This is a genomic window from Kitasatospora sp. CB02891 (genome assembly GCF_002803145.1).
Lineage (GTDB): Bacteria > Actinomycetota > Actinomycetes > Streptomycetales > Streptomycetaceae > Kitasatospora > Kitasatospora griseola.
In genome coordinates this window covers 515,372-627,248 of record NZ_NNBO01000002.1, presented here as the reverse complement: position 1 = coordinate 627,248, position 111,877 = coordinate 515,372, and the positions used below count along the sequence as shown (strand labels likewise).

Here is a 111,877-nt window from a genome sequence, read left to right as displayed (position 1 = left end):
AGCGCCGGCGGCACCGGCGGAAACACTCCCGTCGCCGGGGGCGCTGACCGGCGCGCCGTAAGCGACGCCTAGGCTGGGTCCGAACGAAACCGACCAAACCGGACCCGCGGCACCGCGTGGGGACGGACGGCATGGACGAAAGCGGGGCCGCCCGATGGGCGACGGCATGACGGGGATGCACCACCACGGCGGGGGGCCCCTGCCGTCGTTCACCCTCTCGCGGGCCATGGAGTTGTCGCCGGACTGGCCGTACCTGGCCTTCTGCGCGCTCGCCTTCGGCCTGTACCTGTTCGGGGCGGTCCGGCTGTGGCGGCGCGGCGACAAGTGGCCGGTCGGCCGGCTGGTGGCCTGGACGGCCGGTGTCGGCACGGTGTTCCTGGTCACCAACACCAAGCTCAACGACTACGGCATGGTGCTGTTCAGCGCCCACATGATGCAGCACATGGTGCTGTCCATGCTGTCCCCGATCCTGCTGCTGCTCGGCGCGCCGATCACGCTGACGCTGCGCTCGCTGCGCCCGGCCCGCAAGGGCAGCGGGCGCGGGCCGCGCGAGCTGCTGGTCGCGCTGCTGCACAGCCGGCTGGTGCGGATCGTCTCGCACCCCGCGTACACCATCCCGATCTTCATCGCGAGCCTGTACGGGCTGTACTTCACCCCGCTGTTCGACTACCTGATGAAGTACCAGATCGGGCACCTGGCGATGATGCTGCACTTCCTCGCCGTCGGCATGCTGTTCTTCTGGCCGATCATGGGCGTCGACCCGGGCCCGCACCGCCCCGGCTTCGTGATGCGGATCCTGGAGCTGTTCATGGGCATGCCGTTCCACGCGTTCTTCGGCGTGGCCGTGATGATGGCCTCCGGGCAGCTGGTCAACACCTTCACCTCCGAGCTGGCCCCGATCGGCACCGACCTGCACGCCGACCAGCAGCTGGCCGGCGGCATCACCTGGGCGTTCGGCGAGATCCCCACCGCGATCGTGCTGATCGCCCTGACCCTCCAGTGGGCCAAGTCCGAGGAGCGGCAGGCCCGCCGCCGCGACCGGGCCGCGGACCGTGACGGCGACGCCGAGCTGGTGGCGTACAACAAGTACCTGGCCTCGCTGAACCGCGGCGCCGCGAGCTGACCGCAGTTCCTCCTCGAAGTCCGCCCGGAGCTCCTCCGGGCGGACTTCGCGTTCCCGGGGCGCTCAGCCGATGCCCTGGCGGTCCGGGGCGAGCGCGAACAGCCGGTTGTCGTGGTCGCGGACGGCCTCGGCGACGGCCCGTTCCAGCAGCTGCCGCTGGACGAGCAGCGGGGGGCGCCGCGGCTCGGGGGTGATCCGCAGCAGGTCGTCGAGGGCGGCCACCAGGCGGCGGGTGACCTGGGGCTGGCCGGCGCCGCAGATCCGGATCTCGGTGAACGCCAGGTCCACCGTCGCCTCCCATCCCGGCACCGGCTGCACCAGCCGCACCGCGCCGTCCCGGTCGCGGTGGCGCAGCTCGCCCAGGTGGTAGGGGGCGAGGACGGCGAGCAGCTGGTGGATCCGGTCGACGGCCTGCACGGCGGTGGTGGGGTCGTTGACGGCGGGCGACAGGGCACGGATGGCGATGTCGACGAGCTGGCGGAAGCCGAAGCTGAGGTCCTGGTGCATGGTGCGGTCGACGCCGACGTTCAGCGCGGTGGTGATCCACCCGGGCCGGGGCGGGGTGCCGCCGACGACCAGCACGGTCGGGGTGCCGGACGCGATGAAGTCGCCGATCCGGGGCACCAGGTGCAGCACCGTGCCGTGCCGCCGGGCGACCCGCACCAGCCGGCGGATGTTCACGTCCCGCAGCACGCCGGCCCGTCCCTCGTGCAGCAGCGTCGGCCCCTGCGGGCCGAGGCCGTCGGCGGGTTCCGGGTTCAGCCACCGGTAGGCGAGCAGCACCTGCAGCGACTCGCGGGTGACCCGGTCGATCACGTGCGGCACGCGCAGCAGCCGAAGCGTCGCCTGCACGTACAGCACGAACAGGCCCAGGCTGAGCATCACCAGGACGAGCGCGACGACCGTCGACACGATCGGGACGGAGACGGCGCGCGTCGGGTCGGTGGTGTCGTCGTAGCCGAGCTGCACCAGCAGGGTGAAGACGAACGTCGCCAGGCAGGTGGAGAACGTCGCCTTGGTCAGCCGGCTGCGCACGTACAGGCGCAGCACCCGGGGGCTCATCTGCCCGGCGGCCATCTGGAGCGACACCAGGGAGATCGAGAACACCACGCCGATGAAGGTGAGCATCGCGGAGCTGATGGTCGACACCACGCTCTTCGCCGCCGTGGCGAACGACAGCAGGGTGTCGGCGGTCTGCTCGGCCGTCGCCTCGGCGAAAATCTCCTGGTCGATCAGGTCGGTCAGCCCGGCCAGCAGCACCGCCGTGACGCACGCCACCAGCGGCCCGAACCAGAACGACTCCCGCAGGTGCTCCCGCAGCGGCGACAACGCCCGGTAGTGCGGCCGCCGGGCCCGGCCACTGTGCTGCTCGCTCATCCCGCCAGGCTAGATGCGGGCCCGCCCGGGCCCCGGGAACGACGCTTCCAGTTCCCGTGCGGGCACCGGCCGGCAGGCCCTGCGGTTGGTTGCACGAGGTGACAGGACGCCAGGAGAGCTGCTCGCCGGGGTGACCGGTGCCGGCGGACCGGGCCCGAACCGACCCGCCGTCAGCAGCACCCGCCCGGTTCGGCCCGGACGCCGGCGGCCTCGGCGTCGGCGATCCGGCCGCGCAGCATCAGGTCCAGCACGGCCGGGTGAGGCGCTGGCCGTCGAGGATGTCCAGGTCCCGGGCCGGGGCGTCGGCGGGTGCGGTGCGGGCGATCAGGTCCCAGCCTGCCGGGCGCATCAGGACGCGGGCGCCGTAGCGGTCGGCGAGCAGCTGCGCTCCGCCGAAGTGGTCGTAGTGGCCCTGGGTGACGACGATGTACTTGATCGCCGCCGGGTCGGCGCCCAGCGTGCGCAGCCCGGGGAGTATGACGTGCTCGGCGTCCGCCGGTGAGGTGAGCGCGTCGATCAGCGCGATGCCGTCGCCGGGCGGCACGGCCGTCGCGGAGACCCGGCCGGCGCTCAGCACGGCGAGGTCGTCGAAGAGTTTGAGGGGCGCCGGTGCGGGCGGGTGCGGGGCGGTCGCTCCGGGGGTGAGCGCTGTCACGAGTGCGCACAGCACCGGGTCGTCGCCTGCCGGTTCACGGGCGCGGTCGTAGTGGTCCTGCGCCTCGACGGCGGCTGCGGCGGCCTGCGCGGGGGCGGTGAGCGGGCCGGCGAGGGCGGGGGGCGGTGAGGAGGCCGAAGGTGCGTCGGGAGAGGGTCATGCGGTTTCTCCTTGCTTGGGCCGTGCGGCCTCTCCTTGCTGGTGCGTGGTCAGCCGAGGGCGTTCAGTGCGGCCTCGGTGGCCCGGGCGATCAGCTCGTCGTCCGAGGCGGCGTCCGGTCGGGCGCGGTCGGACAGGACGACGATCACCACGGGGCTGCGGCCGCCGCCGGGCCAGGCGACGGCGATGTCGTTGCGGGTGCCGTGGTCGGCGTTGCCGGTCCGGTCGGCGACCTTCCAACCGGCGGGGACGCCCGCCCGGATGTACGGGCCGCCGGTGGTGTTGGCGAGCATCAGGTCGGTGAGCAGCCGGCGCCGGTCGGCGGGCAGGACGTCGCCGAGGACGTACTGGCGCAGGTCGGCGGCCAGCGCGCGGGGTGTGCTGGTGTCGCGGGTGTCGCCCGGGGCGGTCTCGTTGAGCGTCGGCTCGGTGCGGTCGACGTGCGTGGTGATGTCGCCGAGGTCGCGCAGGGCCTGCTGGACGGCGGCGGGGCCGCCGACCTCGGCCGTGACGAGGTTGGCCGCGGTGTTGTCGCTGTGGTCCAGGGACGCGGCAAGCAGGTCGCGCAGCGTCATGCCGGTGTCCACGTGCTTCGAGGTGACCGGGGCCCACGTCAGCACGTCCGCCTGACGGTACGTCACCACCTTCTCCAGGTCGGCATCGGAGGCGCGGCGCAGCAGGGCGCCGGCGGCCAGGGCCTTGGAGGTGGAGGCGAACGCGAACCGCTCGTCCGCGTGGTGGGTGATCTCGCGGCCGCTGCCGGTGTCCAGCACGTACACGCCGAGGCGGGCGCCGAAACGCTGTTCGAGCTGGTGGAAGGGGTCGGCGACGGGCGCTGCGACGGGGGGACCGGGCCTGGGCGCCGGCTGCGGGTGTGCGGCGCATCCGGTCAGGACGGTGGCCGCGAGCAGCGGCGCGGCGAGCAGGGCGGTGCGGGGCTTCGTGGAGTGCATGGCCGACAGCCTGCGCCGGCCGATTCGGTTGCACAAAGACAGAACTGACACTTCTCATGCGTTCTCCGCATACGATGCGCCCGTGGACTTGGTGGGGGCGTGCCGGGTGTTCGTCCAGGTGGGCGAGCGCGGGAGCTTCACTCTGGGCGCTGCGGCGGCCGGGGTGCCGCAGCCGGTGGCGAGCCGGCGGATCGCCGCGCTGGAGCGGCACTTGGGCGGTCTGCTGTTCGACCGCTCGGGCCGCCGGGCCGCGCTGACCCCGTTCGGGCGGGATCTGCTGCCGTCGGCGAGGCGGCTGGTCGAGCTCGCGGACGCGCTGGAGCACGACGCCGAGCAGGCCCGGCTCCGGCCGCTGGCGTTCGCCGTCGATCCGGCACCGATTGGCGCCCGACTTCGACTCGGACGCCGCCCGGTGGTCGTCCAAGACCGGCACGCTGCTCAACCTGCGCCACGAGATCGGGGTGGTCGAGCACGACGACGGCTCCCGGTACGCCGTCGCGGCGCTGACGGAGTCCACCGTGCCCGCGGCGGTCCAGCCGACGGCCGAGGCGGTGCTGGCCCGGTTGGCCCGCACGCTGCACGACCTGCTGCACGACCTGCTGCGGGCCGGCTGAGCGACCGCCCTGCGACCGCCGCTGCGGCCGGCCGCGCCGACGGGTCGTCAGGACGGCGGGACGAACGGCGACGGGGTGACCAGGGTGGTCCTGCCCCCGGTGTCGACCATCGTGCGCACCTCGTCCGGGTCATCGGGGTTGATGCAGAAGACCAGTGCGGTGTCGCTGGCCGGGTCGTACCGCACCGTCGCCGCGCCGCGGGCCCGCACCAGCACCTCGTCGAGTTCCGGGGCGAGCACCCAGGCGGCGTCCGCCGGCAGGTACGGCGCGAGCGAGGCGGGGACGTCGCCGCCGTGCGGGAGGTCGTCGGCGGCGAAGACGGGCTTGCGCGCGGGTTCGGTGCGCCGGCCGTCCAGCAGTCGCTTCACCTGACCGGGCTTCAGGTGCAGCACCGCGAACATCGGATGCTCGTTGCTCGGGACCAACTCCCGCTCGCCCCCGGGCCAGTGCAGCACCCACTGCGCGTCCACCAGCTCACCGAACCGGTGGAAGCGCGTCACCATCGGCGCCGTGTCGGTACGCAGCCCGGTGGTTTTGACCGCGTCGGACTCGATGACCCGCTCACCGTGCGCCGGGCCGTTGGCGCGACAGGCCGCCAGCCCCCCGAAGACCGCCCCGAGCACCAGGAAGGCGCCCACCACCTTCGTCCTCCGCCGCACTGCCCGCCCCCTCCGCCTGGACCGCCCACCTGCCGCCCGGATCCCGTCCCTTGTCGGCCCCCATGCTGGCCGACCCCGTCGAGCCGATCATCAACTCGAAGGATGACCCGATCGCTCCGTGTACGCCTGGAGAACGAGCCCGCCACCCGTCCCGCGCCGTCGCTCCCCGTCCCTCACCTGCCTCTACGGCCGCGCCGCTCCCCCGTCCTGACGGGCAGTCAGTCGCTGCCGCACAGCGCGTGGTCGACCAGGGTGTTCTCGGCCGCGGCGATGCGCGCCACGTCCTCCGGGGAGGCGATGGTCACCCCCGAGAGTGAGACCGTGACGGCGCGGCGGCCGTCGGCGGTGGTGCCGGTGGCGGTGATCCAGCCGGAGTCGCCGCCCTCGTGGCCCCAGTAGACGCCGCCGCAGGACAGCGGGCGGGAGAACAGGCCGAGTCCGTCGCGGGCGCCCGGCATCAGCTGTTCGAAGTCCTGGCCGACGGGGACGGTCTGCTGCAGCTGGGCGAGTTGGGCGGGCGGCAGCAGCTTGCCGCCGAGCAGGGCGGCGAAGAAGCGGTCGAGGTCGGCGGTGGTGGAGACCAGGCCGGCCTCGCCGTTGGCTCCCATGCCGACCTGTTCGGTGACGTCCACCAGCGGGCCGCCGTCCTGGAAGCGCTGGTAGGTGGCGGCGTGCGGCTGCGGCAGGGTGGGGGTGGCGCCGGGACGGGAGGTGTGGTCGAGGGCGAGCGGCCGGACGATCCGGTCGTGCACCTCCTGGTGCCAGGGGTGTCCGGTGACCCGTTCGACGATCATGCCGAGCAGCACGTAGCCGGTGTTGCCGTAGCTCCACTGCGTGCCGGGGCGGAAGTCCGGCTGGTGGGCCATGGCCCGGGCGACGGTCTGCTCGGCGGTGACGGTGTCGTTGCGGTGCTGCCGGAAGTCCTCCGCCGAGGTGTAGTCGGGGTAGTCGTCGTGCAGGCCGCTGCGGTGCTGGAGCAGGTCGCGGACGGTGATCGCCCGCCCGTCGTTGCCGTTGCCGGACACCACGCCGGGCAGCCGGCTCTCCACCGTGTCGTCCAGCGTCAGCTTTCCCTCGGCGACGAGTTGCAGGACCACGGTGGCCACGAAGGCCTTGGTGACGCTGGCGATCCGGAAGTACCCGTCGGCGGGCACCGGCTGCCGGGTCGTCACGTCGGCGACGCCGCCGACGGCGGTGGCGTCCGGGCCGTCGGGGCGGGTCAGGCGGGCCTGCACGCCGGTCGCGCCGAGCGCGGTGAGCGCGTCCACGTCGCGCTGGAGCGCGGCGTTCGTGCGGTGTCCGCCGTCGCCCCGCCGCTCGGCGACGGTCGCGCCCAGCAGGCCGGCGGTGACCGCTCCGGCGGCGAGGGCGGACAGCAGCAGGGTGCGGCGGCGGGAGCGGCGAGGGGTCTCGTTCGGTGTGTTCGTCATGGTCGTCGACGCTAGGCGCCGCGGGGTGGTGCGGTCGGTGCCCCGTACTGGTGGGAAAAGGGTGCAGCTTGCTGTAGTGCCCGGCGCGGTGACGATGGCTCAGACTTGTCCGAATGAATGATCACAGGGGCGGCCGGCTGTCGGCGTGGTGGCGCGGCCTGGGGTATCTGCTGGGCGGTCTCGGCACGGGCGCGGCCACGCTGCTCGCACTGCCGGTGCTGCTGGCGCCGAGGGCGGCGCGCGGCTGGGCGTCCTGGCACCGCCGGCGCGCCGACCGGCTGCTGCTCGCCGCACCGTCGGGGCCGGTCCGGGTCGGCTGGTGGCGGCTGCTGGCGTGGACCGGCTCGCACGCCGTCACCGGCCTGGCGTTCGGCACGTTCACCGCCCTGTGCGCGGGCAACACGGTGACCACGGCCGTCACCCTCCCGCTGTGGTGGGCGCTGCCGGCCGGCACCCGCGCGGGCGGCTTCGCGGCGGGCGTTCCGCTGACCGGCTGGGGCGCCGCGCTGACGCTCGGGACGGCCCAGTTGGCCGCGTTCGCGGCGTTGACGTACGTCGCGGTTCCGCTGCTGGCGCGGCTGCACGCCCGGTTGTGCGTGCTGCTGCTGTCGCCTTCGGCGACCGAGCGGCTGGCCCGGCAGGTGGCGACGCTGACCGAGACCCGGGCCGGTGCGATGAGCGCGCACGGCGCGGAACTGCGGCGGATCGAACGGGACTTGCACGACGGCACGCAGGCCCGGCTGGTGGCGATCGCGATGCGGCTCGGGGTCGCCCGCGACCTGCTCGACGAGCAGCCCGAGTCGGTGTCGAGGCTGCTGGCGGAGGCGCAGCAGGGCACCGAGGACGCGATGGCGGAGCTGCGCGCCGTCATCCGGACGATCTACCCGCCGATCCTCGCCGACCGGGGCCTGGCGGGGGCGCTGGCCGCACTGGCGGCGGGCGCGGCGATCACCACGGACCTGGACACCGCCGACTGCGGGGACGTCCCGGCGGCGGTGGAGGCGGTCGCGTACTTCACGGTCGCCGAGGCGCTCACCAATGCCGCCAAGCACAGCGGGGCGGCCCGGGCGGGCGTCCGGGTGGGCCGGGACGGCGACCGGTTGACGGTGCTGGTCACCGACGACGGGGTGGGCGGCGCGGACGAGTCGCGCGGCACCGGCCTGGCCGGGATCCGCCACCGGGTCCTGGCACTGGACGGTACGGTGCGGGTGCACAGCCCGGTCGGCGGGCCGACCGTGATCGAGGTGGGGCTGCCGTGCGGGTCGTGATCGCCGAGGACCACGTGCTGCTCGCCGGCGGTCTCGAACTCCTGCTCACCGCCAAGGGTTTCGAGGTCGCGGCCATCGCCGGCGACGCCCCGGCCTTCCTCGCCGCCGTCGCCGAACACCGCCCGGACGTCACCATCGTCGACGTCCGCCTGCCGCCCGGCTTCCGCGACGAGGGCGTCCGCGCGGCCATCGAGGCCCGCCGCCTGCACCCCGGGCTGCCGGTGCTGGTGCTCTCGCAGTACGTCGAGCGGCAGTACGCGGGCGAGCTGGTCTCCGACGGGCGCGGCGGGGTCGGCTACCTGCTGAAGGACCGGGTCGGCCGGGTCAGCGAGTTCGTCGACGCGCTGCGCCGGGTGGCGGCCGGCGGCACGGTGATGGACCCGGAGGTCATCGCCCAGCTCCTCACCCGCCCCGCCCACGACCCGATCGCCGCCCTCACCCCGCGCGAACGCGAGGTCCTCGCCCTGATGGCCGAGGGCATGGACAACGCGACTCTCGCCACCCGCCTGGTCATCACCGACAACGCCGTCCACAAGCACATCGGCAACATCTTCACCAAGCTGGGCCTCTCCCCCGCCGACAGCGGCCACCGCCGGGTACTCGCGGTGCTCACCTACCTCAGCCGGCAGTGACAAACCGGGTCGGTCCGGCCTCGGCGGCACCCGGGACCCTCGAAGGCCTGCTCGCCGCCGCCCTCCTGGCGGCCCCTCAGGGGCCGACCGGGAGCAGCGTGCCGCCCGTCAGGCGGAGGAGTTCGGCGGCGGTGGTGGGGAAGACGGTGTGCGGGGTGCCGGCGGCAGCCCAGATCTCGGGGTAGTCGGTGAGGGCCTGGTCGACCACGGTGGGGAGCGGGCGGGGGTGGCCGGTGGGGGCGACGCCGCCGATGGCCTGGCCGGTGGCCTCGCGGACCTGCTCGGGGGTGGCGCGGCGCAGCGGTCCGCGGCCCCAGCGGGCGGCGAGGGCGGCGGTGTCGACGCGGTGGCGGCCGCTGGTGAGCACCAGGACGGGTTCGCCGTCGGAGTGGAAGACCAGGCTGTTGGCGATCGCGCCGACCTCGCAGCCCAGGGCGGCGGCGGCCTCGGCGGCGGTGCGGGCGGAGTCGTCGAGGACCCGGACGGCGCCGGGGAGGCCGGCGGCGGCGAGTGCGTCGGCGACCTGGGCGCTACGGGCCGGCAGGGCGGTCGGTTCCACCAGAACTCCTCGGGGGCGCAGGGCGTTTCGGGCGGCCGTTCCCGATCCGGAACGGTCCGCACGGGGAACGTTAGACCTCGTGGGAGCGACGGATCAACCGACCTTCGCCGGCGCCGTCCGCCCGGTCGACGAAGCGGCGGCGGGGCGCCCGGACGCTGCTGACGCCCCGTCACCCGGCGCTCCGACCGGGGAGTTCGCTACTCGCGGGTCTCATTGATCGACATCGCGCCACGTGGCATTGTCGCCTCACACCCCGTGGCCGACCGGCCCCGCAACGTTGGGAGATGAGCGGATGAGCACGCAGAGCCCGTGGACGGCCCGGACGGTGGCCGGGGCCGGAGTCGACCTGCACTGCCGGGACTGGGCGGGCGCGGCCGACGCGCGGCCGGTGCTGCTGCTGCACGGGCTGGCGGGGCATGCGGGCGAGTGGGACGCGCTGGCGGCGGCGCTCGCGCCGGCGCGCCGGGTGGTGGCCGTCGATCAGCGTGGTCACGGCCGCTCGACCCGTCGGCCGGAGGATCTCGGGCGGGACGCGTACGTGGCGGACGTGCTCGCGGTCGTGGACGCCCTCGGTCTGGAGCGTCCGCTGCTGGTGGGGCAGTCGCTGGGCGGGCACACGGCGCTGCTGGCGGCCGCCGCGCATCCGGGGCGGTTCGCGGGGGTGGTGCTGGTGGAGGCCGCGGCCGGGGCGTCGCCGGGCGCGCCGGCGGAGATCGGGGCGATGCTGGCGGACTGGCCGGTGCCGTTCCCGGAGCGCACCGCGGCGGTGCGGTTCTTCGGCGGCGGCCCGCTCGGCGAGGTGTGGGCGGACGGCCTGGAGCAGCGCGGCGACGGCTGGTGGCCGCGGTTCGACCCGGAGGTGATGGTGGCGGCGCTGGCCGAGAACGCCGTCCGGGAGCGCTGGGAGGACTGGGCGGGCGCGGCGCACTGCCCGGCGCTGCTGCTGTTCGGGCAGCACGGCATCATTGCGGCGGCGGACGCCGAGCGGATGCTGACGCTGCGTCCGGACGCGCGCGCGGTCAGCCTGCCCGGCGCGGGCCACGACGTCCATCTGGAGCACCCGGCCGAACTGCACCGCCTGGTCGCGGAGTTCCTGCACGGCCTGGCCGCCTGAGCGAGCGGGCCCCACCGGCGCAGTGCCGGCGGGGCCCGGGCTGGAGAAATGCGGTCAGCGCACGGCGTACGCGTCGGTGACGGTCTGGGTGACCGTGGCGCCGTCGGCCGAGGCCAGGGTGATCCGCAGGCTGACGGTCTTGCCGGTGGCGCCCGTGTGGTCCAGGACGGCGACGTGGTCGGCGCCGACCGGGGCGTCCGTCCAGGTGGCGCCGCCGTCGTAGGAGAAGGCGAGCCGGGCGTCGGTCAGCGCGCCGGGGGTGTAGCCGCTCTGACCGGTGGCGGAGAGCGCTGCCCGCAGCGGTCCGGCGGCGACGGTGTTGTTGCCGTCGAGGTCGATCCGGTAGGCGGGGAACAGCAGCGGCAGCGACTGCGAGTACGCGGCCGGGTCGGTCGCCGAGCGGAAGCCGAACTCGGTGCGGACGGCGGTGGAGCGCTGCCACAGGTCGCGGTGGTGGAACCGGGCCTGGTCGAGCACCAGGGTGTAGTCCCGGTCTTCGTCCGGGAGCTGCCAGACGAACGACGGGCCGAACCAGGAACGGCCCAACGAGGCCCCTCCGCTGAACAGTTCGACGCCGGCGGCGTCGCCGAAGTAGGACTGGCTGCCAGTGTGGTCGGCGTTGCCGTCGCCCCACAGGGTGCGGGTGAAGTCGACGCCGATCAGGTCGGCCTGGCGTTCGCCGACCAGCAGCGCGGAGCCGTCGGCGGCGCGTCCGGCGGTGGGCCGCAGGACGCCCTGGTACCACTCCTCGGTGCGGTGCTGCCCGGCCTGGTAGCGGCGCGGCAGGTCCTGCATGAACTCGGTGAACGGCCAGCTGCTCTGTCCGTCGTGCAGCCAGGTGGTGTCGTCGGCGGTGTAGTACGCGGTCCGGGTGGACGGGGTGGCGACCAGGCCCTGCCCGACGGCGCTGCCCGCGTACGGGTTCCACGGGCGCTCGATGCTCAGGTAGTCGCTCATCCGGACCGGCGTGCCGGTGGAGTGCCAGTTCTCGGTGACGGTGGCGAGGTCGCGGTCGCGGACGGTGCGGCGCTGCTTGGCGCCGATCGAACCGGCGTCGTGGAACGCCAGGTTGTAGACGTAGGGGCTGTCGGCGGCGGAGGTCCACGCCAGGGTGACGGCGCCCTTGCCGAGGGCGGCCTTCAGCTTCGCGGCCTCGTCGGCGTTGATCGGCAGCACGGGGGCGTCCAGGCTGACGTCGTTCTTGCCGTACACGCCCGGGCTCTGACGGTAGGTCAGCACGCCGACGGCGCCGGCGTTCTCGGCGTTGGTGGAGACGGTGCGCTGCGAGGTGCCGTCGTCGGGGACGAGCACCAGCTTGCCCCTGACGTCGGCCGCGGCCAGGTCGGCCGGGGTCGCGCTCGCGGCGTGGGTCAGCAACGCGCTTCCGGTGGCGGGCAGTTGGGATTCGGCGGCGAACTGGGCGTAGTGCGGCTGCAGCGTGAGGCCGGCGCCCTTGAGCACCACCTCGGGGGCGGCCATCCGCAGGTAGCTGCCGAACTCGAAGCCGCCGGTGCGGGCCTTCCCGGAGCCCCAGGCGGAGAGTTCGACGGGCAGCACGCCCGCCCGCACGCCGGTGGAGTCCACCCACTTGTCGCCCCACCAGCGGCCGAGTTCGAGCGAGGCGCCGCGCACCTGGAGGTCGCGGTCGGCCTGCACTTCGATCCGGCTCGCCTGGCGGGCGTCGAGGGTGAGGACGGTGTCCTTGGTCAGCTGGAGCTCGGGCATGGCGAGCGCGGTGACGGCCTTCGGCGCGGCCTCGCCGGTGGTGTCGCCCCGCTCGGGGGTGACCACGTAGCCGCTCAGCGAGTAGCTGCCGGGGCGCAGCCGGTAGACGATCTCGCCGTTGGCGTCGGGGGCCCGGCGGGTGCCGGTGGCCTGGCCGAGGTCGATCACGGTGATGCTGGTGCCCGCCTCGGACGCGGCGGGCCTGCCGTCGCGGTCGATCAGCTTGACCCGGACGGCGAGGGTCTCGGGTTCGACGTACGCGTTGAACGGGGTGGAGACGGTGGTCCCGTCGTCGGCGGTGGCGAGCACCCGGCCGGTGACGTCGCCGTACTGGCCGCCCGTCAGCTTCGCGTTGCCGTCGAAGGTGAGCGGCACCCGCACGGTGGCGCCGGCGGCGACGGTGACCTTGTCCGCGCCGAGCCTGACGACCTTCGACTTGACGGCGGACTCGTCGTCGCCGTCGGTGCGCTGCACGGCCAGCTTGAGTGTGACGGGCCGGTCGGAGGTGTTGGTGTACGGGAGTTGGACGGTGCGGGTGTCGGACTTCTGCTGCGGGTACGCGAAGTCGCCGAAGCCGACGGAGGGCGCGCCGAGCACGCTCTGGCCGGCGGCGACGTCGACGCGCAGCCGGCCGGCGCCGGTCTGCTGGACGTCGCCGGGGACGGTGGCCAGCGCGGAGGAGACCAGGGCGGCCTTGAGCTGGGCGGCGCTCCACTCGGGGTGGCGCTGCTTGACCAGGGCGGCGCTGCCGGCGACCAGCGGGGTGGCCATCGAGGTGCCGGACATCGAGGTGTAGGCGTAGACGCCGCGGCCGCCGGCGGCGGCGCCCTTGACGTCGACGCCGGGCGCGGCGATCTCCGGCTTCAGGGTGTGGCTGCCGGTGACGGAGCCGTGCGAGGAGAAGCTCGCGGTGTTGTCCTTGCCGTCGACGGCGCCGACGGTGAGCACGGCGGGCGCGCAGCCGGGCGAACTGACGGACTGGTACTGGCCGAGGTTGCCGGCGGCGACCACGAACAGCGCCTTCGACTGTTCGGCGATGCGCTGCGCGGCGACCGACATCGGGTCGGTGCAGTCGGTGGGTTCGGGGCTGCCGAGGGACATCGACACCACGTCGGCGCCGGAGTCGGCGGCCCACTGCATGCCCGCGATGATCTGCGCCTCGGTGCCGGAGCCGTTGTCGTCGAGGACCTTGCCGACCAGCAGCTTAGCCCGGTCGGCGACGCCGCGTTCCCTGCCGCCGGACGCCTTGCCGGTGCCGGCGATCTCGGAGGCGACGAAGGTGCCGTGGCCGACGGCGTCGTGGACGTCCTCGTCGACCGTGTCCGCGGTGAAGTTGCGGCGGGCGTCGACCTGTCCGGCCAGGTCGGGGTGCTGGTCGTCGATGCCGGTGTCGAGGACGGCGACCTTGACGCCCTGTCCGCCGAGTCCGGCGGCCCAGGCGGCGGGGGCGCCGATCTGCCGGGTCTCGGCGTCGTTGGTGGTGCGGACCTTGCGGTCCAGCCACAGCTTGGTCAGGCCGTCGCGGCCCTTGCCGTCCGGGCCGATCAGCTGGTTCCAGGTGCGGGCGGCGTCGTCCTTGGCGGGGGTGAACGCCACGCCGTCGACGGCCGCCAGCTGCCTGGTGCCGGCCGCCCGGGACCGGGCCTGCGGGCTGGCCTCGGCGGCCTGCGCGTCCCGGTAGGTGGCGATGAGGGGGAGCGTTTTCACGCTTGCGTCGTCGTAGCCCTGGCGCAGCAGTGAGCTGACGTTGAACAGGCCGCGGTCGACGGTGCCGGCGGCGAGCGCGGCGGAGGCGTGCTGCGGGACGACGTACTGGTCGCCGTTCTCCTGCTGGGTGAACGTCAGCGGGACGTCGCCGTGCTCGTCGGGCAGGACGGTGACGGCGGTGCGGCCGTCGGTGCCGGTGCCGACCTGCACCCGGTCGCCGGTGATCAGGGTGACGGTGCGCGGGGCGGCGCTCTGACGTCCTGTCAGGGTGGAGCCGGGGTCTCCGGGCTGGGCGGCCAGGGCCTGACCGGTCGAGGTGAGCGTGCCGACGGCGAGGATGCCCGCCGCCGTCAGGGCCATCGCGCCGCGTATGCGCGCCCTTTGTGTCATGAACGCCTCCAGGTGTCGGGTCATGGCCGGTGAGCCTGGCAGAAAACCGGGCCGGCCGGTCATGATGTGGCCTGGCGGGTCACCGCCCGGCGGCAAACCGCCACCGCCCGCACGGCGGTGCGCGGGGCACGGGCGGCGGCCCTGGGCACGGCGGAACGGAGCGCGGATGCTGGCGGCGATAGGTCTGGACGAGCACGCCGAGCGGGTCTACACCCACCTGGTGGCCCACGGCCCGGCGACCCTCGCCGAACTGGCCGCCCGCTGCGGCCCGGTGCCGACCGGCTCGCTCGAACTGCTCCAGGCCTGCGGGCTGGTCGCCCCCGGCGCCGGCCTGCGCTACACCGCCGCTCCCCCGGCGGTCGCCCTGGAGGCCCTGCTCACCGGCCAGCGACACGCCCTGCGGGAGGCCGAGTTGACGGCCTCCACGCTCACCGAGGCCTACCGTTCGGCGACCGCCCGGCAGGACCGGGCGCACCGCGACCTGATCGAGGTGGTGGCGGGGCGGGCCGCGATCAGCCACCGCGTCGCGCAGTTGCAGGCCGGCGCGGAGCACGAACTCCTCGCGCTGGTGACGGGCCGTCACCAGGTGGTGCCCGCCGACGAGACAGGGGCCGAGTCGGCGGCCGTGGAACGCGGCGTCGGCTACCGGGTGGTGCTGGAGCGCCGGGCGCTGGACGAACCGGGCGCCGCGGCGCCGCTGTTCGAGGCGATGGACCGTCAGCAGCAGATCCGGGTGGTCGACCAGGTCCCCACCAAGCTGATCGTCGCGGACCGCTCCCTCGCCCTCGTCCCGCTGACCGGCTCCACCGCCGACCCCGTCGCCCTGGTGGTCCGCGCCCCCGCCCTGGTCACCGTCTTCACCGTCCTGTTCGAACAGACCTGGGAGTGGGCCCACCCGCTCGGCCGCACCGGCTCCGCCACCGTCGCCGTCGGCCCCGTCCCCGCCGGCGACCCCGACGAGACCGACCGCCGCATCCTCGCCCTCCTCCTCTCCGGCGCCACCGACCCCGCCGTCGCCAAACAACTCAGCCTGGGCCTGCGCACCGTCCAACGCCGCATCAGCCGCCTGATGTCCCTGGCCCGCGCCGACACCCGCATCCAACTCGGCTGGCAGGCCCACCGCCGCGGCTGGGTCGACTGACGTCCCGGCCGGGTCGGCCGCTGTCCGGGCGTCCCGGCGTCACCCTTCCCGGTAGGTGAACTCGGCGGCCGGGCCGGTCGGGGACGAGTAGCCGTTCGACAGCACGGTGACATCGACGGTGTGCGGCTTGCCGACGCCGGTGGTCGGGACGGGTGCGGTGGCGACGATCTCGCCGGGCGTACCGGAGCGCTTGACCTCGACGGACGGCGAAGGGTTGTCCCCGAAGAAGACCTGGGCGTCGGAGCCGAAGCCGACCCCGGTGATGGTGACGCGGTGGCCCTTCCGCCCGCTGTCCGGGGCGATGTCGGTGAGCACCACGGGGGCGGGGCCGCCGTAGGCGAACTGGCCGAGGGGAACGGCCGGCGAGGTGCCGAGGTCGTTGGTGACCCGGACGGCGACCACGCCGACGCCGGGCGGCGCGAGGACGCTGATCGCGTCGCCGTCGCCGCTGACCACCAGGTCCGGGCACGGGACGGTGCCGAAGTCGACCGCCGTGCCGGCGCCGAAGCCGCTGCCCGCGATGACGACGCCGGTGCCTGCCGGGCCGGCGTTGCCGGTGATCGCCCGCACCACCGGGCCGGGCAGCACGTCGGGGGCGCCGAGCAGGCGAAGGTAGGTGGAGTTGGCGTGCTGGAAGGCGACCTGGCCCATGAAGTCCTGCACGGTCTTCTTCACCATGACCCGGTCGTAGTCGCTCTTGTAGTCCCGGTGCAGCCGGTCGGCCCGGCCCGGCTGGGCGTAGACGTGCGGGCCGGGCAGCGCGGCGATCGCCGTGATCACCGCCTTGACCTCCTCGTTCGCCGCCGGGCCGGGCGGATCCGGGTACCACGTCTTCGCGTCGTCCAGAGCGGTCCAGGCCTGCGGCACCAGGTCCCAGGCGTTGTAGTGGCGCTCGTTGGCGACCCAGGGCAGGGAGTCCACGTACCGCGCGAAGTCCCGGCCGCCGGCGGTGGGCGCGGCAAAGGTGCGGAGGGCGAAGCGCGGGGTGACGCCCCGCCAGGTCTGCGTCTGGAGGTAGGGCGCGACCATGGTGGCAAGGCAGCCGCCGAGGCTGTGGCCGATCACGTGGACGGTGGGGTTCGGCGCGGCGTCGGCGAGGGCGTCGGCGAGTGCCTGCACCAGGGTGGCGCCCGCCGCGCTCGCGGTGACGACCTGGGTGAACGCCTCCATCGCCCCTTTGGAGACGGCCACCGCGGCGGGCGGCTGGCCGACGATGGCGAACGGCACGACGGTGCCCACGTCGAGGTCCTCCAGCAGGTCGGTGACGTTGGCGACCGTGCCGCGCAGGACCACGGCGAACGCGTTGGAGGCGGGATTCGCGGCCAGGTACGCCATGTTCGCGTTGTCCGGGCTGAGCGCCAGCCAGGTCAGCGACCACTCGTTCCGGGTCGCGAGGGAGGGCTCGGCCAGTTGCGCGGCAACGCCCCGGGAGATGCGGCTGCACTGTTCGGCCGGTGTCTCGCCCGATGGACGCGGGGTGGCCGCGGTCGCCGCGATCGCGGCCAGCGTCATGGCCACCTGCGCCGTGGTCGGTGTGGCCTGCTCCGTCGACATGCGTGCTCCTTGGGAACGGGTCGCCCCACCGGGTGGCGAGGTCGTGTCCCCTGTGGGTTCCGCCCGGGACGTCCGACGATGTGTCCCGGCCCGGAACGTCACGCCACCGGCTGCATGCCGCGCCCCGCCGGACCGGCGGCCCTGCCCGCCCCCGGCCGAGGGCCCGTCAGGACGCGGCTTCGGCCAGCAGGGTCGCCTGCGGGTGGCGCTCGCCCGGGCCGGGCAGGCGGACGGTACGGGCCATCTCGGCGAACCCGGCGGCGGGCAGCAGGGCGGCGAGGGTGTCGACGGGCCAGCGGTGGGCGGTGGCGACCTTGTGGTCGAACGGGACGGGGCGGTCGGTGTCGCCGAGGGCGGGGTCGGCGGCGAAGAAGCCCAGCAGCAGGCGGCCGCCCGGGGCCAGGACGCGGCGCAACTCGGCCAGGACGTGCGGGAGTTCTGCGGGCGGCAGGTGGATCAGCGAGTACCGGGCGAGCACCGCGCCGAGGCTCGCGTCGGCGAACGGGAGGGCCAGCAGGGAGCCGCGCACGAAACTCTCGCCCGGGCGGTGACGGCGGGCCTGGGCCAGCATCCCGGCCGACAGGTCGAGCCCGACCGCGCGGATCCCGAGCCCGCCGAGCAGCGCCGTCGCCTCGCCGGGCCCGCAGCCCAGGTCGCCGACGGGCCGCCCGCCGACCGCCACCGGCGGCGCCGCCACCAGTTCTCCGATCAACGCCAACTCGTCGTCCCGGCTGGCGAGTTCACCTGTGAACAAGGTCGCATACAGCTCCGCCACCGCGTCGTACGCCTGCCCGACACCGACCTGAACGTCCGTCATCTTCCCGTATCTCCCGCCACTCGAAGACGCCGAGCCTATGCCCCGCCGGGCACCGGCCGCGCGCCCGCCCCCACCGGGGCCTCCGGGGCCCTGAGCAGCAGCACAAGTCCCAGCCCCAGGTAGGCGACCACGCCCGCCGCCTGAAGCCAGTCGGGCGTCTTCCCCGGCGAATAGATCTCCAGATAGTCGGACAGTCCGTGCACCAGCGCGAGCGGCCAGATGCTCCCGAGGTACAGGCGTGCACCGCACAGGAAGAAGCCGAACACGCCGGCCTCCAGCACCTGCCACAGCGTATTGCCCAACGGCGACCCGAAGAACAGCCAGTTGCCGAGGTGCCCGACCCCGAAAAGCACCGCCGTCAGCACCGCCGCAGGCACCCGCCCCAGCGGCCGCGCGACCTCCAACACCAGGGCCCGGCTGGCCAGTTCCTCATTGGCCCCGACACTGAGCATCAGCACCACGCCGCCCACCAGGGTCGCCGTGCTCCCCTCGATCCCGGGCAGCGCCGCCAGCCCTGCCAGCACCACCACCGGGAGCAGCACCGGCCACCGCACCACCACCCCGAGGCCCGCCGCTCCGCCGGCCGCCGACAGCCCCCACGCCCGGAGCAGCACCAGCGCCACCGCCGCGCCCGCCAGATTGGCCACGGTCGGCCCGAGCTGCGGAAACCACCCCGGGTCCAACGGCGGCAGCACCTTCGCCACCACCACGACCACCGCCTGCCAACCGGCCGCAACCGCGACCGCCCCCACCACCGGATTCCGGCGCACCCAGCTCCCGCATCGCGTCAGCACCGCTCGATGGTAGGGAAGATGGCGTCAACTCGACGTTAAAACAGCCTAGTTGGGACCGCACTGCAATGGCGACGGCCGCAATTGACGGGCGGGTGCGGACGCGGGTGCGGACGCGGGAGCCGGGGCGCGGAGAGAAACCGGTTGCGGGCGGCCCGGGCGGAGTGCCTAGACTCTGCCCGTGGCCGTCGTAGCGATCTCTCGCCGATTTAGTGGCCCCCCGGCTCCCGATGGGTGCCGCAGGGGTCGGTTTTCGCCACGCCGTTGACGCAGTCCGGCTGAGCGGGTCGGTCCCGGGCGGCGGGTCGTGCCCAGGGGCCGGGGGGTGTGCAGTTCCCACCCTTCCCGCCACGCCTCCGGAGGCTCCGCCATGTCCGCTCCCGTTCCCGCCGCCGTTCCCGTTCCGCTCTCCGCCGAGCAGCTCGCCCGTGATCTCGCCGTCCGCGACCTGACCGATCCCGCCGCCGGACCGCACGCCGTACAGCTGCTGGTGGATCGCGCCGCCGACGCGCTGTCCCGGCACTGGTCCTGCCCGGTGCGGGTGCATCGCGGCGAGCGGATCGTCACCGTCGCCGACAACTACGACCACCTCAACTACCGTGCCGACGACGTCACTCGGGACACCCGCTACACCCGCTACGTGGACGACCGGCGGATGCTGCGCAGCCACTCCAGCGCCCTGGTGCCCGGCGCGCTGCGCGCCCTCGCCGCCGGGCCGGCCGGCGACCCGGTCCTGCTGGTCTGCCCGGGCCTGGTGTACCGCCGCGACAGCATCGACCGCCTGCACACCGGCACCCCGCACCAGCTCGACCTGTGGTACCTGACCCGCCGCCAACTGCCCACCCGCCCCGCTGACTTGACGGAGATGATCGCCACCCTGGCCGACGCCCTGCTGCCCGGCGCGGAGTACCGCACCGAGGAGCGCGTCCACCCGTACACCCTGGCGGGCCGTCAGCTGGACGTCCGCGTCGGCGAGGAGTGGGTGGAGATCGCCGAGTGCGGACTCGCCCACCCGGAGGTGCTGACGGGGGCGGGGCTGGGCGCGGAGTGGAGCGGGCTGGCGCTCGGGATGGGCCTGGACCGGGTACTGATGCTGCTCAAGGGCATCCCGGACATCCGCGTCCTGCGCTCCACCGACCCCGTGGTGGCCGCGCAGCTCACCGACCTCGCCCCGTACCGACCGGTCTCCGCACTGCCGGCGGTCCGCCGCGACCTGTCCGTCGCCGTGGACCGCACCGAACTGGCGGAGGATCTCGGCGACCGCGTCCGCGACGCGCTCGGTCCGGACGCCGACTGCGTGGAGACCGTCGAAGTCCTCTCCACCACCCCCTGCCGCGACCTCCCCCCGCAGGCCCTGACCCGCCTCGGCGCCCGCCCCGACCAGTACAACCTGCTGGTCAAGGTCGTCCTGCGCCACCTCCACCGCACTCTCACCGACGCCGCCGCCAACACCCTGCGCGACCGCATCTACGCCACCCTCCACCAGGGCGCCACCCACCAGTGGGCGAGCACCGCCCCCTGACGGACCGCCACCGGTCCGCGGCCGTCGCCACGACGCCCGCGGACCGGCCGCGCCGCTCAGACGTCGTCGAAGCTCCCGCCCTGCCGGTACTCGTAGGTGCCGTGCGAGCAGAACGGGCCGAACTGCCACCGCTTCTTCTGGTACCGCATCCGCCGGTGGCAGCCGGGGCCGGTCTCCTCGACGTGCTCCTCGTCCGGCAGCCGGCACAACATCCGTGCCGCAGCGCGTTGTTCGGAGTCTCCGAGGCCGCTCCGAGACCTCTCGAACACGAACGGGTGACACCGGACGGCCGGAGCCGCCCCGCCCGCATGGCCGGCCGCCCGGTCGGGCACTCAGCAGAGGACGGCACCGTTCCCGCGGCCCGCCCGCGGCCCGTCCGAGAAGGAGCACCGTGGCCCCGCAGAAGTCCCCGTCCGGCAACCCGTCCGGCATGGGCGGCGCTCCCCCGCCGCCACCCGGACCGGCCAACCCGCCGCCCCCGCACGGCAAGTGATGGCCAATCAGGTGTAGCCGGCGACCCGCTCGCGGAGGGCGGCCCCGGTCTGCGGCCACTCGCTGTCGATGATCGAGAAGATCGCGGCGTCCCGCAACCCGCCGTCCTCGCCGGGCACCCAGGACTGGCCCGACCTCCGCAGCACGCCCTCGAACCGGGCGCCGACGGCGGCGATCGCGGCCCGCGAACGGGCGTTGCGCGCATCGGTCTTGAGGTCCACCCGGGCCACGCCCCACTGCTCGAACGCGTGCTGGAACAGCAGCAGCTTCGCCTCGGCGTTGACGCCGGTGCCCTGCGCCGAGGCCGCCAGCCAGGTGAAGCCGATCTCCACCGCGAACAGCACGTCGGTGTCCGGCAGCATCCGCGGCTCCCAGTACGCCGTCACCCCGACCGCCCGGCCGCTCGCCACCGCGATCTGCGCGTACGGCGCGAGCCGCCCGTCCGCGGCCCGCGCGTGCTGCGCCTCGATGTACCCGGCGACCTCCTCGGCCCGCGGCACCCAGGTGAACCCGTAGCTGTCCCGGGCCTCCTCCACCGCCCGCGCCAACTCCCCGGCGTGCCGCTGCTCCAACGGCTCCAGCCGCACCAACCGGCCTTCCAGCACCGGCCCTTCGAGTCGGTACGCCATCCCGCTCCCCCTCCGCCCGCCCGCCGATCGTGATCGCCAGCGAACCGCCCGCCGCGACCGACCGTCAACCGGGTTTCACCATCCGGGCGGCGGGCCCGCTCCCGTCCCGGGCGGGCCCGCCGGGTCTCGGTGGGGTCAGGCGTCGGGGGCGAGTTGGGCGAGGGCGTCGAGGAGGGCGGCCTCGGCGGCGGCCTTGTCGAGGCCGAGGCCGGTGAGGATGCCGGCGCCGGCCTCGTGCTCCAGCAGGGCGAGCAGGAGGTGCTCGGTGCCGACGTAGTTGTGGCCGAGGCGCAGCGCCTCGCGCATGGTCAGTTCGAGGGCCTTCTTGGCCCCGGCGTCGTAGGGGACGAGCTCGGGGGCGTCCTCGACGGCGGGCGGCAGGGCCGCTTCGGCGGCGGCGCGGACGGCATCGAGGGCGATGCCCCGGGTGGCGAGGTAGGCGGCGCCGAGGCCCTCGGGTTCGGCGAGCAGGCCGAGCACGAGGTGCTCGGTGCGGACCTCGTCGTTGTGGGCGTCCTTGGCGGCCTGGTGGGCGGCCATCACGACGTTGCGGGCGCGGGGGGTGAAGCGGTTGAAGCCCTGCGCGGTGTCGATCTCGGTGACCTCGCCGGGGTCCTTGGGGACGAAGCGCTTCTGGGCGGCCTGGCGGGTGACGCCCATGCTGCGGCCGATGTCGGTCCAGGACGCGCCGGAGCGGCGGGCCTGGTCGACGAAGTGCCCGATCAGGTGGTCGGCGATGTCGCCGAGGTGGTCGGCGACCAGGACGGCGTTCGACAGCTGGTCGAGCGCCTCGGGGTAGGACTTCTTGATGCCCTCGATCAGGTCGTCGAGCCGGATGGAGGATTTCGCTCCTGCGGTGTCAGCCATGAGGCAACCCTAGGTTGACAGTCCGGAGGTGTCAACCGTCGGTTGACAGTTGCCGTATCGGCCGTTTTCTACCGGCCAGTAGGGGCTGTTTCGGTCGAGTTCACCCGCCCGCCGTCCGCTGTCTTGTCCGCGTCACAGAGACCCCAGTTGACTGCACAACATCGATCGCCCGACACCCTCGGAGCCCCCATGCCCGCCACCCGCCCCACCCGCCTCGCCGCCGTACTCACCGCAGCAGCAGCCCTGTTGACGGTTCCTCAGGCCGTCGCGCACGCCGAGAGCGCCCCGCTCACCGTCGCCCCGCTGAACGTGCTCACCTACAACACCTTCCTGATGAGCACCTCGCTCTACCCGAACTGGGGCCAGGCCTACCGGGCGCAGGCCATCGCGGGCGCGGACTTCTTCCAGGGCCACGACGTGGTGGTGCTGCAGGAGGCGTTCGACAACGCGACCTCCGACGCGCTGGTCGCGAAGGCCTCGGCCGCGTACCCGTACCACACCCCGGTGGTCGGCCGCTCCACCAGCGGCTGGGACGCCACCTCCGGCAGCTACAGCAGCGCCACGCCGGAGGACGGCGGGGTGGTGCTGCTCAGCAAGTGGCCGATCCTGCGCAAGGAGCAGTACGTCTTCAAGGACGCCTGCGGCTCGGACTGGTGGTCCAACAAGGGCTTCGTCTACGCGCAGATCGATGTGAACGGCCAGCGCACCCACGTGGTCGGCACCCACCTGCAGTCCACCGACTCGGGCTGCGCCGGCGGCCAGGCCGCCGACATCCGCGGCAAGCAGCTGCGCGCCATGAAGGCCTTCCTGGACGCCAAGCAGATCCCGGCGAGCGAGCCGATCGTGCTGGCCGGCGACCTCAACATCGACTCGCACGGCAGCGAGTACCCGGCGCTGCTGTCCAACGGCAACCTGGCCCCGGCCACCACCCGCGACGGCTGGACGAACTCCTTCGACACCGCCGACAACTCGATCGCCTCCTACCGCTACCCCGGCGACCCCAAGGAGGACCTGGACTACGTCCTCTACCGGGCCGACCACGCGCGCCCGCAGCAGTACACCAACACCGTGCACCGCTTCCACAGTGCGCCGTGGACGGTCAGCAGCTGGGGCACCTCGTACACCTACACCGACCTGTCCGACCACTACCCGGTGATCGCCGGCTGATCGGTCGCCGGCAGCAGTGGCCGGCACACGGACGGGCGCCGCCCGGAGGAGTCCGGACGGCACCCGTTCGGCACGGTCCGCGGAAGGGGCCGGCGGCAGGCCTCAGCAGCGCGGCAGGTCTCAGCGGCGCGGCTGGGCGAACCGGACCATGTTGCCCGCCGGGTCGCGGAACGCGCAGTCGCGCACCCCGTACGGCTGGTCCATCGGCTCCTGGAGCACGTCCGCGCCGGAGGCCCGGATCTGCTCGAAGGTCGCGTCGCAGTCGGCGGTGCGGAAGTTGACGGCGCGCAGCAGGCCCTTGGCGAGCAGCTCGGCGGCAGCCTGCCGGTCGGCGTCGGTGGCGCCCGGGTCGGCGACCGGGGGCTCCAGCACGACCTCCACGTCGGGCTGGGTCGGCGAGCCGAGGGTCACCCAGCGCATCCCCTCGAAGCCGACGTCGTTGCGCACCTCCAGTCCGAGCGCGTCCCGGTAGAAGCCGAGCGCGGCGTCGTGGTCGTCGACGGCGATGAAGCACTGCGAAAGCTTGATGTCCATGACCCCGACGCTACTGACCGGCGTCCGCTTCCGCTTCTCCGTTCCTGATCTCCTTCGCCGCGGCGGCGCCCGGCCGACCGGTGCCGGTGCCGCGGATCGGGCGGGTGAGGTACATCGCCACGCACGCGGTGATGTGCTCGGCGGCGCTGTGGTCGCGGGCCCGGTAGGCGCTGGGGCTCTCGCCGACCAGTTCGGTGAACCGGGTGCTGAACGACCCGAGCGAGGTACAGCCGACGGCCATGCAGACCTCGGTGACGGACAGGTCGCCGCGCCGCAGCAGCGTCTTCGCGCGCTCGATCCGCCGGGTCATCAGGTAGCTGTACGGCGTCTCGCCGTACGCGGTGCGGAAGCTGCGCTGGAAGTGGCCGACGGACATCAGCGCCACCCTGGCCAGCGCCGCGACGTCCAGCGGCTCGGCGTAGTCGCGGTCCATGGTGTCGCGGGCCTTGCGGAGCCGCTTCAGGTCGTCGATCTGCACGCCGCCCAGGCTAGCGCCGAGGGCGGTGCGCCCGGCCGGTTGTCGATCACCCGGTGATCACACCGCGACGCCCTGATTGGGCGTCAAAAGCCCTGGTCAGGGCGACACTCCGGCGTGTTGCTTCGTTGATCGCGTCCCGACCCGCTGCTAGTTTCTGATTCATGCGAGGGAGCCCGGTGGAGTGGCCGAGCGGCGAGGCAGCGGCTTGCAGGGCCGCGTACATAGGTTCGATTCCTGTCTCCACCTCCTCGCTCCCTTCGAGGTCCGCCCCCGCCCGGAAGAGGCCGGGCGGCATCGAAGGAGGAGTGGTTTTCCGATGCCCATCGCCACCGTCAATCCGGCCGACGGCCGCACCGTCGAGGTCTTCGATCCGCTGGACGGGGCCGCCGTGGAGGCCCGGTTGGCACGCGCCCAGTCCGCGTACGAGTCCTGGCGGCTGACCACCTTCGCGCAACGCGCCGAACTGATGCACCGGGCCGCCGAGTTGCTGGAGAAGAGCAACGACCGGGTGGCCCGCACCATGACGCTGGAGATGGGTAAGCCGCTCGCCCAGGCACGGGCGGAGGCCGCCAAGTGTGCGAAGGCGATGCACTGGTACGCAGACCGCGCGGAGGCGCTGCTCGCCGACGAGCACCCGGCGGCGGAGGACGTCGTGGACTCCGGCGGCGGGTCGGCGTTCGTCCGCTACCGGCCGCTGGGCCCGGTGCTGGCGGTGATGCCGTGGAACTTCCCGTTCTGGCAGGTGGTCCGGTTCGCCGCACCCGCGCTGATGGCGGGAAACGTGGGCCTGCTGAAGCACGCCTCGAACGTGCCGCGGACGGCGCTCGCGCTGGAGGACCTGTTCGCCCGCGCCGGGTTCCCGCTGGGGTGCTTCCAGACGCTGCTGATCCCCTCCCGCGCGGTGGAGGCGGTGATCCGCGACGAGCGGGTCACGGCGGTGACGCTGACCGGCAGCGAGGGCGCGGGCCGCGCGGTGGCCCGGGTGGCCGGCGACGAGGTGAAGAAGACCGTCCTCGAACTGGGCGGCAGCGACCCGTTCCTGGTGCTGCCGTCGGCAGACCTGCCGGCCGCGATCGCCAAGGCGGTGACGGCCCGGGTGCAGAACAACGGCCAGTCCTGCATCGCGGCGAAGCGTTTCGTCGTGCACACCGACGTGTACGACGAGTTCCTGGCCGGCTTCACCGCCCGGATGCGGGCGTTGACGGTGGGCGACCCGATGGCGGAGTCCACCGAGGTCGGCCCGCTCGCCACCGAGCAGGGCCGCACCGACATCGAGGAGCTGGTCACCGACGCGGTCCGGCTCGGCGCGGGCCTGGCCTGCGGCGGCGCACGACCGGACGACCCGGCGCTGGCCGACGGCTGGTACTACCTGCCGACGGTGCTCACCGACGTGACGCCGCGGATGCGGATCCACCATGAGGAGGCGTTCGGCCCGGTCGCCACCGTGTACCGGGTCGCCGACCTGGACGAGGCGGTGGCGATCGCCAACGACTCGCCGTTCGGCCTGAGTTCCAACGTCTGGACACGCGACGGGAACGACCGGGAACGCTGTGTGCGCGACCTGCGCGCGGGCGGCGTGTTCTTCAACGGGATGACGGCCTCCCACCCGGCGTTCCCGTTCGGCGGGATCAAGCGCTCCGGCTACGGGCGGGAGTTGTCCGGTCACGGCATCCGCGAGTTCTGCAACATCACCACGGTGTGGTCCGGCAGCTGACCGCCGGCAGCGCGCAGGACACGGTTCGGGGCCCGTTCGGAAAGCGCTTTCCGAACGGGCCCCGAACCGTTGTGCACGTGAGTTGACGGGAGTGCGCGGCGGAGGCCGGGCGGGCGTGCCGTGGCGGAGGCCGGTCAGGCGTGTCGTGGCTGGTGCGGATGGGCGTGTTCGTGGCGGCCCCAGAACTGCGAGACGAAGGCCACCACGGTCACGCCCCACACCACCGCGAACACGATCAGCAGCCAGAGTTGGGTCACCTGCGGGGCGACCAGGGCCAGGCCCAGCGAGAGGGCCAGCAGGAAGACCAGCGAGGAGTTGTGCTTCTCGGTCAGCCAGGCGTACGTCCCCCGCACCGGACGGGGTCCGGTGGCTCCGGCAGCAGTCGCGGGCATGGCTCTCACCTCCGAAAAGTTGGCCATCTGTTCGAGTATCCCGCCGGTCGGCGGACCCGGCAGCCCGGGTAGCATCGCCGCGAGCACCGACGAGGGGGTCGTGAGTGTCGATACGCGGGGGGCTGCGCAGCCTGGAACGACAGGCGTCCGCGCTGCCGGACGGCGCCCAGCTGTTCCGGCTGCGCCCGGACGGCCGGGTGCTGCGCGCCGACCGCGCGGGGGCGCGCGAACTCGGACCGCAGGACCCGGACAGCGGGCTGCTGCGCTTCATCGACGAGCAGCAGTACGCGCACTACTTCATCGGCGACGCGGCGACCTCGCCGGAACGCCCGTCGAACGCCACCTACAAGCTGGGCCTGGTCGCGCCGCACACCGCGTTCACCCCGCACGCGCACGGCGGCGAGCACCTGGTGCTGGCGCTCGGCCCGGCGTCCTGCGGACTGTACGACGCGCACCGCCGCCGGGTGGTGGCCGTCGACCTGGCGCCGGGCACGCTGATCCGGATCCCCGAGCTGATGCCGCACTCGTTCGGCAACCGCAGCGACAATCGGCTGGCGATCCTGGCCGCGAACACCGGCTACGGCATCGACCACGAGGACTACGCGATCACCGCGGAGGTCGCCCAGCAGCGCGGCGAGCACGAACTCGCGGCAGCGCTGCGAGAGGTGACGTCGCGCCAGCGGGTGGGTACGGTGACCGTGCGGGAGCGCCTGGCGCACCGGCTGCACCGGATCGCGGCGGCCCTGGAGGACTCCCGGTGACGTCGGCGTCCGCCCGTCCTCCGTCGAAGTCGCCGGCCACACGCACCACTTCGCCCGCATCACCCGCCATGCCGACCAATCCGCCGATCGAGCACGCCCGATGACCCGGGAGAACGCCCGATGATCTGTCCGAACTGCCGGACCGACCGACGCCAGCGCGAGCGCACCGACCACACCTGCTCCAGCTGCAAGAAAACGTTCGCGCTGGACCCGAAGGTGGAGCCGGGGCGCCTGCACGACCTCAAGTTCCGTGAGCTGGTGGCCAAGTGGACCCCCGGCGGCCTGCGGATCACCGTGGAGCAGCTGTACTGGCTCAACGAGCGCCGGCTGCACCGCTTCCCGACCAGCGAGGAGCGCGCCGGCAGCAACGTGGGCGGCGCCGCGCTGGCGGTGGTCGCGGTGATCGCCGGCTCGCTGGCGGTCGGCATCGGCAGCTTCAGCTGGTTCCTGCTGGGCCCGGTGATGCTGGTCGCCGCGGGCCTGGCGGTGCAGCAGTTCCGGGGCGCCCGGCGGCTTCGGGCCGACGCTCCGATGCGGCCGCAGGTGACCTTGAGCGATTTCGAGCGCCGGGTGATCTTCCGCTGGCGGGTGGTCCACCGCGAGCTGCCGGCCGGGCTGGTGGAGTACCCGCCGGACGGCTCGACGCCGACGACGGTCAAGGCGCAGGCCGTGGTGCTGTGCGAACTCCCCGCCGTGGCGGCCTTCCTGCGCACCAACAACTTCGCGGAGCGCCACCGGGTGCTCCTGGTCGACGAGTTGGCGAAGATCCCGGCCGATCTTCCGGTGGTGGTGCTGCGCAACCTGTCGCTGGCCGCGCTGGCCCGGACCGTGGCGGTCCGGGCGGCGCTGCCCGGTCGGCGGGTGGTGGACTGCGGGCTCGCGCCGCGCGCGGTGTTCGCCCCGGCGAAGGCGGTGCGACTGCGTGACCACGCGGGGCCGCGGCAGGCGCCGTCGGCGCTGGGCGCGTCGACGGGCTGGCGGCGGCTGACCGAGCGGGAGCGCGACTGGCTGGCGAACGGCTGGTACTCGCCACTGATCACCGTGCCGCCGCCGAAGCTGCTCGCCCTGGTCGAGAAGGCCGTCGAACGCGCCACCACCGCCCCCGCGCCCGCGGCGGAGAACCCTGCCGAGACCCGGCGGCGCGCGGAGCGGATCGGCTTCCTCAGCTGGCCGCAGGCCCTGCCCGCGCCGCACTCGCCCGCCGACGCCACGTCGGTCCGGCATCCGGACGGCGCGTCGGCCCGGCCCGCGGACGGCGCGCGATGATCTGCCCGAACTGCCGGGAGGGCGTCGGGCGGCGCGAACGTCACGGACACCGCTGTTCGCGCTGCGGCCGGACCTTCGCGCTGGACCCGAAGTCGGAGTCCGGCCGCCTGCACGACCTCAAGTTCCGGGAGCTGGTGACCAAGGGCACCGGCGGCCGCCTGCGGATCACCGTGGAGCAGCTGTACTGGCTCAACGAGCGCCGCCTGCACGGGTTTCCGGGCCCGAAGGCGCTCCGCAGGCACCTCGTGATCGGCACCGTCGTGACCGCGGGCGCGCTGCTGGCCGGCTCGTTCGCACGCGGCGCCGACGGGCAGGTCTGGCTGTTCGCCGCTGGTCTGGGCGCGGTGGTCGCGGTGCGGGAGTTCCACACGGCGTGGCGCCTGCGGGTCGGGGCGCCGTTCCGTCCGCGCCTTTCGGAGATCGGGTTCCAGCAGCAGGTGATCGACCGCTGGCGGGAGGTCTACGGCGGGCTGCCGACCGGGCTGATCGAGCATCCGCCGGCCGGGCCGGCGGTCGGCCCGGCCGAGGCCCGGGCCGTGGTGCTGTGCGAAGTCCCCGCCGTGGCGGGCTTCCTGCGCGCCAACGACTTCGCCGAACGTCACCAGGTTTTGCTGGCGGACGAGTTGGCGCAGGTCCCGGCCGCGCTGCCGGTCGCGGTGCTGCGCGACCTGTCGCTGGCCGCGCTGGCCCGCACGATGGTGATCCGGTCGGCGCTGCCCGGCCGTCGGGTGGTGGACTGCGGGCTCGCGCCGCGCGCGGTGCTGGAGCCCGCGAAGGCGGTGCGGCTGCGCGACCTGAGCAGGCCGCGGCTTCCGGCGGCGCTGGCGGCCGCACCGGGCTGGCAGCGGTTGGCCGACCGGGAACGGGAGTGGCTGACGGCCGGCTTCCGCTCGCCGCTGATCACCCTGCCGCCGCCGAAGCTGCTCGCCCTGGCCGAGAAGGCCGTCGAACGCGCCGTCGCCGCGCCGACCCGAGCGGCGGAGACCGCTGCCGAGACCCGGCGGCGCGCCGAACGGATCGGCTTCCTCACCTGGCCGGAGGCTGCACCGACCCGGCCTGCGGACGGTGCCCGATGACGGAGGGACGCGGCGTGACCCCGATACCCGACCGACTGCTCGACCGGGCCGTCCGGCGAGCGGCCGAGCGCTGCGCCCATCCGGGCCGTCTCGCCTTCACCGCACGGCAGTTGTACTACGAGACGGACCGCACGCTGCTGCCGCTGCACCGCGGCCCGCACCGGCTGCGCTACACCACCCGGCCGCTGCTGTCGACGGAGCGCTTCGCGGCGGCGCTCGCCCGGAACCCCCAACTGCCCGTACTACCAGACCTGGTGGCGCCCCGTCCGCACCGGCCGGGGCCCGAGGGCGACCTGTACGACTACGCGTTCCCCCGGCTGCTGGTCTGCCAGGATCCGGCGATCGCCGCGATGCTGCTCGCCAACCGCCTGCACCTGGAGGGGGCTTGCCCGATCCTCGCCCCGGAGCGGCTGCCGCTGGACGCCCGGCTGCTGGCCGCGTTGCAGCGCGCCGAGGACGCGGTGGTGCACGTGCTGCACGACGCCTCGCCCGCCGGACTCGACCTGTTCCGGCAGGTGCGCGAGCACGCCGGCCCGAGACTGCGGGTGCGCACCATGGGCCTGCTGCCACGCCACGCCGCAGCCCTGCACCTGGCCGCGCTCGCCGGTCGGCCACGGTGCGACGCCGACGACCTGCCCGCGGAGCTGCCGGCCGCCGAGCGGGCCTGGCTGGCCCGCGGCCGGGTCGCCGAGCTGGCGGCCGTCCGCCCGGCCCGGCTGCTGCGGACCGTGCTGCGCACCGTCCGCGGCGGCGGCTTCGCTCCGCCCGCCCGACCGGCCGCGCCCACCCGGGCCCGCGACACCGGTTTCCTGACCTGGCCGACGCCCTGACCCCCGAGGACTCTGGACGATGACCCAGCCACCCGAAATCACCTACAGCGACGAGCTGTTGGCCGACGGCACGGTGCACCGCCGGTACTCCGACGGCCGCAACGAATGGCGCAGCCGCAGCTCCGACGGCCGGATCCACTGGCGCGACGACCGGGGCGACTCCGGTACCGACGAGCGGCTCGGCCGCGACCTGGTCAAGCGCTCCCACGCCGACGGCCGGGCCGGCTACGGGCGCGACATCGGCTACGGCCGCACCGTCTGGGGCCAGGGCCAGTACGTGCTGGTCAACCGCAGCTCGTTCCCGGGCCGGCTCGGCGTGGTGCTGGGCGCGCTCGGCCTGGGCGCGGGCATCGCGGCCGTCCAGTACGCGCCGGAGCTGCTGTCGTCCGACGAGGAGGAGGAGTTGCGCCGGGAGGCCGAGCGCGCCCGCAGCTCGGGCGGCGACGGCGGCGGCGGTGACGGAAGCGGCAGCAGCGACGGCGACGACGACGGCGGGTTCGACGACGGGTTCGACGATCACGGCGGCTTCGGCACGGCCGGGGACGGCGGGGACGATCACGGTGCCCACGGCGACGCCTGGGACGGGGACGACTTTGGCTGAGCCGCACCGCCCGGCCGCGCCCGGGTCCGGGTCCGCCAGGGTCCGCACCGCTTCCCGCCCGGCCCGCTACACCGTGCTGTCGCTGCCCGCCGGCGTCCGCCGCCCGTCCGAATCCGGCCTGGTGGCAGGCCCGTTCGAGGCCGGCGGCCGGGCCGTCTCGGTGGCGCTGCTGACCGGCGTGCCCGGCTTCGCGGACGGCCCGTTCACCGTGGACGGCCGCACCGCGGTCGGCGAGGTCACCCTGCACAACCGGGACGAGCTGCACGCCGCCCTGGCCGCCGCCGGGCGCCCCGCCGAACCAGGCACGCCGGACGGGGAGTTGCTGCTGCGCTGCTGGCTGGCACTCGGCCCGGCGGGGTTGCGCGCGGCCGACGGCATGTTCACCCTCGCGGTGCTGGACGGCCCGGACCTGGTGCTGGTCCGTGACCACACCGGCGCCCGGACGGCCTTCCACTGCCGCACCCGGGACGGCGGCTGGGCGGTCTCCAGCTCGCTCCGCGCGCTGCGCCGACGCCCGGACGTGGACACCGGGTTGGACCTCGCCGCCGTCCGCTCGTTCCTCACCTTCGCCTACCTGCCGGGCACCGAGACGCTGCTGCGCGGGGTCTCCGAACTGCTGCCCGGCAAGGTGACCCGGCTGGGCGCGGACGGCTCGGTGCGCATCGAGGAGTTCTGGGAGCCGCAGGCGCGGACGCTCGACCGAACGGACGACCAGTACGCCTCGGGCCTGCGGGAGTTGCTGGAGCGGGCGGTGGCGCGGCGGCTGCCGGACGGGCAGGACGTCGCGGTGCTGCTGTCCGGCGGGGTGGACAGTTCGCTGGTGACGGCGCTGGCCGCCCGGCTGCACGACCGGCCGGTGCACACCTACTCGATCAGCTTCGGCAACGAACTGCCCAACGAACTGGGCTACTCGGGCCTGGTCGCCGCCCACTGCGGCACCCGGCACCGGGTGCTGACCGTGCCGGGCGAGCAGGTCGCGGCGCGCCTCGCCGACACCGTCGCACTGCTGGACAGCCCCGTCGGCGACCCGCTGACGGTGCCGAACCTGATGCTCGCCGAGGCGGTGGCCGGCGACGGGCTCTCCGTGTCGCTGAACGGCGAGGGCGGCGACCCGGTGTTCGGCGGACCGAAGAACCTGGCGATGCTGGTCTTCGAGCTGCTCCGCGACGACCCGTCCGAACAGGCCCGCGCCGACGCCTACTTGCACACCTACCGCAAGTGCTGGGAGGACCTGCCGGTGCTGCTCACCGGCGAGGCCCTGGCCGAACTGGACGCGCTCGGCCCGGCCGCGCACCCGCGCCGGCACGTCGCGCCGTACCTGACGGACCGCCGAATGCCTTCGCTGCTCGACCAGTTGCTGCACTGCAACCTGCGCACCAAGGGCGCCCACCACATCCTCACCAAGGTGGAGCGGCTGACCGCCTCGCAGGGCGTCCAGGGCCGCTCGCCGCTGTTCGACCGGCAGGTGGTGGAGCACGCGTTCGCCACCCCGCCGGCGCTCAAGCTCCGTGCCACCGAGGAGAAGTGGATCCTCAAGGAGGCGGTCCGCGACCTGCTGCCCGACACCGTCACCTACCGGCCCAAGAGCGGCATGCGGGTGCCGGTGCAGCAGTGGCTGCGCGGCCCGCTCAGCGAACTCACCGGCGACCTGCTGCTCGGCACCGGGGCCCGCGCCCGCGGACTGTTCCGGGCGGAGACGGTGGAGACCTGGATGCGCGGCGGCGGACTGCTGCTGCCCCGCCAGGGCGGCAAGCTGTGGCTGCTGCTCACCCTCGAACTCTGGCTGCGCGCCTACGACTTGTGACCGATGGAGCACCACTGATGAACCTGATCGACCCGCGCACCGGCGCCGTCCGCCGCACCCTCGCGCCCGGGCGTACCGCCGAAGTGTCGGCCGCCGTGGCCGCCGCCCGCGCCGCCCGGCCCGGCTGGTCGGCGCTCACCCCGCGCGAGCGGCACCGCCGGCTCGCCGCGCTCGCCGACCTGATCGAGCAGCACGCCTCCGCGTACGCGGACGCCGAGTGCGCCGGGACCGGAAAGCCCGTCGCCGAGGCGGCAGGTGAGATCGCCGAGGTCGCCGACCTGTTCCGGTTCTACGGCGGCGCGGTGCGGGCCGGCACCTCCCCCGCCGCGGGCGACTACCTGGCCGGGCACCAGAGTTGGGTGCGCTGGGAGCCGGTCGGCGTGGTCGCGGCCGTCGTTCCGTGGAACTACCCGCTGCTGATGGCCGGTTGGCGCTGCGCCCCCGCCCTCGCGGCCGGCAACACGGTGGTCCTGAAGCCCGCCGAGACCACCCCCGACACCGCGCTGCTGCTCGCCGCGCACGCCGAACAGGCCCTCGGCCCCAGCGTGTTGACCGCCCTGCCGGGCGACCGCGACACCGGTCGGCTGCTGGTCGGCTCCGGCTGCGACCTGATCGCCTTCACCGGCAGCCCCGCCGCGGGCGCCGAGATCGCCGCCCGCGCCGGCCTCACCCCCGTCAGCCTCGAACTCGGCGGCAACAGCCCCGTGTTGGTGCTGCCCGACGCCCCCGCCGACACCTGGCAGCAGCTCGCCGCCGCCTGCACCTACAACGCCGGCCAGAGCTGCGCCGTCCCCGCCCGGGTCATCGTCCTCGCCGAGGCGTACGACGACGCCGTCGCCGCACTCGCCGCCGCGATGGCCGAACGCCACGCGGGCCGCGACTTCGGACCGCTCAACAACCCCGACCAGGCGGCCCGTTACGACCGGATCGTGGCCGCCAGCGCCGCGAAGACCGTCCGCACCGCGCCCGGCCGCACCGACGGCCTGTGGCGGCCCGCGACCGTCCTCGCCGACCTGCCCGCCGACGACCCGGCCGTGGTCGAGGAGGTGTTCGGCCCCCTGCTCACCGTCCAGCGCGCCGGGAGCCTCGACGAGGCCGTCGCCCTCGCCGAGTCCGTCCCCCAGGCCCTCGCCGCCTCCGTCTGGACCGCCGACCTCACCACCGGACTCGCCCTCACCGACCGTCTCTCCGCCGGCGAAGTCTGGCTCAACTGCCACCTCGCCCAATCCGCCGAACTCCCCCACAGCGGCCGCCGCTCCAGCGGCGCGGGCACCGACCTGTCCACCCTCGCCCTGCGCGAGTACCAGCGGCCCAAGACGGTGACGGCCCGACTGGTGTGACGCCGGACGATCCGGCCACGACATGACGCTCCCCCACGGCGCCCGGGAGAGAGGGGTACGGGGAATGGACGACGAGCTGCTGACCGGCGGGCTGGCCAACGCCGGCGCGGTCCTGCGACGCGGCACGGTGGTCGAGCGGCCCGCCGGGCCGAACGCGCGGACCCGGCACGGGTTCTTGCGGGCGCTGCGAGCCGGCGGGTTCGCGGGCGCGCCGCTTCCGGTCGGTGAACCGGCAGGCGGGCGTGAGCAGTTGGAGTTCCTGCCCGGGGACGTCGCGGTGCTGCCGTACCCGGCCTGGGCGCTCGGCGAGGAGGCGCTGGTGTCGGTGGGCCGCCTGCTGCGCCGCTGGCACGACGCCTCCGCCCGCACACCGTTCGACCAGGACGCCGACTGGTCACGGGAGTTGGCGGACCCGGAGGGCGGCTCGATGCTCTGCCACAACGACGTGTGCGTGGAGAACGTGGTGTTCCGGTCCGGCGCGGCGGCCGCGCTGATCGACTTCGACCTGGCCGCCCCCGGCCGGCCGGTGTGGGACGTGGCGATGACGGCCCGCTACTGGCTACCGGCCCTCGACCCGACCACGGCCGCCGAGACCGCCCGCGCCCACCTCCAAGTCCCGCACCGCCTCCACCTGTTCGCCGACGCATACGGTCTCTCCCCCGCCGACCGCACCGCCCTCCCGACCGTCCTGACCCAGGCGACGGCCGTCTGCCGAGCCTTCGTCGCCCGCCGGCTGGCCGCCGCGGAGCCGGCCTTCGTCGCCTACTTCGACGCCAGTGGCGGCTGGGCGCGCTGGGACCGCCTGGAGTCCTGGATCTCCGACCAACGCCCCCTGCTGGAGCGCGCGTTGAAGTCCTGACGGACCCGCCGGAATGACGCCGGTCCGACTCGCGTCCCGCCCCGCCGACGGCCGGGCCGTCGGCGGGGGCTCCGCCTACTCCACGTGGGTGGCGATCACGGTCCACGCGTTGGTCGACGTGTCGTCCAGCCGGAGATCGAACGCGAAGGTGATCGGCCTGCGCTCGCGGGCGTCACCGCGGAGCACCTGCTCGCTGCGCCGGTCGACCTCGTAGTAGACGCCCTCCGCGTCGACCGCGACCCGGAAGACGATCGGGTCGCGCGAGACCAGCGAACGCACCGTGACCGACTTGACGACGGCGTTGCGCATGACGGTCCGATTGACAGTGCGCACGGACGTGAAGTCCAGGCTGCCGTCGTTCATGACCCACTCCTCCAGGAACCGCTCGACGGCCACCTCGAGAACCGCCCGGTCGAACCGGCCGTCGAGCACGCTCAGGTCGCCGACGGCGGCGTCGGCGTCCGTGCTCCACGAGATGTTGGTGAGCGACAGGATGTCGGTCGCACCCTTGACCGCGGTCTTCCCGGCCACCTCCAGCACCGCCTCGCGAGCGATCTCCTTCTGGTCCCAGCCGTCCGTCTCGATGGCGTTGGTCAGGTGGTACGCACCCTCGGCCGCCTGCTCGATCGACGACACGATCCACTCTCCGGCCTGGTTCTTGCGCAGCGTCCAGTACTCGACCGGGCGCGTCGAGTCGTCCTTGCGCACCGCGTCCGGGCCGTAGTCGCGGCGCACGTAGTCGTTGAGCGTCGCGGTGATCCGGAAGGTGACGGTGTCGTTCACCTCGCCCGCGCGGTTCGCGACGTCGACCAGCTCGACCACCGGGCCGGAGACGATCTCCACGACGTTGACCTCGCCGCGCGACGCGTAGTCGTGCAGCTCGTCGGCCCACTTGCCGTAGAGCACCGGGGACAGGATCTGCTGCAGCGTGGCGTGGTCGTTCTGGGTCCAGGCCTGCTGGGCGATCGTGTACAGCCAGACGGCCCGGCGCTCGAGCGCGGCGCGATCGAACGTCGCATCCGTGTCGGCGATGGCATCGACCCGGGCCCCGACCTGGACGGCACGCTCGCGCGCCTGCTCGTCCGCACGGTGCGCCGTCCGGTCCGACACCGTGTTCAGATCGGCCGTCCGCTTCGCCTTCCGGCGCCGGTAGCTGAGCCACAGGACCAGGAGGATGACAGCCACGATCACCAGCAGGGGGACGAACCCGCCGCCCCCGCCACCGGCCACGAACCCGTAGCCGAAGCCGCCTCCGGTCGTCCCGTGGTAGCCGCCGCCCCCACCGCCACCGCCCCCACCACCGGTGAACCCGTGGCTACCGCCCCCGCCACGGGCGTACGCAACCGTCGGGCCACTCAGCGCGACGACTCCAGCGACCACAGTTATCCACCGACGGGCGCGCACCGGGCTCCCCCTTCAAGAATCAGAGCTGTCCCACCCGAGCCTACAAGTACGACCGAATCACGCCTTCGAGTCCCCGCCCGAAACCCGGCTGCCGGCCCGCGGCGAGCCCCGTTCCCGGCACGGCAGACACGGCAGATACGGCAGATTCGGCTAGGCGACGGTGCCGCCCGTGTTCCGGATCATCTGCTGGAGCACTTTCAGTGCGGTGACGTAGTCGGCGTCGTCGATGCCCTGGTGAATGCGGGCCCGGATCGCCGGGGCGTGCTGCTTGAGGCCGACACGGGCCTCCTCGCCCGACTCGGTGATCCACAGCCGTTCCCCCGCATCGCGGGTGACCCAACCGCGCTCCAGCAGGACTCCCGCCGCTGCCTCCAGGTCGTCCTCGGGCCGAATGTAGGAGCGCATGGCCTGCTGAAGTTCGGGGACGGTCATGCCGCGGCCGTCGGGTGAGATGTCGTTCTTCGACAGGTTGCGCAGCAGCCAGAACTGAGGCTGGGTGAAGCCCAGTTCGGCCTGCTGGGACCGGGTGAACGAGATGACGGCCTCATAGGCCACCCCGGTCCAGTACGCAGCTGGCTGAGCGGCGAGTTCGGCGTCGGACGTGTGCTGGCTCGTCATGCGAGGCGCCCCCTGGAAACGATCGCTGGTGCAAGCACCGTAGAACCTCAAGCGAAGTTGAAGTCAAGACCGATCTCCGCACCGGCCTCACGGACCGAACAGCCGTGCACCTCGGCCGGGGCCGCCCCTCTCACCGGACGCTCGGCCGGGAGGACGCAAGTCCACGTTCTCCGGGCGAACCCCCGGGCCTTGGGCGGGGACGCCTGCTCGGAACTGCTCGACCCACTCGGCGCGACCCCGGAGACCATCCACCGGCACCGTGGGCGTTCTCACCTTCCTCCGCCGCCTCACCGACCCCACCGAGCCCTCGCCCGCCCCGCTCCCCCGACCGCACCCACTCCGCCGCCGGCCGACGCCCGGAGGCGGAGTTCGACCGGATGCTCGACACCGTCCTCGCGGGCATCGCCTCGGCACACCGACCGCCCGCACGACGGCGACCCGCGGCGCACGAGAGCCGAACGGTCCCCCACCGCGGGGGTGGGGGACCGTCGGAAGTGCCACGGGATCAGAGGCGGAAGGAATTTCAGTCGTCGTCCTCCGGGAGGATTCCGGGCCGGGCGGCCAGGGCGGTCTCGGCTGCGGGGACGTTGCAGGTGCTCAGGACGGCGTCCGCGCCGCAGGCGGGGTTGGCTTCTGCGTCATCGAACCGTTGCAGGGGAGGAACATGAGGGGGACGCCGATGTTCGGGGCGTTGCGGGTATTGGTGAGGCAGCCGTCATGGCCCGGATTGGTCACCCGGAAGCGGCCGCCGCCGGCGTCGTGGAACGTCCAGAGGTCGTCGGGGAGGTTCGGGTTGCCGGCCGAGACGGTGCCGGTCCGGCGTCCCTGACGGGTGTACCTGGACGCGTGGTAGTCCGTCAGGTACCGACTTCCGGGCGCGTTCGCGGGTCCGGCCTACAGGGCGAGGGTCTGGAAGGGGTGGAGCGGCCCGCTGACCGGCGCGGTGCGGCTCGGATACATGCCGGGGAACCAGCCGATGTACGGCATCGTCGTCACGCCCCCGAAGGGAGGGGCGGTGGTGAGCAGCGCTCCGTCGGAACCGCTGACGGCGAACCGTGACACGGAGGCGGCGTTCGGCGGGGTGACGGGCGCCCAGCCCCAGCGACGACGGGGTTCAACCGGGTGTTTAGGGTGCCGTCATGGCTGTCCCTGAGATCATCCCTGTCGCATATGAGCCGGACTGTCGAACGAGCACCATCGGCCGGTTCCGTGACGGTCAGTTCCTGGCGTCGATCACCTATGCACTGCCCGACGGGTTCGCGATGGGAGGCGGCTGGGAGGAGCACAAGAGGCTCTTCGTCGTGGTCCACAAGTTCGACCGTGACGGGCATCATCAGGAGTCCGACATCTGGTGCGCCGGTACCTGGGCAGAACAGATGGCGCGTCCGCGCGACGAGCACTCCGTGGTTGCCCGCGCAGAAGCGCGGCTGGCCGCCGTCCTCGCAGGTCTCGCAGAGCGCGAATACTGTGACATCGCGATTCGCCCCTTCCAGGTCACCGTTGACGGCGTGGTCTTCGGTCTCATCACCGAGTGCCATGCCGATGACGCGGACGGCGAGGAGGACTGGGCTGAGCTGTATCCCGACGGGTTGGGCTTCTCGGCTCCGTGGAACGGCGAGTACGACACCTGACAGACAGTGCGCCGAACGACCCCGGCAGGGCCGGCCGGGCGGTCGACGCGCTGCGGATCGTCGCCTGATCCATCCACGCGCTGTGGGAGCGATCGGCGATGGTGCCGGGCCATCCAGGCGCGATCGGCTGATGGGCCATCGGCGGCCGTGGGCGAACGGAGCGGCCGGGAAGTCCACGGCGCGGCGTTCGTGGACAATGCCCGCCCGGGTCAGCCGTGGTGGACGTTCTGCGGGGCCGCCTGGCCGGTCCGGCGGGACGAGCGATGGGTGGGGTGACTGGTCATCAGGGTGATTGCGGTCCTGGTGATCAATGACGTTCCTGGATCTCTGAAAGCAAGTCATTTCCGAGTCAGCGGCGCCTGGATTCCAGATCGACGACTCGGCTCCCCGCCCGCACGGGGATGGCCCCAGACATCGAGACCGGCACCGACTCGTCCCGCCTCGCCACCACCAAGTGCAGAGCCGCCATGTCCTGACCCTCATCCCCGCCGCAGCGACGGTCCCGGCCCCGCTGACGGCGCGGCTTTCGACCGCAGAACCCACGCTTCGGGGGAAGCCGGCGGGAGCACACACCGGGAGAATGCCCTCCCATGACAACCGTTCTCGACCTCTACGCACGAATTTCCGACGACTTCACCGCCCTGCTGGTCGGATGCCCGCCGGACCGCTGGGAGGAGCCTTCACCGTGTCCCGGCTGGACTGCCTGGGACGTTGCCGCACACGTGATCGGGAACCATCGTCGAGCTCTCGCCGGACTGGACGGGTCCGACTACGAAAGCCCCTCACGAGGCGAGGACCTGCTGGCTGCCTGGCACTCGGCATCCGGCGAGGTCAAGGCCGCACTGCTCGACCCCTCCAGGGCCGCGACCATGCTCGGCGACGATTTCGGCAACATGCCGTTCGCAGCCTTCGTGAACCGCATGGCCTGCGCCGACACCCTGATCCACACCTGGGACTTCGCCCGGGCGACACGGCAGAACGAACGACTGGATGCCGAAGCCGTCCAGCTCGCCACCGAGATGCTCGCACCCGAGGACAGCGATATCCGCCTGCCGAACGCCTACGGGCCCAAGGTGGCGGCCGCGAACTCCGCGGACGACCAGACCAGGCTCCTGAACTTCCTCGGGCGCAACCCCTGACCCCCCGCGCGGGGAACTGACCCACCCAATCGGGCGGACACCGCAAACAGCGGTGCCCGCCCGAACGCGTCCTGTCAGGGATGCGGCTCGGGCGGGCTCACGAACTCACGCCACCGGTCGCACCCGGGCCATCACGCCGCATCAGCTTCGCGCTTGGTTCAGATGGTCTGATGAACCGTTCGATGAGACCTGAGCGACTCCGACTCCTGGGGAGCCGTGCGGGACGTTCACCAGCGCATGGCAGTCACTGCTCCGGTGTCAGCAAGCACCCGTGGTACGCCTGACCCAACCAGCCGTTGGCGACGATCTGGTCGGCGTCGTTGGTCGCATCGGCTCGACGCAGATCCCAGCCCGCACCGCCGGTGACGTAGTCGTGGATGTCGTACATCAACCCGCCGGTGGATATGAACGGGTGCAGGAGGGAGCCGCCACCCGGAAGCGGGTCCTGGTCTCCCGTCCAGGAGAATCCCACGACGTGTCCTGCTGAGTTGATGCCCAGTCCGGTGGCGTAGTTCCCGCCGAGCGTGCCGAGGTCGAGCAGCACACCGTCGCGGTAGAGAACGGCATGCTCCATGCCGGCGCCTGAGGACGATTCCCCCGTGAATTGGCCACGATCGTTCACCGCCGCTGCGGAGGCATAGACACCGTCCAAGGCGCCCACATCGTTGATGGCACCGCGGGCGTACGAGAAGGCGTGCCAGTGCTGCTCCCCCTGCGTCGTCGATCCGCCGACGACGATCTGCCCGCCGGGGGCGATCCCACGGGCGATCGCACTCTTTCCCCCCAGCGTGCCGAGCGGAATGAAGCCGCCGCCGCTGTACAGCCACGCAAGGTCGGTGCCGGAGGCCGACTGGGCCCAGCCGACTATCTGCCCGCCCTCGTCGATCGCGTTGGCACCTGCCCTCGGGTAGGCCGCTGCGGCGTCGGGAAGCCCGGTCGGCGCCAGGAGATCACGAGGTTGCTTCCCTGGTTCCCACAGCACGGCCCGGGAGTCGCCGAAGGGCGTACCCGACCAGCCGACGACCTGCCCGGCGTCGTTGATCCCCAGCGCCCGGCTCTCGGCGTCACCACCGAGAACACCGAGGTCGCTCGGCACGCCACCGGTCCAGAGTGTGGCGTGAACAGTCTTCAGGTCCTCCAGGGTGGACCAACCGACCACGTGACCCGACGAGTTGAGGCCTGCCGCCGTGCTGAAGCCCCCGCCGATGGGTGGCAGGTCCTGCGGCGCGTACTTGGTGTAGGGCGGCGGAAACAGGTACTGGCTCAGCACCGCCGACCAGAGGAGTCGGGTCAGTTGCTTCGCGCGGTGCAGTTCTATGACCAGGGCAGCAGGGTTGAGGATCATCTCAATCTCCAGAAAGGAGAGGCTTGGACGCGACTGGACCCCGCCTCGCCGCAGGGTCTCCACTGAATGGCGTCTGGCCATGTGATGTCGTCTCCACCGTCCCATCACACCCAGCCGTCCGCGAGTTCTGACTGACCTGCCCCGAGTTCGACGGAGTCCGCGAGGACCACTTGTCGGCGTCTTCGGGGTGAGGGTGAGCCGGAACACGGTCCTGCGGCTGGTCGACGCCCTCCTGGAACCTCAGCCACAAGTCCCACGGGTGGTCGGTGTCGACAAGTACGCGATGCGCAAGGACCGCGTCTACGGGACCTGGTCGACGTCGAGACCGGCTGGCCGGTGGACCTCCTGCCGGATCGTGGGGCAGGCGCTGTGGCGGCCTTGCCGGCCGAACGCCCGGGGATCGAGGCCGTCTTCCGAGATCGCGCCCGTTATTCGCTGAGGGTGCCGGCATCGGGGCGCCCACCGTAGTCCAGGTCGCGGACCGGTTCCGCCTCTGGCGCAACCTCGGCGAAGCGGCCGAGCGGTGCGTCCCCCTCCACCGCCCGTGCCTCCGTGCGACCTTCGCCGAGCCGGCACCGGAGAAGGCTCCGGCTGCGGCACCGGCCAAGAGCGGATCGCCATGGCCCACCGGGCACCCGGTTCACCGACCGCACCCGTGCCAAGCACGCCACCGTCCACGCGCTGCCGGCCACAGCCGATGCTCCATCCAGCGCCAGCTCGGCACGACCTACCGCACCGTCGAGCGGCTGACGGACGCCACGGCTCCGGAAGACCTGTTCCAGGGCAAGTTGGCAGAACCGCAGGACCAAGCTCCACGACTTCGAGCTGTACCTGCACCAGCGGTGGGCCGAGGGCTGCACGAGCGCCTGACACTCTGGGAAGAGATCAAGAGGGCTACGGAGCCGTCCGCGCCCACCTCCGACCGCTCCGTACAACTCCGACCGCACCGGCAGCCCGACCACCATCGCCGCGGACCGTCTCCGGGTAGATCATGCCCCACCCCGATGCCCTGCCGGAGAGCGAGCGCCCGAAACTCAAATCCGTCCTCGCCGGCTTCCCCGAACTGGACGCCCTCACCGAGCATGTCCGCACGTTCGAGAAAATGCTCGCCCAGCTCCAGGGCGACAAGCTACCGCAATGGATCAAGGCGGTCCGCGCCGACGACCTGCTCAGCCCCACACCGTCGTCAATGGCCTCGAACGCGATCTCGCAGCCGTCATCGTCCGCCTGACACTGCCGTGGACCTCCGGCGTCGTCGAAGGCCACGTCAACCGAATCAAAATGATCAAGCGTCAGCTGCACGGCCATGCAGGCTCCAACTTGCTGCGGATACGGGTTCTGTTCGCCCATGACCAGCCCGCGCCGTCTCGCCTGGTCGAAGAGAAAGACGTGGACCGCCTGGACGAGGACGTGGTCCACTTCGCGCATGAGCCTGTTGGTCGATGTGTTCACCGCTGACGAGAGTGGCGAGTCCCGCTTCCTCGACGTTCCCGAGGGATCGTCAGATCTTGCCGGTTTCGAAAGCTGGCGCACCACGGTCTGGGGATCGGACGCCGTCTGCTCGCTCGGCGCTCGGTTCTTTCCGCAACTGGCCTGCGGCCCGCTGTGTGTCGCCCCAGAAGATGTTCCGGACTTCATCCAGGAAGTCCTCCTACTCCAGAACAACATCGAGCCCATCGCCGCTCGCATGGAATCGCCCAAGCCCGTCGCCCAGCGTGCCAGCGAGATCACCGATCGGCTGAACAACATCCTCGATGCCGCGCAGCGGGCGTCGCAGATCCGTGGTGGAGTGCAGATCTGGTAATCGAGGGCTTGGAGCAACCAAGCCGATCACATACCGCGATCGACCACAGAAGTTGGACCAGAACCGCGACTTGCGTATAGAGCCAACCAACTCGGCGGCCAATGACCCGTGTTGGTCGCCAGCAGGCCCCCGCTCACGCGGGGAGGACGTCTCCGGCACAGCCGTCGGCGACACGCTCAGCGACTGACCCCCGCTCCCGCGGGGCCCGAACCGTTACGGCGGGACACCATCGGGACCAGCCGTCGACATGGTCCCGGGCCGGACAAGCGGATTCACGCAGCCACGGACGCGTCGATGTCCCGAGACGCACCGTCTCAGCCCTGCGACGGCGTCCAGAACGCAGTGATCCTCGCGGTACCGGGCCCGATGCCCTGCCAGGAACCGTCGAACTCGAGGACGGCTATGGAGGCGGTCGGGAACCCGGACTCCTCCACCAGCCGCGAGAGGTCGCCGCCAGCCGTTCCGACGAGGAGCCGGACCAGCCCGGGCAGACTCGGATTGTGTCCGACGACGACCAAGTCGCCCACGTCGTCCGAACTCCCCCGCACCATCGCGACCAACTCGCCGATCCCCGCTTCCCCCCGATGGATCTCCACGCTGAGGTCGTAGAGCCCCGGCTCGTGGACCGCCACGGGAAGCCGCGGCAACGCGGTGCCCACGCGCTCCCACGTCTCCGTGGTCCGGCGGGCACCGGACACCCGCACGAGATCGGGCGTGACGCCGGAGCCCGCGAGCCATCGTCCGGCCCGGGACGCCTCCTCTCGCCCCCGCGCGTCGAGACGCCGCTCCTTGTCGACCGCCGTCTCCCGTTCGGCCTGCGCATGACGGATCAGAACGAGCCTCCGGCCGGCACCCACGATCACACTGACCTCTCCACGTCCGCGGACCGCGGCGCAGCCCGGCGGAACCGCTTGATCCTTTGTGTCCGAACACTACCCGGCTCGGGATAAGCCGCTCCGGCCACCAAGTCGGCTCACACCCACCACCGACGGCCGATCAGGTCAGCTCCTGCCGGCAACTTCCCCGTCTGCGATACGCACCTTCATGGGCGCCGCCGGTCAGCCTCCGCCCGGTCCGGCTCGCCGCCGGCTGACCCCGCTCGCGCGGGGAAGACCCCGAGGACCTGCGCACGCTGGCCTGCCTGCGCGGCTGACCCCCGCTCGCACAGAGAGGACGAACCCTGAAAGCGTCATGATCTACCTCGCCGACCGCATCGATCCCGGATGCCTGCCCGACCAAGGCACACCTCGACAACTGGAGGACCTGTGAGCACCATGCCGCCCGACCAGGAACTGTGGGACTCGTTCGTCGAAGCCAATCGCCAATTGCACCGCCGACAGGCCGACTTCTACCAGCAGGCCAGCGACAGGCAGGCCGCGCTTCGAGCTGCCCTCGCTCCGGAAGCAGGGACCTGGCAGCAGAGCACCGCTTTCAACTACCTCCAGGCATTCCACCACGACGTCATCCCGCTGCTGCCCGACCTGTTCCGCTGGGCCGTCAAATCCGACCGCTGGGCCGGACCCGCCCGCGAGATCATCGCCCGCATCCCGAGCGACCAGCGCATACCACTGCTGGAACCGCTCTTTCTGGACCACCTCACAGCAGCCGAGGACGACGACTACCCGAACCTGGGCAGCCTGGCTGTCCGCTGCGAAACGTGGTCTCTTCTGGAACGAGTCGTCCAACAGGCCGAGACCCATGCCAGCCCCGACGTCCGCAAAGCCATCGAGCACTACAACCAGACCTACAGCCCCATGTGGCAGCACAAAGCCTGACAGGGTGTTCGACAGGGCCTCCCCCCAACTGTCAGGCCTTTGGCCGCGACGACACGGGCCCGGTTCCGCGATCTCGTGGCGGCCGGGCCCGTGTCCGCGAAAGCGATCAACTGCGACGGAGTGACGTCGGCACCCCTCGGACCTGAAGGACGATCAGTGACAGCCCGTCGAGCCGATGCCGGTGCGGTGGCGAGCTACCCGCGGGGAGGACGTGAGCTCAGCCGGCTCGGGCGGGGTGTCGTACGGCCGACCCCACGCTCGCGCAGGGAGGATCCGAGTGCCATGAGGGTGCGCACGCGGCGGGCCGTCCCGGAGCCCGCCGACCAGATCGCCAATCGCAAGCGGCGCGGCTCGCGAGGCGGACGTCCACTCGGTTTCGATCGGCAGGCGTATAGGCACCGCAACACCGTCGAGCGGTGCATCAACCGCCTCAAGCCGTGGTGCGGGATTGCGATGCGGACGAACAAGCTCGCCGGCCACTACCTTGCGGCACTTCACGTCGCAGCGACTTTCCTGGTGTGGGCGCGGGCCTGACGAGACGGCCGGTCACCGCTGCCGGGCAAGCGCGTCAACCGATGCGATGTCACCCGCCGCCAGCAGCCGGAAGAGTCGGAGAATCTCCTCGCGGGTCACCTCGCGCATTTCCACGGGAGCCACCGAGCCGTCCTCCGTGTTCTCCCAGATCAGCAGACCGCTGCGGAAAGCACTGAGGCACCACCCGCTCTCATGCGACAGCGACACGTCGGGATGCTCGTCGTCGGCGTTCGTCAGGTCATCCAGCACCCGCCTCATCGCCTCCGGATCAGGCTCATCGACCGTCCCGCCCATGACGTCGTACATGAAGTAGCTCATACGCCAATTACCTCACGCAGTGATCCACCGGACACTGCCCAGCTAGGCACTGTCCTGGCGATCACGCTGTGTTAGGTAGGTACGGACGAGATGTCGATCGCGAGGTAGCCCGAAGCGGTTCCTGCGGCGCGAAGTCCGCGGTGTTCCGTCAGAGCGTGAACCTGGTCTGCCAGGAGGAGTGTGTGCGGTCCTGGTGCGCAGGTCCCAGATCCGCACTGCCCCGTCGTGGCCGGCGGTGGCGAGGCGGGGGGTGCCGTCGGACGCGGTAACACCGCCACCGTCCGCACCCAGTCGGTATGGCCGGTGAGCGGCTCGCCCACCTGGGCGTCGGTGGCGGACTACTGGCAGCTGGTGGACGGGGTGCTACACAAGATCTGCACCGGTGTTCCGTGGCGGGATCTCCCCGCCGGCGCGGGCAGCAGACTCGCCAGAAGTCGTCGAGCGGCCCGCCGGGACCTCCGACGGGCCGCTCCTGTTCGCGCTACCTCGGGCCGGCGTTGAACGCCGCCTGAACCTTCTCGGGGTCCTCGCCCAAGTCCCGCAGCGCCTGGGCGAGGTATTGCGGCACGAACGTGTCCACGGACTCGGCGAGCCCCGCGTAGAACAACGGGATCCCTTCGCGAAGCACTTCGCGGCACTCTTCCCCGACGTCCTCCCGACCGTTCGCAATCGCTTCCTGATCCGCTTCACCATCGGTGAAGTTGATGATCAGCATGGTCAGGGTCCTCAGCGCCCGCACCGACAGCTCCTCGTCCCGAAAGGCGGCCAGCGCCATCCTCGCGACCGGAACCGCGGCCTCGGACAGCAGCCCGTGGATGGCGACATCGCCCAATAGACCCCTGCCCGTTGCCTCCTCGGCCGTCTGCGCAGCAAGCAGGCGGGCGAAGTCGGCCGGAACGTGCCGGGCGCCGACGGCACAGGAGCAACGGATCCCGGTCCAGTCGTACGAGTCTGCGATCTTCTCCCACTCCCGCACCGATCGTCCGGTCTCCGACGGCTGGGCTGTTGAGGAAAAGGAGTAGAGCTTGGCGTTCACGGGATGTCCCAGGCGGGCGTGTTCATGAAGATCGCGGAGTAGGGGATCTCCGCGGTTCTCAGTGGCTGGCTGAACCACGACCGTTCGATGGTCACGCCCATCACCCGTTCGGCGAGGAGGAACAGCTTCGGCCCCCAGAACTCGGTTGGGTCTTCGACGTCGATCAGGCCAGTGCACCAGGCGGGATTCCAACGGGCGTCGCCTTCTCGCAGCGGCGTGACAGGTCCGTGGGGTTCCTCGTGGACGACGAGGTCGCCGTCGACCGCGTAGTGCACGCGGTCGTCGCCGTTGATGCCGAGGAGGATCCCGAAGCATCTACCCCCGCGAGACAGGTCGCGCAGAACACCGGGCACCGCTCCGGTCGAGCCCACGACCTCCAGGGCGAAGACCACCCTGCCCACGGTTCCGACGCCCACGTGGCCGCGGTGGCCTGGACGGCTCGGCTGCAGATCGTAGATCTCGTCAGCCACCAGAAGGCGCGCGGTCCCGGGGTCGCCGCCGAACCGCCGGATCACCTCGTCTTCGGCAGTACCCTCGACGAGTGTGAGGACCGGGTAGAAGCCTTCCTCTTCATCGATCCAGTCGAACCGGTCGTCCTGAATGTCCATCGCGCATACATACCAGGCATTCCCGGCAGTCGAAGTACTGACCTGGGAAGCACGTGAGCGAATCTGGCCAATGTCCGAGCATGGGGTGGGGAGATCATGCAGCGTCGGGCGGCAAGCGTGTTCTGCGGCACCGGCTGCCCCCCGCTCGCGCGGGGAGGACACTTCGCGACCTGCAGCGCTATGGAGGCTTTGCAGTTTCATTGCCAGGCCTGGCTGGTGATAGGGGTTCAGATATCGAGGAGCGGCATGCCGGTGCATCGTGCCACGGTGGTGCGACGTTGCCGTGGACGGTCCTGGTCGTCGACCAGATCCGCACCAACGCCCCCAGTACGCCAGAATCCCGCTCGCACTGGGGCGGACTCCAGCGGGGAGCACACGGCTCCGATAGTCACCGGCTGCCCCCGCTCGCGTGGGGAGGAGGTGAACAGCATCGCCATCGCCTCCGACGAATCCTTCGGCGGCCGGACCAAGACCTTCACCGACCCCCGCCTCTGCGCGGCCATCGTCGACGGCTCACCTTCAACGGCACCATCATCGAGACCGGCACCGGCTCCTACCGCCTCGCCTCGACCCGGGTACGAACCGAAGCGCGCGCCGAGGCCGGCTGACCGCCACAGGCGCCTACTCGACGGCTCTCTGTCCTCCGGGCGGAGGGCCGTCGCCGCCTTCCGCTATGTTCTTCCGGACTCGCGCCGGCGAGCCGGACATGCATTTGAGGGGAAAGGTGCCAGCTGAGCGGCTTGACGCAGAGTGGGTCCGATCCTGGCGGGAGCGGGCCGATGCGGCGCTGACGAAGCTGATGCAGTCGTTTCTCCCGACGCACGGCTTCCCGCCCGGAGACAACGTCGTGGCACTCGCGACCGACGACAGCCACCGAGCGACGAGCGCGCTCGTGGACCTGACACCGTTCCTCTCCGACCTGACCACGCTCTACTGGGTGATCAGCGAAGCTTCCCTGCCCGATGTCGACAGCGGGTACTTCATCCACTCACCCGCGACGGTGGCGGAACACTTCCGCGATTACGGCCCCGCACCGATCGACGGCGAGTGGATCGCACTGGTCTTCGCCAGCGACGGCGGCGGCCGCCTGTTCGCGATCGGCGACAGCGGGCAGATCTGGAAGTCCGCCACGGCTTCCTGGTTCGACGACTTCGACGTCGCCGCAGCAAGCTTGCAGGAGTTCCTCGAACAGCTCGGCGGGCGGATCATCAACCAGTCCTGATCATCGCCGAAGCGCAGACCGTTGTGTCCGCCGTCGGGTGACGTCATTTCTGGTGAACATCTGCAGCACTCAAGATCGCCAACTACTGCCCAATCGCCGCTACTTCACGTGAACGAAGCCACCGGGGCAACGGTCCCGCGCCGCTGACTGCCCCCACTCGCGCGGGGAGAGCGAGCGCCGATGGTCCAGGTGCAATAGGGCGGCTGGCCCCTGCTCGCACAGCTACTCGAGATCGAAGTTGCCCTCCCAGGCCGGCAGCCACTCAGCAGCGACCTCCTCGGCCAGGGCGCCCCTCAGCCACTCGACGCAGGTCAGCTCGTAATCGATCCACTCGGCATGAGTGAGAACCCACACGGAGACCGTCCACCTGCCGTCCGGCCGAGGCACGAGGAACAACTGGTCGGAGTACGGAGTATGGCCCCAGTGCAGCATGCCTCCGGCGCTGGGAAGGATGAGACGGGGAATGTGCCGAGACTGCTCCAGGGACTCACGCATGCTCTCCGGGTGACCGTCACGGTAGAGCTCCGGGCCGAAGATCGTGAGGTAACCGGCGATCGACTGGTCCCCATAGGCGAGGGTCAGGTCCTTGAAGTCCTCAGGCAGCCGCAGTCCCCACTTCCCCTCCAACTCCTCGTAGGCATCGACGTCATCCACGGGAGCCGGCTCTCCCAGGAAAGCCGCGATCGATGACAAGTCGGTCATGAGTCGCCCCCTTGCTCCGCTACCTGATGCACGCGCGCAGCATAAGGCTGACCCTGCCCCACCCTTCGACGCCCCGTCTGCTGCCCTGCTCACCATTGCTCCTCAACACCCTGAAGAGGCCCGGCCGGCACCCGAACACCAAGTGGCGACCAGCGGCTGACCCCCGCAGGCGCGGGGAGGGCACGGCCTGGACCTTCTCCGCACTATGACTCGTCCCGCTGGTTGTGCCAACGATGAGCGTGACGGGCAGTCAGTGCCGGAAGCGAGCCGTCTCTCCTCGATCACCGCGAACCCGTGCACCGCGCGAGCTGGCAGAAGAAGGGCGCATCGCGGGGACAACGTGCCACGCTTCGGCGGCATTACGACACCGCTACCCTCCACAGACCGCCCGGCCCGTACGACAGCGCCGCTTCGCCTTCCTGTGGGTGATCTCAGGCAGGGGGCGTGATTAAAGGCCAATTTGTACGACTACGCCGTGCGTAGTTGCGGACAGGCTGCGTGAGCGAGTCCTACCTGTTGGCGGGAACCACCGGCCGCCGGGCGATCAGGACGTCGGCTTCGTGGTGCCAGCCCAGGGAGGAGTAGAGGCGCTGGCCCTCCGCGCTGGCGATGAGAAGGCCGGTACGGGCGCCGCGGGCCACGGCGGCCGCCGCCAGTGCGCTCATCATGGCGCGGCCCAGGCCGCGTCGGCGGTGCGCCGGGTCCGTCTCGATGCGATCGGCGATCGCATCGGGGCCGATCACGGCGATGGTGCCGCGCGCTGCGATCTCTCCGGAGGGGCCGTGGAGGGAGACGACCGTGACTGCTCCCTCCGTACGGACCTCGCTCTCGTAGGGCGCGGCGGGTGCGTGCTGCGGGTGCTCGGTCAGATCGGTCGTCATGAACCACTCGGACCGGTGGAGCAACTCCAGCCCGGCAGCGCCGACGACGGCTTCGACGGCGCCTGGGCGCAGCGTAGGCACCGTGAGCCAGGTGGTCTGCTGCGCGGCGGCGACGGATGCCGCCAGCCGTGCCAAGGACTCGGGGTCCTCATCCGCACGCAGCGCGAACACCTCGACCTCACGGCCGGGTTGGTCGCACGTGGACCGCAGACCGTCCCCAGCGGACTCGACCGGCTCGGCCTCAGGCAGCGAGCGGGCTACGGTCCAGCCGTTCAGCCAACGTCGTATCAGCTCTGGCTCGATCCTCGTCATCCGGCGATTAGAACATGACCGCACCCGGTGGACGGGCGAACGACCGTCCCCCGCCGCCGCACTCCGTGTTCCGGTCGGTCCGAAACCGGCACAGCTGGCAGCGGGTCAGAGAAACGTCCTCTTCTCGGTCACCACTCTGCGTATTCACTGGCCGCGAACGGCGACAGCTGACGGTGCGCCGGCAGAGCGGACAGGGCCGCCGGGCGGGTTCGGGTGGGGCGGTGGGTGGAACGGGTGGCGGGGTGAGTGGTGGTGGAGTGATGTTGGCGGTGTCGAGCAGCCGGCGGGTGTTCGACGAGGGGTGGGTGCTGGAGCGGAAGTGGGACGGGATTCGGGCGCTGGCGGTGCGGGACGGGGACCGGGTGACTCTGCGGTCGCGGACCGGGCAGCAACTGGAAAGCGCTTACCCGGAGCTGGTGGCGGCCCTCGCCGCGCAGCCGGTGCCCAGGTTCGCGGTGGACGGCGAGATCGTCGCCTTCGAGGGCGGCCGGACCAGTTTCGCCCGGCTCCAGCAGCGGATGGGGCTGCACGATCCGGTCCGGGCGCTCGCCAGCGGCGTCGCCGTCGACTACGTGCTGTTCGACCTGCTGGCCCTGCAGGGGCACGACACCACCGGCCTTCCGCTCCTCGACCGCAAGCAACTCCTCGCCGAGGCGGTGGAGTTCGACGCACCGCTGCGGCTGTCCGAGTTCACCGTCGCCGAGCCGGGCGTCCCCGTCCCGCTCGCCGAGGCGTGCGCGCACGGCTGGGAGGGACTGATCGCCAAGCGCGCCGCCGGGCGGTACCTGGCGGCCCGGTCCGGCGACTGGCTGAAGCTCAAGTGCGAGCGGGGGCAGGAGTTCGTGGTCGGCGGCTGGACCGATCCGGCGGGCAGTCGGGAGGCGTTCGGCGCTCTGCTGATCGGCTATCACGAGCACGGCCGGCTGCGCTACGCGGGCAAGGTCGGCACCGGATTCGGCACCCGCACGCTGCACGCCCTGCACCGCGCCATGCTCCAACTCGCCTCCCCCGTCAGCCCGTTCGACCCCGCCGAGGACGTTCCGCGGCGCACCTCGCACTGGGTGCGGCCGGAGCTGGTGGTGCAGGTCGGCTTCACCGAGTGGACCCGCGACGGCCGCCTCCGGGCGCCCCGCTATCAGGGCGTCCGCACCGACCGCCCGGCGGCCGAGGTGGTCCGCGAGCCCCCGGCCTGAGGCCCCCGACCTGAGGCCCCTACCGTCGTCCCGCCCCGAGCTGCATCCGATGGCCGATCCGACGCGCGACGCTCCCGGGCAGTCCGTACGGTGCGGTAGCGGGGGGCTTCCCGAGCGAGAGGTACGCACTGGCATGGCTGGCAAGTTCGAGTTGTACGTGGACGACATGGGCAACCACCGCTTCCGCCTGAAGGCGGCCAACGGCGCGATCGTGGTGACCGGAGACCCGGAGGAGTCCCGCGAGCAGTGCCTGAAGAGCATCGAGTCGATCCGGAAGCTCGCGCCGTACGCGCAGCTCCAGGAGACCGGCGCGAACGCCTGACCCGGACGGCGCTCCCCGTGCCCGCGCGGCGCGAGCGCCCGACCCGGACCGCTGCCGCCCGATACGCGCGGCAGCACACCGGGCCCCCGCGCGGGCCCGGAGTGACGAGCCTGTGACCGACCCGGAGGGTTGTCACGGGCTCGTCGCCATGACGGTTCGCGCGCCCGGTGCTGCGGCATGCTGGGAACGGCGAAGCGGACCGGGCGAGGGGGTTGGCGATGGCGGGGCGTGAACTGCTGGCGGCGGCGGGGGTGCTGTTCCCGGACGAGCAGGGGCGGGTGATGGTGGCCCGGGTGTCGTACCGGACGAAGCACCCGATCGAGGTGCCGGGCGGCGGCTGGGACGCGTCCGATCCGTCGCCCCGGTACACCGCCGTCCGGGAGATCCAGGAGGAGCTCGGCATCACCCCGGTGCTGCGCGAACTCGCCTGCCTGGACTGGTCCCGGGACCACCACCGGCCGCCCATCGCGGCGTTCCTGTACTGGGCCGACCCGCTCACCGAGGCGCAGCGGGCGGCGATCCGGCTGGAGGCCGAGGAGTTGGACGCGCTGGTGTACCTGACGCCCGACCAGCTGCTGTCGGCGCTGCCGCCGCTGCTCTCCCGGCGGGTCGGCTCGTGCGCGCTGGCGCCGCGTTCGGCCGCGCCGCTGGAGCTCGCGGACGGCCTGCCGGCCGGTCACACCGCCCGGCACCTGCGGCCCTGGCCCGCGCCCCCGTACACCGGCCCCGCCGGGATCGCGGCGCTGCTGCCGCCCGGCGGCGACCGGCCCGCGCCGCCGCCGCCGATGGACCGCGAGACGTACTACGCGAGCCGGCCGCGGATCCGGGGGAAGGCGCGGATGCTGTTCACCGACGAGCGCGGCCGGGTGCTGCTGGTGCGGTTGACGCCGTGGAACGGCGAGTCCGCGTGGGTGCTGCCCGGCGGCTCGATCGAGGCGGACCGCGAGCTGCCCCGGGAGGCCGCCCGGCGGGAGACCCTGGAGGAACTGGGCTGGCGGCGCGAGCCGGGCCGGTTGCTGGCGATCGACTGGGTGCCCGGCCTCGACGACCAACTCCCGCGCACCGTCCTGGTGTTCGACGGTGGGACGGTGACGTCCGAGCTGCTGTCGACGATCCGCCTCCAGGAGGACGAGCTCGCCGAGTGGGGACTGTTCACTCCCGAGGAGGCGCGGCGCCTGCTGCACGGGCCCGCCGGGCGGCGGATGGCCGCGTGCCTGGCCGTCCGCGACCTGCCGGCCGACGCCGGTCCGGCCGAACTGCTGGACGGCGTGCCCGAGTCCGGTTCGCCGTCGGTCGCCTCGGTCACCCGCCCGGGCGGGTCGCACGGGTAGCCGGGCCCCCGACCCGGGAAGGATCAGCGACAGGGAGGTACGGATGGAACGATCGACGGAGCCGGGCCTGGGTCTGGACGGGTGCGCGGTGCGGTCGCTGGGCGGCGGCGACCGGCTGGTGCTGCGCCTGGACGGCGGGCTGCTGCTGACGGTGCGCAACGACTTCCGGCTGCTGCGCGGCGCGAAGGTCGACCACTTCTACCCCGCGCTCGGCGTCACCCCGTCCGGCGCGCTCGGCACACTGGCGGACGCCACGGTCACCCGGGCAACCGTCACCCCCGCCGGGGGCCTGCACCTCGTCTTCGACACCGGGCACACGCTCGCCGTCGCCCCCGATCCGGCCCCCGACGGCCCCGTCCACCCGTGGCAGCTCGCCTCCCCCGCCGGCGTCCTCTTCACCGGCGGACCGGACGGCGGGCCCGGCAGGTGAACGGGCCCGGCGCATGAACAGGCCCGGCGTGTGAACAGGCACGGCGCATGAACAGGCCCGGCGCGTGAACAGGCCCGGCGCATGAACAGGCCCGGCGCATGAACGGGCCCGGCGCGTGAACGGGCCCGGCGCGTGAACAGGCCTGGCGCATGAACGGGCAAGCTGCATGAACGGGCCCGCTGCCTGAGCAGGCGCGCTGCTGCCCGGCTGCGCGGCAGGTCACGGGGGCGGAGGTCGGGTCGGACGTCGGACTCGTTACGCTCCAACGATGATCATTTCGCCCGCCCGTACCACGGTCTTCGACATCGACGGCACCCTCTGCTTCGACGGCAGGTCGATCGACCCCCGCATCCTCGCCGCCCTCGACGCCTGCGAGCGGGCCGGCCACGAGCTGGTCTTCGCCTCCGCCCGACCGATCCGCGACCTGCTCCCCGTGCTGGAGGGCGCGTTCCCGTCCGCGACGCTGATCGGCGGCAACGGGAGTCTGGTCTCGGTCGGCGGGCGGGTCCGGATGCGCGCCGCGTTCTCGACCAGGAGACTCGCCGAGCTGCTGGCCGAGCTCGAACGGTTCAAGGCCGGCTACCTCGCCGACGGCCCGTGGGACTACGCGTACACCGGCCCCGCCGAGCACCCGATCCTCGACCGGATCGACCAGAGCCGGGTGGCCCGCCGCGTCGAGGTCGCCGAACTCCCGGCCGTGGTGAAGCTCCTGGCGGTCTCCGCGACCGACCTGCACGCCCTCGCCGAGTCCTGCCGCGCCCTCGGCATGTCCGTCAACCACCACGTCGACGAGGCGATCGTCGACTTCGCGCCCGGCACCACCGACAAGCGGGAGGCCCTCGTCTCCCTGGGCATCGACCACTACAACGCCTTCGGCAACGACATCAACGACCGCACGCTGCTCCAGCACGCCCGCCACGCCGTCCGGGTCGGCGCCCACCCCGCCCTCGACGGCCTCGCCGCGGCGACCGTCGCCGCGCACCCGGAGGACGTCGCCGCGGAGATCCTGCGGCTGGCCGCGACGCCGGCTGCCTGACGCTCGCCGTCACCGACCCGCGCCGTCATCGCCCCGCACCGTGACCGGCCCGCACCGTGCCCGGCCCGCACTGTGCCCGGCTCGGGGCCGGAACCTCAGCAGGTGGGAACGCGTCACTAGGATGGCGGCCGGTCGGGATGGCCGACCGTAGAGGGGGGCGGGGGCATTGTTCGGGATCATCAGGCCGTGTCGGCACCGACTGTCGGAGCGGCTGCACGCTTCGTGGCTGGCGCACCTGTGCGGGTTGTGCCTGGCGCTGCGGGACGATCACGGGCAGTTGGCGCGGACGGCGACCAACTACGACGGCCTGGTGATCTCGGTTCTGGTGGAGGCGCAGTCGCCGCGCGCCGCCGACCGCCGCACCGCGGGCCCGTGCCCGCTGCGCGGGATGCGGACGGCGCCGGTGGCGCGCGGCGAGGGGGCGCGGCTGGCGGCGGCGGTCTCGCTGGCGCTGGCCTCGGTGAAGGTCCGCGACCACGTGCTGGACGGGGACGGGGTGTTCGCGCGCCGGCCGGTCGCGGCGGGGGCGCGGCGAATAACCCGGCGGTGGGAGCGGCAGAGCACGGGCAGCGCGGCAGCGGTCGGGTTCGACACCGGGGTGCTGCTGGCGGCGGCCGGACGCCAGGAGGAAGCCGAGCGGCTGGTGACGGCGGGCGGTCCGCTGCTGCTGGCGACCGCGCCGACCGAGGAGGCGACGGCAGCGGCGTTCGCCCACACGGCGGTGCTGGCGGGCCGTCCGGGCAACGCCGCGGCGCTCGCCGAGGCCGGCCGCCTGTTCGGGCGGTTGGCGCACCTGCTGGACGCGGCCGAGGACCGACAGCAGGACGAGGCGCAGGGCCTGTGGAATCCGCTGTCCGTGTCGGGCACCTCGCAGGAGGAGGCGCGGCGGCTCTGCCGGGACGCCGTGCACGGCATCAAACTCGCCCTGGCGGAGGTCGAGTTCACCGACCGGGCGCTGGTGCACCGTCTGCTGGCGCACGAGACCGGCGAGGCGGTGGACCGGGTCTTCGGCCGCGCCGGGCACGTCTGCGCGAGCACCGCGCCGCCCGGGACGGACCCCGACGCGCCCGCCGATCCGGACCTGCCGCCGTCCGGCCCGCAGAAGCCGCGCCGGGACCCGATCGTGGGCTGCGCGGTCTGGTTGACGATGGCCTGCACGTGCCAGCTGCTGTGCTGCGAGCACGACAATCCGTTCTCCCGGGAGCGCCAGAAGGGGTTCTGTCAGCGCAACTGCGACTCCTGCTGCGACTGTTGTGACTGCTGCAACGGCTGCGACCCGGAGTGCTGCCAGTGCTGCTCCTGCGACGACGGCTGTTGCAGTGGGTGCGACTGCGGCGGATGCGACTGCTCGTAGCCCGCGACCGGAAACGAATGGAGCACATCATGGATGACACACCGGAGTTCACGACGGCCGAACTCACCGACTGGGGCTGGCCGGAGGTCCAGGCGCTGGGCGGCGGTGCGGCCGACCCGTTCGAGACCGGGTCGCTGAACGTGACGTGGCGTCCCAAGGACCGGCACTTCGGGGTGTGGCACGAGGGTCGGGTGGTCGCGCACGCCGGGTTCGTGGTGGCACCGGTGGAGGTCGGCGGGCAGCGCTTCGACGTCGCGGGCATCGGCGGCGTCATCGTCGATGCGGCCATGCGCGGCCACGGCCTGGCCCGGCTCGCCGTCACCGGCGCGCTGGACGCCGCCCGCGCCGGCGGCCTCGACCGGGCCCTGCTGTTCTGCCTGCCGGACCGCGCGCCGCTCTACGCCCACCTCGGCTGGCTGCCCCTGCCCACCCCCGTGACGGCCGATCAGCCCGACGGCCCGGCCGCCGTCCCGATCGGCGCGATGTGGAAGTCGCTGACACCCGAGGCCGGTTGGCCCGAGGGCCCGGTCCGGCTGCACTCGCTGCCGATGTGACCTGCCTCGATGCCCGCTGTGGCGCCCCGCCGCCGAACGACTGCAATCCGGCGGCGGGGAACCGGAGTTGAGCCCTGGGCTACGGTGGGGGCATGACCACGGACGACTGGCTGACGGATATCCGGGACTCCTACGACACCGTCGCGGCCGACTACGCCGACCGCATGCGCGGGGTGCTGGCCGGGGCGCCGTACCTCCGGGCGGCGCTGGCCCTGTTCGCCGAACTGGTGCACGCCGGCGGGGGCGGGCCGGTGGCGGACGTGGGCTGCGGTCCCGGACACGTCACCGCTCACCTGCACGGGCTGGGCCTCGACGCGTTCGGCATCGATCTGTCGCCCGCGATGATCGACGTGGCTCGCCGCGACCGTCCCGACCTGCGGTTCGAGGTGGGATCGATGACGGACCTCGACCTTGCCGACGGGTCGGTCGCCGGGCTGCTCGCGTTCTGGTCGCTGATCCACCTGCCCGACGACGCAGTGCCCGCGGTCTTCGACCGGTTCCGGCGGGTGCTGCGTCCCGGCGGGCCGCTGCTGGTGGGCTTCCACGTCGGCACCGGGTCCCGGCTGAAGACGCAGGGCTACGGCGGCCACCCGATGAGGGTCCACGTCCACCGCCGCCGGCCCGACCGGGTGGCGGCATGGCTGCGCGACGCCGGGTTCACGGTGGAGGCCCACCTGCTGACCGACCCCGACGCGGAGGTGCCGGGGGCGCTGCTCTTCGCCCGTCGGCCGTGAGCCGCCGACCGTGAGCCGCTTTCACGAGCCGACGATCGTGAGCCGCCGACCGTGAACCGACAGCCTTGAACCGACGACCGCGAACCGCTTGCGAGAGCCGGCGGTCGTGAACCGACGACCGTTGCAGGGCTGTTGCCCGCACTGTGAGCCGGGTCACGGACCGGCCGGCCCGCGACGTGATCGACTCGTCGGATGTCTGCTTCCGCCGTGCGCCCCGCCGTCACCGTCACCGCTCTCACCGTCGCCGCCGCGCTGCTCGCGGGGTGCGGGTCGGTGACGACCGCCGGCGGCGGGGCGGCCGGGCCGTCGGCGAGTGCGGGGCCGTGCGGGGTACCGTTGGAGCGGCCGTTGGAGGGGTGGGTCCGGGACGAGGTGCGGATCGTCTCGGTGAACGACGCCTGCGCCGAGTTCGAGGTGACCAACGCGGGGAGCGAGGCCGCGGACTTCTCGGTGCTGTTCGGGTGGACGGGTGTCGACCAGCGGCTGGACACCAGCCCGACCGGCACCGTGACGGCGGTGCCGCCCGGCGCGACCGTCCGCGGCCGGATCGAGGTGGGCGCCCCGAAGCGCGCGGACGGGTCCCGGCCGCCGATCGTCCCGAGCGTGAAGATCTCCCGGGTGCGCAGCGTGCCGACGGCCGAGGCGCCGTCGAAGGGCGGGCCCTGCCCGGCGTCCGGGGTGCGGCTGTACGCGGACCAGGGCGACGCGGCGATGGGGCTGCGGGTGGTGGGCCTGCACCTGGTGAACTGCGGGACGTCGCCGGTGACGGTGGACGGCTACCCGCAGGTGCAGGCGCTGGACGAGAAGCACCGGGCGGTGGACCCGCTGCAGGTGTTGAAGGGCGGCGCGGCGATCGCCACGGGCACCGGGGCGGACACGCCGCCGCAGCGGATCGTGCTGAAGACCGGCGAGGGGGCGCGGTCCGCGGTGGTGTGGCGCAACACCAACGACAACGTCGCCTCGGACCCGGTGAACGCCCCGTACCTGCGGGTGCGGGCGACGCCCGACGCGGCGCCGGTGACGGTGACCCCGGAGCTGGACCTCGGCACCACCGGCCGCCTCGGCGTGGGTGCGTGGACCCGGGAGGACGTCCCGCAGTCCTGAGCGGCTCCCCGCACGGAAACGGAAAACGCTTTCCGAGGCACACTCGGAAAGCGTTTTCCCACTTCGATTGCCCCTGAACGGACGCCCGAACAGGTGCTAGCCGACGTGCACCCGCGGCCGCCGCGCCCGGTCGGGTTCGGCCTCGCGCAGCACCTCGCGGGTGACGGGGGCGACCTCGCCCTGGCCGAACAGGAAGAACCGCAGGAACTGGGCGAACGGGCTGCCCTCGGTCCACTCGAAGTAGATGTGCGGGAGCTGGCCGGTGGTGTCGCGGACGTGCAGCAGTATCGCGGCGAGCGCGTTCGGCACGCTGGAGTGTTCGAGCGTCAGCACCCGGTAGCGGTCGTGCAGCACCTCGCCGCGGACCTTCAGTTCGGCCTCGAAGTCGGACGGGTCGAGCACCGTGACCTCGACGAACACCAGGTCGTCCTCGACCGGGATGTCGTTGTCGGCGCGGATCTGGTGCACCTTGTCGCGGTACTCGGCGAGGTCGCGGGTGGCGGGCTTGGTGGCGATGAAGCGGATCGTGCGGTGCGCGGTGTCCCGCACGAAGCGTTCCGCGACCTCGTCCAACTGCACGTCGGTGACCCGCAGTTCGAAGGCGCGGGCGAGCCGGGAGGCGAGCGAGACCAGCACGATGCCGGCGATGAAGCAGGCGCCGATCTTCACGCCGTCGGGGCGTTCGGCGATGTTGATGATGGTGGTGTAGACGAACACCGCGGCGATGATCGCGAAGCCGATGGTCCACCGGTGCTGTCGGGCGGCCCGGGCGGCGATGGTGACGGCGATCGCCGCGGAGGTGATCAGCACCAGCACGCCGGTGGCGTACGCGCCGCCCTGCTTGTCGACGTTGGCGTCGAACAGCCAGGTGACCAGGAAGGCGATCGCGGTGAGCACCAGCACCATCGGGCGCACCGCGCGGGCCCAGTGCGGGGCCATGCCGTAGCGCGGCAGGTAGCGGGGCATCAGGTTGAGCAGGCCCGCCATCGCGGACGCGCCGGCGAACCACAGGATGGCGATGGTGGACAGGTCGTAGACCGAGCCGAAGGCGTTGCCCAGGTAGTGGTGGGCCAGGTAGGCGAGGGCGCGGCCGTTCGCGGGGCCGCCGGCCTTGAAGTCGTCGGCGGGGATCAGCAGCGTGGTGATGAAGCTGGTGGTGATCAGGAAGCAGCTCATGATCACGGCGGCGGTGGTGAGCAGCTTGCGGGCGCCGCGGATGCGTCCGGTGGGCCGGTCCTCGGTGTCGTCGGGGTCGCCCTCGATGTGCGGCATCACGGCGACGCCGGTCTCGAAGCCGGACAGGCCGAGCGCGAGCTTGGGGAAGACCACCAGGGCGACGCCGATCATCGCGATCGGGTTGCCGTGCTCCATGCTGAGCGCGTGCGCCCAGTCGGTGATCACCGACGGTGCGGTGACGACGTGCCACAGGCCGACCGCGACCACCACCACGTTCAACGTCAGGTAGACCGCGACCAGGACGACCGCGACGCCGATCGCCTCGCTGAAGCCCTTCAGGAAGACCGCGCCGAGCAGGGCGACCAGCAGGAGCGTGATCAGCACCTGGTGGCCGCTGAGCGCCTTGGTCAGGTGCGGGTTCTCCACCAGGTGTGCGGTGGCGTCGGCGGCGGACAGCGTGATGGTGATCAGGAAGTCGGTGGCGGCGAAGCCGAGCAGCGCCAGGACGAACAGCTTGCCCTTCCAGAACGACAGCAGCCGTTCCAGCATCGCGATGGAGCCTTCGCCGTGCGGGCTCTCCTGGGCGACCCGCCGGTAGACGGGCAGTGCGCCGAGCAGGGTGACGGCGACCAGCACGATGGTGGCGATCGGGGAGAGCAGACCGGCGGCGAGCGCCGCGATGCCGGGCTGGTAGCCGAGGGTGGAGAAGTAGTCCAGGCCGGTCAGGCACATCACCCGCCACCAGCGCTGCCCGTGCTGCTGGTCGGTGGCCTGGGCGTGCGGGCCGGGGTGCTGCTTGGCCATGTCCGACAGGCCCTCCAGCAGCCAGGCCCGCAGGCGCTGTCGCGCCGAGCCGGCGTCCGCGGAGGCGGAATCGACCACTGTGTTGCTCCTGTCGCGAGGTCGGGAGCCCCGGGCCGCCGGATGCTCCGGCCCACCGGGCGGACTCCCACGTCAATGTAGGTCACCTCCGCCACCGTCCAGGGCAGGCTGGATCGTAACGTCCCCCATCTGCGCAGGTCGGCAGCGGTCCCGGCGGCTTGACGTCCCGTTGGGGCGGCGTTGGGCTGCTGTTTGCCCGGCCGGTCGGGCACGAAGCGGTGCGGGCCCGACGGCTCCTCCCGTCGGCCTGCCGGACGAAGCCGCAGTCGTTCGAGCACGTCCGGATAGTGGCTGTCAAGGGCCGACCGGCCCCGGTCCGGGGACGGTCGGAGGCGGAGGGCCCTGTCGGCCTGCGGGTAGCGTTTGGCAGACTGCAGGGTGTCTGCGTCCGGGCGCCGGTCCGGACGTCCGCGATTTGCGCGAGGAGAGTTGCTGCCATGTCCGAGGGTTCGGCACCGATCAGGGTGTTCCTGCTGGACGACCACGAGGTGGTCCGCCGCGGGGTGCACGACCTGCTGGACTCCGAGCCCGACCTGGACGTGGTCGGCGAGGCCGGCACCGTCGAACAGGCGCTGGCCCGGGTGCCGGCGCTGCGCCCGGACGTCGCGGTGCTCGACATGCGGCTGCCCGACGGCGACGGCGTCTCGGTGTGCCGGGAGTTGCGTTCACGGATGCCGCAACTCGCCTGCCTGATGCTCACCTCGTTCGACGACGAGGAGGCGCTGCTCGACTCGATCATGGCGGGCGCGGCCGGCTACGTGCTCAAGCAGATCAGCGGCACCGACCTGGTCACCGCGATCCGCACCGTCGCCTCCGGTCAGTCCATGCTCGACCCGGGCGCGGCGACCCGGCTGATGGCCCGCCTTCGCGGCGAGGCCCCCGCGCCCGCCCCCGACTTCCCCAACCTGACCGAGCGGGAGCGGGAGATCCTCGCCCTGATCGGCGAGGGCCTGACCAACCGGCAGATCGGCGAGCGGGTGTTCCTCGCCGAGAAGACCGTCAAGAACCACATCTCCCGGCTGCTGGCCAAGCTCGGCGTCGAGCGCCGGGTGCAGGCCGCGGTGATCGCCACCCAGACGCTGAGCGCGCACTCCGCCGAGCGCGGCGCCTGATCGCGGGACGGTCCCGTTCGGGGGCCGGTGGTGTCGGGGCCGCTCGTTAGGGTTCCCCCGGGTGGCCGGCCGACCGTGGCGGCCGCCCGGAAGCCATCGGTTGTCTGGAGGAACAGTGCGGCGCTGGGAACTGGTCGGGGACGGTTCGGCGAAGTTCTGGGAGGCGGGGGCCGACGGCGCGTCCGTGCAGGTCCGCTACGGCCGGATCGGCACCGCGGGACGCGTCCAGGTCAAGGAGCTCGCGGACCCGGCCGCCGCCGAGGCGCACCTGGCGAAGCAGATCGCCGAGAAGGAGCGAAAGGGCTACCGGGAGACGGGAGTTGCCGCCGCTCCGACGGCAGCCCCGGTCACTGCCACGGCAGCAGGCCCACAAGCCGGTCTGGGCTCACCGGCTGGTGAAGAGCCCGCGCAGCCCTTCGAAGGCACCCGCGAGGACGCACCCGAACGCACGCCCGAAGACGCGCCCGAGGACGCGCCCGAAGACACTGTCCAGGACGCCGAGTTCGCCGAACTGCCGGACGAGGACGCCTTCGTGCTGCCGGAGTCCTGGTACCCGCTGGTGGTGCCGCGCCGCGGCGGCGGGGTGCCCGCGGGGCCGGCCCGGCCGCTGGTGGACGCGGCGGCGGCCGGGGAGTTGGAGTCGCTGCGGATCGCCAAGAACGAGACCTGGATCGAGCGGGTGCTCGACGACCCCAACTCCGAGCGGTACCTGGTGCGGGCCGCCCGCGCGTACCTGCGCGGGATGCCGGACCCGATCGGGGCGGCGGCGGTCGCGGCGATGCTGCGCGAGACCTGGCAGAAGGGCGGGATCCAGCAGGTCCTGGACTCCTGGATCGCCCGGTTCGGGCTGGGTTTCGCGGCCCGCGCCGCGGTGGCGTCCTTCGAGTTCGACTCGGGTTGCGCCCGGCCGAACCACCACCGGATCGGGCTGATCTCGGAGGGGTCGGGCCGCCGGGAGCTGCGCGGAGCGGAGTTCGGATTCGTGCTGGCGCAGGGGGTGCGGCAGGCGCTGGCGCTCGCCGACGAGCCCGAATACCGTTCCGTGCTGGCCGAGTTGACGGCGATCCGGACCCGGCGGGATCGCCGGGCGGCGACCGCCTTCCTGGCCCCGGAGGCGCCGGGCTGGGTGGACGAGTGCCTGGCCGAGCTGCCGACGTTCGGGAAGGTCAGCGAGGTTTCGTACGCCCAGCTGGTGCACTCGATCGGCACGGCGGAGCAGGTCGCGTGGATCGCGCAGCACCCGCTCCGCTCCTGGATGGACTGGCCGCCGAGCCAACTGCCCACGCTGGCCGATGCGGTGGGCGCCGCGTGCGTGCCGCTGTTCGAGCGCGCCCTGGACACCCAGTACGACCACGACAAGGTCCGTCAACTCGCGCTCCAGATCGCCGAGTTCCCCGGCGACGAGGCGTTCCGGCTGCTGCTCGACCGGATCGCCGTCCGGCACGTCCGGCCCGGTCTGCTGCACGCGATGCGCCGCTACCCGGTGCGTGCGGTACGGCTGTTGGCGGAGTTCGTCCGGCAGCACACCGGCCCGGAGGCGGCGAGCGCACGGCAGCTGCTGGTCAGTCAGGTCGGCGCGCTCCGGCCGCAGTTGCCCGCCGTCCTCGCCCGACTCGACGCCGACACCGCCGAGTTCGTCGCCGCGCTGGACGTCACGCAGCAGCAGCTGCCGGAGGCCGGGGCGGGCACGCTGCCGGAGCTGCTGACCTCGCCGCCGTGGTCCCGTCCGCGCCCCGTCCGCAAGCCGAAGGTGCTGGCCGGGATCACCGCCGACGACATCGCCCAACTGCTGTGGAAGGACGGCGAGTCGGAGCAGTGGCAGGAGGGCAGGTCGGCCCCGTGGTCGTCCTTCGGTCCGGGCTTCGACTGGGCCGCCGAGGCGAGGAGCCGTCTGACGGAGGCCGGCGGCCTCTGGTACGGCGCGGAGCTGCTGGCGCACGGCCCCGAGGAGATCGTGGGCCAGTATCTGGCGGGCTGGCGGCCCGGCGAGTACTGGAACGCGGCGGAGTCGCTGCGCCCGGTGGTGGCCAGGTTCGGTCTGGCCGCGCTGCCGCTGCTGCGCGACGGGGCGGCAGCCCAGCCGGGCCACGTGGTGCCGCTGCTGCTGCCGTTCCGTGACGCCACCGTGGCGGCGGTGATGGCGGATGCCCTGGTCCGGCTCAAGTCGCACCGGGCGACGGCCCGTTCGTGGTTCGTCCGGCACGGCCTGGCGGGTGCGCTGCTGGTGGTGCCGAACGCGGTCGGCAGGGCGGGCCGGGCGCGGTCGGCCGCGGAGAGCGCGCTGCGGCTGGTCGCGGCGGAGCAGGGCGCGGACGCGCTGCTCGCGGCGGTGCAGGAGCGTTACGGCGAGGCGGTGGCGGCCGTGGTCGCGGAGGCGCTGAGCGCGGACCCGCTGGTCAACGCGCTGCCCGCACGGATGCCGGAGTTCCCGGACTGGCTGCTGCTCGGTGCGCTGCCGCAGCTGGTGCTGCGCTCGGGCGAGGCGCTGCCGCGGTCGGCGGTGCGCCAGGTGGTGACCATGATGACGCTGTCGAAGCTGCGCGACCCGTATCCGGGGCTGCCGCTGGTGGCGGAGCTGCTCCGGCCGGAGTCGGCGGCCGCGTTCGCCTGGACGCTGTTCGAGGAGTGGCGGCAGGCGGGGATGCCGGCGGCGGACAGTTGGGCGCTGTACGTGCTGGGCGAGTGGGGCGACGACGGGACGGCGCGCCGGCTGGCACCGGTGCTGCGCGAGTGGCCGGGCGCAGGTGCGCACCACCGGGCGGTGGAGGGCCTGGACGTGCTGGCGGCGATCGGCAGCGACGTCGCGCTGCTGCAGTTGCACGGCGTCGCGCAGCGGGTGAAGTTCAAGGCGCTGAAGTCGCGGGCGCAGGAGAAGGTCGCCGAGATCGCCGAGGCGCTCGGCCTGACGGCCGATCAGCTCGGCGACCGGCTGGTGCCGGACCTGGGGCTGGACGCCGACGGCACGACGGTCGTCGACTACGGGGCGCGGACCTTCACGGTCGGGTTCGACGAGCAGCTGCGTCCGTTCGTGCTGGACGCGGCCGGCAAGCGCCGCACGGATCTGCCCGCGCCCGGCGCCGCCGACGACCCGCAGCTCGCGCCGGTCGAGCGCAAGCGCTTCGCCGCGCTGAAGAAGGACGTCCGGACGCTGGCGGCCGACCAGCTGAACCGCCTGGAGGCCGCGATGCTCGCCGGGCGGACCTGGACGGCGGCCGAGTTCCGCACCCTGCTGGTCGACCACCCGCTGCTCCGGCACCTGGTCCGACGGCTCGTCTGGACGACTGCGGAAACCGCTTTCCGCGTCACCGAGGACCGCACCTTCACCGACGTCCACGACGCGGCGTCCACGCTGCCCGAGGACGCCGTGGTCCGGCTCGCCCACCCGCTGCACCTCGGTGCCGACCTGGCCGCCTGGACCGAGCTGTTCACCCGCCACGAGCTCCGCCAGCCGTTCCGTCAGCTGGCCCGTCCGGTGGTCGCGTTGACGGCGGAGGAGGCGGCCGGGCACCGGCTGCACCGCTTCGAGGGGGCGAAGGTTCCGGTGGGCCGGCTGCTGGGCCTGACCAAGCGCGGCTGGCAGCGCGGCACGCCCGAGGACGCGGGGGTGGAGCGCTGGTTCCACAAGCCGCTGCCGGACGGCCGGCACCTGGTGCTCGACCTCGACCCGGGCATCTACGTGGGCGCGGTGGCCGAGTTCGCCGAGCAGACCTTCCGCGTGGTGTTCGTGGACACCCGGGCGCGCGACTACTGGGCGAGCCGCGAGTACCGCGAGCGGTTCGCGGACCTGGACGCCGTCACCGCCTCCGAACTCCTCGCCGACCTGGAGGAACTGACGGCCGACTGAGAACCCCGCCGGGGACCGCGACGAGCCTCCCGGTCCGGCGGTCGGGCGGGTCGTACGGTGGGAGGCGGCACCGAGGAGGGCTTCCGATGCGCAGGGTGATCTGCTCGATGGGCGTCTCGCTCGACGGCTACGTCGCCGGGCCGGACGGCGAGTTCGGCTGGACGGCGCCCGACGAGGCGCTGTTCCGCTTCGTCACCGACGAGATTCGCGGGGTCGCCGTCTACCTGCTCGGACGGCGGCTGTACGAGACGATGCTGTACTGGGAGACCGCCGGTCGGGATCCGTCGCTCGACGCCCCGAGGCGGGAGTGGGCCGCGCTCTGGAACGCGCTCCCCAAGGTGGTCTTCTCCACCACCTTGTCGTCGGTCCGGGGCAACGCCCGCCTGGCCATCGGGGGCTTGGCCGAGGAGATCGCGCGGTGGCGGGCCGAGCCGGGGCCGGGCGAGATCGCGATCGGCGGCCCGACGCTCGCCGTGCAGGCGGCCGAGTCGGGCCTGATCGACGAGTACCGCGCCAGGGTCCACCCGGTGCTGGTCGGCGGCGGCACCCCGTTCTTCCCGCGGGCCGGGCACCGGGTGGATCTGGACCTCGTCGAGACCCGCACCTTCCCCTCGAAGGTCGTCAACCTCCGCTACCGCGTGCGGCGTTGAATCCCTGGGCGGTCAGGCCGCCGCCGCCCGGGGAACCGGGGGTCAGCTCATGCCGACCAGCATGTAGAACATGCCGATGGCCATCACCGTGCGCCGCGCGGAGACCAGTCGGAGCGGGGCGAGCGGCCCGGGTCCGCAGTCAGGGGCCGGATACCGGCCTGTGGTCGGACGGGGCAGCAGGAGGGAGGCGACTCCGACGGCGGCGTAGGCCAGGAAGTACGCGGCCAGCAGGAACAGCGTCCAGGCCGGCACCGCGGCGTGGACGGCTTCGTGGACACCGCTGCCGCCGGTGTGGCCGTGCTTCGGCGCCACGGCCAGGGCGGCCATCGCGGACGCGCCGACGACGTGGTGGGCGTAGTGCGCCCGGGCTCCGGGCGACGCCGGATCGCCGTCGTGGTGACGCCCGGCGCGGGCCGGACGTCGGCGGGCCGGCCAGGCCGCGGACGCGGCGAGCAGGGCCGCCCACAGGCCCTGCGGCAGGGGGTCGAACGCCGGTGCCATCATCGCGACCACCGCGAGCGCCATCACGATCTCGGCCGCCTCCAGTCTGCGGTCCGCGCATCGGCCGCCCGCGATGCCCGACACGCCGTGCAACACGCACCAGCCGGTCAGGGCGATCAACAGGGCGGTGGCGATCACGGGTTCTCGCACCGGAACCTCCCTTCCGCGGCCGTGCCACCGCCACCGAACCCGGAACCGGAAGCGGCACCGCCGGCACCACTGGCGCCGGCCTCGCCACCGCCACCGGGCTACGCGTCCTGCACCAGCAGCCGCGCGTTGACGGTCGGGTTGCCGGCCTGCGCGAGCGGGAACGCGGTGCCGATCTCCTCGGGGTGCCCGGGCACGTCGATGCGGACGGACAGCTTCCGGTCCTGGAGTTGTTCCTGCGGCATCCGGAAATCGAGGTTGATGATGCCGTGCTTCACGCAGGTCGGGCACTTCCGCGGGGTCTTCGGCTGGAAGAAGTAGCGCTTCGCGACCGGCTCGCCGTCGGCGAGCAGCGTCACGAAGAACGACCCCGGGATGTTCAGCCGGTCGATGCCCTTCACCCGCACCGACACCGGGTCGGCGCTGCGGAACGCGAAGGGGCTGGCGGCGTCGGTGCTTCCGGTCAGGTTCTCCATGACGCTCTCCGCGGGGCCGGGGGCGGGGACGTCCAGGCGGTCGTACGAGACGGTGGTCTCGATCGTCTGGTCGGCCGTCGTGGTGAACGGCGGCAGGGCGTTGAACGGCGCGGTGAGCCAGCCGGTGTCGGTCCCCAGGGTGGACCGGAAGCCGGTCAGCGTGGTCGCCTGGGCGCGGGTCTGCCAGCTCAGCCAGAGGCGGTCGATGTTGCAGTGGAAGAACCAGAACACCGGGTCGAACGACGCGACGTTCTGGTCGGCCATCGTCGGCCCGATCGAGCCGTGGCCGCCGTCGTGGGCCTGGATCGAGAAGTCCTGGTACCCGTTCACGTTGTACGCGCCCCAGAGCGACTGGGTCAACGAGGTGGTGATGTCGTCCAGCACCCCGAAGTCCTTCACGTTCTGGGTGATGGTCGCGACGGAGAACCGCTGGGTGGTGTACGGGAAGTACCCGGTGACCGGCTGCGGCGTCGCGGTGGCACCGGGGTCGGCCGGCAGGACGTACTGGTCGAGCGGCGGGTGCTGGAGCCGGTCCGGCAGGGCGGTCGTGATGTCCCAGTAGGGGAGCGTCACCGTCTCGCAGCCCGGGACGGAGCGCAGCGCGTCCTCGAACTCGATCAGGTACTGGCGGTGCCAGGGGTTGAACCGGTCTTCGTGGTGCAGGCACCAGCTCTGCGGGAGACCGTGCTGCCCGGCCAGCACGAAGTAGCTGTCCGCCGCCGACGGGTCGCGGGCCATCAGGCCGCTGAACGCGGTCTTCAGCAGCGTGAACTCGGCGTCGGTCAGTGTGGTGACGTCCTTGCGCAGCCTGGTCGGGGCCGGTCCGCCCCCCGTGGACCCGCCGCCCGTCGCCGTACCGAGCGGCATGCCGTTGACGATCCAGTTCTTGAACGTCTGGGAGCGTTCGGCGCTCCACTGCCCGGCCTGGTCCGGGGGCATCTGCGGGTTCGGCGAGGAGGTCTGCGCGAGGATGGCGAGCGCGTTCTTCTTCACTCCGTCGTAGGTTCCGAGCTCGATCCCCTTGGCGGCCATGTGGGAGACGTCCTCGGGCCGGAAGTAGAAGCGGATGTCCGCCAGATAGGTGGGCGCTGCGACGACCTGGTCGGGGGTCGGGTTTCCTGGGGTCGTGGTCATGCTTCCTCCGCTGGGCTCCGGACGGGAGTGACGAGGCCGGCTGCGCGGTGCAGCCGTCGGGGCGGTCGCATCAGTCGCTCCGGGTGGCCGAGCACTTGAGGAGGTGGCTGCGCGACCGACGCACAGAGTCCATCGTCGGAGGGTCCGCGGCCGCCGGCCAGGCAGGCTGAGCCGCTCAGGGTGCGGCCGGACGGAGGAACGCCCGCCGGCGGAGCGGGAGCGGAGGGCCGGCCGGGGCGGAGCCGGGAGCGGAGAGCCGGCCGGGGCGGAGCCGGGAGCGGAGATCCGACGGGGGCCGAGGCGGGGGCCGGGAGCGGAGGGCGGGCGCGGGCGGGAGCCGGGAGCGGAGGGCGGGCGCGGGCGGGAGCCGGGAGCGGCATACGCTGATCCGGTTTCGCGCGTTTCGCACGGTCCGCCCGTCCAGGAGAGAGGCAGTTCAGGTGAGTTCACCCCGCCGGTCGCACAGTGTCGAGCCCCCGAACGAGGAGTCCGGCGAGGAGTTCCCCGAGGAGCCGGGCGAGGGGTTCCGCGCGGAGGCGGACGAGGTGCGCCGGTTCTGGGGCGGGCTCGGGCTGCCCGGGCTGATCGACGTGCACACCCATTTCATGCCGGAGCGGGTGCTGCGCAAGGTGTGGGAGTACTTCGACGCCAACGGGCCGCTGGTCGGCGGACTGGCCTGGCCGATCACCTATCGCACCGAGGAGGCCGAACGCACCGCCGTGCTGCGGGACTTCGGCGTCCTGGCGTTCACCTCGATGCTCTACCCGCACAAGCCGGGCATGGCCCGGTGGCTGAACGACTGGGCCGTCGACTTCGCCCGCCGCACGCCGGACTGCCTGCACACGGCCACGCTGTACCCCGAACCGGACACCGGGGAGTACGTCCGTGCGGCGCTCGACGCGGGCGCCCGGGTGTTCAAGGCCCACGTGCAGGTCGGCGACTACGACCCGGCGGACGAGCAACTGCACTCGGCGTGGGGGATGTTGGCGGAGGCGGGCGTCCCGGTGGTGATGCACTGCGGTTCCGGGCCGGCGCCCGGCCGGTTCACCGGGCCCGAGTCCGCCGCCCGGGTGCTCGCCCGGCACCCCCGACTGCGGCTGATCGTCGCCCACTTGGGCATGCCCGAGTACGACGAGTTCCTCGACCTGGCCGAGCGGTACCCGCAGGTGCACCTCGACACCACCATGGCGTTCACCGACTTCACCGAGAGTTTCATGCCCTTCCCCCGGCAGGCGCTGCCCCGGCTCGCCGACCTCGGCGACCGCATCCTGCTCGGCACCGACTTCCCGAACATCCCCTACCCGTACCTGCATCAACTCCGGGCCCTGGAACGGCTGGACCTCGGATCCGACTGGCTGCGGGCGGTCTGCCACCACAACGCCGCGAAGCTGTTCGGCCGCTGACCGCCCGCACCCCGGCACCGCCGTCCGCCTGCGGGTGTCCGCCCACGGGCGGACGCCCGGCGGCGGCGGAGATCACTACCATCGCCGCATGGATCGGGACGTGCCGCGCGCGCCGTGGCTGAGGCGACTGCCGTCGGGGGTCTGGACGGCGCTGGCCTGGTGCGCCGCCGGGCAGTTGGCCCTGCTGCTCTTCATGTCGACGACGTTCGAGCTGGCCCCGCCGCTCGGACTCCGGCACCCGCCCTCCGTGGCGGGCCTCGCCCTGCGGGCGGCCCTGGCCGTGGTGCTCGCGCTGCCGGTCTGCTGGGCCAGGCGGTGGCCGACGCAGGTGTTCGGGGTGCTGCTGGCCGAGGCGGCGGTCGTCCTGCTGCTCGGTGAGCGGACCTGGCCGCTGTTCATGGCGATGGACGTCCTGATCGGCTACCTCGCAGCGGTCCGCCCGGGTCGGGTCTCCATTCCCGCGGGCCTCGCCGAATTCGCCCTCTGGCTGGTCGATTTGGCGATAACGAGGCGCGGCGCGGTGACGACCGGCGACATCGTGAGCAGCGCCGCGGCGTTCGCCGCCGGCATCGCGATTCCGTGGGCGATCGGCAACTCGGTCCACCAGCAACGCCGTTACAGCAGCGACCTGCGCGCGTACGCCGCCCGTCAGGCGATCACGGTCGAACGGCTGCGGATCGCCCGGGAGTTGCACGACGTGGTGGCGCACAGCATCGGCGTGATCGCGATCCAGGCCGGTGCGGCGAGCATGGTGCTCGACGTGGAGCCGGCCGGGGCCCGCCGGGCGCTGGACGCCATCGACGCCACCAGCCGGGAGACGCTGGCCGGTCTGCGCCGGATGCTGGTCTCGCTGCGGCACGCCGAGACCGGCGCCGACGATCCCTCGATCGCCGTGCCGCTCGCCGGACTTGAGGCCGTCGAGCGGCTGACGGCGACGATGGCGCAGGCCGGCGTCGAGGTCGACGTACAGTGGCGGGGACGGGCGCGCCCGCTGCCGCCCGAGATCGACCTGGCCGCCTTCCGGATCGTCCAGGAGTCGGTCACCAACGTGCTCCGGCACGCCGGCGCCGGCCGCTGCGAGGTGCACATCGCCTACCACGAGGAGGAGTTGGCCATCGACGTGATCGACGAGGGCCACGGCCGCACGCCCGACCGCCGCACCGGCGGCACCGGGTACGGCATCGCCGGGATGCGCGAGCGGGTCGCCCTGCTGAACGGCCGCTTCAGCGCCGGTTCCCGCCCCGAGGGCGGCTTCCGGGTCGCCGCGAGGCTGCCCGCATGACGGCCACCGACCGAATCGCCGTCGACCGAACTGCCGCCGGCCGGACCGCCACTGCCCGAACCGCCGCCGACCGGACGCCCGATGACCGCGCAACGGCCGACGGCGTCGGCTCGGCGATCCGGGTGCTGCTCGCCGACGACCAGGAGTTGGTGCGCGCCGGGCTGGGCATGGCGATCGGCCACTCCCCCGGTCTGGAGCTCGTCGGTGAGGCGGCCACCGGCGCCGAGGCCGTCCAACGGGCCGCCGAGGTCCGCCCGGACGTCGTGGTGATGGACATTCGGATGCCCGGCACGGACGGGATCGAGGCCACCGGGCTGCTCACCTCGGGCGCGGCCGGCCCGGTGCCCCGGGTGCTGATCCTGACCACCTTCGACGACGACGAGAACGTCTACGCCGCACTGCGGGCCGGTGCGAGCGGCTTCCTGGTCAAGGACATGGCGCTGGCGGAGATCCTCACGGCGATCCGAGTGGTCGCGGCCGGCGATGCCCTGATCGCGCCGAGCGTCACCCGGCGCCTGATCGCCGACCTCACCGCCCGGCCCGCACCGGTCGCACCGAAGCGCCGCCTCCCGGGCGTGACCGAACGCGAACGCGAGGTCCTGGTCCTGGTCGGTCGCGGTCTGTCCAATGCCGAGATCGCCGAGCAGCTGTTCATCGCCCCCGCCACCGCCAAGACCCATGTCGCCCGGCTGCTGGCCAAGTTGGACGCCCGCGACCGCGTCCATCTCGTCATCGCCGCCTATGACGCGGGCCTGGTGTCCCCGTCCGGTTGAACCCACCCGGACGGGGACACCGGCCACCGATCGCGTGCGCTAAGGGAGTTGGACGGTGACCTCCGGCATGTCCGGGGACGGCCCGTCGAACAGCGGCTCGGGCTTCCCCTTCAACTGCTGGTCGAAGAAGGCGCCGAGGTACGTCCGGGTGATCTCCACGCCGCGCACGGGGTCGATCGCTCCGGGCTTGGCGGGGATGCCCACGGCCCGGGCGAGTATCAGCAGGTCGCTGAAGGTGCCGTGCTCGCCTCCGACGACGGTGAGCCGGCGCTTCCAGCCGTCCAGCGCGGCCCAGGCGTCGTCCCAGCTGGGGTCCGTGCCCGGAGTCGCGCCGGGCTGGGCGCCGAACAGCAGGAACGGCCGCCCGCCCAGGCCGGTGGCCGGGACCGGCGCGAAGAAGGTGCCGTCCATGTTCACCCCCGCCTGCACCCGGCGGTCCGCGGCCATCGTCATGGCGGCGGCGTCACCCCCGATCGAGTGCCCGGCCATGCCGATCCGGTGGCGGTCGATCAGCCGGGCGTGCGCCCACGGCGACCGTTCCGACGTCAACTGGTCGATGACGAACGAGGCGTCCTTCGCCCGGCTCTCGGCGATGGCCGCCGGACCGCCCGTCGGCGGACGGTCGCAGATGGCGCATTCGAGCGTCCGGCCGTCCGGGAAGGTGACGCCGGTGGACTCGTAGGTGTGGTCGATCAGCGCGACCACGTACCCGCGGCTGGCCAGGTCCTCGGCGATGCCGGAGAACGCGGCCCGCGGGAACGTGAAGCCGGGCGAGAGCAGCACCAGCGGGAACCGGCCGCCCACCGGGCGGGCGTCCGCCCGCGCCCAGGTGCCCGTGTCGGCCATCGTCTCGGGCGGAATGCCCGATCCCGGGGCCTTCGCCGCCAGGAACAGCCGGGCCTCCTCGGTGGTCATGTAGGGCGCGGGCGTCCCGCTCCCGGCCCGGGCCGGGTAGTACATCGACACCATCAGCTGCCGGGCTCCCGCCGACGGCACCCAGGGGTCCTGGCGGTTCCGGTCGACGAGGTGCAGCAGGTCGCGTCCGACCGCGTACGGCCCGGTCGGACGGGGCAGCGAGACGACGGACCCGACCGGTGCCGGGTCCGCGGCGGACGGCGGCGCGGCGGTGGCGAAAGCGGGGGCCGCGGCGACGATCGGCAGCGGCAGGACGAAGGCGAGCGCGGCGGTCACGGCCGCGCGGCGGAGACTGGTCATGTTTTTGAACCTAGGCTGCGTGCACGCCACTTGACGTCTGCTCGGGAGCGGAGCGCCGGGTCCGCTCCCGGACGGATCCGGTCTCCGCCGCCGGGCGGACCGCGCCCTGCGCCCAGGAGCAGGGCCGGGCTGTCGGCGCGGCTGACTAAGGTCTCCCGCAACAGTTCGTCCGACCCGCTGCGCCTCCGGACCGCCGCTCGGGACGCCGGCCGGTCGGGTGGGTCAGGAGGACCGGTGCAGAGCGTCAACGCCGCTGAACGGCAGCTCGGTTGTGGCGAAGGGTCGCCGTTCGACGAGGACTTCGTGATGCCCGCGTCGTGGCGCCCGCTGGTGCTGCCCCGGCGCGGCGGCGGCGTCGCGTCGGTGGCGGACCTGCCGGGCCCCGAGGCCGTCGCCGCCGAGGACGCCCTGATCGCGGAGCACCGGGAGGCGATCGAGCGGGTGCTCGCGACCGGCTCCCACGATCCGGAACTGGTGGCCGCCGCCCGGGCGTATCTCGCCGGTGCGGCCGACCCGTTGGGGGCGGCCGTGCTGCCACGGCTGCTGCCGCCCGGCGAGTGGTGGGGCGACGGGCGGTGGGCCGACCTGGTCGACGCGTGGACGGCCCGGCACGGCCTGGCGTTCGCGGCGCACGCGGCCGTCCTGGCGCTGGACGTGACGCGGTGCAGCGCAACGGAGTTCGGGGACCTGGTCCGGCAGGACGTGCTGCGGGAGCACTACCACGCCGTCCCCGACGAGTACGGCCTGGTCCGCTGGGCGCGCCACCTGCTGACGATCGCCGACGAGCCCGCGTACCTGGCGGCCCGCGCCACGCTGGAGGCGCTGCGCACCACGCCCGGCCGCCGCGTCCTGGCCGCCCACCTGCTGCCGGACGTCGCCGAGTGGGTGGACGACTGCCTGGCCGAGGAGCCGACGTACGACCACGCCGGCCCGGTCCTCCGGACGCTGCTGCTGGCCGCGCTCGGCAGCCGGGCCCAGCTCGACCGGCTCGGGCACCGCCCGACGGTGACGTGGCGGGCCTGGACCATCGCTGCCGTCGCCACCCTCGCCGACGGCCTGGGCAACGCGTGCGTTCCGCTGCTCGCCGCCGTGTCGGATCCGTCGGAGAACACTCCGTGGATGCACGAACGCGCGGAATTCCTGCTGGAGTTCCGCACGGACGAGGCGTTCCGGGCGCTGCTGGCCGGCCTGGAGATCCGGCAGGTCGCCCCCGTCCTGCAGGAGGCGCTGCGCCGCGACCCGGTGCGCGGGGCGCGCCTGTTGGCCTCCGCCGCCCGGGGCGGCGGCGAGGCCGCCCGGCAGGCCCTCGACCGGCACCTGCGGGTCTCGTCGGCCCGACTCCCCGAGATCCTCGCCCAACTCGACTCCCCCACCGCCCGGTTCGTCCGCGCTCTGGACGGCGCGCAGCCGCTCGCACCGGCCGCCGCACCGGCCGCGCTGCCCGAACTGCTGGTCTCCCCACCGTGGACGCGCCCGCGCCGAGCCCGCAAGCCGGCGGTGATCACCGGCCTCCCGCTCGACGAGTCACGTCGACTGCTGTGGCGGGAAGGCGAACAGGCGGCCTGGGTGGACACCCGGCACTTCGACGACTGGTGGAGCTACGGCGAGGACACCGACTGGGCGGCCGAGGCGGCAAAGGGTCTGGAACCCCAAGGCCTGTGGTACTCCTGCCGATTGCTGCACCAGGGCCCGGTGGAGGTGCTGGCCCCGCTGGTCGCCGCCTGGCGTCCGCGCCGCTTCAACCTGGGCCTGGAGTACCTGCGGCCGGTGCTCGGCAAGTACGGCCTCGCCGCCGTGCCGATGGCCCTGCACGCGGCCCGCTCCAGCCCGGCCGCCATGTCTCCGCTGCTGCTGCCGCTGCTCGACATCGAGGCGGCCCGACTGCTGGCCGCCGGCCTGACCCGCCTCAAGTCCGTTCGAGCGACGGCGCGTTCGTGGTTCGCCCGGCACGGCGTGGCGGGCGCGCTGCTGCTGGTCCCGGACGCCCTCGCCAAGCCGGGCCGGGACCGGGCGGCCGCCGAGGCGGCACTGCGCCTGGTGGCCGCGCCCGACGCCGGCGAGGCGCTGCTGCGGGCCGTGGCCGAGCGGTACGGGGCGGCGGCGTCGGCGGCGATCGGCGCGATGCTGGCGGTGGACCCGCTGGAGAGCTCCCTGCCCGCACGGCTGCCGCAGGACCCCGAGTGGCTGGAGCCCGCCGCGTTGCCGCAACTGCTGCTGGCGGGCGCGGAGGCGGCGCTGCCGGAGTCGGCGGTGCGTCATGTGGTGGTGATGGCGGCCCTGGGCAGGCCCGACGCCCCCTACCCGGGTCTCGCTGCTGTCGCCCACGCCTGCCGTCCCGACAGCCTCCCGGCGTTCGCCTGGGCGCTGTTCGAGGAGTGGCGGCGGGCCGGCCTGCCCGCCTCGGACAGCTGGACGCTCACCCTGCTCGGCGAGTGGGGCGACGACGGGACCGCCTGCCGGCTGGCCGCCGTCCTGCGCGAATGGCCCGGACAGGGCGCGCACCGACGGGCCGTGGAGGGGCTGGACGTCCTCGCCGCGATCGGCACCGACACCGCGCTCCGCCAACTGCACCTGCTGGCCCAGCGGGTGAAGTACGGCGCGCTCAAGGCCCGGGCGGCCGAGAAGATCGCCGAGGTCGCCGAACACCTGGGCCTGACGGCCGATCAACTCGCCGACCGACTGGTTCCCGACCTCGGCCTGTCCGCGGACGGCACCACCGTCATCGACTACGGCTCGCGCACCTTCACCGTCGGCTTCGACGAGCAGCTCCGCCCGTTCGTCCTCGCCGCGGACGGCAGCCGCCTCAGGGATCTACCCGTCCCCGGCGCCAAGGACGACCCGCAGCTCGCACCCGCCGAACGGAAACGTTTCACCGCCCTGAAGAAGGACGTCCGCGCCCTCGCCGCCGACCAGATCCACCGCCTCGAAGCCGCGATGCTCACCGGCCGGACCTGGACCGCCGTCGAGTTCCGCGACCTTCTCGTCGCCCACCCGCTGCTCTCGCACCTCGTCCGCCGCCTCGTCTGGACCACCACGGAAACCGCTTTCCGCATCGCCGGGGACCGCACCTTCGCCGACCTCCACGGCCACGCCTTCACCCTCCCCGACGACGCCGGCGTCCGCCTCCCCCACCCCCTCCACCTCGCCGAGGACCTCCCCGGCTGGACCGAGCTCTTCACGGACTGCGGCCTCAGCCAACCGTTCCCCCAACTCGCTCGCTCCGTCCGCACTTTGACCTCCGAGGAAGCAGCCGGCCACCGACTCCGCCGCCACGAGAACCGCACCGTCCCCGTCGTCGCCCTCCTCGGCCTGGTGAAGCGCGGCTGGCAGCGCAACGGCGCCTCCGACAGCGGCGTCGAATCCTCGCTCTCGAAGTCGCTGCCGGGCGGCCGATGGCTGTCCGTCACCCTGGACCCCGGCTACAGCGTCCCGGTGACGGCCGATTCCCCCGAACAGACCGTGCAGGAGGTCTGGCTGGGCACCCGCCCGGGCGACTGCTTCCCCGGCGCCGCCCAGCACCACTGCTTCGCCGACCTCGATGCCGTCACCGCGTCCGAACTGCTCACCGACCTGGAGCAGTTGACCGCCTCCTGAACCCGAACGGCCCACCCTCGGACGCGAGGGTGGGCCGAGACTTCAGGGCTGCCGCTGGCGGTGGATCAGTTCCCGGTGCGACTCCTGCATGCCCTCGGGGAGGTCGTCCGGCGAGAACCACCGAGCCTCCAGGATCTCGAACGACTCGACCTCGATCCGCCCACCGACCAGCTGCGCCTCGTACGCGACTTCGAGGCGCAGCTTGAACCCGCTCTTCAGGTACGCCAGTTCGCCCACCTTCACGGTGAGCCCGGTCTCCTCCCGAACCTCCCGGACGACCGTCTCCTCGAAGCTCTCCCCCTTGTTCGCATAGCCGCTCGGCAGCCCCCACTGCCGCCCCTCCGGCCACAACCGGTGCTTCAGCAGCAGCACCCGGCCTTCGTCGTCACGCACGATCCCGGTGACCCCGACCATGAACTTCGCGTGCCACACCCACAGCACCCGCCACTGCATCGGCCCCCGGATGATCCGCCAGAGCTTCACGGCGACCTTCTTCATGGCCCCACCCTTCGTCGATGTCCCGCCCACCGGCCGCGAACGCGAAAACACCCACGATCCCGCACCGGACGCCTGCGACGCCAAGCGGACCGGCGCCGCCGCCTCCACCGGCTCGAACGTCCGCTGCTCCGACCGGGCTGGTTCGCCGTGCCGCTCTCCGCTCCGAGCACCTGGCGGAGCGCGGGACCGGTGCGCCGGGCGACGCCGAGAACACTTTTACCGCCAAGTACTCCGATATCGTAGTATTCGAAACCGTGAAGTCCGAATCCGTATCATCAAGCGGGTCGGCGCTGCTGGCCTTGCAGCGCGCGACCCATGCCACCCTGCAGCTGATCGCCGCCGAACTCGTCGACCTCGATCTGACCGCCTCCGAGATCAACGCGCTGGCCAACCTCGCCGACGGCCGGGGCCGCACCGTCTCCCAGCTGGGGGCCGCGGTCGGCACCCGCCCGACGACGCTCACCGGCGTGCTGGACCGGCTGGAGCGCCGCGGCCACATCACCCGCGGCACGCGCACCGGCGACCGCCGCTCGGTGCTCGTCGAACTGACCGACTCCGGGCGCGCGACGGCCGCCGTCATCACCCGGACGCTGGCGACCATCGAGAACCGCGCGCTGGACGGCCTGCCCGCCGAAGCAGTCGCCGGTTTCCACGCCGTTCTGGACGCGCTGGTCAAGGTGGGCTCATGACCACGCACACCCATGGCCCGCACTCCGGCCGCGACGCGAACAGCACGGAGGACGAGGCTTCGCCGTTCGCCGAGTTGATGGGCGAGACGATGGCGACCGCCGAGCGGTTCGGGCACCGCCAGCACCTCCGGCTGACCTGGCTGGCCGTCCGACGCTACGGCACCGGTGCAGCTGTCGACCTGGTCAGCGACGGCATCCGGCGCACCGCCCGCTACGCGGGCGTACCGCAGAAGTACAACGCCACCGTCAGCCGGGCCTGGGTCGAACTCGTGGGCCACCACGCCGGGCAGTCGGCCACCGCCGACTTCGACGCCTTCGTCGAGCAGCACCCCGCGCTGCTCGACAAGAAGCTGCTCACCCGCTTCTACCGCTCGTCGACGCTGGCCGGCGACCCGGCCAGAACCGGCTGGGTCGAACCGGATCTCGCTCCGTTTCCCTGGCAGCAAGCCGGCCGGTGAGTCCCGGCACGACTGTTCCCGGGAACGAGTGCCGACCACGCATCCGGCGCTCCTGCAGTCCGCCGACCACGCTGTCGAGTCGGCGCCGCTGGAAGCCGGGCGCCGAATGACTCCTTCAGCCCGGAAGCCGGTCCGCCGACGAATTCGAACGCCGGTCGGGCCGGTCAGCGCAGCAGGAGGTCGACCACGCCCGTGAGGTCCTCGTCGCCACTGCCTTCGGCCAGGCGGCGGCGCATCAGGTCGAAGTAGGGGGTGAGGAGTTCGGGGCTGACCCCCTGCTGTTCGGCGGTGTCGAGGAAGGTCGGGGTGCCGGCGACCTGCATGGCGAGGGTGGAGACGACGCCGGTGGTGTAGTCGCCGGTGCGGAGCTGGTCGGCGGTGCGGTGGACGGAGGGGGCCATCGCGGTGAGCCAGTCGGCGAGGAGCGGGGCGAGGGTGGCGGGGTCGATGTTCTCCTTGCGGATCAGGGCGAAGGCGTGCGCGGCGCCGGCGAGCATGCCGTACATGGCGCTGAGCAGGGCGATGTCGTGCAGGGCGGCGAAGCCCGCGTCCTCGCCGACGTAGGCAGTGGCGAGGGGGACGGCGAGGGTGGCGCGGTGACGGTCGAACAGGTCCTGCGAGCCGCTGTAGAAGACGTAGCCACCGGCCTGCGGGACGCCGACCATCGGGGGGACGGCCATGATGCCGCCGTCGAGGTAGCGGGCCCCGCGCTCGCGGGCCCACTCGGCGCGGGCTCGGGCCTGGGCGGGGGTGCTGGTGGTCAGGTTGACCACGTCCCGGCCGGTCAGGTCGATCGCGGTGTCGGTCGCGCTCTCGCCCAGGACGTCGCCGATCGAGGCGTCGTCCAGCAGGCAGAGCACGATCAGGGTGTTCGCGGCGACCGCCTCCGCCGCCGTCCCGGCGACCGTCGCCCCCTCGCCGACCAGGGCCTCGGCGCGCGCCGCGGTGCGGTTCCAGACGGTGAGCGGGTGGCCGGCGGCGAGCCAGGTGCGGGCCAGTGCGGTGCCCATCGTGCCGAGGCCCAGCAGGGCGACGGGAGTCCTCTCGACAGCGTGGGCGGTGTCGGTCTCAATGGTGTTCTGTGCCATGCGGATTAGGCTGGTCCACGGCCCGAAGGTGATCAAGTACGCACTTCGCAGTGGGTGGTTACCCCGGGGTGAGTGAGCACGTCGGAAGGGGTGGGAGCATGGCGACGCTGAACCGGCCGGGCACGGCGGAGGGACACGTCTGCGGGATCGACACCGCGATGGAGGTGATCGGCGGCCGGTGGAAGGTCCTGGTCCTGTGGGCACTGCACGAGCAACCGTGCCGCCGCTTCGGGGAGTTGCGCCGACTGCTCCCCGGGATCACCGAGAAGGTACTGGCCTCCCACCTCCGCGAGCTCGAGGCCGACGGCGTCGTGCGCCGCGTCTCCTACGACGAGGTCCCGCCCCGCGTCGAGTACTCGCTCACCGAGGACGGCCTCCGCCTCAACGACGCACTCCAACCACTGGCCGCCTGGGCCCGCGAACGCCAGTCCCGCCAGTCCCGCCAGGCATAGGGCCGCCGTGCCGGCTCGGCGCACGTCGCCTCGCCCCGGCCGTCGAGCCGCGAGCCGACGCGGGATTTCTGGACTTGTTGGTCCATTTTCACCTCCCTAACGTACGGACTGCGCCCGGAACAGCGGGCCTCCACAGGAAGGTGTCATCCCATGCATGCGATTCGTATCGAGGAGCACGGCGGCCCCGAGGTCATGCGCTGGACCGAGCTGCCGGATCCGGTGCCCGGCACCGGGGAGGTGCTGGTCCGGTTGGGGGCGGCGGGCGTCAACTACATGGATGTCGGTGCACGGGCGTCCGGCGCGCCGGGGTGGGCGGCGCCGTTGGTGCTGGGGGCCGAGGGGATGGGGTACGTGACGGCTCTCGGTGCGGGGGTGACGGAGTTCGCCGTCGGCGACCGGGTGGCGTGGTTCTACCACCCGGGCAGCTACGCCGAGTTGCTGGCGGTTCCGGCGACGTCGCTGGTGAAGGTGCCCGACGGGGTCTCGGACGAGGTGGCCGGCGGTCTGCTGATGCAGGGTCTGACGGCGAGTCACCTGAGCACCGAGACGTACCCGATCGGGCCGGGCGACACGGCGGTGGTCCACGCGGCGGCCGGCGGGGTGGGCCAGTTGCTCACCCAGCTGGTGAAGGCCCGTGGCGGGTCGGTGATCGGGCTGGTCTCCCGGGCGGACAAGGCGGCGGTGGCCGAGGAGGCCGGCGCGGACCACGTGCTGGTGCACTCCGGCGCCGGGTTCGAGGACCGGGTGCGGGAACTCACCGGCGGACGGGGGGCCGACGTGGTCTACGACGGCGGCGGCGCGGACACCTTCCGCTCCTCCCAGCTGGCGCTGCGCACCCACGGCGTGCACGCGTACTACGGGCCGTTCATGGGTGTGCCGACGCTGCGGCCCACCGATCTGCCCAACAGCATCCTGCTGACCTACCCGACGGTGCACCATCACGTCGCCACCCGCGAGGCGCTGGTCCGGCGGACCGGCGAGGTGTTCGACCTGGTGCGGAGCGGGCAGCTGACGCTGCGGGTCACCGGCCGCTACCCGCTCGCCGAGGCCGCCCGAGCCCACGCCGACATCGAATCGCGCCGCACCACCGGCAAGTTGATCCTCTTTCCCTGACAGACTGGGCGCCGGAGTCCGGGCGGGTTCCGGACGACGTCGACGGCTGGAGGATCCATGACGTTGACCCGCAAGGGCCTCGCGACCAGGCAGCGCATCGTCGACGGTGCGGCCGAGCAGATCCGTGAGCACGGGGTGTTCGCGGTGCGCCTGGAGGACGTGATGGCCCGCACCTCGACCAGCAAGAGCCAGCTCTTCCACTACTTCCCCGGCGGCAAGGACGATCTGCTGCTCGCCGTGGCCCGGCACGAGGCGGACCGGGTGATCGAGGACCAGCAGCCCGAACTGGGCTCGCTCACTTCCTGGGACGCGTGGCACCGGTGGCGCGACAAGGTCCTGGCCCGCTACCGCACCCAGGGCAGCGACTGCCCGCTGCACACCGCCCTGGCCCAGCTCGGCGGCGTCACGGACGCCACCCGGTCGGTGGCCCGCGAACTGCTCGCCCGGTGGCAGCGCCAACTCGCCGACGGCATCCGCCGGATGCAGTCCGACGGGTCGATCGCCCCGCACCTGGACGCCGACCGCGAGGCCGCGGCGCTACTGGCGGGCGTCCAGGGCGGCGTGCTGATCCTGATGACCACCGGCGAATCCACCCACCTGGAGGCCGCCCTCGACACCGCCCTGGCCCGCCTCCGCGAATCCCGCTGAGCCGGACGCCGCCCTCGACACCACCCTCGTCGGCCCGCCCGGGCAGTCTCCGGCGAGGGCATCGGCAACGCCGCCCGATCTGCCCCGACAGGAGCGGGCGAGCGGGGCGTCAATGCCCCAGTGGGGCCGTCCAGTTGAGGGTGGTGCCGCCGTTGGGCGGGGCGGTGACGGTGAGGGTGCCGCCGAGGGAGCGGGCGCGTTCTTCGAGGTTGCGCAGGCCGCTGCGGCGGCCCTGGGCGGGGATGCCGACGCCGTCGTCCTGGACGGTGAGGACGACCTGGCTGCCGGTGGCCTGGAGGACGACCTCGACGCGGCCGGCCTTTGCGTGGCGGGCGGCGTTGCTGAGGGCTTCGCCGAGGACGGCGACCAGGTGGTCGGCGACGGCGGGCGGGACGTCGGTGTCGAGCAGGCCCTCCATGCTGAGGCGGGGGGCGAAGCCGAGCGCGGAGTGGGCCTCCTCGACCACGTGGACGGCGCGGGCCCGCAGGCCCTGGCCGACGCCGGCCTCGCGGACCCGCAGGCCGAAGATCGTCGACCGGATGATCTTGATGGTCTCGTCCAGGTCGCCGACCGCCCGCAGCACCCGGTCCGAGGCCCCGGGGTGGTCGATGAAGCGGGAGGCGCTCTGCAGCGTCATGCCGGTGGCGAACAGGCGCTGGATGGCCAGGTCGTGCAGGTCGCGGGCGATCCGGTCGCGGTCCTCCAGGACGGCCAACTGCTCGGCGTCGCGCCGCCGTTCGGCCAGTTCCAGGGCCAGCGCGGCCTGGTCGGCGAAGGCCAGCAGCGGATCGGTCTCGCGCTCGGTGAACTCCGGCTCGCCGGGGCCGCGCACCAGCAGCAGCACGCCCTCGGTGTGGCCCTCGGCGCGTCCGAGCGGCACCGCGACGGCCGGGCCGAGGCCCGCGTACCGGTCCGCCCGGGCCGGGAAGCGCCGGTCCTCGGCGAGGTCGTGCGAGGTCACCGGCGCGCCCTCGACGCACGCCGCGCCCGAGATGGTGCCCTCCAGCGGGATGTCCGCGCCGGCCCGGCCGGTCAGGTCGCCGCCGAGCGAGAGCTCCACGTGCAGGCCGTTCCCGGCGGGCAGCACGGTGAGCACGTCGGCCTGCCGGGCACCGCTGATGTCGCACGCCCGCTGGGCGATCAGCTCGACCACCTGGGTGCGGGAACTCCCGGACAGCAGGCGGCGGTTGATCTCGGCGGTGGCGGTCAGCCAGCGCTGCCGGCGCTGCGCCTCCTCGTACAGGCGGGCGTTGTCGATGGCCACGCCCGCCGCCACGGCGAGGGTGGCGATGACCGACTCGTCGTCGTCGTCGAACCCGGCGGCGCCGCGCTTGTCGGTCAGGTAGATGTTGCCGAACACCTCGTCGCGGACCCGGACCGGCAGGCCCAGGAAGGTGCGCATCTCGGGGTGGTGGGCGGGGCAGCCGGTGGACGCCTGGTGCTCCCTCAGGTCGTCCAGGCGCAACGGCTGCGGGTGGCGGATGAGTTCGCCGAGCAGGCCCTTGCCGGTCGGGTAGGGGCCGATCCTGGCGATCTCCTCGTCGCTGAGGCCGACGGTGAGGAACTGCGAGAGGGTGTCGCCGTCGGGGCCGATCACGCCGAGCGCCGCGTACTTGGCGTCGGCGAGGACGGCGGCCGCCTCGACGATCCGGCGCAGCACCTGAGTGAGTTCCAGCTCCCGGCCGACCGAGAGCACGGCCTCCAGCAGGCTGTGCACCCGGTCGCGGGTGCCGCGCGCCACGTCGATCCGGGCCTGCAGTTCGGCCAGCAGTTCGTCCAGCCGAAGCTGGGGAAGCCGCGACCGCGGTTCCTCCTCGCGCACTGCGTTCCTCCTCGTCCGTGGGCCCAGCTCGCCGCCCGATTCTCGCAGACGGGGCGGCGGGAGTGGACCCACGGGGTCGTCGGAAGGGTCACAAAGGGGCAGGTATGGGGCGGATCACGGGTGGCGGCGGGCCCACTGCGGGCACATGCACATGTCAGCCGGCCCTCGGCTCCCGAGCGGCGAGGGCGGCGAGGGCCGCGAGGGCGGTCCGGACGGCCAGGGCGGCCAGTGCCTCGGGCGCGCCGGGCTGGTGGCGGATGCCGGGGAAGGCGTTGACGTCGACGGCGATCGGGCCGTCGGGGCCGGGCAGCAGGTCCACGCCGTACACATCGAGGCCGAAGGCGGGGCCGGTGGCGAGGGCGAGGGCGCCCTCCTCGGGTCCGGGGGTCCAGGGCCGGCGGGCGGGCCCGCCGGGGTGGAGTTCGGAGCGGCGCCGTTCGGCGAACAGCTGTCCGTCGACCACCCAGAGTTTGCGGTCCCAGCCGTCGCCGGCCACCGGCCGCTGGGTGATCACCGGCTCGCCGGGCCACCGGTCGGCCAGCGCCTGCCACTGCTCGGCGGTGTCGGCGCGGGCCACCAGGTCGTCGCGCCGGCTGTGCCTGCTCTTCACCACCACCGGCCCGGACCAGGCGAGACCACCGATCGGGCCGGAGTCGACGGTGGCCGCGAACGGGATGCCGGCGGCGCGGGCGAGCCGCTCCATGGCCGCCCGGTCCTGGCAGAAGGCGGTGGCGGTGGCCGAGTTGAGCACCGGCGTGCCGGACTCCTCGTAGCCGCGGGCGACTTGGAGTGCGGCGGCGCTGCGCGCCTTCAGCAGCAGCAGGTCCGCGTCCTGCCCCGCCGGCACCGTCAAGTGCCCCTGCGCGGACAGCAGTCGACGGGTGGCGGCGAGCAGCGGGTGGTCGAGGTCGCGGGCCAGGACCGCGATGCGCAGCGCCGTCACCGGGCGGCGGGGGCGAGCAGGGACCCGGCGCCGGGGGTGGGCCAGGAGGAGCCGGTGCGGGCGAGGCGGACCACCGCGTCGGCCACCCGCTCGACGGCGTGCGGGACTTGGCGGAAGCTCGGGAAGTCGTTGATGTCGACGACGGTGGGGCCGTCCGGTCCGAGCAGCACGTCCAGGCCGTACAGGTCGAGGCCGAACACCTCGCCGACCTGCGCGGCGAGCGCGGCGACCTCGCGCGGCAGCGGGACGGGCCGTTCGGTGGCGGGCCGGTGCGGGTGCAGCGGCGAGGTGCGCTGGGTGGCGAAGAACTCGCCGCCCGCGCAGTAGACCTTGAGGTCGAGTCCGTCGTTGGCGACGTACGGCTGGGCGATCAGCAGCGCGCCGTCCGCGGGCGCTGCCAACTCGGCGAGCTGGGAGGAGTGTTGGATCAGGTGGACGGCGCGCCCGGAGGAGCCGTCGGCGGGTTTGACGACCAGCGGGTAGTGCCGCTCGGGTATCGCGGCGAACGCGGCCGGGTCGGCGGCGGCCCAGGTGCGCGGCATCGGCAGCCCGTGCAGGGCGGCGACCACGGCGGTCTGTGCCTTGTCGCGGACCGGGCGGATCGCCCGGGCGTCGTTGACGGTGGTCAGGCCGGCCGCCGCGGCGGACTCCAGCAGGCCGAGTCCGGGCCCGCCGGAGACGGTCTTCAGCACCCATGCGTCGTGCGCGCCGCCGCGCACCAGCCGGGCGAGGTCCAGCAGTTCGGCGCCGGGGCGCAGCACGTCCACGGTGTGGCCGGCCGCCCGCAGGTGCTGGACCACCTCCAGCGGCATCCCGTCGTGGCGGTAGTGCTCCTCGACCAGGAAGCAGAACCTCATCTGTGCCCACCCATTCCCCTCTGTCCCCCCGTGCGCGTGCCGTGGGGCCGTTCACATCCGTCCACCCTGTCACGGAAGTTCGGCGCGAGAGCGGCCAGGGTGTCCGGGAACGGCCACAGGCACGTCACAGCCGTATTGCCGCAGGTCTGGAACCCTTTGCCCTGGGCATGTCGTTGACATGACGTTCTCTTGGCACACTCTTGAGGGGGACCGTGTGCATTCACAGCTGCGCCCGCACGCCCGGCACGACCTGACGGACCGTCCGGCGCCGGCCGTGCTGGCCTACCCGGTGGACGACGTCCTGGTGGTCTCGGGCCTGCCGGGCAGCGGCAAGAGCACCTTGATGGCGCGCTGCGCCCGGGCCCGGGTGATCGATTCCCAGCACACCCGGCAGCGTTTCGCCGCCGCCCTGCCGGGCGTCCCGTACCCGCTGTACCGGCCGCTGGTCCGGGCCGCCCACTACCTGCGGCTGCACGCCGCGCTGCGGGCCGGCGGACCGCTGGTGGTGCACGACTGCGGGGCGCTGCCGTGGGTGCGCCTGGTCGTGGCCCGCACCGCGCACCGGCAGGGCCGCCGGCTGCACCTGCTGCTGCTGGACGCCACGCCCGCGCAGGCCGCCGACGGGCAGCGGCGGCGCGGCCGCCGGGTCTCCCGGTACGCGTTCGCCCGCCACCGCCGGGCCGGCGCCGCGCTGCGCGGCCTGGTCACCGCGGACGGGCCGCTGCCGGCCGGGGTGGCGTCGGCGGTGCTGCTGCCGCGCGCGTCGGCGGCGCGGCTGGCCGCCATCGAGTTCACCGGCCACGCGGTCGACCCGCGGGTGACGCCCCGTCACCGGATGCCCGCGGCCCGCCGGGCGCAGCTGCCGGCCCGGACGGCGGCGGGCGCTGCGGCGAACGGCTGAGCCGGTCCGCGCGTCGCCCGCCGCCCGGCCGCGCGCTGGCTAGTCTCCGGCCATGCGCACCCCCGACCGCACTCCGGACGCTGCCGCTCCGGACGCCTCCGCATCCTCCCGGCCGCCGCGCGGCCCGCAGGTGCGGCGGATCGCCGACCGGCTGTCCGTGCAGTTCCGCGTCCCGATCGAGCCGCAGTACGAGCAGGCCGGGCGCCGCTGGACGCTGCGCTGGTACGACGGTCCGACCGTCGGGGCGGTGCGCTGCGCGCTGGAGCGGCTGTTCCCGGACGGGGAGCGGCTCGCGGTGCGGCGCGACCTGACCACCCGGGCGCTGGTGCTGGCCGCGATCCGGGAGACCCGGGCCGGGGCGATGCACCGCTCGGTGGGCAGTTGGGGCCAGCGCTACCACCTGGAGCAGCTGCTCGCCGACCAGGAGCACCCCGACCGGACCGCCGACCCGCGCGAAGCGGTCATGCTGGAGCGCCTGTTGGAGGCCTCCTCGACCACCCGCGTCCACGGCGCCGCCGCACCGGACCTGGCCCGCGCGTTCGACCTGGTGGCCCGCGACGGCATCGCCCGGCTGCTGCCCGAGCACCGGCTCGCCGGGCCCGCCGAGCGGGACGCCCTCGCGCTGAGCCCGCTGGAGTACCTGACGTCCCGCTACGCGACGGGCGTCCACCGCACCGCGTGGGAGACGGCGCTCGCCACCCTGCCGCTGCGCACCGCCGTCGCCGCCGCCCACCAGGACCCGCAGCCCGACCCGGACGCGGCCCGCGCCGCCCTCACCCTGCTGCCCGCGCTGCGCGCCCAGGCGTCCGCCGAACTCGACGCGGTCGAGGCCCGGTTGGCCGCGGTGGTCGCGGCCGCTCCGGCCCGGGACGTCGACGGCGCGGCCGCCGATCCGGGACGGCCGGCGGTCGCGGGCGATGCCTCCGGCAGCGTGTCGACCCCCATTCTGCCTGCTCACGCGCCCGCGCGGTAGGACCGGACGCACACTTCTCCGCCCTTGTCCGGGCGGCCGGTTCGGCCGCAGACTCGTCCGCATTCCCCCCTTTGGACGAGTCGATGGGAGTCGTGTGTCCGCACACGTCGATCAGGAAATGGCCCTGCGTGCCCGGGTGCTGCTGGCCGGCAGCGAACCGCCCACCCCGTGGCAGGCCTACCGGGCGCACCGCCTGCTGGCCCGCGACAACCCGGCGGTGCACCTGCCGAAGCTGGCCCTCGCGGCCGTCGAACTGACCCGCCACCACCCGCTACTGCTCCGCCGCGACCTCCAACTGCGCCTGTTGGACGAGGCGTTGGAGGCGGCTGCGGCGATCCCCGCCGACGATCCGTTCCGTGCCGAGGCGCTGGCCCGGATCCGTCACGAGCATGCGAAGCGCCTCAACGAGCTGCGGATGCCGACGGGTTGACGCTCCGGCCGGGCGCAGCCCCGTCCGGCTGCGCCAGGCTGCGGAAGTGCTGCTTGTCCACCAGCAGGCCGTTGTCGAAGCAGAACCGCACCACGTCCTGCCCGTCGCTGGGGGCGGTCTCGACGTCGCCCGCGAACCATCGGCAGTGCGCGCCGTCCGGCGCGGGCGGGCCGTACTTCTTGAAATCGCCGGTCAGGAAGTCGCTGCCGATCGGCAGCCGGGCGTTCACCACGCCCTCGGACTGGCCGACCTCGATCGAGTCGTACAGCGAGGTCGACACGGTGGCGTCCCGCATCGCGCCGACGAACATCAGCACCCCGACCGCGCCGACCACCCCGACCGCGCCGAGGACCGCGAGCGCGCCCAGCGCACAGCCCATCGCGGGGCTCCGGCGGCGCTTCTCCGGTCCGATCAACTTCCCTGCCAGCTCGCGCAGTTCCTCGTCCTCGGGGACGGCGTCCAGCGCCCCGTCCGAGGTGTACGGGAGCCGGCCGCTCAACCGGAAGCCGCCGTCCGACTCCCGGTCCGCGTGGATCGACCCGCCCAGCAGGCGGGCCCGCTCCCGCAGACCGGTCAGGCCCTGACCGCCGGAGACCGCCGCCGTACCGTCCCCGCCGGGCCCGTTCAGCACCTCCACCATCACCGCGTCGCGCTCGTACCGCACCGTCAGCACGATCTGCGCGCCCCGCGCGTGCTTGTGGGCGTTCGTCAGGCCCTCCTGGGCTATTCGGTACGCGGCGTGACCGGTCGCGGCGGCGAGTTCGCGCGACGTGCCCTCGTGCCGGAGCTCCACCAGCGTGCCCGCCGCCTGCGAACTCTCCGCCAGCCGGTCGATCGCGTCCACGCCGCCCGCCGCCGGCACCGAGTCGTCCCGCAGCAGACCGACCACCTCGCGCAGCTCCCGCATCGCGCCGGTCGCCGCCTGCCGCAGCACGCCCACCGCCTCGCGCTGCCGCTCGCCGAGCGTGCGGTCCACCTCCAGCGCGCCGGTGTGCACGGCGATCAGCGCCAGCTGGTGCCCGAGACTGTCGTGCATGTCCTGGGCGATCCGGTGGCGTTCGCGCAGCCGCGCCTGACGGGCGATCATCACCCGCTCGCGCACCAGCTGCTCGTTGCGCTCCCGCAGACTGTCCAGCAGCGCGCTGCGCTGCGCCCGGTACCGGCCGAGCAGTGCGGGCAGCACGCCCAGCAGCAGGAACCCGACCACGCAGATGCCCAGCAGCGCGGGCACCGGGAAGTGGTCGCGGCGGTTCTGCAGCACGCCCACCGCGAAGTTCAGCACGAAGCCGAGCCCGAAGACCGCCGGCGCGTACCAGGGCCGGGTGATCCGCCGACCCGCCGAATACCCCGCCGCGACCAGCAGCGGCAGGAACCCGCCCGGTCCGCCGACACCCGCCGACGCCAGCACCAGCACCGTCCCCGGCAGCCCCCGCCGCAACAGGAACAGCACCCCGGCGGCCGCCACCACCAGCCCCGACGGCCAACCACCGCTGTCCACCGCCTGCAACAGCGCCGCCAGCCCGCACACCACGAGCCCGCCCAGCACCTCCCGGACCACCAGCCGCCAAACCCAAGGCCCCGGAACCGCCCGCTCCACCCACGTCCGCATCACCCCCCGACCCTAGCCGCCCCGACCCGCCCCCGGCCCCACCCGGCCCCGGCCGCCGACGCGCCTGCGCAACGCCGCCGGGCCACCACCTGCTGCGGTCGCACCGAACTCCAGGAGCAGGTCGACGGGTTCGAGGCGCCACCGGCAGGAGGTACGCGCCGTCGGTGCCCGGCATGCCGACAGGCCTTGACGGCGCGGAGGAGCCGAACAGCGTCGGTCCGCTCGCGGGTGGGCTACCGGGGCACGGTCCGTTCGTGGTGCTCACCGGCGCCGTCGCTCACACCGGGGCCGGGTCGTTCCTCTCCTCCTCCGGGTGCGTGGCGGCGGGCCAGCGCGGGCCGGTGCGGGGGTCGTCGGCCCAGACGAACTGCTCGGTGGGGGTGCGGGTGAGGCCGTAGTCGTAGACGCCGGGGCGGCCGATTGTCTCCCACTGGGACCAGGCGGCTTCGACCTCTTCGGCGAGGTGTCGCGGTCCGCCTTCGGCGGTCCAGGCGCCGCCGGCGGTGCGGGCGGACAGGACGGCCCAGGAGGTGTGGCCGTCGGTGATCCATGCGCTGGTGCCGTCCGCGTCGTGGCCGGTGTGCACGGACAGGTCCGGGAGGGCGACGCGCAGTGCGAAGCCCAGCCCCCACGGGTCGGCGAGCTGTGTCGGGTCGCGGTCGGTGCTGCCACTGCGATCGGTTTCGACCGAACCACGGACTTCGCCGAACGTCCGTCGCCGGTGCGCTTGTTGGGTGCGGGTGGGCATGAACCGGGCCAGGCCCTGCAGCCAGCCGGTGGCGGACTTGCCGTCCTCGGCGACGGTGAGCGCGACGTGGCCGAGGCGGCCCCACGGAGTGACGATCCGCCCGCCGGGCGCGGTCTGCTCGACCCAGGGCCAGGGGATCTCCTCGACGGCGTAGGTGGCGATCACCCGATCGAACGGGAACTCACCGGGCACCCCCAAGTCGCCGTCGCCCGTGCGGACTTGCACCTCCAGGCCGGCGGCGGCCAGACGTACGTCGGCCGCGGCGGCCAGGACCGGATCCGCCTCGACGCCGACCACTCGGCCCGGGCCGGCGCGGTGGGCCAGCAGGGCCGCGTTCCAGCCGCTGCCGGTGCCGAGTTCGAGGACGCGGTGCCCGGGTTCCAGGCGCAGGCTGTCCGCCATGTCGGCGACCACGGCCTGACAGGACAGGCTCGACGTGGGCAGGCCGTCCCCGAGCTGTGTCACCGCCGCCTCGTCCGGCGAGCGGTACAACTCCCCCGCCCAGCCTGCCGGATCGGCCGCCCGGTCCACCGGTTCCCACGCCCGGCCGTCCCACCGCCACAGCCGTTCCGGCGCGAACCCGTCCCGGGGCAGCGCCGCCACCGCCTCCCGCACCCACGGCGATCCCTCGGGCCAGGCCCCGCGCTCGGCCATCACCCGGTCGAGCCGCGAGCGGTACGCGGGCAGATCCAATTCCTCGGCCACCGCGTCTACTTGCGCCGCTTGCCGGTGCCCGGCGGCGGGGGCGGGACCTGCCCGTCCGAGTTCCCGGGCGGCGGGGTGCCCTCACCCGGGTCCGGTGCGGGCTTCTCGTGCTCACCCATCGCGACCACTCCTCCCTTGACGACGACCGCCGCGCACGCGGCGAAGAGCCCATCCTCCCGTCCCCCGTCCGCCAGCAGTAGGGCGCGTCGGGGTCGTACGGGGGCGCACCGTCCACACTGGCGCTCTCGCGACGACCGCCCGACCACGGAGCGTGGCGAACGGGGGACGGCAGGCGTCCGGCCGGGTGACGGGCGGGTTGGTGGCTGTACGACGAGGGGATCATCGGCCGGTATGTCGACGAAAGACCGTGACCGCAGGGGCCCGTGCCGCCGTCACCTCGCCGTGCTCGCCGTGCTGGCCGTCCTCGGTGTCGGCTGCTCCGCCCTGCGGGCCCAGGACGGGAGTGACGGGCGCGCCTCCGCCCCCGCTGCGCCGCCGGTCGCAGGGCAGCCGGCCGTGGCCGTTCCGCAGGGTGCGGCGGGGCAGGAGGTGAACGGTCGGCTGGGGGTGGCCGAGCGGGAGTCGAGGCAGCAGCAGGCCGAGCTCGCGGCCGCCCGGCACTGGGGGCTGGCGGCGCTGCCGCTGAAGGCGCCCGTGGCGCCCGCGGAGAAGCCGGAGCTCGTCGCGGGGCCGAACGTCCTGCTCGCGGACGGTCTGCCACCGGTGGTTCGCCGCGTTCCCACCGAGGACAACGTGGTGTTCCTGACCGTCGACGACGGCGCGACGAAGGATCCGGAGTTCGCCGAGATGGCCGCCGGCCTGGACGTGCCCCTGTCGGTGTTCATCTCCGACTACCTGGCGCGTTCCGACTACGGCTACTTCCGCGCCATGCGCGACCGCGGCGTGTCCGTCAACAACCACACCATCAACCATCCCGACCTGCGCCGCCTCGGCGCCGATGCGCTCCGCCGCGAGATCTGCGGCCAGCAGGACCGCCTCGAACAGGAGATCGGCACCCGCCCCTGGCTGTTCCGGCCGCCCTACGGCGAGTACACCGCCGCCGCGCTGCGCACCGCCGCCTCCTGCGGCGTCACCGCCGTCGCCCTGTGGACCGAGGAGGCCTTCCCGGACCACCTCGAGTACCGCTACTCCGACGAGAAGCTCCACCCCGGCGACATCATCCTCACCCACTTCCGCGACCCGGCCCCGGGCTGGAAGGGCACCATGGCCGACATGCTCCGCCGCGTCATCGACACCGCCACCGCCGAGGGCTTCGCGATCGGCCGTCTGGAGGACTACCTCTGACCGCGCCGGGTCGGAGGGGCGGCTCGCCCCTCCGACCCGCCGCACGTCAGTTCTGCCCGGCCGCCGCGACGGCCCGCTCCCGGTACCGGGACCACCACGTGTCGTCCGTCGCGGGCATCCGCCCGGCACCCGGCCGGTGGCCGACCCCGCCGTCGATCGGCTCGCGGACGAGGTCGGCGTGGCCGACGTGGCCGACGTGGTCGGCGTGGCCAGCGTGCCGCTCGGTCTCGACGACCAGGTGGACCAGCACCCGGCACAGGCGGGGGGCGGCGTCCGGCCCCGGCCACTGCGGGACGTGGCCGACGGCGTCCAGCGGCAGTTCCTCGGCGGTGGCGTCGGCGTGCTTCCAGGCCGCCCAGTGGGTGTCGACGACGGTGGCCCAGTGGTCAGTGTCGGTGTCGGGTTCGGGTCCGGCCGGGCCGAGCAGGTCGGTCCCGGTCGGGGTGGGCGGGCGGCGGAGGTCGCGTTCCGGCAGGCCGTCGAGCTTCCACCGGACGGCCTCGCGGGCGTCCGGCAGGTAGCGGCGCAGGTCGGTCCCGGGGTCGGTGATCGTCATGGCGGATCCCTTCGCTCAGGCGCCGAGCAGGCCGACCGGGTTGCCGTCCGGGTCGTCGAACACGGCGATCCGGCCTCGTCCGGGCACGGCCTGCGGCTCCATTCGGCGACGGCCGCCGAGCTCCTCGGCCTTGGCGAGCGCCAGGTCCACGTCCGCGACCCGGAAGTAGACCACGATCCCGGTGTAGGGGCTGCCGGGGCCGGACTGGCCGATCCCGCCGGCCGGTTCGCCGTCGGCCGCCCCGACCAGTGCGTAGGTGGCGTCCAGTGCGTCGACCTGCCAGCCGAACAGCTCCCGGTAGAAGCGGTGGGCGCGCGGCGCGTCGACTGCGGAGATGTCGAACCAGGCCGGTGTGGACGGGAATTCGGCGTTGCCGGTGGTGGCGCTGGTCATGAGGTCCTCCTCGGGTACGGAAAAAGCCGGTCGAAGAGGTGACTCCCGCCGTGCGGCAGAATCGTCGTCCGTGAGCGAGGAATCCTGCGCGACCCCACCCCCCGTCGCCGCCGCCGACGACCTGACGCTGGCCCGCGATGGCGACGGCGCCGCCTTCACCCGCCTGGTCGCGCCGCTGCGCCGCGAGTTGCACGCGCACTGCTACCGCATGCTCGGCTCCACCCACGACGCGGACGACGCGCTGCAGGAGGCGCTGGTGCGCGCCTGGCGCGGCCTGGAGCGGTTCGAGGGCCGCAGCTCCCTGCGCGCGTGGCTGTACACGGTGGCCACCCGCACCTGCCTGGACGCCGTCGACCGCCGCGGCAGGCGGGCGCTGCCGATCGACCTGGGCCCGGCCTCCCCGCACGCGGTGCTCGACGCCACGCCGTTGACGGAGGTCGCCTGGCTGGGCCCGTACCCCGACGCGGGCCTGCCGATCGGGCCCGCCGGCCCCGCCGCCCGCTACGAGCAGCGCGAAGCCGTGGAGCTCGCGTTCGTCGCGGCCGCGCAGCACCTGTCGGGCAATCAGCGGGCCGCGCTGCTCCTGTTCGACGTGCTGGGATTCTCCGCCGAGGAGATCGCCGCCATGATGGACACCTCCGCCACCTCGGTGAACTCCGCCCTGGCCCGGGCCCGGCGGAAGCTCGCGGCGACGCTGCCCGAGGTGTCCCAGCAGCAGACGCTGCGGATCCTCGGCGACACCCGAGTCCGGGACATCGCGACCTCGTTCGCCACCGCCCTGGAACGCGGCGACGCCGACGCCCTGGTCGCGCTGCTCACCGAGGACGTCACCTGGTCGATGCCTCCGCTGGCGCACTGGTACGCCGGTCTCGGCGCGGTCATGGACTTCGCGGCGGCCGTCCCCCTCACCCGCTGCCCGAGCTGGCGCCACCGCCTCACCACCGCCAACGGGCAGCCCGCGGTGGCGTTCTACCTGGGAGCGGCCCCGGACGCGCCGCACCCGGCCTGGTCCCTCACCGTCCTGACGCTGCGCCGGGACTCGGTGGCGGAGATCGTCTCCTTCCTCGGCCCGGAGCACGTTCTGGCCGCCGGCCTGCCCGCGGAGCTCTGAGCCCGTGCGTGGAACGCCCCCTGACGACACGTCGAAGAACGCGCACCAAATCGGCCGGGCGCCGATCGCCAACGAGCTGCTGCCGCACGTCCCGCGCGAGCGCGTGCCCGCCGTCGAGCCCGTCGTCCGGACGCCGCTCGGGCCGCTGACCTTCGCCGCCGCGCTCGGCGGACGTCCGCTGCCCGGCGTCCCCGACACGCTGTGGCGGCTGCCGTCCGGCGCCCGGATCGCCCGCTGGGCGGGGCCCGACGCCGACCTGGAGCTGCTGCTCACCGCGTACCTGCCGGAGCCGACCGGCTTCTCCCGGGTCGTCACGGAGGCCTGGGCAGCGGTCTGGCACCTGCGCGCCCACCGCACGGTGCGCCGCCCGGCGCCGGCCGTGCGGCTCGCCGATCCGCCGCCGGGCACCGAGAGCGGCTACGGCGGCGGCCAGTACCTCGCCGCCCTGGAGATCACCGGCGCCGGTCACGACCTCGCCCTGGCGGGCGAGGACGCGGAGGCGATCTGCCGCCGCGCGGCCGACGGGACGGGCGTCCCGGCCCGCTGGGCCGGGGAGTCGGCGGCGGTCGAGGAGCACCGCCACGGCTGGGGCGAGGAGTACCGGTGGGACCGGCATGCCCTGCACTGGACCCTGCCGGACCTGCTGCCGGGCGAGCACCTGCTGCTGCCCGTCGCCACCGCCTGGCTGCCGGCCGGCCCGGACGACGACACGTCCGCGCTGTGGGCGGCCGACCTGCGGCTGGAGGTGATCCTGGCCGCCGCCGTGGGCCCGGGTCTCAGGGGGTGACGAAGCCGGAGCGGTAGGCGATGACCACGGCGTGGGTGCGGTTGCGGGCGGCGAGTTTGCTGAGGATGTTCGCGACGTGGGTCTTGACGGTCTCCGCGCCGAGGAACAGGGTCCTGGCGATCTCCGCGTTGCCCAGGCCGGCGGCCATCAGGCGCAGCACCTCCTGTTCGCGGTCGGAGAGCGGGTGGGGGAACGGGGTGGACTCGCGGCGGTGACGGAGCGCCAGGTCGCGCACCGAGTCCGGGAACATCAGGGTGTCGCCGAACGCGGCCAGTCGGACGGCCTGCACGATCGCCTCCGGGCGGGAGCGTTTGAGCAGGAAGCCCGCGGCCCCGGCGAGCAGCGCGTCGTGGACGCTGTCGTCGTTCTCGAAGGTGGTGATCACGACGACGCGCGGGGCGGGGACGACGGTGTCGAGGATCCGCCGGGCGGCCTGGATGCCGTCGAGGGCGGGCATCCGTACGTCGGTCAGCACCACGTCGGGTGTCAGGTCGCGGGCCAGGGCGACGGCGCGGGCGCCGCTCTCGGCCTCGCCGACCACCTCGATGTCCGGTTCGGCGGAGAGGATCACCGCCAGGCCGGAGCGCACCAGGGGTTCGTCGTCGGCGATCAGGACCCGGATCGGTGTGGCGCTCAATGTTCCCTCCCGGGGCGGTCGTTGGCCCGGCCGAGGGTGAGCGGCAGCCGGACGGCCACCCGCCACAGCCCGTCGACGGGTCCGAACTCGGCGTGTCCACCGAGCAGTTGGGCGCGCTCGGCGATGCCTCGGGTGCCGCGGCCACCGCGGTGGCCGGGGCGGCGCGAGGCCGGCAGCGGGTTGCCGATCCGCAGGCGCAGCTCGCCCGCAGCAGCGTCGATCGTCACGTCGACGGGTGAACCGGCCGCGTGCCGAAGGGCGTTGGTGAGGGCTTCCTGGACGATCCGGTAGGCCTCGCGGGAGACCACGGCGGGCATCGCGTCGAGGTCGCCGACGGTGAGGGCGACGGGTGAACCGGCGGCGCGGGCGGAGTCGGCCAGGCGGTGCACGTCGCGCAGGTCCGGTTGGGGGGTGCGGCCGGGGCTCTCCTCGCGGAGCAGCCCGAGGACGTGGTCGAGTTCGTCGGCGGCCGAGCGGGCGGCCTCCTCGATCGCGGCGAGGGCGCTACGGGCGAACACCGGGTCCCGGTCGAGGACCCGGCCCGCGGCGGCGGCCTGCAGCGTCACCACGCCGAGCGCGTGGCCGACTGAGTCGTGCAACTCCCTTGCCAGCCGGTTGCGTTCGGCGAGTCGGGCGCCGAGGCGTTCGGCTTCGGCGAGCCGCTCGGCGGCGGACGGCCCGAGCAGTGCGGGCGCCGAGCGTTCCAGGGCCCGGCCGGCCGCCCACGCGGCGGTCGGCAGCAGCAGCGCGAGCAGCACCCCGGCGACCGGTCCGAGCCCGGCGGGCACCGCGTTCAGCCAGCCCGGCGGATCGTCCAGGAACGGACGCACCGTCAGCAGCACGACGACGGCGGGCGGAACGGCCAGGGTCGCCCCGGAGACGGGCGCGCCGAGGCCGAGGTGCAGCACGGCCCAGGCGACGGTCCGCCCGCGCGAGGCCTCGGCGTCCTGCGGCCGCTCCCCCAGCGTCCCGGCCGGCAGCAGCGTCCGGACGATCACGAACTCCAGCTGCCGGACGAACGGGAGGACCGCTGCGGCCGCCGCGACCAGGGGCAGCGCCGCCAGGTACGCCCCGAACTGGATCAGCAGCGTCCCGCCGAGCGAGGTGGCTCGGAACAGCGGCGCGAGGGCGACGTTCATCACGAACCAGAACGGCGTCATCATCGCGCCGCCCAGGATCAGCAGCGCCCAGCGCCGCAGGGCCGCCCGGCTGCACAGGGCAAGGCCCGCCCGGCCGCACAGGGCGAGGCCCGCCCGGCTGCACAGGGCCGGGGCGGTCCGGCGGAACTCCCCCCGTCGAGTCACGCCTGGATCATCCCACTGCGGTCGGCCGCGTTCTCCGATGCCCCCGCCGCCTCCGTGACCAGCAGGGCCAGCACGGTGGCGAGCACCGCGCCCACCAGTGCCTGCAGGCCGCCGACCAGGGCCAGGCCGCGCATGTCCTGGCCCTCGTTGAGCGGGGTGTGGAGGGCGGAGGTCAGCAGCCAGAACAGCCCCCAGCCGAACGCCGTGCCGGTGCCGACCCAGGCCGTGATCAGCGTCCGCAGGGCCGGCCGGCCGTCCGGCCGTCGGGTCAGTGCCGCCATGGCGACCAGCCCGGCCAGGACGAGGAGCGCGAAGCCGGTGTCGATGACCAGGGATTCCGCCGCGGTGCGGGTGTCCTCGGGGCGCAGGGCGTGGCTGCCGAACGCCCAGGACAGTTGGACGGCCACCGGGATCAGTCCGAACGCGGCGACCCCGGCCACGATCAGCCGCCGCGTCCCGGCGGCCGGCCCGGCGGGCAGGTCGCGCAGCCGCAGCGCGAACACGCCGGCCCAGCGCTGGCGGGCGTGCATCACGAACCCGGCGACCAGGCCGATCGCCTGGAGGCCGAAGCCGCCGTAGACCACGGCGTACACCCAGCCCTCGATGAGGTCCTGGCTCGGGTCCCCGGAGGACGCGAAGCCGCCGGTGAACGCCCCGGCCACGGCCGCGACCGGCACCACCAGGGCGATCGGCGCGAGCAGCCCGGTGGCCACCCACATCGGCAGGACCAGCAGCCAGCCGGGGACCCGCCGGCCCCACGGCCGGGCCAGCGCGAGCGCCAGCACGGCGGCGATCGCGTCCATGCCGAGCGTCGCCAGGTTGGCGCCGATCATGGTGCCGCTGCGCATGCCGTCGCCGTGCACGCCGATCCCGCTGCCCGTGACCCAGGCGATCTTCAGCGCGAGGTAGGGCAGCGTGGCGGCGATCGTGCCGACGCAGACCGCCGTCCGCAGGCGTCCCGGGCTTCCGAAGTTCTGCATTGTCGTCATGCCATGACCTTCGCAACCGACGGCGCGGCCCCGATTCCCCCGGACAGGGGACGCCCCTCCCCCGTTCGGGGGAACGGCCCCGTTCGGGGGAAGGTCCGCCACGCCTTCGGCGCCCGCACCCGGCGCCGGGCGGCCGGCCGACGCGTCGTCACCTCGTCGACCCGGTCGCAGCCGTGGAGCACCGGCACCACCGTCGCGCCCGCCACCGCGAGCCGTACCGCACTGCACCGCACGCCGTCCGCCTCCTCGCCGTCCGCACCGCGGCCCGGCCGGGCTCCGGCCGGGCGACCGGGGCCGTGCGGCGGCCCTTCCGCCGCGCGGGGGTTCACACCCCCGGGTGACGGTCCGCGCCGGTGGGCGGTGGGTGCGGCACGGTCGGGCATACGCGGGGTGCCGATCAGCGAGGAGGGACGGGCCCGTGAATCCGATCGAACGCGCGCTGCGCGCCGTCGACCGCACGCAGCAGCGGCACCGGGTGCCGGCCGCGGTGTTCGGCGTGATCAAGAAGTACGGCGACGACCGGGGCGGGCTGCTGGCCGCGCTGATCACCTATTACGGCTTCGTGTCGCTGATCCCGCTGCTGCTCCTGCTCTCCACCGTGCTGGGGTTCGTGCTGCACGGTCATCCGGAGGCGCAGGAGGCCGTGGTCGACTCCGCGCTGGCCGATTTCCCGATCATCGGCGACCAGTTGCGGGAGAACGTGCACTCCGTGCAGGGCAGCGGACTGGCGCTGGTGATCGGCATCCTCGGCCTGCTCTACGGTGCGCTGGGCATCGCGCAGGTGCTGCAGCACTCGATGGCCGAGGTGTGGAACGTGCCCGGCGTGCGGCGGCCCGGCTACTGGCCGCGGCTGGCGCGCAGCCTGGCGCTGTTCGGCGCGCTCGGCCTCGGCCTGGTGGTGACCGCGGCGGCCGCGGCGCTGGTCGGCACCACGGCGGGCGGCACCCTGGCCCGGGTCGGCGGGCTGCTGCTGTCGGCGGTGCTGAACACCGCCGTGTTCGTGGCCTGTCTGCGGATCCTCACCCCGAAGGAGGTGCGGACCCGCCGCCTGCTGCCGGGCAGCCTGGTGGCGGGCCCGCTGTTCACCGTCCTGCAGGCGTTCGGCGCGGCCCTGGTGGCGCATCAACTGCGGCACGCCAGCGCCGTGTACGGCTTCTTCGCGACGGTGATCGGCCTGCTGTCGTGGCTCTACCTGGCGTCCCAGATCACCGTGTACGCGGCCGAGACGAACGTGGTGCTGGCTCGCCGGCTGTGGCCGCGCTCGCTGCTCCAACCGCCGCTGACCGGCCCGGACCAGGAGGTGCTGGCCCTGCTGGCCCGCCAGGAGGAACGCCGGCCCGAACAGCGGGTGGAGGTCGAGTTCGAGGCGCCCGAGGACGAGGACGACGGACCGGAGAAGGGGCGTTGACCGTCGGGCCCGGCGAGGTGTCGGTGGCCGCCGGTACCGTCCGGATCATGACTGATCGTGAGACGTACGCCCCGCTGAGGTTCTTCGAGTACGACCACCGCCCCGGCTCGTACTGTCTGATGCTGACGGACGATCGGATGGTCGAGGTGGACGAGGTGTTCGAGGCCGCCGGTCAGGACAACGGCGGCTACGGCTGGGAGGCGGTGGCCCGCTCCGCGGTGCGTTCGCGCGCCCCGCAGCTGGAGGGCCGGTTCCGGTACGACCCGGAGGCCGGCATGTTCGTCGCGTACGGCCAGGACGCGGAGGCCCTGCGCGAGCTCGGCGCGCTGCTGTCCGCGGCGTTCCGCGACCGGCCGACGCTGCGCGAGCTGATCGACGCCGCCGAGCCCGACTGGTTCGACTGATCCGTGCGCCCGGGCGGACGCGGAAACGCCGACGGCCGCTCCCTCCGGGAAGGAGGGAGCGGCCGTCGGCGGGTGCGGGTGGTCCCGCGGGGTCAGCGCGTCACCGGGTCAGCGGGTCAGGCCGGCCTTGACGGAGCACACCGGCCAGGCGCCGGGGCCCTGGGAGGCGAGCACCTTCTCGGCGACGTCGATCTGCTGCGCCTTGGTGGCCTGGTTGGCCTGCGGCGCGTAGGCGGTGCCGCCGTACGCGGCCCAGGTGGAGGAGGTGAACTGCAGGCCGCCGTAGAAACCGTTGCCGGTGTTGATGGACCAGTTGCCGGTCGACTCGCACTGCGCGACCTTGTCCCAGGTGGACGCGTCGGCGGCGTGGGCCGAGGTCGCCGTAAGGAGACCGGCCACCGGCAGGACGGCCACGGCGGAGCCCGCCACGATGGCGGCGCGGACGCGGCTGCGGGTGCGGCTCCCCTTCTTGGCGGTGGTGGCGGTCGTGGCGGCGGCGGTCTCGTTACGGAAGATCATGCGATTCCTTTCGGCTGCCCCGGGCAGGCAAGGCGGAACCAGGGCCCTGGCGGGCCGGCTGTTTCACGCTTGTGGATCGGACGGGGCCGTCGCTTGCCGACATGCTCTCCGTCGCGGTCACCCTGCCCGTTCGGTCCGGCTCGGTGGCCGTTCCGGGGCGTTGGTGTCGGGTGATCCCGGGTAGTGCGCCCTGCACTGGTTACGAAGTTACGGGCGTTTCGGCCGATGTCCAAGCATTCGAAGGTCTGCGCAGGTCAGAGCCGCGTTACCGGCGGTACATCGGGGTTCCGGGGCGCACTGCCCCGCGATTTCTCGGGCCCGGCCCGCGCGTCCTGTGACCGGCCTCACCGGCTTTGGACCCCTTCCGCCGGGGAACCGCACACGCCGCGCGACCCGGCGGTGGCCGACCGTCGACCGACCCGCCTCCGGGCTATGGGCCGGGCCACAACGGTCACGCTCCGCCCACTTCCCGTTGACCCGGCGTGGCCGAAATGCCGTCTCAGGACAGTGCGGTGAGCACTCGCGGCCCGTCCTCGGTGATCGCCACGGTGTGCTCGGAGTGCGCCCCGCGCGAGCCGTCCGCCGACCGCAGCGTCCAGCCGTCCCGGTCGGTCCGCAGCTCCGCCGTGCCGGTGCACCACCACGGCTCCAGCGCCAGGGTCAGCCCGGGGCGCAGTTCCAGGCCGCGCCCGGGGCGGCCGACGTTGGCGACGTGCGGGTCCTCGTGCATGGTGCGGCCCAGGCCGTGGCCGCCGAAGTCGGTGTTGATCCGGTAGCCGGCCCCGTGGCCGACCTCGGCGATGGCCGCCGAGAGGTCGCCGATCCGGTTGCCGGGCACGGCCGCGGCGATCGCCGCGTCCAGCGCGGCCCGGGTGGAGTCGATCAGCCGGACGTCCTGCTCGGCTGCCGCGCCCGCGACGACCGTGACGGCGGAGTCGGCGACCCAGCCGTCGATGGACACCGCGAAGTCCAGGCTGATCACGTCCCCGTCGCGCAGCACATAGGGGTGCGGCTGCCCGTGCAGCACCGCGTCGTTCACCGACAGGCAGATCACGTTGCGGAAGGGCCCGCGGCCGAACGACGGCGCGTAGTCCCAGTAGCAGGAGACCGCCCCGCGCTTCTCGACCAGCTTCCGGGCCCGGTGCTCCAGGTCCATCACCTGGCGGCCGGGCTCGACCAGGCCCGACAGCTCGGCCAGCGTCTCGGCCACGAACCGGCCGGTGACGGCCATCTTCTCGATCGCCTGCGGGGTCTTGTACTCGATCACGACACAGCTCCTGAACAGCGGCGGCGCGCCGCCCACTCGATGACGCTGCCGGTATTTGAATACCGGCGGGACGGGGACACCCTAGCAGCAGAGCGGTATTTAAATACCGCTCCGGGGGCCGCCGCCCGCCAACATCGCCTCGACGGCGGCACGCGCCTGCCGGGCCGGGTCGGGACTGCCGGAGATCGCGGCGGTGACGATGGCGCCCTCGGCAAGCAGCTGGACGGGCGCCGGCTCGGCGAGGCCGGCGGCGCCGGACCAGTCGGCCAGGTGCCGGTGGAAGGCCTCCTTGTGGGAGCGGACCTCGGCGAGCACGGCCGGCGAGGCGGGGCCCAGTTCGCCGAAGGCGTTGATCCAGGCGCAGCCCCGGAAGCCCGGTTCGGCGCACCACCCGGCCAGCCAGTCGAACGCGGCCAGCAGTCGGGCCCGCGGGTCGGCGTGCGCCTCGGCGGCCGCGACCAGCCGCCCGCGCCAGCGCCCGTCCCGCCGGCGCAGCACGGCCACCACCAGGTCGTCCTTGGTGGGGTGCAGGCGGTAGATGCGCTTGAGCGGCAGCCCGGAGGCGGCCCGAACCTCGTCCATGCCGACGGCCCGGATGCCCTTCTCGTAGAACAGTGCCTCGGCGGCGTCGAGCAGTTTCTCGTGGTCCTGGCGGGCCTGTTCCTCGGTGAGCGGGGCGGGCATCGGCGCACTCCTGCGGCGGATCGACGGTGACGGATTGACGGTGACGAATCGACGGCGACGGATTGACGTGGAGAACGGTCGTTCCCTACCCTAGCGCCCACTGCTGGTCGAGAACGTGCGTTCTCCACCTCTCCCACCCTTCGAGGAGCCCGCCATGACCGAGGACCGCCCGCCCCGCCCGCCGTTCACCCGCGACACCGCCCTCGCCAAGGTCCGGGCCGCCGAGGACGCCTGGAACAGCCGCGACCCGCAGCGCGTCGCCCTCGCCTACACATCCGACTCGGTGTGGCGCAACCGCGACGCCTTCCTCACCGGCCGCGCCGAGATCGTCGCCTTCCTCACCGCCAAGTGGGCCCGCGAGCACGAGTACGCGCTGCGCAAGAACCTGTGGGCGTTCGACGGCGACCGGATCGCCGTCCGCTTCCAGTACGAGTGGCACGACGACGAGGGCCAGTGGTGGCGCAGCCACGGCAACGAGCTGTGGGAGTTCGACGCGCACGGGCTGATGCGGCGGCGCGAGGCGAGCATCGACGACGTCCGGATCGACGCCGCCGACCGCCGCATCCTCGGACCCCGGCAGGACGACGAACCGGAGCTGCCGGTGCGCTGAGACCGGCTGCCTCCCGGGCGATGCGACGCGGGGCCGCCGCGTTCAGTAGCGTGGCGGCATGGTGCGAGTCCCCCTCACCCCCGAGCAGATCGAGGCCGGCCGGCGTCTGGGCGCGTTGTTCCGCGAAACCAGGGCCGGCCGTGACCCGGTCGCCGTCGCGCAGAGCGCCGGCATCTCCCCCGAGACCCTCCGCAAGATCGAGATGGGTCGGCTCCCCAGCCCCGGTTTCGGCACCGTGGTCGGCCTGTGCGCCGCGCTCGACGTGCCGTTGGACGACGCCGCGCAGGTCTGGCTGGGCGTGGTCGCCGACGACCGGCGCGCCGCCGGCTGACCGGGGGCGTCAGACGGTCGCCACCACGGCGTACCGCTCGTCCGCCACCGGGCCGCCCCACAGTGCGGCGTCCGCCGACAGTGGTTCCACCCGCAGCTCGCGCACCAACGGCCTTACCGCACGGGCCAGTTGATCGGCGCTCGCGCCGCCGGCCCAGGGCAGTTCGCCCGCGCCCGGGGTGTACGGCTCGGTGACCGCCTCGCGCCAGCGGCCCTCGATCAGCACCAGCCGGCCGCCGGGGCGCAGCAGGGTCGTCCAGTGGCGCAGCGCCGCGTCCGGGTCGGGCAGCGTCCACAGCAGGTGGCGGCAGAGCAGCGCGTCGAACCGTTCGGCGCCCACCGGCGGCCGCGACGCGTCGCCGACCAGGAACCGGCCGGGCAGTCCCGCACCGGCCAGCTTCGCCCGGGCCCGTTCGACCATGCCGGCCGCCAGGTCGACCCCCGTCACCCGGTGCCCGGCCTCCGCCAGCAGCCGCGACAGCGACCCGGTGCCGCAGCCCGCGTCGAGCACGTCCAGCGGCCCGTCGGGCACCCACGCGCGCAGTCTCCGCTCCCAGGCCTGCCGGGTGGCCTCGGCGGTCAGCCCGTGGTCGGGCTCCTGGTCGAAGGCGGGGGCGGCGTCGTTCCAGTACTCGGCGATGGCGTGCAGACGGGTGTCCATCGGAGCACTGTCCCACCGGCCGCCGACAACCGGGTGTGGGCCGGGTCACGGTTGAGGTTGACCTCGGGGCAGGGTGGAGGCTCCTCGCATCGGCGCCGCGCCGATCCGGCAACACGATGCGAAGGAGCCGAACAGCATGTCCACCACTGTGTCCGACCGGGGGCCGGAGCGCCCTGAACTCCAGCGAGTGATCGGGGAGTTGGTCGAGTCCGGTTTCGTCGGGGTCCGGCTCCGGGTGAACGACGAACGGGGCGAATGGGTCGGCGGCGGCGGTTCGCGCGCGTTGGACCGCAGCGCCGGGCCGACGGTCGACGGGCACTTCCGCATCGGCAGCACCACCAAGAACCTGGTCGCGGCCGTGGTGCTCCTGCTGGTCGCCGAGGGCCGGCTCGGCCTGGACGACCCGGCCGGCGACCACCTGCCCGGGTTCGGCCTCGACGGGCGGATCACGGTGCGGATGCTGCTGCAGCACACCAGCGGGATCTTCAACCACACCGGCGAGCTCTACGAGGACGGGACGATCGTCCTGGGCGTCCCCTGGCAGGGCAAGGAGTGGGTGGCGGGCCGCTTCCGGACCTACCTGCCCGAGGACCTGGTGCGACTGTCGCTGTCCCGGCCGCCGCGGTTCGCGCCGGGCGCGGGCTGGAGCTACGCCAACACCAACTACGTGCTGGCCCGGCTGGTGATCGAGCGGGTCACCGGCCGCCCGTTCGCGGTGGAGCTGCAGCGGCTGGTGCTGGGTCCGCTGGGGCTGACCGGCACCGTCGCGCCGGGCGTCTCGCCCGAGCTCCCCGAGCCGCACAACCGCAGCTACTACCGCTACCCGGACGCCGGGCGGGAGCGGATCGTCGACGTCACCCGGCAGAACCCGTCCTGGGTCGGCGCCGGCGGCGATCTGATCTCGACCACGCGCGACCTGCACACCTACTTCTCCGCACTGATGGGCGGCCGGCTGCTGCCCGCCGAGCTGCTGGCCGAGATGCGCGCGCCGGAGGCGACGGCCGGCTACGGCCTGGGGGTGTTCGCCCAGCAGACGGACGCCGGGACCGTCTACCACCACAACGGCGCCACCATGGGCTCGGCGGCGCTGATGTACGGCACGGCCGACGGCGCCCGGACCCTGACCGCCGGGCTGACCTGGGTGGACGACGCCGACCTCACGATCGCCCCCGCGTTCCTGACCGCCCAACAGCGGCTCGTCGACGCGGTGTTCTGCGGCACACTGGCCCGATGAGCAACGGAGTGACGATCGGTCGGGCGGCGGCCTTCGTCGGTGTCACGGTGAAGACGGTGCGGCACTACCACCGGCTCGGCCTGGTCGCGGAGCCGGAGCGGGACAGCTCCGGCTACCGCCGGTACGGGTCCGCGGAGTTGCTTCAGCTGGTGCAGGTCCGGACGCTGGCCGCCGCGGGCGTGCCGCTCGCCGGGATCGGGGCCGTGCTCGACGCCGAGGCCGCGCAGTTCGGCGCGGCGCTCGCCGATGTCGGGCGGCAACTCACCGAACGCATCGACGAGTTGGTCGCCCGCCGCGACACCTTGCAGCGGCTCGCCGACGGCGACCGGGCCCTGCTGCCCGACCGCGCCTGCGCGGTCCTGGACCGGATGCGCGACCTCGGCCTCGACCCCGGCTACGTGGCCGCGCAGCGCGAGGCCCTGGTGCTGGCCCGGGCGCTGGTCCCGGCCGGCTTCGACGGCTTCCTGCGTCAGCTCGAACGGGGGCTGCACGACCGGGAGTTCGTCGAGCTGACCAGACGCGCCTGGGAGGCCGAGAGCTGGCAGCCGGACGATCCGAGAATCGAGGAACTCGCGACCGCCATGGCCGACCGCTACCTCGCCGACCCCGCGCTGCTCGGGGATCACGCCAGCCTGCGGGCCTGGGCGAACGCCCCGGCCCAGTACCGGCTGATCAACAACCACCGCGAGGACCGGGCGCCGGTCGCGGCCCGACTGACCGCACTCACCGAGGCCAGGCTTCGCGCGGCGGGCGTCCCCCTGCCGCAGCGCTGAGGCGAGCCCTCACCCCCGGCCCGGCGCCGAGCAGCACAGCAACTCGGCGATCCGGTCGGTGAATTCGACCAGCCAGTCCGGATCGCCGTGCTCCCGCCCCCAGTGCGCGGCGCGCACCGCGCGGGCCTGCGCCCACCGGCGGACCCGCTCGTGGTCGAGTTCGGCGGCCTCCGCCCAGATCGCCAGCCGGCGCAGCACCGCACGGTGCAGGTCGTCCGCGGCGAGCAGGTCCTCGAACCGGCTGCGGATCAGGGCGACGGCGTCGAACGCGGGGTCGCCGGCCTGGCCCTTGGGGTCGACGGCCAGCCAGGGTTCGCGCTCGGCCCGCAGGATGTTGGCGAAGTGCAGGTCGCCGTGGACGAGGGTGTCGGGCTGGTCGGGCCCGAGCTCGCGAACGGTGGCGATCGCGGCGTCCACCACCCGGCGCGGCAGCGGCCGGGGCAGCCTGTCGGCGTCGTCGCGGAGCCGCTCCGCCCACTGCCCGGCCCGGTCGCTCAGCCTCGGCAGGCCCGGCGGCGCGGCCACCGCGAGCCTCCGGGCGAGGCGACCGGCGACGGCGACGGCCTCGTCCACGCCCACCTCCGGACGATCGGCGAGCGTGCGCCGGTCGGCCCGCTCCAGCAGCATGGCGAACCGCGGGTCGTCGCGCCGGTGCAGCCGCACCGCCCCGCGACCGCCCCAGACGTCGAGGGCGTCCGGCTCGTGCACATTGCCGGGGTGCGGGAAGGAGACCTTCAGCACGGCCGACGCGCCGTCAATCACCTTCACCGGGACCACGATTCCGACCTGCCCGTGCCCCACCGCCCCGTCCGGCCGGCACTCCCACCGCTCCCCCAGCTCCCCGACCAACCCGGGCAGCCCGGCCAGCCACTCCCGCCCGGCCTCGCCCTCCCGCGCCACGACGGTCCGCGCGAACTCCTCCGGTATCCCGATCACGCCTGCACCCTACGGGCTGCCCGTCGCCGACCGCTGTCACGAGGGCCGGGTAGCCTGCCGGAATGACAGACACGGACCCGCTGCTCGCCGTCCTGGCCGGAGTCGTCGTCGACCTCGTCCGGTCCCTCGACGAGTGCGACGACGACGTGGTCGACCCCGACTACGCGGTGAAGCTGCTGGAGAGCGCGAGCTGGACACTGACCCGACTGCCCCGGGACCAGCGCGACCGGCTCCTGCGGGTCCTCTCCGACCTGGCCGAGGCCGAGCCGTCGCCGCAGCGGCGCGAGTTCCTGGCGTCCTTCCCCGTCGCTGCCGGCCTCGCCGAGCAGCCCTCGACCTGAACTCCCGAGCACGGCAAGCAGGTCGGCCGAAGGCCGCGGTCCGGTCGGCGCAGGCCGTCCCACAGGGCGGGGTCCTGGCGGCCCGTCCGCAACCGATTTCCGACACCTGATCACCAGTCACAACACCGGCAGCCACTGCCCGTTCAGCCGCGGAGAGCCATCCGCAGCGCGAGCACGGCGACCAGGCCGTAGCCCGCCGCGTAGGTGGAGCGGCGCAGCCGGGGGCCGAGCTTCGCGCCGGCGAACGCGCCCGCGGCGGCGAGGAGGTGCTGCCAGGCAAGCGAGGCGAGGAAGACACCGGTGACGAAGGCGGTCGCGCCGGCGCCGGTGTCCGAGCCGCGGGCGGCGATCAGGGCGGTGAAGTAGACCACGGTGGTCGGGTTGACGAGGGTGAGCAGCGTGAAGCGGGCGAAGGCGCGGGCGGCGCCCCCGGGTGACGGGGCGTCCGTGGGCTCGACGGTGCGGCACAGGCCCAGCAGCCCGTGGACGGCGATCGCGCCGAGCAGCAGCGCGGAGACGACCCGCACCGCGGTCTCGTGGCCGGCCAGCAGGTGGGCGACCCGGGAGCCGGCCAGCACGGCGACCGCGGCGTACCCGCCGTCGACCGCCGCGACCGCCGTCGCCCCGCCGGCGGCGGGGGCCCAGCCGCGGCGGCCCTCCTGCAGCAGCAGCACGCCGACCGCGCCGAGCGGCACCGCCACCCCGAGTCCGGCCACCACGCCTTCGACCGCCGCGCCTGTCGTCATTCCTCCACGATGGCGTCCCGGCCCGACCGCCTGCACCTCATTTTCGACCGGTCGGAACACTCGCCGCGCCGGTGCGCGGCCCGCACCGCCAGCACCGAGCGGTACGACAGCAGGGCGAGCACCGACTCCGCCGAGAGCACGGACGCGGCGCTGCGCCAGGAGCCCACCGACAGCGCCGAGCACGCGGAGCCGACGCTGCCGAGCGACAGCGCCGATCCCACCGAACCGATCGACAGCACGGAGTACGCCGATCCGATCGACAGGAACGATCCCACCGACCCGATCGAGAACCCCGCCTCCAGCGCCCTGCGCCAGCCGTCCCGACAGTCCATCACCGTGCCTCCTCCAGGCCACCCGCGACATCCGACAGTCCGTCAGTCATACCTGATGACGGGCCGACGGCCGAGGATCCGCCGCCGTCGCCGCCCGACCTGCCCGCCTGGACGGGTCACCGGCCGCCCGATGGGCGGAACGCCGCAGGTCGGCGGGAGCGGCAGGGGCGCGACGAATTCGGGTGCGGGGCCGCCGAATCGGCTCCGACAATGGCCGCCATGACTTCGAACGGACTGATCGAACTCGGCGACGGCGCCGTCTGGGCCGAGGACAGCGGGGGCGACGGCCCGCCCCTGGTGCTGCTGCACCCCGGGGTGGGCGACTCCCGGATCTGGGACGGCCTGTGGCCCGAACTCGCCGCGCAGCACCGGCTGGTCCGGTACGACGTGCGCGGCTACGGGCGCTCGCCGGAGCCCGTCGCCGGGTACTCGAACCTCGCCGACCTGCACGCGGTGCTGGACGGCTTCGGGCTCGACCGGGTCCATCTGGTCGGCTGCAGCATGGGCGGCGGAACGTCCCTCGGCTTCGCTCTCCGATATCCGGGGCGGGTGGCGTCGCTGACGCTGCTCTGCCCCGGCGTGGTCGGCTACCCGTGGCCGGCCGAACCGGAGTCGGACGCCGAGTACGACCGGCTGGTGGCCGCCGGCGACGTGGCGGGGCTGACCGCCTTCGGCCTGCGTGAGTGGGCGGCGGCCGGTGCGGACCCGCAGGCCACGGCCCAACTGCGTTCCGCCGCCCGGGCCTGGCCCGGCGAGGACGTCCACCAGCGGCCCGACCCACCGGTCTTCGACCGGCTCGGCGAACTGTCCGGCCTGCCCGCGGTGGTGCTGATCGGCGACCTCGACCGTCCCCCGGCGATCGACTGCGCCGAGCGGACCGCCGAGCGGCTCGGCTGCGAACTGGTACGGCTGCCGGGCGTCGACCACCTGCCGCCGCTGCGGGCGCCGGACGCGGTCCTGGCGGCGGTCCGGAAGGTGACCGTGCGCGGACGCCCCTGACCTGCCCCGACCGGCCGTGCCGCCGACCGGCCGAAGAACCCGGGCGGCCCGGATGAACCCCCACCGGCGCCGCCCGACCCTCGTGACACGGCCCGTCCGCCAGGTCGTAGGGTCGTCTCCGGCCCTGATCGGGGAGATTTCCCCAGGTCGGGAGATTGCCCCGCACTTTTCCGTTATCCGCCGGCCGCCGGTGGATCTCCGAGGGGTGTGAGGGCACGACGCGAGAACACGAGGACGGTCAGGGCTGTGGACAGTGGGCAGGTGGCGACGCTGGTCGGTCGGGCCCAGCACGGCGACCGGCAGGCGGTGGCGGAGCTGGTGGGCGGCCACCTGCCGCTGGTGTACAACGTGGTGGGCCGGGCGCTGTCGGGGCATCCGGACACCGACGACGTGGTGCAGGAGACCATGCTGCGGGCGGTCGACGGGCTGTCGGGGCTGCGGGATCCGGCCGGGTTCCGCAGTTGGCTGGTGGCCATCGCGCTGAACCAGGTGCGCCGCCGGTTCCGGGACGAGGACGTCGAGGGCGCGGCGCGCCAGATGCCGGACCCGGTGGCGGTCGCGGACCCGGCGGCGGACTTCGTCGGGCTGACGATCGTCCGGCTGGGGCTGTCGGAGCAGCGGCGGGAGGTCGCGGAGGCGACCCGCTGGCTGGACGAGGGCGACCGGGACCTGTTGGCGCTGTGGTGGCTGGAGGCGGCGGGCGAGCTGTCCCGGGCGGAGCTGGCGGCGGCGCTGGAGGTGTCGCCGCAGCACGCGGCGGTGCGGGTGCAGCGGATGAAGGGTCAGCTGGAGGCGGCCCGGGTGGCGGTGCGGGCGCTGGCCGCGGTGCCGGTGTGCACGTGGCTGGCGGAGTTGACGGCGGGTTGGGACGGCGTGCCGAGTGCGCTGTGGCGCAAGCGGATCGGCCGTCATGTGCGCGAGTGCGCGGGGTGCGGCGAGCACCGGCGCGGGCTGATGCCGGCCGAGGGGCTGCTGGCGGGTCTGGCGATGGTGCCGCTGCCGGACAGTCTAGCCGCGCTGCCGCTGGAGCCCGCGGGTTCGGCGCAGGGCGCGGTCCCGCACCGGCGCGGGCCTGCGGACGGCGGGCCGCGCGGCGGTTCGCACCGGGCGGGGTCCCGGCACGGCCGGCGGGCGGCGGCGCGTCGCGGCCCGCAGCGGGTGCTGGTGGGCGGCGGGGTGGTGGTGACGGTCGCGGTGGGGCTGCTGGTGGCGGTCGGCCTGCCGGAGTCGTCCTCGACGACGGGCGCGCCGGAAGCGGCGCGGCAGCCGGCGGCGGCCGGTCCCGAGCAGGTGGAGGCGCTGGCCGTCCCGGCGGGCGGCACCGCGCCGTCGCCGTCCGCCGCCCCGTCCTCGTCCGCCTCCCCGAGCGCGAAGCCGTCGGCGTCGGCTTCGCCGTCGGCGTCCGTGGCCGGCAAGGCGCCGTCCGCGACGGCCTCCCCGCGGTCCACCTCGACGCCGGCCGCGAAGCGGATGGCGGATCTCGGGCAGCAGGTGCTGGATCTGGTCAACTCCCAGCGTGCGCAGGCGGGTTGTAAAGCGGTCAGGGCGAACGGGCAGCTGACGGCGGCGGCCCAGGAGCAGTCGGACGACATGGCGGAGCGCGCGTTCTTCGACCACACCAACCCGGACGGCGAGGGTCCGGAGGAGCGGATCGACGCCGCCGGGTACCAGTGGAGCGGCTGGGGCGAGAACATCGCGCGCGGCCAGAAGGACGCCGCCGCGGTGATGGCCGGCTGGATGAACAGCCCGGGCCACCGGGCGAACATCCTGAACTGCGCGTTCACCGAGCTGGGCGTGGGGGTGCACCAGGGCACGGGTGGGCCCTGGTGGACGCAGGATTTCGGCACTCCGGGCTGACGGGGCCCCGCGGCCACCGAGGCTGCTGCCGATCCGGGTGGTGCGCGGGCGTCGTCGACGCTGCGGGGTCGCCGCTGCCGTCGCCGTCGCCGCTGCGCACGGACGGTTGCCGCTGCGGGTGCGGCCGTCGCCGTTGACGGCCGCCCGCCCGCCGGGCGGGTCGGTGCGGGTCAGTCGGCGACGGCGCGGCTGCCCTCGCGGGGGCGTGGGACGGCCTCGGCGCCGTCCGCGGCCGCGGGCGGCCTGGTCTCGTTCATGACCGTCTCGCGCAGGTCGGCGAGGGCGTCGTCGACCGAGTCGTGGACGTCGAAGATCCGCTGGATGCCGAAGAGTTGGAGGATCTTGCGGGTGTGGGTCTCGGGGCCGGGGAGGACCAGCCGGAGCCGGCCGCCGCGGGAGGACAGCATGCGGCGGGTGGCGACCAGGACGGCGAATCCGGTGGAGTCGCAGAAGTCGACCCGGCTGATGTCCACCACCATGCGCAGACAGCCTTCGGTGACCAGTCGTTGCAGGCGCTCGCGGAGTGCCGAGACCCCGCTGATGTCCACCTCGCCGGCGACCTGGACGACCGTCCAGCCGTATCGCTCCCCGTAGCTCACGCTCAGTGCCACTCTGGTGCCTTTCTCGTGGTTTCGCTGGGGGTATGCGGCCTCTGCCCGATTCCGGCGGCCCGAACCCTGTTCCTGGTGACGATTTCGCGGTCAGAGGGAGGAATTTCCGCGAAATGTCATGCCCGGGCTCCGTTCGACGGTCGAATTCCATGCTCCACCCGACGATCTGCACAGGATTTCCTCCGCTTGGCGGTACCGGAGAACGTCGCCCGCCGTCCGGGCCGGGACGCGCCGGGCGGGGGCCGGTGACAGGCTGGGTAGGGAGTGCCCGGCGAAGGGAGACCGCCATGATCACCACCGACTTCGTGCCCGGTTCACCGTGCTGGCTGGACCTCGGCGCGCCGGACGTGTCCGCCGCCGGGGACTTCTACAGTGCGGTGCTGGGTTGGGAGTTCGCGCCGATGGAGGGCTCCGACGGCGCGTTCGGGCTGGCCACCTCGGACGGTCGCACGGCCGCCGGGATCGGGCTGCTCACCGAGCGGGGCGCCCGCTCGGCGTGGATGGTCTACTTCTTCACCCCGGACGTCCACGAGACCGCCGCCTCCGTCCTGCGGGCGGGCGGCACGGTGCGGG

Annotated in this window: 109 protein-coding genes, 1 tRNA gene and 3 pseudogenes (1 of these 113 only partly in view); 64 read left to right on the top strand and 49 right to left on the bottom strand. The window is 73.4% G+C overall.

Annotated features, from left to right (window positions below):
• The first annotated feature begins 175 nt into the window (after positions 1-175).
• Complete coding sequence (locus CG736_RS08290) at positions 176-1,123, top strand: cytochrome c oxidase assembly protein (protein ID WP_100585638.1); 948 nt, start codon at positions 176-178, stop codon at positions 1,121-1,123.
• A gap of 63 nt (positions 1,124-1,186) precedes the next feature.
• Here the strand turns inward: CG736_RS08290 and CG736_RS08285 are convergent, their stop codons facing one another.
• The 3 genes from CG736_RS08285 to bla form a co-directional block, all read right to left on the bottom strand.
• Positions 1,187-2,500 (bottom strand): DUF2254 domain-containing protein, encoded by a 1,314-nt coding sequence (locus CG736_RS08285; protein WP_100585499.1) that lies wholly within the window; start codon positions 2,498-2,500, stop codon positions 1,187-1,189.
• 238 nt (positions 2,501-2,738) lie between these two features.
• Complete coding sequence (locus CG736_RS08280) at positions 2,739-3,155, bottom strand: MBL fold metallo-hydrolase (RefSeq protein WP_198520397.1); 417 nt, start codon at positions 3,153-3,155, stop codon at positions 2,739-2,741.
• Positions 3,156-3,364: 209 nt separating this feature from the next.
• Entirely contained in the window at positions 3,365-4,267 is a 903-nt protein-coding gene (bla, locus tag CG736_RS08275; protein ID WP_100585497.1) for a class A beta-lactamase, read from the bottom strand.
• Here bla and CG736_RS38875 point away from each other — a divergent pair.
• A pseudogene (locus CG736_RS38875) lies at positions 4,266-4,478 on the top strand (LysR family transcriptional regulator); the annotation flags it as partial. The gene bla and the pseudogene CG736_RS38875 sit on opposite strands and share 2 nt — an antisense overlap.
• Before the next feature lie 157 nt (positions 4,479-4,635).
• Positions 4,636-4,881 (top strand): annotated as a pseudogene (locus tag CG736_RS08265) (serine hydrolase); the annotation flags it as partial.
• A 47-nt stretch (positions 4,882-4,928) separates the two neighbouring features.
• On the opposite strand, the gene CG736_RS08260 reads toward CG736_RS08265, so the two are convergent.
• Positions 4,929-5,540, bottom strand: a complete 612-nt coding sequence (locus tag CG736_RS08260; protein ID WP_157815477.1) for a hypothetical protein — start codon at positions 5,538-5,540, stop codon at positions 4,929-4,931.
• 218 nt (positions 5,541-5,758) lie between these two features.
• Positions 5,759-6,970: a serine hydrolase gene (locus CG736_RS08255; RefSeq protein WP_100585494.1), complete on the bottom strand. Its 1,212-nt coding sequence runs from the start codon at positions 6,968-6,970 to the stop codon at positions 5,759-5,761.
• A 113-nt stretch (positions 6,971-7,083) separates the two neighbouring features.
• On the opposite strand from CG736_RS08255, the gene CG736_RS08250 reads away from it, so the two are divergent.
• Both CG736_RS08250 and CG736_RS08245 read left to right on the top strand, forming a co-directional pair.
• Complete coding sequence (locus CG736_RS08250) at positions 7,084-8,238, top strand: histidine kinase (protein WP_100585493.1); 1,155 nt, start codon at positions 7,084-7,086, stop codon at positions 8,236-8,238.
• Positions 8,226-8,870: a response regulator transcription factor gene (locus tag CG736_RS08245; RefSeq protein WP_100585492.1), complete on the top strand. Its 645-nt coding sequence runs from the start codon at positions 8,226-8,228 to the stop codon at positions 8,868-8,870. Before CG736_RS08250 ends, CG736_RS08245 begins: the two co-directional genes overlap by 13 nt.
• Before the next feature lie 76 nt (positions 8,871-8,946).
• Here CG736_RS08245 and CG736_RS08240 read toward each other — a convergent pair whose 3' ends face one another.
• Positions 8,947-9,429, bottom strand: a complete 483-nt coding sequence (locus tag CG736_RS08240; protein ID WP_100585491.1) for a YbaK/EbsC family protein — start codon at positions 9,427-9,429, stop codon at positions 8,947-8,949.
• A 292-nt stretch (positions 9,430-9,721) separates the two neighbouring features.
• Between CG736_RS08240 and CG736_RS08235 the strand changes: the two genes are divergently transcribed.
• Positions 9,722-10,543 carry an alpha/beta fold hydrolase gene (locus CG736_RS08235; protein ID WP_100585490.1) on the top strand — a complete coding sequence of 274 codons (822 nt, stop codon included), beginning with the start codon at positions 9,722-9,724 and terminating at the stop codon, positions 10,541-10,543.
• Positions 10,544-10,597: 54 nt separating this feature from the next.
• On the opposite strand, the gene CG736_RS08230 is transcribed toward CG736_RS08235, so the two are convergent.
• A complete protein-coding gene (locus CG736_RS08230; protein WP_232733870.1) occupies positions 10,598-14,389 on the bottom strand; it encodes a S8 family serine peptidase in 3,792 nt (1,263 codons plus the stop codon).
• Between the two features lie 142 nt (positions 14,390-14,531).
• Between CG736_RS08230 and CG736_RS08225 the strand changes: the two genes are divergently transcribed.
• Positions 14,532-15,506: a hypothetical protein gene (locus CG736_RS08225; protein ID WP_100585488.1), complete on the top strand. Its 975-nt coding sequence runs from the start codon at positions 14,532-14,534 to the stop codon at positions 15,504-15,506.
• 39 nt (positions 15,507-15,545) lie between these two features.
• Here CG736_RS08225 and CG736_RS08220 read toward each other — a convergent pair whose 3' ends face one another.
• The 3 genes from CG736_RS08220 to CG736_RS08210 form a co-directional block, all read right to left on the bottom strand.
• On the bottom strand, positions 15,546-17,060 hold the full coding sequence (locus CG736_RS08220) for an IPT/TIG domain-containing protein (RefSeq protein WP_100585487.1): 1,515 nt from the start codon (positions 17,058-17,060) through the stop codon (positions 15,546-15,548).
• 166 nt (positions 17,061-17,226) lie between these two features.
• Positions 17,227-17,877: a class I SAM-dependent methyltransferase gene (locus tag CG736_RS08215; protein WP_100585486.1), complete on the bottom strand. Its 651-nt coding sequence runs from the start codon at positions 17,875-17,877 to the stop codon at positions 17,227-17,229.
• Between the two features lie 35 nt (positions 17,878-17,912).
• Positions 17,913-18,671 carry a CPBP family intramembrane glutamic endopeptidase gene (locus CG736_RS08210; protein WP_157815476.1) on the bottom strand — a complete coding sequence of 253 codons (759 nt, stop codon included), beginning with the start codon at positions 18,669-18,671 and terminating at the stop codon, positions 17,913-17,915.
• 367 nt (positions 18,672-19,038) lie between these two features.
• On the opposite strand from CG736_RS08210, the gene CG736_RS08205 reads away from it, so the two are divergent.
• On the top strand, positions 19,039-20,190 hold the full coding sequence (locus CG736_RS08205; protein ID WP_100585484.1) for a hypothetical protein: 1,152 nt from the start codon (positions 19,039-19,041) through the stop codon (positions 20,188-20,190).
• A gap of 56 nt (positions 20,191-20,246) precedes the next feature.
• On the opposite strand, the gene CG736_RS36035 is transcribed toward CG736_RS08205, so the two are convergent.
• The 3 genes from CG736_RS36035 to CG736_RS08195 all read right to left on the bottom strand — a co-directional run bounded on the left by CG736_RS36035 (position 20,247) and on the right by CG736_RS08195 (position 22,178).
• Positions 20,247-20,402 carry a hypothetical protein gene (locus CG736_RS36035; RefSeq protein ID WP_157815475.1) on the bottom strand — a complete coding sequence of 52 codons (156 nt, stop codon included), beginning with the start codon at positions 20,400-20,402 and terminating at the stop codon, positions 20,247-20,249.
• 288 nt (positions 20,403-20,690) lie between these two features.
• Positions 20,691-21,311 carry a GNAT family N-acetyltransferase gene (locus tag CG736_RS08200; RefSeq protein ID WP_100585483.1) on the bottom strand — a complete coding sequence of 207 codons (621 nt, stop codon included), beginning with the start codon at positions 21,309-21,311 and terminating at the stop codon, positions 20,691-20,693.
• 135 nt (positions 21,312-21,446) lie between these two features.
• On the bottom strand, positions 21,447-22,178 hold the full coding sequence (locus tag CG736_RS08195; protein WP_100585482.1) for a Clp protease N-terminal domain-containing protein: 732 nt from the start codon (positions 22,176-22,178) through the stop codon (positions 21,447-21,449).
• 189 nt (positions 22,179-22,367) lie between these two features.
• On the opposite strand from CG736_RS08195, the gene sph reads away from it, so the two are divergent.
• Positions 22,368-23,345: a sphingomyelin phosphodiesterase gene (gene sph, locus CG736_RS08190; protein ID WP_100585481.1), complete on the top strand. Its 978-nt coding sequence runs from the start codon at positions 22,368-22,370 to the stop codon at positions 23,343-23,345.
• A gap of 120 nt (positions 23,346-23,465) precedes the next feature.
• Here the strand turns inward: sph and CG736_RS08185 are convergent, their stop codons facing one another.
• Both CG736_RS08185 and CG736_RS08180 read right to left on the bottom strand, forming a co-directional pair.
• Positions 23,466-23,879 (bottom strand): VOC family protein, encoded by a 414-nt coding sequence (locus tag CG736_RS08185; RefSeq protein ID WP_043907915.1) that lies wholly within the window; start codon positions 23,877-23,879, stop codon positions 23,466-23,468.
• A 10-nt stretch (positions 23,880-23,889) separates the two neighbouring features.
• On the bottom strand, positions 23,890-24,312 hold the full coding sequence (locus tag CG736_RS08180) for a helix-turn-helix transcriptional regulator (protein ID WP_232733889.1): 423 nt from the start codon (positions 24,310-24,312) through the stop codon (positions 23,890-23,892).
• A gap of 220 nt (positions 24,313-24,532) precedes the next feature.
• On the opposite strand from CG736_RS08180, the gene CG736_RS08175 reads away from it, so the two are divergent.
• A tRNA-Cys gene (locus CG736_RS08175) sits at positions 24,533-24,603 on the top strand.
• Positions 24,604-24,673: 70 nt separating this feature from the next.
• Positions 24,674-26,071, top strand: coding sequence for an NADP-dependent succinic semialdehyde dehydrogenase (locus tag CG736_RS08170; protein ID WP_100585479.1), 1,398 nt, complete (start codon positions 24,674-24,676; stop codon positions 26,069-26,071).
• Positions 26,072-26,205: 134 nt separating this feature from the next.
• Here CG736_RS08170 and CG736_RS08165 read toward each other — a convergent pair whose 3' ends face one another.
• Positions 26,206-26,463, bottom strand: a complete 258-nt coding sequence (locus CG736_RS08165; protein WP_157815474.1) for a hypothetical protein — start codon at positions 26,461-26,463, stop codon at positions 26,206-26,208.
• Positions 26,464-26,567: 104 nt separating this feature from the next.
• Here CG736_RS08165 and CG736_RS08160 point away from each other — a divergent pair, with 104 nt between their 5' ends.
• From CG736_RS08160 to CG736_RS08125, 8 genes are all read left to right on the top strand, one after another.
• Positions 26,568-27,224: a hypothetical protein gene (locus CG736_RS08160; protein ID WP_100585477.1), complete on the top strand. Its 657-nt coding sequence runs from the start codon at positions 26,568-26,570 to the stop codon at positions 27,222-27,224.
• 120 nt (positions 27,225-27,344) lie between these two features.
• Positions 27,345-28,490 (top strand): hypothetical protein, encoded by a 1,146-nt coding sequence (locus CG736_RS08155; RefSeq protein WP_100585476.1) that lies wholly within the window; start codon positions 27,345-27,347, stop codon positions 28,488-28,490.
• Complete coding sequence (locus CG736_RS08150; protein WP_100585475.1) at positions 28,487-29,566, top strand: hypothetical protein; 1,080 nt, start codon at positions 28,487-28,489, stop codon at positions 29,564-29,566. The genes CG736_RS08155 and CG736_RS08150 overlap by 4 nt, the downstream gene beginning before the upstream one ends.
• Positions 29,567-29,580: 14 nt before the next feature.
• The gene (locus CG736_RS08145; RefSeq protein WP_232733869.1) at positions 29,581-30,396 is read left to right on the top strand and encodes a hypothetical protein; all 816 of its coding nucleotides are present in this window, start codon (positions 29,581-29,583) and stop codon (positions 30,394-30,396) included.
• Positions 30,397-30,415: 19 nt separating this feature from the next.
• Positions 30,416-30,997, top strand: a complete 582-nt coding sequence (locus CG736_RS08140) for a hypothetical protein (protein ID WP_100585474.1) — start codon at positions 30,416-30,418, stop codon at positions 30,995-30,997.
• Positions 30,990-32,801: an asparagine synthetase B gene (locus CG736_RS08135; protein ID WP_232733868.1), complete on the top strand. Its 1,812-nt coding sequence runs from the start codon at positions 30,990-30,992 to the stop codon at positions 32,799-32,801. Before CG736_RS08140 ends, CG736_RS08135 begins: the two co-directional genes overlap by 8 nt.
• 17 nt (positions 32,802-32,818) lie before the next feature.
• Positions 32,819-34,141, top strand: coding sequence for an aldehyde dehydrogenase family protein (locus CG736_RS08130; protein ID WP_100585473.1), 1,323 nt, complete (start codon positions 32,819-32,821; stop codon positions 34,139-34,141).
• A gap of 64 nt (positions 34,142-34,205) precedes the next feature.
• On the top strand, positions 34,206-35,000 hold the full coding sequence (locus CG736_RS08125; RefSeq protein WP_100585472.1) for a phosphotransferase: 795 nt from the start codon (positions 34,206-34,208) through the stop codon (positions 34,998-35,000).
• A 75-nt stretch (positions 35,001-35,075) separates the two neighbouring features.
• Here CG736_RS08125 and CG736_RS08120 read toward each other — a convergent pair whose 3' ends face one another.
• Together CG736_RS08120 and CG736_RS08115 are read right to left on the bottom strand one after the other, a co-directional pair.
• On the bottom strand, positions 35,076-36,404 hold the full coding sequence (locus CG736_RS08120; RefSeq protein ID WP_304528204.1) for a Tim44-like domain-containing protein: 1,329 nt from the start codon (positions 36,402-36,404) through the stop codon (positions 35,076-35,078).
• Positions 36,405-36,554: 150 nt separating this feature from the next.
• Positions 36,555-37,022: a MarR family winged helix-turn-helix transcriptional regulator gene (locus CG736_RS08115; RefSeq protein ID WP_100585470.1), complete on the bottom strand. Its 468-nt coding sequence runs from the start codon at positions 37,020-37,022 to the stop codon at positions 36,555-36,557.
• A gap of 1,139 nt (positions 37,023-38,161) precedes the next feature.
• Here CG736_RS08115 and CG736_RS08110 point away from each other — a divergent pair.
• Both CG736_RS08110 and CG736_RS08105 read left to right on the top strand, forming a co-directional pair.
• A complete protein-coding gene (locus CG736_RS08110) occupies positions 38,162-38,653 on the top strand; it encodes a hypothetical protein (protein ID WP_100585469.1) in 492 nt (163 codons plus the stop codon).
• A gap of 590 nt (positions 38,654-39,243) precedes the next feature.
• The gene (locus tag CG736_RS08105) at positions 39,244-39,792 is read left to right on the top strand and encodes a TIGR03086 family metal-binding protein (protein ID WP_100585468.1); all 549 of its coding nucleotides are present in this window, start codon (positions 39,244-39,246) and stop codon (positions 39,790-39,792) included.
• 244 nt (positions 39,793-40,036) lie between these two features.
• Here CG736_RS08105 and CG736_RS08100 read toward each other — a convergent pair whose 3' ends face one another.
• On the bottom strand, positions 40,037-41,137 hold the full coding sequence (locus CG736_RS08100; RefSeq protein ID WP_198520396.1) for a hypothetical protein: 1,101 nt from the start codon (positions 41,135-41,137) through the stop codon (positions 40,037-40,039).
• Between the two features lie 991 nt (positions 41,138-42,128).
• Between CG736_RS08100 and CG736_RS36030 the strand changes: the two genes are divergently transcribed.
• Both CG736_RS36030 and CG736_RS08090 read left to right on the top strand, forming a co-directional pair.
• Complete coding sequence (locus CG736_RS36030) at positions 42,129-42,368, top strand: hypothetical protein (protein ID WP_157815472.1); 240 nt, start codon at positions 42,129-42,131, stop codon at positions 42,366-42,368.
• A 195-nt stretch (positions 42,369-42,563) separates the two neighbouring features.
• Positions 42,564-42,941 (top strand): hypothetical protein, encoded by a 378-nt coding sequence (locus tag CG736_RS08090; protein ID WP_100585466.1) that lies wholly within the window; start codon positions 42,564-42,566, stop codon positions 42,939-42,941.
• Positions 42,942-43,255: 314 nt separating this feature from the next.
• Here CG736_RS08090 and CG736_RS08085 read toward each other — a convergent pair whose 3' ends face one another.
• Positions 43,256-43,804 (bottom strand): histidine phosphatase family protein, encoded by a 549-nt coding sequence (locus tag CG736_RS08085; protein ID WP_100585465.1) that lies wholly within the window; start codon positions 43,802-43,804, stop codon positions 43,256-43,258.
• A gap of 402 nt (positions 43,805-44,206) precedes the next feature.
• On the opposite strand from CG736_RS08085, the gene CG736_RS08080 reads away from it, so the two are divergent.
• Together CG736_RS08080 and CG736_RS08075 are read left to right on the top strand one after the other, a co-directional pair.
• Positions 44,207-44,716: a hypothetical protein gene (locus tag CG736_RS08080; RefSeq protein ID WP_100585464.1), complete on the top strand. Its 510-nt coding sequence runs from the start codon at positions 44,207-44,209 to the stop codon at positions 44,714-44,716.
• 282 nt (positions 44,717-44,998) lie between these two features.
• A complete protein-coding gene (locus CG736_RS08075) occupies positions 44,999-45,250 on the top strand; it encodes a transposase (protein WP_100585463.1) in 252 nt (83 codons plus the stop codon).
• Positions 45,251-45,262: 12 nt separating this feature from the next.
• Here CG736_RS08075 and CG736_RS08070 read toward each other — a convergent pair whose 3' ends face one another.
• The 3 genes from CG736_RS08070 to CG736_RS08055 all read right to left on the bottom strand — a co-directional run bounded on the left by CG736_RS08070 (position 45,263) and on the right by CG736_RS08055 (position 47,212).
• Positions 45,263-45,568 carry a hypothetical protein gene (locus tag CG736_RS08070; protein ID WP_100585462.1) on the bottom strand — a complete coding sequence of 102 codons (306 nt, stop codon included), beginning with the start codon at positions 45,566-45,568 and terminating at the stop codon, positions 45,263-45,265.
• A 481-nt stretch (positions 45,569-46,049) separates the two neighbouring features.
• On the bottom strand, positions 46,050-46,604 hold the full coding sequence (locus CG736_RS08060) for a hypothetical protein (protein ID WP_157815470.1): 555 nt from the start codon (positions 46,602-46,604) through the stop codon (positions 46,050-46,052).
• The gene (locus tag CG736_RS08055; RefSeq protein ID WP_100585459.1) at positions 46,601-47,212 is read right to left on the bottom strand and encodes a DUF6461 domain-containing protein; all 612 of its coding nucleotides are present in this window, start codon (positions 47,210-47,212) and stop codon (positions 46,601-46,603) included. Before CG736_RS08055 ends, CG736_RS08060 begins: the two co-directional genes overlap by 4 nt.
• Before the next feature lie 414 nt (positions 47,213-47,626).
• On the opposite strand from CG736_RS08055, the pseudogene CG736_RS08050 reads away from it, so the two are divergent.
• Both CG736_RS08050 and CG736_RS08045 read left to right on the top strand, forming a co-directional pair.
• Positions 47,627-47,820: pseudogene (locus tag CG736_RS08050) on the top strand (ATP-binding protein); the annotation flags it as partial.
• Positions 47,821-47,885: 65 nt separating this feature from the next.
• Positions 47,886-48,434, top strand: a complete 549-nt coding sequence (locus CG736_RS08045; RefSeq protein ID WP_232733867.1) for an SMI1/KNR4 family protein — start codon at positions 47,886-47,888, stop codon at positions 48,432-48,434.
• A 222-nt stretch (positions 48,435-48,656) separates the two neighbouring features.
• Here the strand turns inward: CG736_RS08045 and CG736_RS08040 are convergent, their stop codons facing one another.
• On the bottom strand, positions 48,657-49,136 hold the full coding sequence (locus tag CG736_RS08040) for an SMI1/KNR4 family protein (protein ID WP_100585458.1): 480 nt from the start codon (positions 49,134-49,136) through the stop codon (positions 48,657-48,659).
• 509 nt (positions 49,137-49,645) lie between these two features.
• Positions 49,646-50,329, bottom strand: a complete 684-nt coding sequence (locus CG736_RS08035) for a GNAT family N-acetyltransferase (protein ID WP_100585457.1) — start codon at positions 50,327-50,329, stop codon at positions 49,646-49,648.
• Between the two features lie 260 nt (positions 50,330-50,589).
• Between CG736_RS08035 and ligD the strand changes: the two genes are divergently transcribed.
• The 9 genes from ligD to CG736_RS07990 all read left to right on the top strand — a co-directional run bounded on the left by ligD (position 50,590) and on the right by CG736_RS07990 (position 58,387).
• Positions 50,590-51,522, top strand: a complete 933-nt coding sequence (ligD, locus tag CG736_RS08030) for a non-homologous end-joining DNA ligase (protein ID WP_100585456.1) — start codon at positions 50,590-50,592, stop codon at positions 51,520-51,522.
• Positions 51,523-51,655: 133 nt separating this feature from the next.
• On the top strand, positions 51,656-51,844 hold the full coding sequence (locus CG736_RS08025) for a DUF1508 domain-containing protein (RefSeq protein WP_043907943.1): 189 nt from the start codon (positions 51,656-51,658) through the stop codon (positions 51,842-51,844).
• 218 nt (positions 51,845-52,062) lie between these two features.
• The gene (locus CG736_RS08020; protein ID WP_100585455.1) at positions 52,063-53,175 is read left to right on the top strand and encodes an NUDIX hydrolase; all 1,113 of its coding nucleotides are present in this window, start codon (positions 52,063-52,065) and stop codon (positions 53,173-53,175) included.
• Positions 53,176-53,218: 43 nt separating this feature from the next.
• Positions 53,219-53,605, top strand: coding sequence for a DUF6188 family protein (locus CG736_RS08015; protein ID WP_100585454.1), 387 nt, complete (start codon positions 53,219-53,221; stop codon positions 53,603-53,605).
• A gap of 268 nt (positions 53,606-53,873) precedes the next feature.
• On the top strand, positions 53,874-54,641 hold the full coding sequence (locus CG736_RS08010) for an HAD family hydrolase (protein ID WP_100585453.1): 768 nt from the start codon (positions 53,874-53,876) through the stop codon (positions 54,639-54,641).
• Positions 54,642-54,807: 166 nt separating this feature from the next.
• Positions 54,808-55,995: a DUF5685 family protein gene (locus CG736_RS08005; RefSeq protein WP_100585452.1), complete on the top strand. Its 1,188-nt coding sequence runs from the start codon at positions 54,808-54,810 to the stop codon at positions 55,993-55,995.
• 29 nt (positions 55,996-56,024) lie between these two features.
• The gene (locus tag CG736_RS08000; protein ID WP_232733866.1) at positions 56,025-56,549 is read left to right on the top strand and encodes a GNAT family N-acetyltransferase; all 525 of its coding nucleotides are present in this window, start codon (positions 56,025-56,027) and stop codon (positions 56,547-56,549) included.
• 92 nt (positions 56,550-56,641) lie between these two features.
• Complete coding sequence (locus CG736_RS07995) at positions 56,642-57,283, top strand: class I SAM-dependent methyltransferase (protein ID WP_100585451.1); 642 nt, start codon at positions 56,642-56,644, stop codon at positions 57,281-57,283.
• 192 nt (positions 57,284-57,475) lie between these two features.
• Positions 57,476-58,387 carry a DUF4232 domain-containing protein gene (locus CG736_RS07990; RefSeq protein WP_100585450.1) on the top strand — a complete coding sequence of 304 codons (912 nt, stop codon included), beginning with the start codon at positions 57,476-57,478 and terminating at the stop codon, positions 58,385-58,387.
• A gap of 96 nt (positions 58,388-58,483) precedes the next feature.
• On the opposite strand, the gene CG736_RS07985 is transcribed toward CG736_RS07990, so the two are convergent.
• Complete coding sequence (locus tag CG736_RS07985) at positions 58,484-60,367, bottom strand: amino acid transporter (RefSeq protein WP_232733887.1); 1,884 nt, start codon at positions 60,365-60,367, stop codon at positions 58,484-58,486.
• Positions 60,368-60,882: 515 nt separating this feature from the next.
• Here CG736_RS07985 and CG736_RS07980 point away from each other — a divergent pair.
• The 3 genes from CG736_RS07980 (at position 60,883) to CG736_RS07970 (ending at position 66,051) form a co-directional block, all read left to right on the top strand.
• Positions 60,883-61,557: a response regulator transcription factor gene (locus tag CG736_RS07980; RefSeq protein ID WP_100585448.1), complete on the top strand. Its 675-nt coding sequence runs from the start codon at positions 60,883-60,885 to the stop codon at positions 61,555-61,557.
• Positions 61,558-61,672: 115 nt separating this feature from the next.
• Entirely contained in the window at positions 61,673-65,401 is a 3,729-nt protein-coding gene (locus CG736_RS07975; RefSeq protein WP_198520395.1) for a DUF4132 domain-containing protein, read from the top strand.
• Positions 65,402-65,487: 86 nt separating this feature from the next.
• The gene (locus CG736_RS07970) at positions 65,488-66,051 is read left to right on the top strand and encodes a dihydrofolate reductase family protein (protein WP_100585446.1); all 564 of its coding nucleotides are present in this window, start codon (positions 65,488-65,490) and stop codon (positions 66,049-66,051) included.
• A gap of 42 nt (positions 66,052-66,093) precedes the next feature.
• On the opposite strand, the gene CG736_RS07965 is transcribed toward CG736_RS07970, so the two are convergent.
• Both CG736_RS07965 and CG736_RS07960 read right to left on the bottom strand, forming a co-directional pair.
• Positions 66,094-66,702, bottom strand: coding sequence for a DUF5134 domain-containing protein (locus CG736_RS07965; protein WP_157815469.1), 609 nt, complete (start codon positions 66,700-66,702; stop codon positions 66,094-66,096).
• Between the two features lie 98 nt (positions 66,703-66,800).
• Positions 66,801-68,309, bottom strand: coding sequence for a tyrosinase family protein (locus tag CG736_RS07960; protein WP_100585444.1), 1,509 nt, complete (start codon positions 68,307-68,309; stop codon positions 66,801-66,803).
• Positions 68,310-68,854: 545 nt separating this feature from the next.
• Here CG736_RS07960 and CG736_RS07955 point away from each other — a divergent pair.
• The 3 genes from CG736_RS07955 to CG736_RS07945 all read left to right on the top strand — a co-directional run bounded on the left by CG736_RS07955 (position 68,855) and on the right by CG736_RS07945 (position 71,767).
• Positions 68,855-69,712, top strand: a complete 858-nt coding sequence (locus tag CG736_RS07955; RefSeq protein WP_232733886.1) for an amidohydrolase family protein — start codon at positions 68,855-68,857, stop codon at positions 69,710-69,712.
• An 88-nt stretch (positions 69,713-69,800) separates the two neighbouring features.
• Positions 69,801-70,994 carry a sensor histidine kinase gene (locus tag CG736_RS07950; RefSeq protein ID WP_100585442.1) on the top strand — a complete coding sequence of 398 codons (1,194 nt, stop codon included), beginning with the start codon at positions 69,801-69,803 and terminating at the stop codon, positions 70,992-70,994.
• Entirely contained in the window at positions 70,991-71,767 is a 777-nt protein-coding gene (locus tag CG736_RS07945) for a response regulator transcription factor (RefSeq protein WP_100585441.1), read from the top strand. The genes CG736_RS07950 and CG736_RS07945 overlap by 4 nt, the downstream gene beginning before the upstream one ends.
• Before the next feature lie 39 nt (positions 71,768-71,806).
• On the opposite strand, the gene CG736_RS07940 is transcribed toward CG736_RS07945, so the two are convergent.
• On the bottom strand, positions 71,807-72,982 hold the full coding sequence (locus CG736_RS07940) for an alpha/beta hydrolase (RefSeq protein ID WP_100585440.1): 1,176 nt from the start codon (positions 72,980-72,982) through the stop codon (positions 71,807-71,809).
• A 234-nt stretch (positions 72,983-73,216) separates the two neighbouring features.
• Here CG736_RS07940 and CG736_RS07935 point away from each other — a divergent pair, with 234 nt between their 5' ends.
• Positions 73,217-76,576: a DUF4132 domain-containing protein gene (locus tag CG736_RS07935; RefSeq protein WP_100585439.1), complete on the top strand. Its 3,360-nt coding sequence runs from the start codon at positions 73,217-73,219 to the stop codon at positions 76,574-76,576.
• A 42-nt stretch (positions 76,577-76,618) separates the two neighbouring features.
• Here CG736_RS07935 and CG736_RS07930 read toward each other — a convergent pair whose 3' ends face one another.
• Positions 76,619-77,074: an NUDIX domain-containing protein gene (locus tag CG736_RS07930; RefSeq protein ID WP_100585438.1), complete on the bottom strand. Its 456-nt coding sequence runs from the start codon at positions 77,072-77,074 to the stop codon at positions 76,619-76,621.
• A gap of 254 nt (positions 77,075-77,328) precedes the next feature.
• On the opposite strand from CG736_RS07930, the gene CG736_RS07925 reads away from it, so the two are divergent.
• The gene (locus CG736_RS07925) at positions 77,329-77,763 is read left to right on the top strand and encodes a MarR family winged helix-turn-helix transcriptional regulator (RefSeq protein WP_100585437.1); all 435 of its coding nucleotides are present in this window, start codon (positions 77,329-77,331) and stop codon (positions 77,761-77,763) included.
• Complete coding sequence (locus CG736_RS07920; protein ID WP_198520394.1) at positions 77,760-78,221, top strand: hypothetical protein; 462 nt, start codon at positions 77,760-77,762, stop codon at positions 78,219-78,221. Before CG736_RS07925 ends, CG736_RS07920 begins: the two co-directional genes overlap by 4 nt.
• A gap of 164 nt (positions 78,222-78,385) precedes the next feature.
• Here the strand turns inward: CG736_RS07920 and CG736_RS07915 are convergent, their stop codons facing one another.
• Positions 78,386-79,309 carry an NAD(P)-dependent oxidoreductase gene (locus CG736_RS07915; RefSeq protein WP_100585436.1) on the bottom strand — a complete coding sequence of 308 codons (924 nt, stop codon included), beginning with the start codon at positions 79,307-79,309 and terminating at the stop codon, positions 78,386-78,388.
• A 98-nt stretch (positions 79,310-79,407) separates the two neighbouring features.
• Here CG736_RS07915 and CG736_RS07910 point away from each other — a divergent pair, with 98 nt between their 5' ends.
• From CG736_RS07910 to CG736_RS07900, 3 genes are all read left to right on the top strand, one after another.
• Positions 79,408-79,761, top strand: a complete 354-nt coding sequence (locus CG736_RS07910; RefSeq protein ID WP_100585435.1) for a helix-turn-helix domain-containing protein — start codon at positions 79,408-79,410, stop codon at positions 79,759-79,761.
• A 150-nt stretch (positions 79,762-79,911) separates the two neighbouring features.
• Positions 79,912-80,874, top strand: coding sequence for a quinone oxidoreductase (locus CG736_RS07905; protein WP_100585434.1), 963 nt, complete (start codon positions 79,912-79,914; stop codon positions 80,872-80,874).
• A 57-nt stretch (positions 80,875-80,931) separates the two neighbouring features.
• On the top strand, positions 80,932-81,522 hold the full coding sequence (locus CG736_RS07900; protein ID WP_100585433.1) for a TetR/AcrR family transcriptional regulator: 591 nt from the start codon (positions 80,932-80,934) through the stop codon (positions 81,520-81,522).
• 109 nt (positions 81,523-81,631) lie between these two features.
• Here the strand turns inward: CG736_RS07900 and CG736_RS07895 are convergent, their stop codons facing one another.
• The 3 genes from CG736_RS07895 to CG736_RS07885 all read right to left on the bottom strand — a co-directional run bounded on the left by CG736_RS07895 (position 81,632) and on the right by CG736_RS07885 (position 85,144).
• Positions 81,632-83,344 carry a GAF domain-containing sensor histidine kinase gene (locus tag CG736_RS07895; protein ID WP_100585432.1) on the bottom strand — a complete coding sequence of 571 codons (1,713 nt, stop codon included), beginning with the start codon at positions 83,342-83,344 and terminating at the stop codon, positions 81,632-81,634.
• Between the two features lie 154 nt (positions 83,345-83,498).
• A complete protein-coding gene (locus CG736_RS07890; protein WP_369879951.1) occupies positions 83,499-84,287 on the bottom strand; it encodes a RimK family alpha-L-glutamate ligase in 789 nt (262 codons plus the stop codon).
• On the bottom strand, positions 84,284-85,144 hold the full coding sequence (locus CG736_RS07885; RefSeq protein ID WP_100585431.1) for a RimK family alpha-L-glutamate ligase: 861 nt from the start codon (positions 85,142-85,144) through the stop codon (positions 84,284-84,286). Before CG736_RS07885 ends, CG736_RS07890 begins: the two co-directional genes overlap by 4 nt.
• Positions 85,145-85,358: 214 nt before the next feature.
• Between CG736_RS07885 and CG736_RS07880 the strand changes: the two genes are divergently transcribed.
• From CG736_RS07880 to CG736_RS07870, 3 genes are all read left to right on the top strand, one after another.
• Positions 85,359-86,045 (top strand): AAA family ATPase, encoded by a 687-nt coding sequence (locus tag CG736_RS07880; protein ID WP_100585430.1) that lies wholly within the window; start codon positions 85,359-85,361, stop codon positions 86,043-86,045.
• Between the two features lie 52 nt (positions 86,046-86,097).
• Positions 86,098-87,018 (top strand): hypothetical protein, encoded by a 921-nt coding sequence (locus CG736_RS07875; protein ID WP_100585429.1) that lies wholly within the window; start codon positions 86,098-86,100, stop codon positions 87,016-87,018.
• 118 nt (positions 87,019-87,136) lie between these two features.
• Complete coding sequence (locus CG736_RS07870) at positions 87,137-87,448, top strand: hypothetical protein (protein WP_100585428.1); 312 nt, start codon at positions 87,137-87,139, stop codon at positions 87,446-87,448.
• Here the strand turns inward: CG736_RS07870 and CG736_RS07865 are convergent.
• A complete protein-coding gene (locus CG736_RS07865; protein WP_100585427.1) occupies positions 87,420-89,057 on the bottom strand; it encodes a sensor histidine kinase in 1,638 nt (545 codons plus the stop codon). The two genes, CG736_RS07870 and CG736_RS07865, sit on opposite strands and share 29 nt — an antisense overlap.
• Positions 89,058-89,334: 277 nt before the next feature.
• On the bottom strand, positions 89,335-90,510 hold the full coding sequence (locus CG736_RS07860; RefSeq protein WP_232733865.1) for a methyltransferase domain-containing protein: 1,176 nt from the start codon (positions 90,508-90,510) through the stop codon (positions 89,335-89,337).
• 351 nt (positions 90,511-90,861) lie between these two features.
• Between CG736_RS07860 and CG736_RS07855 the strand changes: the two genes are divergently transcribed.
• On the top strand, positions 90,862-91,815 hold the full coding sequence (locus tag CG736_RS07855; RefSeq protein ID WP_100585426.1) for a polysaccharide deacetylase family protein: 954 nt from the start codon (positions 90,862-90,864) through the stop codon (positions 91,813-91,815).
• Positions 91,816-91,861: 46 nt separating this feature from the next.
• Here the strand turns inward: CG736_RS07855 and CG736_RS07850 are convergent, their stop codons facing one another.
• Together CG736_RS07850 and CG736_RS07845 are read right to left on the bottom strand one after the other, a co-directional pair.
• Entirely contained in the window at positions 91,862-92,371 is a 510-nt protein-coding gene (locus CG736_RS07850) for a DUF664 domain-containing protein (protein WP_198520393.1), read from the bottom strand.
• A 15-nt stretch (positions 92,372-92,386) separates the two neighbouring features.
• Complete coding sequence (locus CG736_RS07845) at positions 92,387-92,764, bottom strand: VOC family protein (RefSeq protein WP_100585425.1); 378 nt, start codon at positions 92,762-92,764, stop codon at positions 92,387-92,389.
• A gap of 70 nt (positions 92,765-92,834) precedes the next feature.
• Between CG736_RS07845 and CG736_RS07840 the strand changes: the two genes are divergently transcribed.
• Together CG736_RS07840 and CG736_RS07835 are read left to right on the top strand one after the other, a co-directional pair.
• Complete coding sequence (locus tag CG736_RS07840; RefSeq protein ID WP_232733864.1) at positions 92,835-93,875, top strand: sigma-70 family RNA polymerase sigma factor; 1,041 nt, start codon at positions 92,835-92,837, stop codon at positions 93,873-93,875.
• Between the two features lie 4 nt (positions 93,876-93,879).
• The gene (locus tag CG736_RS07835; protein ID WP_100585424.1) at positions 93,880-94,662 is read left to right on the top strand and encodes a hypothetical protein; all 783 of its coding nucleotides are present in this window, start codon (positions 93,880-93,882) and stop codon (positions 94,660-94,662) included.
• Here CG736_RS07835 and CG736_RS07830 read toward each other — a convergent pair.
• Genes CG736_RS07830 through CG736_RS07820 form a run of 3 tightly spaced genes read right to left on the bottom strand, consistent with a single transcriptional unit; the run spans position 94,652 to position 97,592 of the window.
• The gene (locus CG736_RS07830; protein WP_100585423.1) at positions 94,652-95,299 is read right to left on the bottom strand and encodes a response regulator transcription factor; all 648 of its coding nucleotides are present in this window, start codon (positions 95,297-95,299) and stop codon (positions 94,652-94,654) included. The genes CG736_RS07835 and CG736_RS07830 overlap by 11 nt on opposite strands.
• Positions 95,296-96,603, bottom strand: coding sequence for a sensor histidine kinase (locus CG736_RS07825; RefSeq protein ID WP_232733863.1), 1,308 nt, complete (start codon positions 96,601-96,603; stop codon positions 95,296-95,298). The genes CG736_RS07830 and CG736_RS07825 overlap by 4 nt, the downstream gene beginning before the upstream one ends.
• Entirely contained in the window at positions 96,600-97,592 is a 993-nt protein-coding gene (locus CG736_RS07820; RefSeq protein ID WP_157815467.1) for a hypothetical protein, read from the bottom strand. Before CG736_RS07820 ends, CG736_RS07825 begins: the two co-directional genes overlap by 4 nt.
• A 418-nt stretch (positions 97,593-98,010) precedes the next feature.
• Between CG736_RS07820 and CG736_RS07815 the strand changes: the two genes are divergently transcribed.
• A complete protein-coding gene (locus CG736_RS07815) occupies positions 98,011-99,000 on the top strand; it encodes a YihY/virulence factor BrkB family protein (RefSeq protein ID WP_157815466.1) in 990 nt (329 codons plus the stop codon).
• A 47-nt stretch (positions 99,001-99,047) separates the two neighbouring features.
• Positions 99,048-99,404 (top strand): immunity 51 family protein, encoded by a 357-nt coding sequence (locus CG736_RS07810; protein WP_100585627.1) that lies wholly within the window; start codon positions 99,048-99,050, stop codon positions 99,402-99,404.
• A 108-nt stretch (positions 99,405-99,512) separates the two neighbouring features.
• Here the strand turns inward: CG736_RS07810 and CG736_RS07805 are convergent, their stop codons facing one another.
• The 3 genes from CG736_RS07805 to CG736_RS07795 form a co-directional block, all read right to left on the bottom strand.
• Positions 99,513-99,923, bottom strand: a complete 411-nt coding sequence (locus CG736_RS07805; protein ID WP_198520392.1) for a transglycosylase family protein — start codon at positions 99,921-99,923, stop codon at positions 99,513-99,515.
• A gap of 499 nt (positions 99,924-100,422) precedes the next feature.
• Entirely contained in the window at positions 100,423-101,190 is a 768-nt protein-coding gene (gene map / locus CG736_RS07800) for a type I methionyl aminopeptidase (protein WP_100585420.1), read from the bottom strand.
• Between the two features lie 99 nt (positions 101,191-101,289).
• Positions 101,290-101,874 (bottom strand): TetR/AcrR family transcriptional regulator, encoded by a 585-nt coding sequence (locus CG736_RS07795; RefSeq protein WP_100585419.1) that lies wholly within the window; start codon positions 101,872-101,874, stop codon positions 101,290-101,292.
• A 154-nt stretch (positions 101,875-102,028) separates the two neighbouring features.
• Here CG736_RS07795 and CG736_RS07790 point away from each other — a divergent pair, with 154 nt between their 5' ends.
• Positions 102,029-102,484 carry a nuclear transport factor 2 family protein gene (locus CG736_RS07790; RefSeq protein WP_100585418.1) on the top strand — a complete coding sequence of 152 codons (456 nt, stop codon included), beginning with the start codon at positions 102,029-102,031 and terminating at the stop codon, positions 102,482-102,484.
• Between the two features lie 58 nt (positions 102,485-102,542).
• Complete coding sequence (locus CG736_RS07785; protein ID WP_043907991.1) at positions 102,543-102,815, top strand: helix-turn-helix transcriptional regulator; 273 nt, start codon at positions 102,543-102,545, stop codon at positions 102,813-102,815.
• Between the two features lie 9 nt (positions 102,816-102,824).
• Here CG736_RS07785 and CG736_RS07780 read toward each other — a convergent pair whose 3' ends face one another.
• Entirely contained in the window at positions 102,825-103,475 is a 651-nt protein-coding gene (locus tag CG736_RS07780; protein WP_100585417.1) for a class I SAM-dependent methyltransferase, read from the bottom strand.
• Between the two features lie 136 nt (positions 103,476-103,611).
• Here CG736_RS07780 and CG736_RS07775 point away from each other — a divergent pair, with 136 nt between their 5' ends.
• Positions 103,612-104,709, top strand: a complete 1,098-nt coding sequence (locus CG736_RS07775) for a serine hydrolase (RefSeq protein WP_100585416.1) — start codon at positions 103,612-103,614, stop codon at positions 104,707-104,709.
• The gene (locus CG736_RS07770; protein ID WP_100585415.1) at positions 104,706-105,482 is read left to right on the top strand and encodes a MerR family transcriptional regulator; all 777 of its coding nucleotides are present in this window, start codon (positions 104,706-104,708) and stop codon (positions 105,480-105,482) included. The genes CG736_RS07775 and CG736_RS07770 overlap by 4 nt, the downstream gene beginning before the upstream one ends.
• A gap of 9 nt (positions 105,483-105,491) precedes the next feature.
• On the opposite strand, the gene CG736_RS07765 is transcribed toward CG736_RS07770, so the two are convergent.
• Positions 105,492-106,418, bottom strand: a complete 927-nt coding sequence (locus CG736_RS07765; RefSeq protein WP_100585414.1) for an aminoglycoside phosphotransferase family protein — start codon at positions 106,416-106,418, stop codon at positions 105,492-105,494.
• A 62-nt stretch (positions 106,419-106,480) separates the two neighbouring features.
• Here CG736_RS07765 and CG736_RS07760 point away from each other — a divergent pair, with 62 nt between their 5' ends.
• Positions 106,481-106,759 carry a hypothetical protein gene (locus CG736_RS07760; protein WP_100585413.1) on the top strand — a complete coding sequence of 93 codons (279 nt, stop codon included), beginning with the start codon at positions 106,481-106,483 and terminating at the stop codon, positions 106,757-106,759.
• A gap of 143 nt (positions 106,760-106,902) precedes the next feature.
• Here the strand turns inward: CG736_RS07760 and CG736_RS07755 are convergent, their stop codons facing one another.
• The gene (locus CG736_RS07755; protein ID WP_157815465.1) at positions 106,903-107,505 is read right to left on the bottom strand and encodes a LysE family transporter; all 603 of its coding nucleotides are present in this window, start codon (positions 107,503-107,505) and stop codon (positions 106,903-106,905) included.
• The gene (locus tag CG736_RS07750; RefSeq protein ID WP_232733862.1) at positions 107,502-107,837 is read right to left on the bottom strand and encodes a hypothetical protein; all 336 of its coding nucleotides are present in this window, start codon (positions 107,835-107,837) and stop codon (positions 107,502-107,504) included. Before CG736_RS07750 ends, CG736_RS07755 begins: the two co-directional genes overlap by 4 nt.
• 219 nt (positions 107,838-108,056) lie before the next feature.
• On the opposite strand from CG736_RS07750, the gene CG736_RS07745 reads away from it, so the two are divergent.
• On the top strand, positions 108,057-108,836 hold the full coding sequence (locus CG736_RS07745; protein ID WP_100585626.1) for an alpha/beta fold hydrolase: 780 nt from the start codon (positions 108,057-108,059) through the stop codon (positions 108,834-108,836).
• A gap of 246 nt (positions 108,837-109,082) precedes the next feature.
• Complete coding sequence (locus CG736_RS07740) at positions 109,083-110,693, top strand: sigma-70 family RNA polymerase sigma factor (protein ID WP_100585411.1); 1,611 nt, start codon at positions 109,083-109,085, stop codon at positions 110,691-110,693.
• 170 nt (positions 110,694-110,863) lie between these two features.
• Here CG736_RS07740 and CG736_RS07735 read toward each other — a convergent pair whose 3' ends face one another.
• Positions 110,864-111,304, bottom strand: coding sequence for an STAS domain-containing protein (locus CG736_RS07735; RefSeq protein ID WP_100585410.1), 441 nt, complete (start codon positions 111,302-111,304; stop codon positions 110,864-110,866).
• Between the two features lie 287 nt (positions 111,305-111,591).
• Here CG736_RS07735 and CG736_RS07730 point away from each other — a divergent pair, with 287 nt between their 5' ends.
• Positions 111,592-111,877, top strand: the start of a protein-coding gene (locus tag CG736_RS07730; RefSeq protein ID WP_100585409.1) for a VOC family protein. 521 nt of this gene lie beyond the right edge of the window; 286 of the gene's 807 nt are visible here — the first part of the coding sequence; its start codon is at positions 111,592-111,594; its stop codon lies off the right edge, out of view.

Coding starts and splice junctions, on each gene's coding strand:
- CG736_RS08075 (WP_100585463.1), top strand. CDS start 44,999: ATGAGGGTGCGCACGCGGCGGGCCGTCCCGGAGCCCGCCGACCAGATC.
- CG736_RS36030 (WP_157815472.1), top strand. CDS start 42,129: ATGCCCCACCCCGATGCCCTGCCGGAGAGCGAGCGCCCGAAACTCAAA.
- CG736_RS08180 (WP_232733889.1), bottom strand. CDS start 24,312: ATGGACCGCGACTACGCCGAGCCGCTGGACGTCGCGGCGCTGGCCAGG.
- bla (WP_100585497.1), bottom strand. CDS start 4,267: ATGCACTCCACGAAGCCCCGCACCGCCCTGCTCGCCGCGCCGCTGCTC.
- CG736_RS08225 (WP_100585488.1), top strand. CDS start 14,532: ATGCTGGCGGCGATAGGTCTGGACGAGCACGCCGAGCGGGTCTACACC.
- CG736_RS08285 (WP_100585499.1), bottom strand. CDS start 2,500: ATGAGCGAGCAGCACAGTGGCCGGGCCCGGCGGCCGCACTACCGGGCG.
- CG736_RS08205 (WP_100585484.1), top strand. CDS start 19,039: ATGTCCGCTCCCGTTCCCGCCGCCGTTCCCGTTCCGCTCTCCGCCGAG.
- CG736_RS08020 (WP_100585455.1), top strand. CDS start 52,063: ATGGCGGGGCGTGAACTGCTGGCGGCGGCGGGGGTGCTGTTCCCGGAC.
- CG736_RS07745 (WP_100585626.1), top strand. CDS start 108,057: ATGACTTCGAACGGACTGATCGAACTCGGCGACGGCGCCGTCTGGGCC.
- CG736_RS07985 (WP_232733887.1), bottom strand. CDS start 60,367: ATGGCCAAGCAGCACCCCGGCCCGCACGCCCAGGCCACCGACCAGCAG.
- CG736_RS07940 (WP_100585440.1), bottom strand. CDS start 72,982: ATGACCAGTCTCCGCCGCGCGGCCGTGACCGCCGCGCTCGCCTTCGTC.
- CG736_RS08025 (WP_043907943.1), top strand. CDS start 51,656: ATGGCTGGCAAGTTCGAGTTGTACGTGGACGACATGGGCAACCACCGC.
- CG736_RS07755 (WP_157815465.1), bottom strand. CDS start 107,505: ATGACGACAGGCGCGGCGGTCGAAGGCGTGGTGGCCGGACTCGGGGTG.
- CG736_RS07950 (WP_100585442.1), top strand. CDS start 69,801: ATGGATCGGGACGTGCCGCGCGCGCCGTGGCTGAGGCGACTGCCGTCG.
- CG736_RS08010 (WP_100585453.1), top strand. CDS start 53,874: ATGATCATTTCGCCCGCCCGTACCACGGTCTTCGACATCGACGGCACC.
- CG736_RS08140 (WP_100585474.1), top strand. CDS start 30,416: ATGACCCAGCCACCCGAAATCACCTACAGCGACGAGCTGTTGGCCGAC.
- CG736_RS07865 (WP_100585427.1), bottom strand. CDS start 89,057: ATGCGGACGTGGGTGGAGCGGGCGGTTCCGGGGCCTTGGGTTTGGCGG.
- CG736_RS07995 (WP_100585451.1), top strand. CDS start 56,642: ATGACCACGGACGACTGGCTGACGGATATCCGGGACTCCTACGACACC.
- ligD (WP_100585456.1), top strand. CDS start 50,590: ATGTTGGCGGTGTCGAGCAGCCGGCGGGTGTTCGACGAGGGGTGGGTG.
- CG736_RS08170 (WP_100585479.1), top strand. CDS start 24,674: ATGCCCATCGCCACCGTCAATCCGGCCGACGGCCGCACCGTCGAGGTC.
- CG736_RS08110 (WP_100585469.1), top strand. CDS start 38,162: ATGGCTGTCCCTGAGATCATCCCTGTCGCATATGAGCCGGACTGTCGA.
- CG736_RS07945 (WP_100585441.1), top strand. CDS start 70,991: ATGACGGCCACCGACCGAATCGCCGTCGACCGAACTGCCGCCGGCCGG.
- sph (WP_100585481.1), top strand. CDS start 22,368: ATGCCCGCCACCCGCCCCACCCGCCTCGCCGCCGTACTCACCGCAGCA.
- CG736_RS08130 (WP_100585473.1), top strand. CDS start 32,819: ATGAACCTGATCGACCCGCGCACCGGCGCCGTCCGCCGCACCCTCGCG.
- CG736_RS07780 (WP_100585417.1), bottom strand. CDS start 103,475: ATGGACACCCGTCTGCACGCCATCGCCGAGTACTGGAACGACGCCGCC.
- CG736_RS08090 (WP_100585466.1), top strand. CDS start 42,564: ATGAGCCTGTTGGTCGATGTGTTCACCGCTGACGAGAGTGGCGAGTCC.
- CG736_RS08015 (WP_100585454.1), top strand. CDS start 53,219: ATGGAACGATCGACGGAGCCGGGCCTGGGTCTGGACGGGTGCGCGGTG.
- CG736_RS07930 (WP_100585438.1), bottom strand. CDS start 77,074: ATGAAGAAGGTCGCCGTGAAGCTCTGGCGGATCATCCGGGGGCCGATG.
- CG736_RS07875 (WP_100585429.1), top strand. CDS start 86,098: ATGCGCACCCCCGACCGCACTCCGGACGCTGCCGCTCCGGACGCCTCC.
- CG736_RS08165 (WP_157815474.1), bottom strand. CDS start 26,463: ATGCCCGCGACTGCTGCCGGAGCCACCGGACCCCGTCCGGTGCGGGGG.
- CG736_RS08070 (WP_100585462.1), bottom strand. CDS start 45,568: ATGAGCTACTTCATGTACGACGTCATGGGCGGGACGGTCGATGAGCCT.
- CG736_RS07980 (WP_100585448.1), top strand. CDS start 60,883: ATGTCCGAGGGTTCGGCACCGATCAGGGTGTTCCTGCTGGACGACCAC.
- CG736_RS08100 (WP_198520396.1), bottom strand. CDS start 41,137: ATGATCCTCAACCCTGCTGCCCTGGTCATAGAACTGCACCGCGCGAAG.
- CG736_RS07885 (WP_100585431.1), bottom strand. CDS start 85,144: ATGAGGTTCTGCTTCCTGGTCGAGGAGCACTACCGCCACGACGGGATG.
- CG736_RS08185 (WP_043907915.1), bottom strand. CDS start 23,879: ATGGACATCAAGCTTTCGCAGTGCTTCATCGCCGTCGACGACCACGAC.
- CG736_RS07850 (WP_198520393.1), bottom strand. CDS start 92,371: ATGACGATCACCGACCCCGGGACCGACCTGCGCCGCTACCTGCCGGAC.
- CG736_RS08035 (WP_100585457.1), bottom strand. CDS start 50,329: ATGACGAGGATCGAGCCAGAGCTGATACGACGTTGGCTGAACGGCTGG.
- CG736_RS07915 (WP_100585436.1), bottom strand. CDS start 79,309: ATGGCACAGAACACCATTGAGACCGACACCGCCCACGCTGTCGAGAGG.
- CG736_RS08250 (WP_100585493.1), top strand. CDS start 7,084: ATGAATGATCACAGGGGCGGCCGGCTGTCGGCGTGGTGGCGCGGCCTG.
- CG736_RS07960 (WP_100585444.1), bottom strand. CDS start 68,309: ATGACCACGACCCCAGGAAACCCGACCCCCGACCAGGTCGTCGCAGCG.
- CG736_RS08155 (WP_100585476.1), top strand. CDS start 27,345: ATGATCTGTCCGAACTGCCGGACCGACCGACGCCAGCGCGAGCGCACC.
- CG736_RS07760 (WP_100585413.1), top strand. CDS start 106,481: ATGACAGACACGGACCCGCTGCTCGCCGTCCTGGCCGGAGTCGTCGTC.
- CG736_RS07845 (WP_100585425.1), bottom strand. CDS start 92,764: ATGACCAGCGCCACCACCGGCAACGCCGAATTCCCGTCCACACCGGCC.
- CG736_RS08055 (WP_100585459.1), bottom strand. CDS start 47,212: ATGGACATTCAGGACGACCGGTTCGACTGGATCGATGAAGAGGAAGGC.
- CG736_RS07920 (WP_198520394.1), top strand. CDS start 77,760: ATGACCACGCACACCCATGGCCCGCACTCCGGCCGCGACGCGAACAGC.
- CG736_RS07770 (WP_100585415.1), top strand. CDS start 104,706: ATGAGCAACGGAGTGACGATCGGTCGGGCGGCGGCCTTCGTCGGTGTC.
- CG736_RS07905 (WP_100585434.1), top strand. CDS start 79,912: ATGCATGCGATTCGTATCGAGGAGCACGGCGGCCCCGAGGTCATGCGC.
- CG736_RS08255 (WP_100585494.1), bottom strand. CDS start 6,970: ATGACGAACACACCGAACGAGACCCCTCGCCGCTCCCGCCGCCGCACC.
- CG736_RS08115 (WP_100585470.1), bottom strand. CDS start 37,022: ATGACGAGCCAGCACACGTCCGACGCCGAACTCGCCGCTCAGCCAGCT.
- CG736_RS08125 (WP_100585472.1), top strand. CDS start 34,206: ATGGACGACGAGCTGCTGACCGGCGGGCTGGCCAACGCCGGCGCGGTC.
- CG736_RS08045 (WP_232733867.1), top strand. CDS start 47,886: ATGTTCTTCCGGACTCGCGCCGGCGAGCCGGACATGCATTTGAGGGGA.
- CG736_RS07805 (WP_198520392.1), bottom strand. CDS start 99,923: ATGATCTTCCGTAACGAGACCGCCGCCGCCACGACCGCCACCACCGCC.
- CG736_RS08195 (WP_100585482.1), bottom strand. CDS start 22,178: ATGGCTGACACCGCAGGAGCGAAATCCTCCATCCGGCTCGACGACCTG.
- CG736_RS08105 (WP_100585468.1), top strand. CDS start 39,244: ATGACAACCGTTCTCGACCTCTACGCACGAATTTCCGACGACTTCACC.
- CG736_RS08235 (WP_100585490.1), top strand. CDS start 9,722: ATGAGCACGCAGAGCCCGTGGACGGCCCGGACGGTGGCCGGGGCCGGA.
- CG736_RS08200 (WP_100585483.1), bottom strand. CDS start 21,311: ATGGCGTACCGACTCGAAGGGCCGGTGCTGGAAGGCCGGTTGGTGCGG.
- CG736_RS07970 (WP_100585446.1), top strand. CDS start 65,488: ATGCGCAGGGTGATCTGCTCGATGGGCGTCTCGCTCGACGGCTACGTC.
- CG736_RS07775 (WP_100585416.1), top strand. CDS start 103,612: ATGTCCACCACTGTGTCCGACCGGGGGCCGGAGCGCCCTGAACTCCAG.
- CG736_RS07900 (WP_100585433.1), top strand. CDS start 80,932: ATGACGTTGACCCGCAAGGGCCTCGCGACCAGGCAGCGCATCGTCGAC.
- CG736_RS07750 (WP_232733862.1), bottom strand. CDS start 107,837: ATGGACTGTCGGGACGGCTGGCGCAGGGCGCTGGAGGCGGGGTTCTCG.
- CG736_RS07870 (WP_100585428.1), top strand. CDS start 87,137: ATGGCCCTGCGTGCCCGGGTGCTGCTGGCCGGCAGCGAACCGCCCACC.
- CG736_RS07820 (WP_157815467.1), bottom strand. CDS start 97,592: ATGACGACAATGCAGAACTTCGGAAGCCCGGGACGCCTGCGGACGGCG.
- CG736_RS07790 (WP_100585418.1), top strand. CDS start 102,029: ATGACCGAGGACCGCCCGCCCCGCCCGCCGTTCACCCGCGACACCGCC.
- CG736_RS08040 (WP_100585458.1), bottom strand. CDS start 49,136: ATGACCGACTTGTCATCGATCGCGGCTTTCCTGGGAGAGCCGGCTCCC.
- CG736_RS08150 (WP_100585475.1), top strand. CDS start 28,487: ATGATCTGCCCGAACTGCCGGGAGGGCGTCGGGCGGCGCGAACGTCAC.
- CG736_RS07795 (WP_100585419.1), bottom strand. CDS start 101,874: ATGCCCGCCCCGCTCACCGAGGAACAGGCCCGCCAGGACCACGAGAAA.
- CG736_RS07990 (WP_100585450.1), top strand. CDS start 57,476: ATGTCTGCTTCCGCCGTGCGCCCCGCCGTCACCGTCACCGCTCTCACC.
- CG736_RS08230 (WP_232733870.1), bottom strand. CDS start 14,389: ATGACCCGACACCTGGAGGCGTTCATGACACAAAGGGCGCGCATACGC.
- CG736_RS07785 (WP_043907991.1), top strand. CDS start 102,543: ATGGTGCGAGTCCCCCTCACCCCCGAGCAGATCGAGGCCGGCCGGCGT.
- CG736_RS36035 (WP_157815475.1), bottom strand. CDS start 20,402: ATGTTGTGCCGGCTGCCGGACGAGGAGCACGTCGAGGAGACCGGCCCC.
- CG736_RS07810 (WP_100585627.1), top strand. CDS start 99,048: ATGACTGATCGTGAGACGTACGCCCCGCTGAGGTTCTTCGAGTACGAC.
- CG736_RS07855 (WP_100585426.1), top strand. CDS start 90,862: ATGTCGACGAAAGACCGTGACCGCAGGGGCCCGTGCCGCCGTCACCTC.
- CG736_RS08220 (WP_100585487.1), bottom strand. CDS start 17,060: ATGTCGACGGAGCAGGCCACACCGACCACGGCGCAGGTGGCCATGACG.
- CG736_RS08290 (WP_100585638.1), top strand. CDS start 176: ATGCACCACCACGGCGGGGGGCCCCTGCCGTCGTTCACCCTCTCGCGG.
- CG736_RS08000 (WP_232733866.1), top strand. CDS start 56,025: ATGGATGACACACCGGAGTTCACGACGGCCGAACTCACCGACTGGGGC.
- CG736_RS07910 (WP_100585435.1), top strand. CDS start 79,408: ATGGCGACGCTGAACCGGCCGGGCACGGCGGAGGGACACGTCTGCGGG.
- CG736_RS08215 (WP_100585486.1), bottom strand. CDS start 17,877: ATGACGGACGTTCAGGTCGGTGTCGGGCAGGCGTACGACGCGGTGGCG.